This is a genomic window from Marimonas lutisalis (genome assembly GCF_005434965.1).
In the GTDB taxonomy this organism is placed as follows: domain Bacteria; phylum Pseudomonadota; class Alphaproteobacteria; order Rhodobacterales; family Rhodobacteraceae; genus Marimonas_A; species Marimonas_A lutisalis.
Map to the genome: position 1 here is coordinate 822568 of NZ_SKCI01000002.1, position 110467 is coordinate 933034.

108 protein-coding genes, 1 tRNA gene and 4 pseudogenes (1 of these 113 cut by a window edge) are annotated in these 110467 nt (G+C 63.3%); 58 read left to right on the top strand and 55 right to left on the bottom strand.

Annotated elements, in window-relative coordinates:
- Positions 1-309 precede the first annotated feature (309 nt).
- Positions 310-1062 (bottom strand): CAF17-like 4Fe-4S cluster assembly/insertion protein YgfZ, encoded by a 753-nt coding sequence (ygfZ, locus tag E0501_RS12150; RefSeq protein ID WP_137701608.1) that lies wholly within the window; start codon positions 1060-1062, stop codon positions 310-312.
- A 65-nt stretch (positions 1063-1127) separates the two neighbouring features.
- Here ygfZ and E0501_RS12155 point away from each other — a divergent pair.
- Positions 1128-1742 (top strand): annotated as a pseudogene (locus tag E0501_RS12155) (TIGR04283 family arsenosugar biosynthesis glycosyltransferase); the annotation flags it as partial.
- Here the strand turns inward: E0501_RS12155 and E0501_RS12160 are convergent.
- Complete coding sequence (locus E0501_RS12160; protein WP_235857832.1) at positions 1678-3585, bottom strand: ABC transporter ATP-binding protein; 1908 nt, start codon at positions 3583-3585, stop codon at positions 1678-1680. The pseudogene E0501_RS12155 and the gene E0501_RS12160 sit on opposite strands and share 65 nt — an antisense overlap.
- Positions 3582-4265 (bottom strand): fused DSP-PTPase phosphatase/NAD kinase-like protein, encoded by a 684-nt coding sequence (locus E0501_RS12165; RefSeq protein WP_137701610.1) that lies wholly within the window; start codon positions 4263-4265, stop codon positions 3582-3584. Before E0501_RS12165 ends, E0501_RS12160 begins: the two co-directional genes overlap by 4 nt.
- Positions 4266-4425: 160 nt before the next feature.
- On the opposite strand from E0501_RS12165, the gene E0501_RS12170 reads away from it, so the two are divergent.
- Positions 4426-5622, top strand: coding sequence for a pyridoxal-phosphate-dependent aminotransferase family protein (locus E0501_RS12170; protein WP_137701611.1), 1197 nt, complete (start codon positions 4426-4428; stop codon positions 5620-5622).
- A gap of 80 nt (positions 5623-5702) precedes the next feature.
- Here the strand turns inward: E0501_RS12170 and E0501_RS12175 are convergent, their stop codons facing one another.
- Positions 5703-5891 carry a histidinol phosphate aminotransferase gene (locus E0501_RS12175; RefSeq protein ID WP_137701612.1) on the bottom strand — a complete coding sequence of 63 codons (189 nt, stop codon included), beginning with the start codon at positions 5889-5891 and terminating at the stop codon, positions 5703-5705.
- Positions 5892-5959: 68 nt separating this feature from the next.
- Positions 5960-7081, bottom strand: a complete 1122-nt coding sequence (locus E0501_RS12180; RefSeq protein WP_137701613.1) for a pyridoxal phosphate-dependent aminotransferase — start codon at positions 7079-7081, stop codon at positions 5960-5962.
- A gap of 95 nt (positions 7082-7176) precedes the next feature.
- Here E0501_RS12180 and E0501_RS12185 point away from each other — a divergent pair, with 95 nt between their 5' ends.
- Both E0501_RS12185 and E0501_RS12190 read left to right on the top strand, forming a co-directional pair.
- A complete protein-coding gene (locus tag E0501_RS12185) occupies positions 7177-7341 on the top strand; it encodes a Tat pathway signal protein (protein WP_137701614.1) in 165 nt (54 codons plus the stop codon).
- A 66-nt stretch (positions 7342-7407) separates the two neighbouring features.
- Positions 7408-8199, top strand: a complete 792-nt coding sequence (locus E0501_RS12190; RefSeq protein WP_137701615.1) for a crotonase/enoyl-CoA hydratase family protein — start codon at positions 7408-7410, stop codon at positions 8197-8199.
- A gap of 140 nt (positions 8200-8339) precedes the next feature.
- On the opposite strand, the gene E0501_RS12195 is transcribed toward E0501_RS12190, so the two are convergent.
- The gene (locus E0501_RS12195) at positions 8340-8672 is read right to left on the bottom strand and encodes a DnaJ family domain-containing protein (protein ID WP_137701616.1); all 333 of its coding nucleotides are present in this window, start codon (positions 8670-8672) and stop codon (positions 8340-8342) included.
- Positions 8673-8759: 87 nt separating this feature from the next.
- Positions 8760-11909, bottom strand: a complete 3150-nt coding sequence (locus E0501_RS12200) for a valine--tRNA ligase (RefSeq protein ID WP_137701617.1) — start codon at positions 11907-11909, stop codon at positions 8760-8762.
- Between the two features lie 109 nt (positions 11910-12018).
- Here E0501_RS12200 and E0501_RS12205 point away from each other — a divergent pair, with 109 nt between their 5' ends.
- Positions 12019-13023 carry a zinc transporter ZntB gene (locus E0501_RS12205; RefSeq protein ID WP_137701618.1) on the top strand — a complete coding sequence of 335 codons (1005 nt, stop codon included), beginning with the start codon at positions 12019-12021 and terminating at the stop codon, positions 13021-13023.
- A gap of 17 nt (positions 13024-13040) precedes the next feature.
- Here E0501_RS12205 and E0501_RS12210 read toward each other — a convergent pair whose 3' ends face one another.
- The 4 genes from E0501_RS12210 to E0501_RS12225 form a co-directional block, all read right to left on the bottom strand.
- A complete protein-coding gene (locus tag E0501_RS12210) occupies positions 13041-13934 on the bottom strand; it encodes a DMT family transporter (RefSeq protein WP_137701619.1) in 894 nt (297 codons plus the stop codon).
- 140 nt (positions 13935-14074) lie between these two features.
- Positions 14075-14815, bottom strand: coding sequence for a dienelactone hydrolase family protein (locus E0501_RS12215; protein WP_137701620.1), 741 nt, complete (start codon positions 14813-14815; stop codon positions 14075-14077).
- A 56-nt stretch (positions 14816-14871) separates the two neighbouring features.
- Positions 14872-15597 (bottom strand): transporter substrate-binding domain-containing protein, encoded by a 726-nt coding sequence (locus E0501_RS12220; protein ID WP_161594610.1) that lies wholly within the window; start codon positions 15595-15597, stop codon positions 14872-14874.
- 135 nt (positions 15598-15732) lie between these two features.
- Entirely contained in the window at positions 15733-16353 is a 621-nt protein-coding gene (locus E0501_RS12225; protein WP_137701622.1) for an HD domain-containing protein, read from the bottom strand.
- A 131-nt stretch (positions 16354-16484) separates the two neighbouring features.
- Here E0501_RS12225 and E0501_RS12230 point away from each other — a divergent pair, with 131 nt between their 5' ends.
- Entirely contained in the window at positions 16485-17891 is a 1407-nt protein-coding gene (locus E0501_RS12230; RefSeq protein WP_137701623.1) for an amidase, read from the top strand.
- A gap of 7 nt (positions 17892-17898) precedes the next feature.
- Here E0501_RS12230 and E0501_RS12235 read toward each other — a convergent pair whose 3' ends face one another.
- On the bottom strand, positions 17899-18777 hold the full coding sequence (locus E0501_RS12235; protein ID WP_137701624.1) for a phytanoyl-CoA dioxygenase family protein: 879 nt from the start codon (positions 18775-18777) through the stop codon (positions 17899-17901).
- A 69-nt stretch (positions 18778-18846) separates the two neighbouring features.
- Entirely contained in the window at positions 18847-19281 is a 435-nt protein-coding gene (locus tag E0501_RS12240) for an Lrp/AsnC family transcriptional regulator (protein WP_137701625.1), read from the bottom strand.
- Between the two features lie 105 nt (positions 19282-19386).
- Here E0501_RS12240 and E0501_RS12245 point away from each other — a divergent pair, with 105 nt between their 5' ends.
- From E0501_RS12245 to E0501_RS12255, 3 genes are all read left to right on the top strand, one after another.
- Entirely contained in the window at positions 19387-20523 is a 1137-nt protein-coding gene (locus tag E0501_RS12245) for a type III PLP-dependent enzyme (RefSeq protein WP_137701626.1), read from the top strand.
- A 104-nt stretch (positions 20524-20627) separates the two neighbouring features.
- The gene (locus E0501_RS12250; protein WP_137701627.1) at positions 20628-22922 is read left to right on the top strand and encodes a xanthine dehydrogenase family protein molybdopterin-binding subunit; all 2295 of its coding nucleotides are present in this window, start codon (positions 20628-20630) and stop codon (positions 22920-22922) included.
- Entirely contained in the window at positions 22903-23955 is a 1053-nt protein-coding gene (locus E0501_RS12255; RefSeq protein WP_137701628.1) for a DUF2235 domain-containing protein, read from the top strand. The genes E0501_RS12250 and E0501_RS12255 overlap by 20 nt, the downstream gene beginning before the upstream one ends.
- Positions 23956-23962: 7 nt before the next feature.
- On the opposite strand, the gene E0501_RS12260 is transcribed toward E0501_RS12255, so the two are convergent.
- Genes E0501_RS12260 through argB form a run of 4 tightly spaced genes read right to left on the bottom strand, consistent with a single transcriptional unit; the run spans position 23963 to position 26779 of the window.
- Positions 23963-24463, bottom strand: a complete 501-nt coding sequence (locus tag E0501_RS12260; protein WP_137701629.1) for a SixA phosphatase family protein — start codon at positions 24461-24463, stop codon at positions 23963-23965.
- The gene (locus tag E0501_RS12265; RefSeq protein WP_137701630.1) at positions 24460-25074 is read right to left on the bottom strand and encodes a ferredoxin; all 615 of its coding nucleotides are present in this window, start codon (positions 25072-25074) and stop codon (positions 24460-24462) included. Before E0501_RS12265 ends, E0501_RS12260 begins: the two co-directional genes overlap by 4 nt.
- Entirely contained in the window at positions 25071-25865 is a 795-nt protein-coding gene (locus E0501_RS12270; RefSeq protein WP_137701631.1) for a sterol desaturase family protein, read from the bottom strand. The genes E0501_RS12265 and E0501_RS12270 overlap by 4 nt, the downstream gene beginning before the upstream one ends.
- A gap of 47 nt (positions 25866-25912) precedes the next feature.
- Complete coding sequence (gene argB, locus E0501_RS12275; protein WP_137701632.1) at positions 25913-26779, bottom strand: acetylglutamate kinase; 867 nt, start codon at positions 26777-26779, stop codon at positions 25913-25915.
- A 117-nt stretch (positions 26780-26896) separates the two neighbouring features.
- On the opposite strand from argB, the gene E0501_RS12280 reads away from it, so the two are divergent.
- Positions 26897-27625, top strand: a complete 729-nt coding sequence (locus E0501_RS12280; protein ID WP_137701633.1) for an SDR family NAD(P)-dependent oxidoreductase — start codon at positions 26897-26899, stop codon at positions 27623-27625.
- An 82-nt stretch (positions 27626-27707) separates the two neighbouring features.
- Here the strand turns inward: E0501_RS12280 and yihA are convergent, their stop codons facing one another.
- The 11 genes from yihA to rpmH all read right to left on the bottom strand — a co-directional run bounded on the left by yihA (position 27708) and on the right by rpmH (position 36417).
- A complete protein-coding gene (gene yihA, locus E0501_RS12285; RefSeq protein WP_137701634.1) occupies positions 27708-28358 on the bottom strand; it encodes a ribosome biogenesis GTP-binding protein YihA/YsxC in 651 nt (216 codons plus the stop codon).
- Entirely contained in the window at positions 28355-29116 is a 762-nt protein-coding gene (locus E0501_RS12290) for an MOSC domain-containing protein (RefSeq protein ID WP_137701635.1), read from the bottom strand. Before E0501_RS12290 ends, yihA begins: the two co-directional genes overlap by 4 nt.
- Entirely contained in the window at positions 29113-30960 is a 1848-nt protein-coding gene (gene yidC / locus E0501_RS12295) for a membrane protein insertase YidC (protein ID WP_137701636.1), read from the bottom strand. The genes E0501_RS12290 and yidC overlap by 4 nt, the downstream gene beginning before the upstream one ends.
- Before the next feature lie 114 nt (positions 30961-31074).
- A complete protein-coding gene (locus E0501_RS12300) occupies positions 31075-32622 on the bottom strand; it encodes a putative bifunctional diguanylate cyclase/phosphodiesterase (protein WP_235857833.1) in 1548 nt (515 codons plus the stop codon).
- Positions 32623-32723: 101 nt separating this feature from the next.
- Positions 32724-33554, bottom strand: coding sequence for a tRNA 2-thiocytidine(32) synthetase TtcA (gene ttcA, locus E0501_RS12305; protein ID WP_137701637.1), 831 nt, complete (start codon positions 33552-33554; stop codon positions 32724-32726).
- 92 nt (positions 33555-33646) lie between these two features.
- On the bottom strand, positions 33647-33988 hold the full coding sequence (locus E0501_RS12310; RefSeq protein ID WP_137701638.1) for a TusE/DsrC/DsvC family sulfur relay protein: 342 nt from the start codon (positions 33986-33988) through the stop codon (positions 33647-33649).
- A gap of 89 nt (positions 33989-34077) precedes the next feature.
- A complete protein-coding gene (locus tag E0501_RS12315; protein WP_137701639.1) occupies positions 34078-34287 on the bottom strand; it encodes a hypothetical protein in 210 nt (69 codons plus the stop codon).
- Complete coding sequence (locus tag E0501_RS12320) at positions 34284-35432, bottom strand: aromatic ring-hydroxylating oxygenase subunit alpha (protein ID WP_137701640.1); 1149 nt, start codon at positions 35430-35432, stop codon at positions 34284-34286. Before E0501_RS12320 ends, E0501_RS12315 begins: the two co-directional genes overlap by 4 nt.
- 103 nt (positions 35433-35535) lie before the next feature.
- A complete protein-coding gene (gene yidD / locus E0501_RS12325) occupies positions 35536-35808 on the bottom strand; it encodes a membrane protein insertion efficiency factor YidD (RefSeq protein ID WP_137701641.1) in 273 nt (90 codons plus the stop codon).
- Positions 35805-36161 carry a ribonuclease P protein component gene (gene rnpA, locus E0501_RS12330; RefSeq protein WP_235857834.1) on the bottom strand — a complete coding sequence of 119 codons (357 nt, stop codon included), beginning with the start codon at positions 36159-36161 and terminating at the stop codon, positions 35805-35807. Before rnpA ends, yidD begins: the two co-directional genes overlap by 4 nt.
- 121 nt (positions 36162-36282) lie before the next feature.
- Entirely contained in the window at positions 36283-36417 is a 135-nt protein-coding gene (gene rpmH, locus E0501_RS12335) for a 50S ribosomal protein L34 (protein ID WP_005980833.1), read from the bottom strand.
- Positions 36418-36702: 285 nt separating this feature from the next.
- On the opposite strand from rpmH, the gene E0501_RS12340 reads away from it, so the two are divergent.
- From E0501_RS12340 to E0501_RS12355, 4 genes are all read left to right on the top strand, one after another.
- Positions 36703-37443 (top strand): TVP38/TMEM64 family protein, encoded by a 741-nt coding sequence (locus E0501_RS12340; RefSeq protein ID WP_137701642.1) that lies wholly within the window; start codon positions 36703-36705, stop codon positions 37441-37443.
- On the top strand, positions 37443-38825 hold the full coding sequence (locus tag E0501_RS12345; protein WP_137701643.1) for a dihydrolipoyl dehydrogenase family protein: 1383 nt from the start codon (positions 37443-37445) through the stop codon (positions 38823-38825). Before E0501_RS12340 ends, E0501_RS12345 begins: the two co-directional genes overlap by 1 nt.
- 78 nt (positions 38826-38903) lie before the next feature.
- Positions 38904-40304 carry a sensor histidine kinase gene (locus tag E0501_RS12350; protein ID WP_137701644.1) on the top strand — a complete coding sequence of 467 codons (1401 nt, stop codon included), beginning with the start codon at positions 38904-38906 and terminating at the stop codon, positions 40302-40304.
- Between the two features lie 47 nt (positions 40305-40351).
- Positions 40352-40428: transfer RNA gene (locus E0501_RS12355), tRNA-Arg, on the top strand.
- A gap of 403 nt (positions 40429-40831) precedes the next feature.
- Here the strand turns inward: E0501_RS12355 and E0501_RS21755 are convergent.
- The 3 genes and pseudogenes from E0501_RS21755 to E0501_RS12370 form a co-directional block, all read right to left on the bottom strand.
- Positions 40832-41134 (bottom strand): HGGxSTG domain-containing protein, encoded by a 303-nt coding sequence (locus E0501_RS21755; protein ID WP_328591474.1) that lies wholly within the window; start codon positions 41132-41134, stop codon positions 40832-40834.
- A gap of 474 nt (positions 41135-41608) precedes the next feature.
- Complete coding sequence (locus E0501_RS12365) at positions 41609-42787, bottom strand: leishmanolysin-related zinc metalloendopeptidase (RefSeq protein WP_205123490.1); 1179 nt, start codon at positions 42785-42787, stop codon at positions 41609-41611.
- A gap of 424 nt (positions 42788-43211) precedes the next feature.
- Positions 43212-43538: pseudogene (locus tag E0501_RS12370) on the bottom strand (IS30 family transposase); the annotation flags it as partial.
- Here E0501_RS12370 and E0501_RS12375 point away from each other — a divergent pair.
- On the top strand, positions 43539-43859 hold the full coding sequence (locus E0501_RS12375) for a thermonuclease family protein (RefSeq protein ID WP_235857835.1): 321 nt from the start codon (positions 43539-43541) through the stop codon (positions 43857-43859). It begins immediately after the preceding pseudogene.
- An 84-nt stretch (positions 43860-43943) separates the two neighbouring features.
- Here the strand turns inward: E0501_RS12375 and E0501_RS12380 are convergent, their stop codons facing one another.
- Positions 43944-44348 (bottom strand): hypothetical protein, encoded by a 405-nt coding sequence (locus tag E0501_RS12380; RefSeq protein ID WP_137701647.1) that lies wholly within the window; start codon positions 44346-44348, stop codon positions 43944-43946.
- Positions 44349-44830: 482 nt separating this feature from the next.
- On the opposite strand from E0501_RS12380, the gene E0501_RS12385 reads away from it, so the two are divergent.
- Together E0501_RS12385 and E0501_RS12390 are read left to right on the top strand one after the other, a co-directional pair.
- On the top strand, positions 44831-45706 hold the full coding sequence (locus E0501_RS12385) for an alpha/beta fold hydrolase (protein ID WP_161594611.1): 876 nt from the start codon (positions 44831-44833) through the stop codon (positions 45704-45706).
- Between the two features lie 294 nt (positions 45707-46000).
- On the top strand, positions 46001-46348 hold the full coding sequence (locus E0501_RS12390; RefSeq protein WP_137701649.1) for a hypothetical protein: 348 nt from the start codon (positions 46001-46003) through the stop codon (positions 46346-46348).
- Between the two features lie 182 nt (positions 46349-46530).
- Here E0501_RS12390 and E0501_RS12395 read toward each other — a convergent pair whose 3' ends face one another.
- From E0501_RS12395 to E0501_RS12420, 6 genes are all read right to left on the bottom strand, one after another.
- Entirely contained in the window at positions 46531-48357 is a 1827-nt protein-coding gene (locus E0501_RS12395; protein ID WP_137701650.1) for a M1 family metallopeptidase, read from the bottom strand.
- Between the two features lie 216 nt (positions 48358-48573).
- Positions 48574-48957, bottom strand: coding sequence for a RidA family protein (locus tag E0501_RS12400; protein ID WP_205123491.1), 384 nt, complete (start codon positions 48955-48957; stop codon positions 48574-48576).
- A gap of 321 nt (positions 48958-49278) precedes the next feature.
- Positions 49279-50586, bottom strand: a complete 1308-nt coding sequence (locus E0501_RS12405) for a DUF3631 domain-containing protein (protein ID WP_137701651.1) — start codon at positions 50584-50586, stop codon at positions 49279-49281.
- Positions 50583-50942, bottom strand: coding sequence for a hypothetical protein (locus E0501_RS12410; protein WP_137701652.1), 360 nt, complete (start codon positions 50940-50942; stop codon positions 50583-50585). Before E0501_RS12410 ends, E0501_RS12405 begins: the two co-directional genes overlap by 4 nt.
- Positions 50942-51145: a hypothetical protein gene (locus E0501_RS12415; protein WP_137701653.1), complete on the bottom strand. Its 204-nt coding sequence runs from the start codon at positions 51143-51145 to the stop codon at positions 50942-50944. Before E0501_RS12415 ends, E0501_RS12410 begins: the two co-directional genes overlap by 1 nt.
- A complete protein-coding gene (locus E0501_RS12420; RefSeq protein ID WP_137701654.1) occupies positions 51142-51489 on the bottom strand; it encodes a hypothetical protein in 348 nt (115 codons plus the stop codon). Before E0501_RS12420 ends, E0501_RS12415 begins: the two co-directional genes overlap by 4 nt.
- Positions 51490-52144: 655 nt before the next feature.
- On the opposite strand from E0501_RS12420, the gene E0501_RS12425 reads away from it, so the two are divergent.
- Positions 52145-52852, top strand: a complete 708-nt coding sequence (locus E0501_RS12425) for an IS6 family transposase (RefSeq protein WP_137701655.1) — start codon at positions 52145-52147, stop codon at positions 52850-52852.
- A gap of 352 nt (positions 52853-53204) precedes the next feature.
- Positions 53205-53522, top strand: a complete 318-nt coding sequence (locus E0501_RS12430) for a cupin domain-containing protein (protein ID WP_137701656.1) — start codon at positions 53205-53207, stop codon at positions 53520-53522.
- 401 nt (positions 53523-53923) lie between these two features.
- Here the strand turns inward: E0501_RS12430 and E0501_RS12435 are convergent, their stop codons facing one another.
- Positions 53924-55972, bottom strand: a complete 2049-nt coding sequence (locus tag E0501_RS12435; RefSeq protein WP_137701657.1) for a bifunctional metallophosphatase/5'-nucleotidase — start codon at positions 55970-55972, stop codon at positions 53924-53926.
- Positions 55973-56144: 172 nt separating this feature from the next.
- Complete coding sequence (locus tag E0501_RS12440; RefSeq protein ID WP_205123492.1) at positions 56145-56573, bottom strand: cytochrome c family protein; 429 nt, start codon at positions 56571-56573, stop codon at positions 56145-56147.
- Here E0501_RS12440 and E0501_RS12445 point away from each other — a divergent pair.
- The 5 genes and pseudogenes from E0501_RS12445 (at position 56563) to E0501_RS12465 (ending at position 62132) form a co-directional block, all read left to right on the top strand.
- Positions 56563-57744, top strand: a pseudogene (locus E0501_RS12445) (IS3 family transposase). The gene E0501_RS12440 and the pseudogene E0501_RS12445 sit on opposite strands and share 11 nt — an antisense overlap.
- Before the next feature lie 61 nt (positions 57745-57805).
- A pseudogene (locus E0501_RS12450) lies at positions 57806-58510 on the top strand (IS6 family transposase).
- 191 nt (positions 58511-58701) lie between these two features.
- Positions 58702-59577, top strand: a complete 876-nt coding sequence (locus E0501_RS12455) for a BKACE family enzyme (RefSeq protein ID WP_137701659.1) — start codon at positions 58702-58704, stop codon at positions 59575-59577.
- A gap of 64 nt (positions 59578-59641) precedes the next feature.
- Positions 59642-61309, top strand: coding sequence for a thiamine pyrophosphate-binding protein (locus E0501_RS12460; RefSeq protein ID WP_137701660.1), 1668 nt, complete (start codon positions 59642-59644; stop codon positions 61307-61309).
- Between the two features lie 115 nt (positions 61310-61424).
- Complete coding sequence (locus E0501_RS12465; RefSeq protein ID WP_137701661.1) at positions 61425-62132, top strand: hypothetical protein; 708 nt, start codon at positions 61425-61427, stop codon at positions 62130-62132.
- Here E0501_RS12465 and E0501_RS12470 read toward each other — a convergent pair.
- Positions 62089-62823, bottom strand: a complete 735-nt coding sequence (locus tag E0501_RS12470) for a hypothetical protein (RefSeq protein ID WP_137701662.1) — start codon at positions 62821-62823, stop codon at positions 62089-62091. The two genes, E0501_RS12465 and E0501_RS12470, sit on opposite strands and share 44 nt — an antisense overlap.
- 120 nt (positions 62824-62943) lie before the next feature.
- On the opposite strand from E0501_RS12470, the gene E0501_RS12475 reads away from it, so the two are divergent.
- Positions 62944-63822, top strand: coding sequence for a crotonase/enoyl-CoA hydratase family protein (locus E0501_RS12475; protein WP_137701663.1), 879 nt, complete (start codon positions 62944-62946; stop codon positions 63820-63822).
- Positions 63819-65765, top strand: a complete 1947-nt coding sequence (locus E0501_RS12480; RefSeq protein ID WP_137701664.1) for an oxidoreductase — start codon at positions 63819-63821, stop codon at positions 65763-65765. The genes E0501_RS12475 and E0501_RS12480 overlap by 4 nt, the downstream gene beginning before the upstream one ends.
- Before the next feature lie 135 nt (positions 65766-65900).
- On the opposite strand, the gene E0501_RS12485 is transcribed toward E0501_RS12480, so the two are convergent.
- Positions 65901-66533, bottom strand: coding sequence for a class I SAM-dependent methyltransferase (locus E0501_RS12485; RefSeq protein ID WP_137701665.1), 633 nt, complete (start codon positions 66531-66533; stop codon positions 65901-65903).
- A 91-nt stretch (positions 66534-66624) separates the two neighbouring features.
- Here E0501_RS12485 and E0501_RS12490 point away from each other — a divergent pair, with 91 nt between their 5' ends.
- Complete coding sequence (locus tag E0501_RS12490; protein ID WP_137701666.1) at positions 66625-67548, top strand: LysR family transcriptional regulator; 924 nt, start codon at positions 66625-66627, stop codon at positions 67546-67548.
- Here the strand turns inward: E0501_RS12490 and E0501_RS12495 are convergent.
- Entirely contained in the window at positions 67520-68503 is a 984-nt protein-coding gene (locus tag E0501_RS12495; RefSeq protein WP_137701667.1) for a DMT family transporter, read from the bottom strand. The two genes, E0501_RS12490 and E0501_RS12495, sit on opposite strands and share 29 nt — an antisense overlap.
- 108 nt (positions 68504-68611) lie before the next feature.
- On the opposite strand from E0501_RS12495, the gene E0501_RS12500 reads away from it, so the two are divergent.
- From E0501_RS12500 to E0501_RS12545, 11 genes are all read left to right on the top strand, one after another.
- On the top strand, positions 68612-69541 hold the full coding sequence (locus tag E0501_RS12500) for an ABC transporter ATP-binding protein (RefSeq protein ID WP_137701668.1): 930 nt from the start codon (positions 68612-68614) through the stop codon (positions 69539-69541).
- Positions 69538-70299, top strand: coding sequence for an ABC transporter permease (locus E0501_RS12505; protein ID WP_137701669.1), 762 nt, complete (start codon positions 69538-69540; stop codon positions 70297-70299). The genes E0501_RS12500 and E0501_RS12505 overlap by 4 nt, the downstream gene beginning before the upstream one ends.
- Positions 70300-70418: 119 nt before the next feature.
- Positions 70419-71213, top strand: coding sequence for a S49 family peptidase (locus tag E0501_RS12510; protein ID WP_137701670.1), 795 nt, complete (start codon positions 70419-70421; stop codon positions 71211-71213).
- 3 nt (positions 71214-71216) lie between these two features.
- Positions 71217-71378 carry a hypothetical protein gene (locus E0501_RS21275; RefSeq protein ID WP_170222777.1) on the top strand — a complete coding sequence of 54 codons (162 nt, stop codon included), beginning with the start codon at positions 71217-71219 and terminating at the stop codon, positions 71376-71378.
- 3 nt (positions 71379-71381) lie between these two features.
- A complete protein-coding gene (locus E0501_RS12515; protein WP_137701671.1) occupies positions 71382-72347 on the top strand; it encodes a calcium/sodium antiporter in 966 nt (321 codons plus the stop codon).
- Positions 72344-73126 carry an SDR family oxidoreductase gene (locus tag E0501_RS12520; protein WP_137701672.1) on the top strand — a complete coding sequence of 261 codons (783 nt, stop codon included), beginning with the start codon at positions 72344-72346 and terminating at the stop codon, positions 73124-73126. The genes E0501_RS12515 and E0501_RS12520 overlap by 4 nt, the downstream gene beginning before the upstream one ends.
- 301 nt (positions 73127-73427) lie before the next feature.
- A complete protein-coding gene (gene uvrC / locus E0501_RS12525; RefSeq protein ID WP_137701673.1) occupies positions 73428-75305 on the top strand; it encodes an excinuclease ABC subunit UvrC in 1878 nt (625 codons plus the stop codon).
- Between the two features lie 250 nt (positions 75306-75555).
- Positions 75556-76221 (top strand): CDP-diacylglycerol--glycerol-3-phosphate 3-phosphatidyltransferase, encoded by a 666-nt coding sequence (gene pgsA / locus E0501_RS12530; protein ID WP_137701674.1) that lies wholly within the window; start codon positions 75556-75558, stop codon positions 76219-76221.
- A complete protein-coding gene (gene moaD, locus E0501_RS12535) occupies positions 76221-76466 on the top strand; it encodes a molybdopterin converting factor subunit 1 (RefSeq protein ID WP_137701675.1) in 246 nt (81 codons plus the stop codon). The genes pgsA and moaD overlap by 1 nt, the downstream gene beginning before the upstream one ends.
- A gap of 2 nt (positions 76467-76468) precedes the next feature.
- Entirely contained in the window at positions 76469-76909 is a 441-nt protein-coding gene (locus tag E0501_RS12540) for a molybdenum cofactor biosynthesis protein MoaE (protein ID WP_137701676.1), read from the top strand.
- Complete coding sequence (locus E0501_RS12545) at positions 76903-78072, top strand: winged helix-turn-helix domain-containing protein (protein ID WP_137701677.1); 1170 nt, start codon at positions 76903-76905, stop codon at positions 78070-78072. Before E0501_RS12540 ends, E0501_RS12545 begins: the two co-directional genes overlap by 7 nt.
- Here E0501_RS12545 and E0501_RS12550 read toward each other — a convergent pair.
- Genes E0501_RS12550 through ubiA form a run of 3 tightly spaced genes read right to left on the bottom strand, consistent with a single transcriptional unit; the run spans position 78059 to position 81316 of the window.
- Positions 78059-78385: a hypothetical protein gene (locus tag E0501_RS12550; protein ID WP_137701678.1), complete on the bottom strand. Its 327-nt coding sequence runs from the start codon at positions 78383-78385 to the stop codon at positions 78059-78061. The genes E0501_RS12545 and E0501_RS12550 overlap by 14 nt on opposite strands.
- Positions 78372-80285, bottom strand: a complete 1914-nt coding sequence (locus tag E0501_RS12555; protein ID WP_137701679.1) for an OmpA family protein — start codon at positions 80283-80285, stop codon at positions 78372-78374. Before E0501_RS12555 ends, E0501_RS12550 begins: the two co-directional genes overlap by 14 nt.
- A 59-nt stretch (positions 80286-80344) precedes the next feature.
- On the bottom strand, positions 80345-81316 hold the full coding sequence (ubiA, locus tag E0501_RS12560) for a 4-hydroxybenzoate octaprenyltransferase (RefSeq protein WP_137701680.1): 972 nt from the start codon (positions 81314-81316) through the stop codon (positions 80345-80347).
- Positions 81317-81328: 12 nt separating this feature from the next.
- Between ubiA and E0501_RS12565 the strand changes: the two genes are divergently transcribed.
- From E0501_RS12565 to E0501_RS12575, 3 genes are all read left to right on the top strand, one after another.
- On the top strand, positions 81329-82057 hold the full coding sequence (locus tag E0501_RS12565; protein WP_137701681.1) for a 16S rRNA (uracil(1498)-N(3))-methyltransferase: 729 nt from the start codon (positions 81329-81331) through the stop codon (positions 82055-82057).
- Positions 82054-82578: a hypothetical protein gene (locus tag E0501_RS12570; protein ID WP_137701682.1), complete on the top strand. Its 525-nt coding sequence runs from the start codon at positions 82054-82056 to the stop codon at positions 82576-82578. Before E0501_RS12565 ends, E0501_RS12570 begins: the two co-directional genes overlap by 4 nt.
- A gap of 61 nt (positions 82579-82639) precedes the next feature.
- The gene (locus E0501_RS12575; RefSeq protein WP_137701683.1) at positions 82640-84010 is read left to right on the top strand and encodes a glutamate--cysteine ligase; all 1371 of its coding nucleotides are present in this window, start codon (positions 82640-82642) and stop codon (positions 84008-84010) included.
- A 184-nt stretch (positions 84011-84194) separates the two neighbouring features.
- On the opposite strand, the gene plsY is transcribed toward E0501_RS12575, so the two are convergent.
- The 6 genes from plsY to E0501_RS12605 are packed head-to-tail and all read right to left on the bottom strand — an operon-like array spanning position 84195 to position 88543.
- Positions 84195-84800 (bottom strand): glycerol-3-phosphate 1-O-acyltransferase PlsY, encoded by a 606-nt coding sequence (gene plsY, locus E0501_RS12580; protein ID WP_137701684.1) that lies wholly within the window; start codon positions 84798-84800, stop codon positions 84195-84197.
- On the bottom strand, positions 84800-86068 hold the full coding sequence (gene pyrC, locus E0501_RS12585) for a dihydroorotase (protein ID WP_137701685.1): 1269 nt from the start codon (positions 86066-86068) through the stop codon (positions 84800-84802). Before pyrC ends, plsY begins: the two co-directional genes overlap by 1 nt.
- 22 nt (positions 86069-86090) lie before the next feature.
- The gene (locus E0501_RS12590; protein ID WP_137701686.1) at positions 86091-86561 is read right to left on the bottom strand and encodes a hypothetical protein; all 471 of its coding nucleotides are present in this window, start codon (positions 86559-86561) and stop codon (positions 86091-86093) included.
- The gene (locus E0501_RS12595) at positions 86554-87045 is read right to left on the bottom strand and encodes a hypothetical protein (RefSeq protein ID WP_137701687.1); all 492 of its coding nucleotides are present in this window, start codon (positions 87043-87045) and stop codon (positions 86554-86556) included. Before E0501_RS12595 ends, E0501_RS12590 begins: the two co-directional genes overlap by 8 nt.
- Positions 87042-87584, bottom strand: coding sequence for a hypothetical protein (locus E0501_RS12600; RefSeq protein ID WP_137701688.1), 543 nt, complete (start codon positions 87582-87584; stop codon positions 87042-87044). Before E0501_RS12600 ends, E0501_RS12595 begins: the two co-directional genes overlap by 4 nt.
- Positions 87581-88543, bottom strand: a complete 963-nt coding sequence (locus E0501_RS12605; RefSeq protein ID WP_137701689.1) for an aspartate carbamoyltransferase catalytic subunit — start codon at positions 88541-88543, stop codon at positions 87581-87583. Before E0501_RS12605 ends, E0501_RS12600 begins: the two co-directional genes overlap by 4 nt.
- A gap of 282 nt (positions 88544-88825) precedes the next feature.
- On the opposite strand from E0501_RS12605, the gene E0501_RS12610 reads away from it, so the two are divergent.
- The 8 genes from E0501_RS12610 (at position 88826) to E0501_RS12645 (ending at position 97895) form a co-directional block, all read left to right on the top strand.
- Entirely contained in the window at positions 88826-89620 is a 795-nt protein-coding gene (locus E0501_RS12610) for a uracil-DNA glycosylase (protein ID WP_137701690.1), read from the top strand.
- Positions 89617-90189 (top strand): hypothetical protein, encoded by a 573-nt coding sequence (locus tag E0501_RS12615; RefSeq protein ID WP_137701691.1) that lies wholly within the window; start codon positions 89617-89619, stop codon positions 90187-90189. The genes E0501_RS12610 and E0501_RS12615 overlap by 4 nt, the downstream gene beginning before the upstream one ends.
- Before the next feature lie 54 nt (positions 90190-90243).
- Complete coding sequence (locus tag E0501_RS12620) at positions 90244-90837, top strand: metallophosphoesterase family protein (RefSeq protein WP_137701692.1); 594 nt, start codon at positions 90244-90246, stop codon at positions 90835-90837.
- An 11-nt stretch (positions 90838-90848) separates the two neighbouring features.
- On the top strand, positions 90849-91391 hold the full coding sequence (gene moaB, locus E0501_RS12625) for a molybdenum cofactor biosynthesis protein B (RefSeq protein ID WP_137701693.1): 543 nt from the start codon (positions 90849-90851) through the stop codon (positions 91389-91391).
- The gene (locus E0501_RS12630) at positions 91388-91831 is read left to right on the top strand and encodes an NUDIX domain-containing protein (RefSeq protein ID WP_137701694.1); all 444 of its coding nucleotides are present in this window, start codon (positions 91388-91390) and stop codon (positions 91829-91831) included. The genes moaB and E0501_RS12630 overlap by 4 nt, the downstream gene beginning before the upstream one ends.
- A 119-nt stretch (positions 91832-91950) precedes the next feature.
- Positions 91951-93408, top strand: a complete 1458-nt coding sequence (locus E0501_RS12635; RefSeq protein WP_137701695.1) for an efflux RND transporter periplasmic adaptor subunit — start codon at positions 91951-91953, stop codon at positions 93406-93408.
- Positions 93409-93411: 3 nt separating this feature from the next.
- Positions 93412-96801 carry an efflux RND transporter permease subunit gene (locus E0501_RS12640; protein ID WP_137701696.1) on the top strand — a complete coding sequence of 1130 codons (3390 nt, stop codon included), beginning with the start codon at positions 93412-93414 and terminating at the stop codon, positions 96799-96801.
- Between the two features lie 116 nt (positions 96802-96917).
- The gene (locus tag E0501_RS12645) at positions 96918-97895 is read left to right on the top strand and encodes a hypothetical protein (protein ID WP_137701697.1); all 978 of its coding nucleotides are present in this window, start codon (positions 96918-96920) and stop codon (positions 97893-97895) included.
- A 6-nt stretch (positions 97896-97901) separates the two neighbouring features.
- On the opposite strand, the gene E0501_RS12650 is transcribed toward E0501_RS12645, so the two are convergent.
- Complete coding sequence (locus tag E0501_RS12650; RefSeq protein WP_137701846.1) at positions 97902-98096, bottom strand: SlyX family protein; 195 nt, start codon at positions 98094-98096, stop codon at positions 97902-97904.
- 118 nt (positions 98097-98214) lie between these two features.
- Between E0501_RS12650 and hisS the strand changes: the two genes are divergently transcribed.
- The 4 genes from hisS (at position 98215) to E0501_RS12670 (ending at position 102600) form a co-directional block, all read left to right on the top strand.
- On the top strand, positions 98215-99690 hold the full coding sequence (gene hisS, locus E0501_RS12655; protein ID WP_137701698.1) for a histidine--tRNA ligase: 1476 nt from the start codon (positions 98215-98217) through the stop codon (positions 99688-99690).
- Complete coding sequence (locus tag E0501_RS12660) at positions 99690-100778, top strand: ATP phosphoribosyltransferase regulatory subunit (protein WP_137701699.1); 1089 nt, start codon at positions 99690-99692, stop codon at positions 100776-100778. The genes hisS and E0501_RS12660 overlap by 1 nt, the downstream gene beginning before the upstream one ends.
- Positions 100775-101470, top strand: a complete 696-nt coding sequence (gene hisG / locus E0501_RS12665; protein ID WP_137701700.1) for an ATP phosphoribosyltransferase — start codon at positions 100775-100777, stop codon at positions 101468-101470. The genes E0501_RS12660 and hisG overlap by 4 nt, the downstream gene beginning before the upstream one ends.
- A 95-nt stretch (positions 101471-101565) precedes the next feature.
- Positions 101566-102600, top strand: coding sequence for a porin (locus E0501_RS12670; RefSeq protein ID WP_137701701.1), 1035 nt, complete (start codon positions 101566-101568; stop codon positions 102598-102600).
- A gap of 167 nt (positions 102601-102767) precedes the next feature.
- Here E0501_RS12670 and E0501_RS12675 read toward each other — a convergent pair whose 3' ends face one another.
- Together E0501_RS12675 and E0501_RS12680 are read right to left on the bottom strand one after the other, a co-directional pair.
- On the bottom strand, positions 102768-103199 hold the full coding sequence (locus E0501_RS12675; protein WP_137701702.1) for a type II 3-dehydroquinate dehydratase: 432 nt from the start codon (positions 103197-103199) through the stop codon (positions 102768-102770).
- Positions 103200-103210: 11 nt separating this feature from the next.
- Positions 103211-103642 (bottom strand): DUF1489 family protein, encoded by a 432-nt coding sequence (locus tag E0501_RS12680; protein WP_137701703.1) that lies wholly within the window; start codon positions 103640-103642, stop codon positions 103211-103213.
- A gap of 195 nt (positions 103643-103837) precedes the next feature.
- Here E0501_RS12680 and E0501_RS12685 point away from each other — a divergent pair, with 195 nt between their 5' ends.
- From E0501_RS12685 to hisC, 5 genes are all read left to right on the top strand, one after another.
- A complete protein-coding gene (locus E0501_RS12685; protein WP_137701704.1) occupies positions 103838-105277 on the top strand; it encodes an N-acyl-D-amino-acid deacylase family protein in 1440 nt (479 codons plus the stop codon).
- A gap of 86 nt (positions 105278-105363) precedes the next feature.
- Positions 105364-107625 carry an adenosylcobalamin-dependent ribonucleoside-diphosphate reductase gene (locus E0501_RS12690; RefSeq protein ID WP_137701705.1) on the top strand — a complete coding sequence of 754 codons (2262 nt, stop codon included), beginning with the start codon at positions 105364-105366 and terminating at the stop codon, positions 107623-107625.
- 187 nt (positions 107626-107812) lie between these two features.
- Positions 107813-108877, top strand: coding sequence for a Hint domain-containing protein (locus E0501_RS12695; RefSeq protein WP_137701706.1), 1065 nt, complete (start codon positions 107813-107815; stop codon positions 108875-108877).
- A gap of 155 nt (positions 108878-109032) precedes the next feature.
- Positions 109033-109653 carry a 30S ribosomal protein S4 gene (rpsD, locus tag E0501_RS12700; RefSeq protein WP_137701707.1) on the top strand — a complete coding sequence of 207 codons (621 nt, stop codon included), beginning with the start codon at positions 109033-109035 and terminating at the stop codon, positions 109651-109653.
- A gap of 104 nt (positions 109654-109757) precedes the next feature.
- On the top strand, positions 109758-110467 hold the 5' portion of the coding sequence (gene hisC, locus E0501_RS12705) for a histidinol-phosphate transaminase (RefSeq protein ID WP_137701708.1). Its footprint extends 373 nt past the window's final position; the window shows 710 of its 1083 coding nt (coding positions 1-710); its start codon is at positions 109758-109760; its stop codon lies off the right edge, out of view.

Sequence of the window (110467 nt, forward strand, 5' to 3'; positions counted from 1 at the left end):
GGCTTCAACCCTGAGTTAGCGGGAATGCTGAGATGTTTTTCCCCTGCCATGGCCCATCGTGATATCGCAAGTTAGCGGTGTTCGGGGCCTCTCGTGTTCAATCTGGTCTGGTTTTTGGGGATTTAACGAGTTTTCCGGTTTTGCGGCCAGCCGGTTCAGGCAGCAAAGGGGGGCACCGGCGTTCGTGGGAACGGGTAACGAGTTCGTAGTTTTTTTCTCACGAAGGCGGGGCCGGTGAGAACTGGTCCCGCAACTCGTGGGTCAAATAAATGAACGCCGCTCCTGGCCGTGTTGCCGGGGGCGGCGTTTTCAGTCCTGCGCTTCTGCGTCGTGCTCCCGGATGACGGGGACGTCACCGGCCATCAGGCCTGGCCCGGCCCGGTCATAGCGCAGATAAGCGATTGCGTGATCGCCCGAGACGGTGTGCAATTCGCCGGCCGGTTTGCCATCGTTGGTCAGCGGCGTGCCCGGTGTAGCCGGAGCCGAGAGCCGCACGAGGCCCAGGCCCTTGCGAAGCTCGGTCTTGTGCTTCATCCGCGCGGTCACCTCCTGGCCCACGTAGCAGCCTTTGCGGAAATCGACGCCGTTCAGGCGTTCGAAGCCTGCTTCGAGAATGAAGGTATCGGGGCCGAGTTCGATGCCCGTTTGCGGAATACAATGCGCCACGCGGATCGCCTCCCAGTCGGTCGTGTCGCCGTCCTGAGGTACATCGCGATAGGCGCGCCAGCCCAGCGCCGGGTGGCGTGGATCGGCGAAACCGTCTTTGGGTACAGCGCCCGTTCCGCGGTGCAGGTGCAGACCGGTTTCCGCGATTTCGGCCTTCGCACGCAGTTTGTACATGTTCAGGCGTTGAATGGTGGCGGCGGCGATGCTGGCATCTATGTCGATCAGGATCGCGTCGCCATCGGGCACGAGGAAGAAATCGGCGAGGTATTTGCCCTGCGGTGTCAGAAGCGCGGCATAGACCATGCCATCGGATAGTTTCCTGACATCGTTGCTGACAAGCCCCTGAAGGAAGCTCTCCCGGTCTTCGCCGGTGACCCGATAGATCGCGCGTGGCATTCTGCTCTCCCGTCTGTTCGCTCAATGGAATATAGGACGTGTTGCAGGCCGCAACAGGGGGCAAAATGCGTGCAGCCGTTTCCATCGTTATCCCCACGCTGAATGCCGGGGCGGTATTGCCGGCAACGCTTGCCGCGCTGTTCGAGGGGTTGCAGGCCGGCGTGATCCGCGAGTTGATCGTCTCCGATGGAGGCTCGACCGATGAAACGCTGTACATCGCCGACGAGGTGGGCGCGAAGATTCTGCAGGGGGAGCCATCGCGCGGCGGGCAGTTGCAGCGTGGTGTCGCGGTGGCCAAGGGGGCGTGGGTGTTGGTATTGCATGCCGACACGGTGCTGGCGCCGGGATGGTCCGAGGCGGTTCTGAACCACATCGAGGCGGCCCCCGACCGGGCGGCCTGTTTCCGGCTTGGCTTCGACAGCATGGCCCTGCCCGCGCGGATCGTGGCGGGCTGGGCCAACCTGCGCACACGTGTCTTCGGGCTGCCATTCGGGGATCAGGGGCTGCTGATCTCGCGCGTGATGTATGACGCCTTGGGCGGATACCCAGACATTCCGCTGATGGAGGATGTGGCGATGGCGCGGGCGCTGAAAGGGCGGATCACACTCCTGGCCGTTACTGCCCGAACCAGCGCCCGAAGATACGAGACAGAAGGCTGGTTCCGCCGCGGCCTGCAAAACCTGCTGCTCCAGCTGCGCTTCCTGACAGGTTCGGATCCAGAGCGGCTAGCGCGGCGCTATCGGCGGTCGGGCCATCGGTCTTGAATTGCAGCGCGTGCAGGCGCGCATAGATGCCGCCCCGCTCCAACAGCTCCTGGTGGGTGCCTTCATCGACCACCTTGCCGCGATCCATCACCACGATCTTGTCGGCTTCGCGCACGGTCGAGAGCCGGTGCGCGATCACGATGGTCGTGCGGCCCTTGGAGAGCTTCTCGAGCGCCTCCTGCACCACTTTTTCGGATTCGGCATCCAGCGCCGAAGTGGCCTCGTCCAGCAGCAGGATCGGGGTGTCGCGCAGCAGCGCGCGGGCAATGGCCACACGCTGACGCTGTCCGCCCGACAGGTTTGAGCCGCGCGGCCCGACGGGCGAGTCGAGCCCTTCGGCCAGCTTGGGCAGGAAATCCGTCACATGCGCGGCCTTCAGCACCTCCTGGAGCTTGGCTTCGCTGACATCGGTGCGGCCCAGGAGGATGTTCTCGCGCAGAGTTTCATCGAACAGCGCGGCATCCTGGCTGACGACGGAAAAGAGATTTCGCAGGTCGCCTAGGTTCATCGCCGAAGCGGCGACGCCGCCGATCTCCACCTTGCCTTCCTGCGGATCGACCAGCCGGGTAAGCAGGTTGAAGATGGTTGATTTGCCCGCGCCGGACGCGCCGACGAGCGCCGTTGTCTTCCCGGCCTCGGCCACCAGCCCGAGATGATCGAGCACGCGCGCGTCACCGTAGGAGAGCGAGACATCGTCAAGCACGATCCCGGGCACGCCTGCCGGCGGGGCAACGGGGTTCGGCGGTGAGACCAGCGTGGGCTTCGCATCGTACAGAACCTTGACCCGTTCCAGCCCAGAGGCGGCCACCTGCCACATCCCGGCCATGCTGCCGATGCGGCGCAGGGGTTCGAAGGCAAATCCGATGGCGGTGAAGAAGGACATGAACTCGCCCACCGTCTTTTCACCCTCGATGATGTCTCGGCCGCCGAACCAAAGCACACCCAGGAAGCCCAGCCCGGCCATGATATCGACAAGCCCGGGAATGGTCGCCGCGCCGGCGATGGCGCGGACCTCGGCGCGGACAAGGTTGTCGGTCAGGCCCCGGTAGCGGTCGGATTGGTAGCGTTCCAGCCGGTTGAGCTTGACCGGGATGATGCCGTGAAACACCTCGTCCAGACGTGTCGCCAGGCGGGCGCCAAGATCGCGCGCCTCTCGCGCCCGCGCCCGTACGAACCGCTGCACGATCTGGCTGGGCGCGATCAGCAGCGGCGCGCCGACAAGCGCCACAAGCGTCCATCGCCAGTCAACCGAGATGGCAACCCCCATCAGCACGACGAGCGTGATCAGGTCCCGGCCCAGCCCCGTCAGCATGCTGGGCCAGATCGAGTTGATCGTGGCCACGTCGGTTTGCACCCGCTGGATCAGGAAGCCGGGGGGGTGCGATTGATGGAACGGGCCATCCTGCCTCATGATCCTGTCAAGCAGGCGAAGGCGCATCGTGGCGGAAATGTTCTGTGAAATATATGCAAGCGCGGTTTTCTGACCGACCGAGGCAATGGCACGGACGATGAAGACGCCCATCACGCCGACACCCACCCAGACCAGCGCCGTGCTGTTTCCTTCGAGAAAGACATCATCGAACATCGGGCGCATCATCAGGGCCAGAGCGCCCTGCATTGCGCCTTCCATCGCCATAAAGACGACGGCCAGGATCAGCACCCCGATATGGTTGCGCAGGAAATCACGCCACAACCACGAGATCAGCACGCGGCTGCGCTCGACATCGGGGGCGGTCTTGGGGTCGGGCTTGTCGCTCATGCCAGCGGCACCTTGTTGTCAAAGCCGGCTTGCAGCGCGTCCGGGTCATACTCGGTTGCGACCCAGTCCGCAAAGCCGATGGGGGCGCGGGTGTTTCGCAGGTCGTAGGCATCGAGGATATAATCGAGAATGCCGGTTTTCGTCCATTTCAAATGGATGAACCGCGGGCTGAGCATCTTGCGCGCCTCATCCACGCTGGCGCCTTCTTGGGTGAGGAGCCAGACGGCCGAGGCGAAACTGGCGCGGTCGGCGCCGGACTTGCAGTGCATGAGGAAGGGTTTTTCCAGCGTCGGAAACACCTCGATCAGCGACAGTAGGATATCGCGCGACGGCGCGGAGCGCGCCGCGAGACTGCGCGCAACGAGGGTGAGGCCAAGTTCTTCGCAATAGGCCTGCGCCTGCAGGTAGGGCGGCGCCTTGGTGGGGGCGCGCAGGAAAAGCACGGTCTTGATCCCCATCGCGGCGTAGCGCTCCAGCCGTTTCCGCGTGGGCTGGTTCGAGCGGTAGACGCCGGGTGCGACCTGCGCGAAGTTCGACCATGGGATGCGCACGAATTCATGGTCGAACCACATCATGAAGCGCCGCGCCTTGCGGCGGGCCTCTTCGGTGGCCAGCGTATCGGTTTCAAGCGAGCTGCGCAGACCGCGTGTCCAGTTTCGAAAGTGGGCGATTGGCGTCATGCGCGTTCTTGGGGTCCGTCGCTTGGGTTGCCTCTGACAGGCCAGGCTGGCCTCCATGTAGAGAAGCCGGACCGTGCTGGCAAGCATAGCGGGGGCAAGGGCAGGATTGACGCCGCGCGCCGGGCGGCTAGTGTCACGGCGTTCAACAGGAGATCTGCACATGTCCGACGCTGGTGGCCGCGCCTACCTTGCCATTCCCGGCCCTTCGGTGATGCCCGAGCGCGTGCTGCGAGCGATGCACCGTTCGGCGCCCAATATCTACGAGGGCGCGCTGCACGAAATGACACATACGCTGATCCCGGATCTGAAATACGTGGCGCGCACCGAGGGCCACGCGACGATCTATATCAGCAATGGCCACGGCGCCTGGGAAGCGGCGCTGGCTAACGTGATTGCGCCGGGGGAGTCGGTGCTGATGCCGGCCACCGGACGGTTCGGGCATGGTTGGGCCGAGATGGCCGAGGGGCTGGGTGCCGAGGTGGAGCTGATCGATTTCGGCCGTGCTGCGCCGCTGGACCCGAACCGCGTGGAAGAGGCGCTGCGTGCCGATAAAGAGGGCCGGATCAAGGCGGTCATCGCCACGCATGTGGACACATCCTCGAGCGTTCTCAATGACATGGCGGGACTGCGCGCGGCGATCGACGCGGCGGGGCATCCCGCGCTCTTGATGGCCGATTGCATCGCGTCTATGGGGTGCGACCGGTTCGAGATGGATGCCTGGGGTGTCGATGTGGCCGTCACAGCCAGCCAGAAAGGGCTGATGGTGCCGCCGGGGCTGGGCTTTGTTTTCTTCAATGACCGCGCCGCCGAGGTGCGTGGCCGCATGGAGCGCGTGAGCCGGTACTGGGACTGGGTTCCTCGGGCCAACCCGGAGATCTACTACCAGTATTTCGGCGGCACCGCGCCGACGCATCACCTCTTTGCCCTGCGCGAGGCGCTGGACATGATCCGCGAGGAAGGGATCGAGGCGATCTGGGCCCGGCACGAGCGCCATGCGCGGGCAATCTGGGCCGCCTGCGAGACATGGGGCGAAGGCGGGCCGCTGAGGTTGAATATCCCGGAGCGGGCGCAGCGCTCGCGCGCGGTGACGTCGCTGCGGATCGGGCTGCCGCACGGGCCGCGCCTGCGCAAATGGGTGGAAGAGCATGCCGGTCTGACCCTGGGGATTGGTCTGGGCATGTCGGAAGAGGGAGACGAGCGCGGCCAGGGCTTTTTCCGGCTGGGCCACATGGGCCACGTGAATGCGCAGATGATCATGGGCTTGTTGGGCGGGATCGAGGCGGCGTTCCAGGCGCTGGAAATCCCGCGCGGGCGCGGCGCGCTTGAAGCTGCTGCGGCGGAGCTGGCGCAGGTGTGATGGGCCGGCAGGGAGCAAGGTTCCGAGACTGCTGAGCGACTGCCGTATCCCGGTTTTTCCAGGAGCAGGAAGGGATTACCCTATCCCTCGCGGGCGCGGCGGTGTTCCAGCCGGGTGATCAGGTAGTTGAGAAAGACTGCGGTCACGACGACGGCGGGCAAGCCCAGACTGGCCCAGATCAGCATGAAGGACCACAAGAGGTTGACCAGCCCCATGACAAGGGCGGCATTTGTGTAATCCGGCGCGGCAGCGCGGTCGCGGTCACGCATGGGGCAAGGCTCCTTGGCAGCTTCGACCAGCTTAGCCTGCAAACCGCAAAAATTGAGTAAATAAATCGTCAGCCGGCGCTGGCCTGGCGCGCATCGGCCAATGCGCCGGGCAGGGCAGCGGCGAACTGCGCCAGATCGGTGGGGCGGCCGCAACTGACGCGGATGCAGCGGTTGCCGGGGGTGACAAAAGGCATGCGCACGAAGATGCCGCGCGCCACCAGCGCATCCAGCACCGCCTTGGCAAAGGCGCCGTCGGCACCGCAGTCGATGGCGACGAAATTGGTGGCCGAGGGCAGGGTGGAGAGGCCGTTTTCGGCGGCGATCCGGGCGATTTCGGCGCGGGCCTCGGCCACATCCGAGATGGTCTGGGCGAGGTATTGCGGATCACGCAGAGCCGCCAGCGCGCCGGCCTGCGCGGTGCGGTTCATGCCGAAATGATTGCGGATCTTATTGAAGGCGGTGATCAGGTCCGGGGCGCCCATGGCATAGCCCACGCGGGCGCCGGCCATGCCGTAAGCCTTTGAAAAGGTGCGCATCCGTACGACGCGGGGATCGTTGATGTCGATCTGCGGCGCGATTCCGGCTGGGGCGAATTCGACATAGGCCTCGTCAAGGATCAGCAGCGTGCCTTCGGGGATCAGGTCGAGTGCGGATTCGATTTCCGCGGCACTGGCCCATGTGCCCATCGGGTTGTCGGGATTGGCAAAATAAACCAGCTTCGCGTCGACCTCGGCGGCCTTTTCCAGAAGCGCGGGCAGGTCCTCGCGATCATCGCGGTAGGGCAGCTTGATCAACTCGCCACCGAAACCCGCCACATGATAGTTGAAGGTGGGATAGGCACCGTCCGAGGTGACAACGCGATCGCCCTCCTCGACGGTTAGGCGGGCAAGGTAGCCCAAGAGGCCGTCGATGCCTTCGCCGACCATGATGTTTTCCGGGCCGACGCCATGATGGGCGGCCAGTGCATGGCGAAGATCGTGGCTTTCGGGATCGCCATACATCCAGATTTCCGAGGCCGCACGTTCCATCGCGGCGATTGCCTTGGGCGAGGGGCCGAAGACGTTTTCGTTGGCTCCAAGGCGCGCCTTGAATTCAAACCCCTGGGCGCGTTCCTGTGCTTCGGGGCCGACGAAGGGCACGGTGGCAGGCAGCGTCTGGGCGAGGCGGGTGAGGCGTGGTCCGTGTGTCATGGCGCGAGTTAACCGAGAAGGGGCGCGCGCGGCAAGAGATTGAATGCCGCGCCCGGGACACCCATATGAGAATCACTCTCAACTGGAGGGCTGACATGGCCAATCTGACGCGCCGCGGCTTTATCGCCGTGTCGATCGCGGCGGGCACGGCGCGGCACCTGCCGCAGATCGCCGCGAAAACCGGCGGCAGGCGGATCCTGACACTGGTTTATGACAAATCCCTTAACGCGATGCGCGCTGTCGAACGGCTCGTGCCGTAGGGTCAGGGGTTTTCGCGCGCGCGCCGTCCGGGCAAGTTGACGTCCAACAGCACGGAGGTTTGCCCGATGGCCCGCGTTTCAACGGAAATCAAGGATCACGTCGCCCATGTCACGCTGACGCGGGGCGACAAGATGAACGGTGTCGACAAGGAGATGGCCGAGGCCATCGTGGCCGCGGGCGAGGCGCTTTGTGGCAACGACGATGTGCGCGCGGTGGTGCTGGCGGGCGAGGGGCGGGCGTTTTGCGCGGGCCTTGACGTGCAAAGCTTTGCCATGCTGGCGGCGGGTGATCCCGAGGCGGTGGTGATGCCCCGGTTGGAGGGGCGCAATACCAACCTCTTTCAGGAGGTGGCCATGGTCTGGCGGCGGGTGCCGGTGCCGGTGATCGCCGCCCTGCAAGGTGTTGTTTTCGGGGCAGGATTCCAGCTGGCGCTGGGGGCGGATGTGCGGATTGCGCATCCCGAGTGCCAGTTTTCGGTGATGGAGATGAAATGGGGGCTGGTGCCGGATATGGGCGGTATGGTTCTCATGCCGCAACTGATGCGGTCCGACGTGATCCGGCGGATGACCTATACGGCCGAGCCGGTCGGCGCGGCGCAGGGCGTGGACTGGGGCTTTGTCACGGAATTGAGTGATGACCCGCAGGCGGCGGCCGTCCAACTAGCTGCAACCATTGCAAAAAAGAGCCCGAGCGCGATGCGCGCGGCGAAGCGGCTGATCGCCGTGGCCGAAGGCGATGCGGGCGAGGATGCGGTGCTGATGGCGGAAAGCCGCGAGCAGGCGGACCTGATCGGCAAGCCGCACCAGATGGAGGTAATCGCCGCCAACATGCAGAAACGGGAGCCGAATTTCGGCTGAGCGCGCGGTGAAGTTAACGCGATTTTTCGCCGAAAAATCGGGGGGTGATATCCGGCTGACATCCGGCTGACATGCGTGCACCCCCCGATGCCGCCCCCTGTTAACCGGAAATTAAGTTAATCGCGCGCACGGTGCGCGGGTTACCTGAGGAACTTTCGGCGTGCCTCGACGGCGATGTTGTAGGCGAGTTCGAGCCGGGCGATCTCGGCCATCAGGCGTTTCTTTTCTTCCGCGTCCTCCGCCGCGCTCCACGCGGCGCGCGCGGCGTCGAGCTCGCGTTTCAGCTTGAACTCTTCGGGCAGGGCACCGTGTTCGGCCATGATGCGGTGGCCGATGGCGGTGCCCGCATCGGTGAGCGCGTCTTCGGGGCGATGGGGCAGCGGTTTGCCTTCGCCTTCGAGGTTCGAAAGCTTGCCCTCGGCCTGGGCCTTTTTGATCTGCGCTTCGGTCAGCTCTCGGAGTTTGCGGGACATGGCGCATGATAGCGCGAAAAAAGGCCGGGCTGAAGCCCGGCCTACGGTCGCGTTCGGCGTAGGGCGGGCTTCTGCCCGCCAGCCTGGTCAGCCCATTTCCTCAAGCCGCTGCATCGCCGATTTCAGCGTCGCCTCTTCCTCTTGCCGGGCGCGGAGGTTTTCGCGGGCTTCCTCGACCACCTCTTCGGGGGCGTTTTCGGCGAATTTGGGGTTCTTGAGCCGCCCCTGAAGCCCGCCGATTTCCTTGGCGAGCTTGTCGAGCGTCTTTTGCAGACGGGCCTTTTCCTCTTCGACATCGATGATGTCGGCAAGCGGCAGGCCGAACTCGCCGCCTTCGACGGCGACGGTGACGGTGCCCTTGGGGAAATCGGCCATTTCGGTCAGGCTGTCGATACGGGCGAGGCGTTTGATCATCACCTCGTTGTTGGCCCAGGCGGTTTTTCCGGCCGCGTCGAGCGTGCGCTGCAGCATCGGCAGGTGCAGACCAGCGGGCACGTGCATCTGGGCGCGGGCCGAGCGGATCTCCTCGATCAGGGAGATCACCCAGTTCATTTCGCGGTCGGCGGCCGGGTCGATCAGATCGCCGCCATACTCGGGCCAGTCGGTCAGCATCAGGAAATCGTCGCGCTTCGCGGTCTGCTGCCAGAGCTCTTCGGTGACGAAGGGCATGATCGGGTGCAGCAGGATCAGGCACTGATCGAGCACCCAGCGCATCGTGGCCTGGGTTTCGGCCTTCGCCGCGGCGTCCTCGCCCTGCAAGAGCGGTTTGGAGAACTCCAGATACCAGTCGCACACCTTGCCCCAGGTGAAGGCGTAAAGCGCGTTGGCGGCATCGTTGAAGCGGTAATCGGTGAGCGCCGCATCGACGGTTTCGCGGGTGCGGGCGACTTCGCCGATGATCCACTTGTTCACCGTGGCCTCTGCCGTGGGAATGCCCGCGGGCGCCGGGCCCTCGTAGACGCCGTTCATCTCGGCGAAGCGGATGGCGTTCCAGATCTTGGTGCCGAAGTTGCGGTAGCCCTTGATCCGGTCGGTCGAGAGTTTCAGCACGCCGCCGATGGCCGCCATCTGCGCCATGGTAAAGCGCAGCGCATCGGCGCCGTATTCACCGACGATTTCCAGCGGATCCACCACGTTGCCGCGGGTCTTCGACATTTTCTGGCCCTTCTCGTCGCGCACCAGCTGGTGCAGGTAGACGGTGTGGAAGGGGATCTGATCGACCACGGCCAGCTGCATCATCATCATCCGCGCCACCCAGAAGAACAGGATGTCGAAACCGGTGATGAGCACATCGGTGGGGAAGTATTTCTTCAACTCCTCGGTCTGCTCGGGCCAGCCCAGCGTGCCGATGGGCCAGAGGCCCGAGGAAAACCAGGTGTCGAGCACGTCGGCATCGCGCCAGATGGGATAGACCAGCTTGGTGGGGTCCTGCGTGGCCTCGTATTCGGCCAGGCCCTCGGCCATCTGCTGGATCGCGGTATGGCGGTCCTCGACCTCGATGATGCGGGCGTGGTTGAGCGGCGTGGGCAGGGCGGCCAGAACGTCCTGGAAGCCGGATTTCACGTGCTCGAAATCGGGGGCGGCATGGTGGCGCTCATCGCCCAGCAGCATGTGCTGATCGGCGAGGAAGCGACCCATTTCAACCAGGTCGAGCGCGCCGTCGCCTTCATCATCCTTGAAGCCGTGCGCGGCCAGGTCGAGCCCGTACCAGACCGGGATCTGGTGGCCCCACCAGAGCTGGCGCGAGATGCACCAGGGCTCGATGTTTTCGAGCCAGTGATAATAGGTCTTCTCGCCCGACTCGGGGATGATTTTCGTCTCGCCATTGCGCACGGCCTCGAGCGCGGGGCCGACGACCTGGGCGGCATCGACGAACCACTGGTCGGTCAGCATCGGCTCGATCACCACCTGGGAGCGGTCGCCGAAGGGCTGCATGATAGGTTTCGACTCGACCAGCGGCACGATCTCCTCGGCGCCTTCGGCCCCGGGTTTGAGCGCGGTGGTGCCCAGTTGCGGATCATCGGCGCGGGTCATGACGGCAAGGCCCTCGGCGGTGATCTGTTCGACCACTTTCGCGCGTGCCTCGAACCGGTCGAGACCGCGCAGATCGTCGGGCACCAGGTTGATGGCGTCGATTTCGTTTTCGGTGAAGGGCTTGCCGCGGGCATAGTCCTGCGCGGCGGCGGATTCATCGGCGTAGGGGCGGCCATCTGCGCGCATGTGCCCGCGCGTGTCCATCAGGCGGTAGCAGGGGATATTGCCGCGTTTGGCAACGGCGTAGTCGTTGAAATCATGCGCGCCGGTGATTTTCACCGCGCCCGAACCAAAATCGGGATCGGGGTAGTCATCGGTGATGATCGGGATCTGGCGGCGGTGCTCCTTGGGGCCCACCGGGATTTCGCAGAGCTTGCCCACGATCGGCGCATAGCGTTCATCCGAGGGGTGGACGGCGACGGCGCCGTCGCCCAGCATGGTTTCGGGCCGGGTGGTGGCGATCGAGATATAGTCGCGTTCTTCCTCGAGTGTGATGTTCCCGTCCTCGTCCTTTTCGACGTAGGTGTAGGTCTCACCACCGGCGAGCGGGTATTTGAAGTGCCACATGTGGCCCGGGGTCTCGATATTCTCGACCTCGAGATCGGAGATCGCCGTTTCGAAATGCGGGTCCCAGTTCACCAGGCGCTTGCCGCGGTAGATGTAGCCCTTTTCGTACATGTCCACGAAAACCTTGATGACGGCATCGTGGAAATCGGGGCTGTTTTCATGCCCCGTACGCGGGTCACCCGGGGCCCCGGCCATGGTGAAGGCGTTGCGCGACCAGTCACAGGAGCAGCCCAAACGCTTCAGCTGCTCGACGATGGTGCCGCCATATTCCCCTTTCCACTCCCACACCTTTTCGAGGAATTTCTCGCGGCCCAGGTCGCGGCGGCCGGGTTGCTGGGTGGCGGCCAGCTGCTTTTCGACCTGCAGCTGGGTGGCGATGCCGGCATGGTCCTGCCCGGGCTGCCAGAGCGTGTCGAAGCCGCGCATGCGGTGCCAGCGGATAAGGATGTCCTGCAGCGTGTTGTTGAAGGCATGGCCCACGTGCAGCGCGCCGGTCACGTTCGGCGGCGGGATCATGATGCAGAAGGTTTCGTCCCGCTTGGCATGGGCGCCGGCCTTGAAGGCGCCGGCCTTGTCCCAGGCGTCATAGATCCGGCCCTCGGCCTCGGCTGCGTCGAATGTCTTCTTCATCGCCATTTGAATGGTCCTGCTTGATCCGCGTTCGGTTTCGGGTTCCTCTACCCAATGAGGGCGGAAAGGGAAAGCGGCAAGGGGTGTTTTTGCCGCGCAGGCAGAGGAGAAAATGATGGCCGATCGCAGGGCATTCCGGTTGGACGGGCGTGGCGGCGCCGACGAGATCGCGCCCGCGCAGGGGCGACCCGAGCTGCCGGCGAGCGGGTTTGCATGGGTGCATCTTTCGGGATCGGCCGAGGAGATCGACGGCTGGGTGCGGGGGGCGGGGCTGGATGCGCTGGCAACGGCGGCACTGACCGCGGAGGAGACCCGGCCGCGCTGCACGGTGCATAACGACACGATCCTGATGAGCCTGCGTGGCGTCAACCTGAGCCCCGGGGCCGAGCCCGAGGACATGGTCTCGCTGCGGATCTACCTGTCGGAAAGGCTGGTGATCACCTTGCAGCGCCGGCCGCTTTACGCGGTGCGCGACGTGATCGCCGAGAGCCTGGCCGGGCGCGCGGCGACGAGCCCCGGCGAGTTGATCGCGCGGATCGCGCTGCGGCTGGCGGATGCGACCGAGCCGGTGGTGATGGCGCTGAACGAGCGTATCGACGAACTGGAAGACCGGGTGATCGACGGCGCCGGGCACGTGCGGCGCGGCGATCTGGCCGATGTGCGGCGCATGGCGATCGTGCTGCGCCGATACATGGCGCCGCAGCGCGACGCGCTGACCACGCTGGAGATCGAGGAAACCGCGTGGCTGCACGGGCCCGACCGGTCGCGCCTGCGCGAGGCATCGGAACGGGTGACGCGGCTGGCCGAGGAGCTGGACGCGATCCGCGACCGCGCGCAGGTGGTGCATGACCAGATCATGGACATGCGATCAGAGGCGATGAACCGTCAGATGCTGGTCTTGTCGGTGGTGGCCGCGCTGTTCCTGCCGCTGGGCCTGGTCACCGGCCTGCTGGGCATCAACGTGGGCGGCATTCCGGGGGCACAGGTTGGCTGGGCGTTCTGGGCGGTGTGCGGGGTGCTGGGCGTGATCGTGGCGTTTCAGCTCTGGCTGTTCCGACGGATGGGGCTGATCGGGCATGCGCGGCCCGGGCGCGGGCCGGAGGCGACGGAGCAAAGGTAAGCCGAGCGCAGGTGCCGTCAGACCACCGCGGGCTTTCTCCGGCGCACGCTGGTCAGCAGGCCGACGGTCAGCAGGGCAATGGCGGTGATGCTGAGCAGGCTGAGGCTTTCGCCGAGGATCGCGGCGCCCAGAACACCGCCCACGCCCGGCACCGCGGCCAGGATGGACGAGGTATTGGCGTTGCCGATGTTGCGCGAGGCATGGGCGATGAGGATCAACCCGACGAGATTGGGCACGAAACCCTGGTAGACGGCCTGCAAGAGCAGCGGTTGCAGGGGCGCCTCGGCAAGGCCGGAGGGCAACCAGAGCGCCCAGACAGGCAGGTAAAGAACGGCGTTGACCACCGTGCCGCAGAAGATCACCTGCATGGCGCCCAGGCTCCAGCGTTCGGTCAGGATGACATAGGTGGCGAAGAACAGCGCACCGACAATGAACAGCAGGTCGCCGATCCAGGCATCCTGGCCGCTGGTCTGGGTGCCGTCCCAGGCCAGAACGATGGTCGAGACCAGGATCAGCGCTGCCCCGAGCATCTGCCGCAAGCCGGGCGGTGAGCGAAACAGGACGATCCCGAACAGGATGCTGATCAGCGGCAGCACGCCGTTCATGAAGATCCCGCCATGGGCGGCGGGAGCATAGAGAAAGCCCGAAAAGACGCAGAGAATGTAGACCGGGCCGAGGATGAAGGTGATGACCGCGATCTGGGTCAGGCTGAGCCCGCGCCAAGGTTTGTAATAAAGGCAGAGCGGCACGGCGACGAGTGAGGCGAGGCCATAGCGCAGCGCGGCCAGGTCGTAGACCGTGAGCCCGCTCTGCTCGGCGATGCGGCTGACGATCAGCCAGCCCGACCAGACGAAGACGATGCTCCACGCGGCGGCATAACCGGTGACGTGGGAGGGGGAGGTGGTGGTCATCTGCGCGGCGCCGAACCTGGAATGTGAGTGGGGATGCCCCGGGTTCAGCCATACGGGCTGGTCCGCGCGGGGACAAGAACCCTTCGCCGCCGCCGCGCGCGGGGTGGCGGCGCCGTTGCGTCACATCTGCAGGAACCGGATCAGGGCGCGGGGGCAAGCCCAAGGCGAGCCGCGAGGTAATCCTCCATCCGCTGGTAGGCCGGTTCGTGGAAATGCACGGTCAGCAGAGCGTGCTTGCGGCCTTCGTATTCGACGATTTCAAGCTGGTCGCGGAAGGCGCTTTCCAGCGCCTTCATGTGGCGCGCGGTCGACAGACGGTCGCCGCGATAGCGCATGGCAAGGCCGGGGCCCTTGTCGGCCATACCCTCAAGCGCGGCGTTGAGCTGATCGGCGTCTATGTGCAGCGCGTCGCCGCCGAAAACGGGCAGCGAGGGCTGGCTGGCCACGCCGCCGGCCACCGCCGGTTCGGCCATCAGCGCCAGCGCGAATCCGCCCGTGAGGCACATACCGACCACGCCCAGCTGCGCGCCGCCTTCGCGCCGGGCGATGTCATCGGTCAGCGCGCGGAACCAGGCGCCGATCGGGCTTTCGCGGCCGCGGGCGAAGATATTGAACTCGCGCCGGATGCAGAGCACGCGAGCGGTGTTACCGACATAGCTCTTGCGTCCGAACGGTCCGAGGAAATGGGCGAGGTAGACCCGGAAGCCGCGCGCGACGAGCCGGTCGGCGAGCGACAGGGTTTCGGGCCCGATGCCGGGCAGTTCCTGCAGGATCAGCACCGGCGGCCCGTTGCCCTTGATGTAAACATCATGGCTGGCCGTGCCGCCGCCATGCAGCGGGCCGGTGAAGGTGAACCTGTCATCATGCCGCCAGTCGGTCATGGCCGAAGCCTAGTCCCGAGCGGCGCGGTTGCCAAATCCTGTTTCGGATCGGGCCGTCACCAGGGCGTGGCGTCGATGCCGAACCACTTTTCGGTCAGGGCGTTGAGGCTGCTATCCTGGCTCATGTCATAGATCAGGTCTTCGAAGGTGAACCGCAGGTCGATATTGTCGGCATGCAGCGCCATCGTCACGCCGGGGCGGGGCCGGCCGCCCCTGATGGCCACCACGGGGCCGTCATATGCCGCCAGCATCGGCAGGAGCTTTTCCGTTTCGGCCACGACAACATCGGCGCTGCCGGCTTCGACGGCCTTCACGGCCTCCTGCAATGTCGGGTGATAGGTGATGTTGTAGCCGGTGGTTTTCTTCCAGGCCTCGATCGCCGGATCGCGTAGCGCGGCGACGCTCTTGACGCTTCCGAACACCTGGCGAATGGCCGGCAGCCCGGCAAAGGTGAAGGGGTCGGGATAGAGATATGGCGCGGTGGTTTCGATGCCGTCGCCCAGATCGGCATTTACCGGGATGGCGGCCATCACCACGTCGATCTCTTTCGCCCGCAGGGCGTCGAAAAGCGTGTCGTGGGGCATCGCCGTCCATGCGCAGGTGAGCCCGCCCCGCGCGCAAAGCGCATCGCCCAGAGCCTTGTCGAAGCCCTGAAAGGTGGCCCCATCGACCGTGTAGTCGCCAACGTCATAGACATCGGGAACGCCGATGGTGATGGTCTGCGCAAGGGTTGGAAGCGGTTGCAGAAAAAGCCCGCAAAGCACGAGTGCCGGAAGTTTCATGGTTGGTGTCCACTGTCTCGAGTTTCGGACGCAAAGAAACGAGATTTTACCAAACAAAAACATTCTAGCTCGAAAGGCCGATGCCATCCGTGACCGGGATCAATACAAGGGTCTTCCTTTGGGCTACGCGCGATTTCAGGCGCGGTCTGCGGCCACCTTGTCCACCACCAGCGGTTCGCGTTCGCCCGCGCGCAGAACCGCCGGGTCATAGGGCGTGCGGTCGAACACCTCGCGCACCATGGGGACGAAGAAATCGAGCGGCAGGTCGTCATAGTCGGGATCGAAGCTGGCCTGGTCCCAGCGTTCGCAGAATTCGGCGCAATCGTCGAAATACATGTGGCCCGCGTGGCGGTCGCGCTTGTGCGGATTACCGCCCGGCACCTTGTCGCCGTAGTAAAGCATCTGGAAATCGGCGTGGGTCTGCACGCACCAGGCCACCTGTTCGCGCACGAAGGGGCGCAGGATGGCGGCGGCGTATTCATCGTGATTGTAGGGTGCGTAGATATCGCCGATGTCGTGCAGAAGCGCGCCCACCACCCAGTCGATATCGGCGCCGTCGCGCCAGGCGCGGGTGGCCGATTGCACCGAATGGCCCAGACGGGTGACCTGGTAGCCCGAGAGCGATTCATCGAGTTCGACCAGCGCCTTCAACAGCCGGTCGGCGGTGTGGCTGGCATATTCCGTCTCGTGTTCCTGCAGGAAGGCGTATTCCTCCTCGGTGCCGTCCTTCATCTGGGTGAAGTTGACCTTGTCCATTTTTGCGACTCCCTGTCTTTGCGCCAGATTTCCCGATTCCGCGACGTTTCGCCAGCCCTGATGTGACATTCTGTTTACGCGCCATGATGTGCGTGGTTAGCTGAGCCGCGATAGCCGACGGGGAGACGACGATGGACGAGATCATCAACAGGAGCGCGGTGCATACCGCCAAGGCCCTGGCCCGGGGCGACGTGAAAGTGGCCGAGGTGACGCGCGCGCATCTGGACCGGGTGGAGAAATGCGAACCGGGGCTGCGCGCCGTGGTCGAGCCGCTGGAGGCGGCGGCGATGGAGCAGGCCGAGGCGATGGATGCGAACCGCCCGCAGGAGCTGCCGCCGCTTTGGGGGCTGCCGGTGACGGTCAAGATCAATGTCGATTACGAGGGCCTGCCCAATTCCAACGGCATCCCGGCGCTGAACGACACCCCGTGCGAGCAGGACGCCCCGGTGGTCAAGAACATCCGTGATGGCGGGGCGGTGGTGATCGGCCGCACCTCGACGCCGGAATTTTCGCTGCGCTTCTTCACCTCGAACCCGATCTATGGTCGCACGCTGAACCCGTGGGATGCGTCGCGCACCTCGGGCGGGTCGTCGGGGGGCGCGTCCTCGGCCGTGGCGGCGGGCATGGGGGTGCTGGGCCACGGCAACGATCTAGGCGGCAGCCTGCGTTACCCGGCCTATTGCTGCGGGCTGGCCACGCTGCGTCCGTCGCGCGGGCGCGTGCCGGCCTTTGCGCCCTCGGCCCCGGCCGAGCGCCCGGCGATGCTGCAGATGATGAGCGTACAGGGAATGATTGCGCGCGAGGTGGGAGACATCAAGCTGGCGCATGGCGTGCTGAGCCGCCGCTCCTCGGACGATCCGCTGTGGAACGCGGCGCCCGATAGCGGGCGCAGTCGCGAGGGGCGCAAGCTGCGCGTGGGCTGGTGCGTGGATGTCTTTGGCGACGGGCTGGTCGATCCCGAGGTCGCCAAGGCGGTCGAGGCCGCGGTGGGCGCGGCGAAACAGGCCGGCATGGAGGTGGTCGAGGTGACCCCGCCGATGGCGCAGGACGCCGCCGAGACCTGGGGCGCGATCCTGAATGCGGAAGTCGAGGTGATGATGCTGGACGCGATCCGCAAGATGGGCTCGGACGCCGTGAACGGCGTGATAGACGGCTATATGGAGATCTACCCGGTGCCTGACCTGGCCGGGTTCATCAAGGCGCAGGCGAAGCGGATGACCATCCTGCGCGAGTGGGGCCGGATGTTTGATTATGTCGATGCGCTGATCCTGCCGGTATCGGGCCAGCCGCCGTTCCGCGCCGACCAGGATATCGAGGAACCCGAAACCCTGGCCGAGATCATGAAGGCGCAGCGTTTCCTCTATATTCTCAACGTGCTGGGCCTGCCGGGCGCGACGGTGCGCACGCTGGATGCTTCGCCCATTCCGCTGGGGGTTCAGATCGTCGGGGACCAGATGGACGATGCCGTGTGCCTCGATGTGGCGCAGGCGATCGAGACCGAGTTGTCGCTGGACCTGCACCCGATCTTCCCGCTCTGAGACGGTCTCAGGCGAAAGCGGATGAGCGGCCCTTGGCGCCGCGGAGCTTGATCGCGGCCTGATGGGTGCGGATCTCATCGAAAAGGGCCAGGGCAGCGGGTTCGAAATCGCGCGCGGGCGGGGCGAAATTCATGAAATTCCCCGTCCGGTCGGCGCCGCGCACCAGCATGGCGTAATCCTTTTCGGCCCCGTCGGGCAGAACGCCGGGGGCGACATAGCGGATGACGCAGGCAATGCGCCGGTCATCGCTGGTATTGGGGCCCGAGCCGTGGATCGTCAGCCCGTGATGCAGGCTGATCTGGCCGGGCATCAGTTCGATCGCGGTCTTTTCAGCATCAGAGACGTCCACCGCCACCTCCTGCCCTCGCGACAGCAGGTTGAATTCATCGAAACTGTCCTCGTGCGGCAGGATCGGGTTCTTGTGGCTGCCGGCGACGAAATCCATGCAGCCCGAGGCCGGCGTCGCCGGTGACAGTGCCAGCCAGACGGTGACCATCTGATCGGTGGCGCCGAGCCCCCAATAGGTGAGATCCTGATGCATGGTGACCATATGGCGGGTCTGCGGTTCCTTGATGAAATACTCGGCCCCGAAAACCATGATATCGGGGCCGATCAGGCCCTCGACCACGTCGAGGATGCGCGGATCGGCCGAGATCTGCGCTGAGAGCGTCATCACCACGTTCGACAGCATCCGCTTGTAGGTGTTGATCGGGTGGGGCAGGTCGGCGGCAAGCCAGTCGCGCTCGATCCGTTCCAGTTCTGCCCGCCAGGACAGGGCGGTTTCGGCCGGGATCGCCTGGATGGGGAAGAGGAAGCCATCGCGCCAGTACTGCTCGATCAGCGGTTGCGGCAGGTGTCCGGCATCGAGCGTCAGGGCGGCGGGCATGGCAGAATCTCCGGTCTGGTGCCTGTCAGCGTGCCGAAGACGCGCCCAGCCTGTAAAGCCTGAATGTGCCTAGCGCCGCCGGTCGAGCTTGGTGGAGAGGTGAATGAGGCTTTCCGAGCCGAGCACGCCGCGCGCCTCGGAAATGCGGTCGAGGGCTTCGTCCAGCTCCTCGGTGGTGGTGGCGACCAGCGTGGCGATCAGGTCGAACCGGCCGGTGGTGGTGTGCACCTCGACCACCGCGGGCAGGGATTTGAGCCGCCCCAGCACATCGGGCTGGCGGCGCGGTTCGATCGAGATGAGCGCGGTGGCGCGGATCATCGGCTGGGCCGCGCGGCCCCGGCGCAGGGTATAGCCCGCGATCACGCCGCTGGTTTCCAGCCGGTCAAGCCGCGCCTGCACGGTGGTGCGCGCGAGGCCCAGCCGCCGCGCCAGCGTGGCCACGGGCAACCGCGCGTTCTCGGCCAGGGCGGCGATCAGGGCTTCGTCTGTTTCGTCGGTTTGCATTATGTGATTGTCGATCTGACGGAAAAAAGAGTCAACACGGCCAATCTGCCGCGCGTTTCTGACCGCTTTTGCTCGGATACTGGGGAAAAACGCGCGAGGGAAAACATGTATCCACAGGCCCCGATCCACGATCCCGTCTGGCATCTGGCGCAGACGCGCCCGGACCATCCGGTGATGTATTTCAACCCCGCGGCGCTGCGCGCCGCGGCCGAAAGGTTCCGGCGCGGGTTTCCTGGGCTGGTGACCTATGCGGTCAAGGCCAACCCGGCGCCGATGGTTCTGGAAACGCTGGCAGCGGGCGGGATGCAGGCCTTTGACGTGGCCAGCCCCGCCGAGATCGAGATGGTTCAGGCGGCCGCGCCGGGCGCAGCGTTGCATTACAACAATCCCGTGCGCTCGCACGAGGAGGTGGCCACGGGGGTGCGCGCCGGTGTCGTCTCGTGGTCGATCGACAGCCTTTCCGAGCTTGACAAGCTGGGCAGGCCGCGGCGGCCCGGCGAAGAGGTGGCGGTGCGCATCGCGCTGCCGGTGAAGGGTGCGCATTACGATTTCGGCGAGAAATTCGGCGAAACGCCCGAGGGCGCGGCGGCGATCCTGCGCGAGGTGGCGCGGCGCGGATTTTTCCCTGCGATCACCTTTCACCCCGGCACCCAATGCGCCGAGCCCGCCGCCTGGGCCGCGTATATCGAGGCCGCGGCGGATGTGGCGCGGCGTGCGGGCGTCACCATCGGGCGGTTGAACGTGGGCGGCGGTTTTGCCGCGCATCGCGCGGGGCCCGCCCCCGACCTCGAGGCGATTTTCGCGGCGATCGACTCGGCGGTTGCACGCGCCTTCGACGGGCCCGCCCCCGCGCTTCTTTGCGAGCCGGGCCGGGCGATGGTGGCGGATTGCTTCGTGCTGGCCACGCGGATCAAGGCGGTGCGGGAATGCGGCGCGATCTTCCTGAACGACGGCCTCTATGGCGCGCTGTCGGAACTGCGCGATATCGGCCCCAATCACCGGGTTCGGGTGATTGGGCCCGACGGGCAAGAGCGCCGTGGACCGATCCGCCCGCGCGTGGCCTTTGGTCCGACCTGCGACAGCCTTGACCGGGTGCCGGATCCGGTGCCGTTGCCCGGCGATCTGGAGGAAGGCGACTATCTGCTGTTCGAGGGCATGGGCGCCTATTCGCTGGCCATTGCGACCCGGTTCAACGGGTATGGCCCGGGCGAAGTGGTGACACTGGCGCCGGGTGCCGCCTGAAAGGGCAGCCGGCTGAAACGTCACGGAAATTTCACGCCAGAGCATTGCACCGGCCGCCCCGGACGCTAGGATGTACCGCGCGCTTCAGGCAAGGGAGACCGGGGATGGAAAAATTCGGACGCAGCCAACCGATCCGGCGGGTCGAGGATCAGCGGTTCCTGACGGGGCAGGGCCGTTACGTGGATGATATCGCGCCCGAGGGGGCGCTGCATGCGTATTTCCTGCGCTCGGATGTGGCGCACGGGGTGCTGGCGCCACTGGACCTGGGCGACGCGCGCGAGGTGCCGGGTGTGCACCTGGTGCTGGATGCCGCGGCGCTGGCCGAGGCGGGCGTGACCAAGGGCCTGCCCGCCGTGCAGATCAAGAACCGCGACGGCAGCGACAGCGCCGCGCCCAAGCGGCCGCTGCTGGCCGAGGGCCGGGTGCGTTACGTGGGCGAGATCATCGCCATGATCGTGGCCGACACGATCGAGGCGGCGCGCGACGCGGCCGAGCTGATCTGGGCCGAGATCGACGAATTGCCCGCCATGATGCAAAGGGGCGAGGGCGAGGTGGACCTGCATGAAGAGGCGCCGGGCAACCGCGTTTTCGACTGGGGCATCGGGGATGAGGCGGCAACGCAGGCGGCGTTCGACAGTGCCGCGCATGTGGTTGAAATGGAGGTCGAGGACAACCGGATCATCGTGGCCTCGCTCGAGCCGCGCGGCGCCTATGCCGAGATGGAGGACGACCGGCTGCACCTGGCGGTGAATGCGCAGGGCGTCTGGGTGCCCAAGCGCACGCTGGCCGAGGTTCTGGAGATGGACCCGGAGATGATCCACGTGACCAACCCCGACACCGGCGGCGGCTTTGGCATGAAGGGGCAGCCGCATCCCGAGCAGATCCTGGTGGCGCAGGCGGCCCGGATGCTGAACCGGCCGGTGCGCTGGATGGGCACACGGTCCGAGGCAATGGTGGCCGATGCGGGCGGGCGCGACCTGAACCATACCGCCGCGCTGGCCTTTGACGAAAACCTGCGCATCACCGGGTACCGGGTGAAGACCGAATGCAATATCGGCGCCTACAATTCGCAGTTTTCCCACATCATCCAGACGACGCTGTTTTCGCGGGTTCTGACCGGGGTCTATGACATCGGCGCGGTCTGGCTGAATGCCGAAGGGTTTTACACCAACACCACGCCGGTCGATGCCTATCGCGGTGCCGGGCGGCCCGAGGCGATTTACCTGCTGGAGCGGATGATGGACCGCGCCGCGCGCGAGCTGGGCGTGGATGGGCAGGAGCTGCGCCGGCGCAATTTCATCGCGGTGGATCAATTCCCCTACAAGAGCCTGACCGGCGAGACGATCGACGTGGGCGATTTTGCCCGCGTGCTGGCCCATGCCGCCGATTTCGCGGATGTGGCGGGCTTTGCCGCGCGGCGCGCGGAGAGCGAGGCGCGCGGTCTGAAACGGGGCCTGGGCCTGTGTTACTATATCGAAAGCATTCTCGGCGATCCTAGCGAAGGCGCGAAGGTGGTGTTCAACGAGGATGGTACGGTGTCGATTTTCGTGGGAACGCAGTCGAACGGGCAGGGGCATGAAACGGTCTATGCCAAGTTCCTGTCCGATCAGACCGGCATCCCGATGGAGAAAATCCAGGTTGTTCAGGGTGATAGTGACCTGATCGCGCAGGGTGGTGGCACCGGGGGGTCCCGGTCGGTCACCACCCAATCGCACGCCACGCTGGCCACGGTGGCCGCGATGATCGAGGCCTATACCCCCTACCTGGCCGAAAAGATGGGCGTCGAGGAAAGCGAGATCACATTCGACGACGAGACCTTCCGCGCGCCGGGCTCGAACCTGACGCCGACCTTCCTGGAAGCGGCCGAGATGGCGCGGGCGGACGGGCGCGAGGATTTGCTGAGCCACGAAAAACGGGTGACGCTGCCGGGCCGGTCCTTCCCCAACGGCGCGCATTTCGCCGAGGTCGAGGTGGACCCGGAAACCGGCAAGGTGGAGCTGGTGCGTTACAAGGTGGTTGACGATTTCGGCAACCTGATCAACCCGCTGCTGGCCGAGGGGCAGGTGCATGGCGGGGTGGCGCAGGGTGCGGGCCAGGCCCTGATGGAGCACGTGGTGCATGACGAGAGCGGCCAGCTGCTGACCGCGAGTTTCATGGACTATGCCTTGCCGCGGGCCGACGATATGCCCATGTTTGGATTCGAGACCGAGCCGGTGCCATCCACGGCCAACCCGATGGGGATGAAGGGCTGTGGCGAGGCCGGGACGGTGGGCGCGATGGCCGCGGTGGCCAATGCCGTGGGCGACGCGTTGTGGGATATGGGAGTGCGTCAGGCCGACATGCCGTTCACGCCCGCGCGCGTCTGGAAGATGATGAAAGATGTGGAGGCAGCTGGGTAAACACGTATTCGACTGGCTTCGGCCGGGGCTTGGCAGTGGAACAACCGCCAGAACCCGCCGTCGTGGCCGGGTCGATCACGTGATCATCCTGGATGGCACCATGTCGAGCCTTGCGCCCGGCGACGAGTCGAATGCCGGGCTGGCCTACAAACTGCTTTCGCGGATCGGTGCGCCGGTTTCGGTGTATTACGAGGCGGGCGTGCAATGGCAGGACTGGCTGTCCTTTGGTGATGTGGTCACGGGCCGCGGCATCAACCGACAGATCCGCCGCGCCTATGGCTATCTGGCCTCGCGCTATCGCCCGGGCGACCGGATCTTCCTGATGGGCTATTCGCGTGGGGCCTTTGCCGTCCGCTCGCTGGCGGGCGTGATCGACCAGGTGGGCCTGTTGCGCCCCGAATGCGCGACCGAGCGCAACGTGATGACCGCCTATCGCCATTACCAGTCGCCGCCAGGCAGCCCCGCCGCGCGGGCATTTTCGGCCGCCAATTGTCACCCCTGGGTCGAGATCGAGATGGTCGGTGTCTGGGACACAGTCAAGGCGCTGGGCCTGCGGCTGCCGGTGCTGTGGCGCTGGACCGAACCCGCGCATGAGTTTCATACCCACCAGCTGAACGCGATCGTGCGGCATGGCTACCACGCGTTGGCCATCGACGAGACGCGGCAGGCCTTCGATCCGTTGTTGTGGCGCACCCCGGAGGAGCTGGAAGCGCGGGTCGAGCAGGTGTGGTTCGCCGGTGGCCACGGCGATGTAGGTGGGCAACTGGGCGGGTTAGAGGCCGCCCGGCCTCTGTCGAACATCCCCTTCGTGTGGATGATGGAGAAGGCCGACGACCGCGGCCTGTGCCTGCCGCAGGGCTGGCGGTCGGAGTTTCCGACCGACCCGCATGCGCCTTCGGTGGGCACGTGGTCAAGCTGGGGCAAGCTTTTTGTCCTGCGCCGCCGCCGCGTTGTGGGGCGGGACCGGTCCGAACGCCTGCACGAAAGCGTCGGGACACGGGAAATGGCGTCAGCGCGCGTACAGGAAGCCTGAGGCCAAGTCAGTCCGTCAATTCGCGGGGGATGACGAAGTCGACCACTGCGCCGGAATGGAAATCCGCGTCTTCCCAATTTTCGATCGGCAGGTCCGCCACCAGCGTGGCACCGGTGGGATAGTCGAAAAACCGGTCGTGGGCGGGCGGCGCGGTGACGATCCTGTCGGCGAAATCCGCGCAGCCGGGATTGTGCGTGACGATCAGCACGCATTGCCCGGCGCCATGGTCGCGCAGCGTTTCCAGCATCACCATGGTCGAGGCGTGATAGAGCGCATCGAGATACTTGATCGGCACCACGCCCAGCCTGAGCCCGTCCAGCGTTTCTCGGGTGCGCGTCGCGGTCGAACACAACACGATATCGGGGGTATGGCCCTTGTCGCTCAGCCATTTGCCCAGCGCCACGGCCGAGCGTTTGCCGCGCGGGTTCAGAGGGCGCTCGTGGTCGTCCAGCGCGGGGTTGTCCCAGCTGGATTTCGCATGGCGCATCAGGATCAGGCGACGGGTCATTTGAAGGCCCTCATGTGAAAGGCGGATTGCGCGTCCAGCCTGCCATAGCTTTGGCTGACCGGGCAAGCGCGACGCACGGCGCAGCCGCGCGCCATGCAATCCTGCCCGGCCTCTGTGTCCAGGTAGGCCCGGCAGGCGGGCACGTCATACCCGCTGCCTGTCAGAGCGCTGGCGGGGCAGGCGGCCAGGCAGGGGCGCCCGGTACATGTGATGCAGGGGGTATCCGCGGGGGCCGGCAGGTCGCGCCGCCCCGGCAGGCGCACCGCCCCGCGATAGGATACCATCAGTCCGGCGCGCGCATGCACCAGCATCCCCACCGGCGAGGTCCAGGCCTGGCCCGAGCGCAGGGCCCAGTCCTGAAACGGGGGATAGGGCGGGCCATCGGAAGGGAAGATCGCGGCGCCGCCCCACGCGCTGGCCAGCGCGCAGATCACCCGTTTCGACCAGCGGTCGAGCGGATCGGGTGCGCCATCGCGATATTCGGGCTGGGCGGTGAAATGCGCCCAGAAACCGGGTTCGTCCGGACCCAGCAGCACAATCGTATCGTCCGCCTCGTGCAGGGCGCCCAGGATGGCAAGCGCATCGGCTTCGGGCGCGGGCGACAGCTTCATTTTCGGCCAAAGGGCAGCAGCAGGCTCCACCCGAGGCGCGAGGGCCGGTCATCCTGCCACTCAAGGCCGATGGTCATACCGTCATGCCCCGCGTCCGGCTGGGCAGTGTAGGTGCCGAACAGCCGGTCCCAGATCGACAGGGCAAATCCGTAGTTGCTGTCATGCTCGGAGCGGTGCACCGAATGATGCACCCGGTGCATGTCGGGCGTGACAAGGACCAGCCGCAACCAGCGGTCCAGCCACAGCGGCAGCTTCATGTTCGCATGGTTGAACATCGCCGTGCCGTTGAGGATGATTTCGAACAGAATGACAGCGAGCGCGGCGGGCCCAATCAGGTAGACGAGCCCGATCTTCAGCAGCATCGACAGCGCGATCTCGACCGGGTGAAAGCGGATCGCGGTGGTGACGTCGATATCACGGTCGGCATGGTGCACGCGGTGCAGCCGCCACAGCACCGGCACCTTGTGCGTGACAAGGTGCTGCGCCCAGATCGCGAAATCGAAAAACAACACCGCGCCAGTGATTTCCAGCCATATCGGCCAGTCCACCCGGTTGAGCAGCCCCCAGCCATTGGCCGCGGCATCCACCGCCGCCCCCACCGCCAGAAGCGGCAGGAAGATCGCCATGGCGCGCAGCGTCAGCGTGTCGATCACGATGATCGCCCAGTTGGTGAACCAGCGGGTGCCGCGCGGCTGGGTGCGGGCGCGGCGCGGCGCCCGGGCCTCGATCGCCGCAAAGAGCGCGAATAGGCCGAGAAAGACCGACAGGCGGATGATGGCTTCGTTTTCCATGTGCTTAACCTAGGCCAGCCGATAGCGGTCGCAACAGGCCGATTGCCTCAGATCTCTGCACGAATGAGTGAGCCGGCACCATGCTCGGTGTAAAGCTCAAGCAGCACGGCATTAGGCACCCGCCCGTCGAGGATGACCACCCCGCGCACCCCGCCTTCGATCGCGGTGAGCGCGGTTTCGGTTTTCGGGATCATGCCGCCCGCGATGGTGCCGTCCTCGGTCATCGCGCGGATCTGCGCGGCCGAAAGTTCGGTGACGACCTCGCCCGCCTTGTTCTTCACGCCCTCGACATCGGTCAGCAGCAATAGCCGGTCGGCCTTGAGCGCGCCCGCGATGGCGCCGGCGACCGTGTCGCCGTTGATGTTGAAGGTCTCGCCGGCCTCGCCCGCGCCCAGCGGTGCGATCACGGGGATGGCGCCCGCCTCGAACAGCGTGTGCAGGATGCCGGGATCGACCTTCGACGGCGTGCCGACAAGACCAAGCGCCGGATCGGTCGGCGTGCAGGTGACCAGGTTCGCATCCTTGCCCGACAGCCCCACGGCGCGCCCGCCCTGGCGGTTGATCGCCTGCACAATGCGTTTGTTGACACGGCCCGAAAGCACCATTTCCACCACTTCCATCGTGGCCTCGTCGGTGACGCGCTTGCCGTTCACGAACTCGCTCTGGATATCGAGTTTTTGCAGCATCGCGTTGATCATCGGCCCACCGCCATGCACGATCACCGGGTTGACGCCGACCTGCCGCATCAGCACCACGTCGCGGGCGAACATTTCCATGCCCTCGTCGCTGCCCATCGCATGACCGCCCAGCTTGATCACGACAATGGCGCCGGTATAGCGCTGAAGGTAGGGCAGCGCCTCTGAGAGGGTGCGGGCGGTGGCAATCCAATCGCGGTTCATGGTCTGCTTCTTCATCTCTGGCGTCCTTCTGGCGCCCCTGCTTAAGCCTTTCGGCGCGCCCTGCCAAGCCTGCCATTGTCGCGGCGGCGCAAGCTGATAGAGTTGCGACAACCGAGCAGCAGGGGTGCAGCGATGAGACAGAAAACCATGCTTCTGACCGGGGCGAGCCGCGGCATCGGCCACGCCACCGTGCGGCGCTTCAACCGCGAAGGCTGGCGCGTCATCACCTGCTCGCGCCAGCCCTTTCCGGCCGAATGCCCCTGGGGCGGTGGCGCCGACAACCACGTGCAGATCGATCTTGCAGATCCCAACGACACGATCCGCGCGGTCGAGGTGATCCGCGAAAAGCTCGACGGTAAGCTCGATGCGCTGGTCAACAATGCGGGCATCTCGCCGAAAGGGCCCGAGGGCCAGCGGCTGAACACGCTCGACACCGACCTGAAGACCTGGGGACACGTGTTCCACGTCAATTTTTTCGCTTCCGTCGTGTTGGCGCGCGGCCTGAAGGACGAACTGGCGGCGGCCAAGGGGGCGGTGGTGAACGTGACCTCGATCGCGGGCTATCGGGTGCACCCCTTCGCGGGCGCGGCCTATGCCACGTCGAAGGCGGCGCTGAAGGCGCTGACCCGCGAAATGGCGCATGATTTCGGCCCGCTGGGCGTACGTGTGAACGCCATCGCCCCGGGCGAGATCGAAACCGCGATCCTGTCGCCGGGCACTGAAAAGATTGTCGAACAGATCCCGCTGCGCCGCCTGGGCCAGACCGAGGAAGTGGCCGCGACGATCTTTTTCCTGTGTTCCGGCGAAAGCACCTACATTTCCGGCACGGAAATCGAGATTAACGGCGGGCAGCACGTGTGAGGCAGGCGTGAGGGGCCAGCCCCTCACACTCCCCGAAATATCCCGGGGGTTTGGGGGCGGCGCCCCCAATCGACCTCCGGGTTCAGACCAGGCTGGCGATGATGGCGCGCAGGGTGGGAATGCCATCGCCCTTTTCCGACGAGGTCAGCACGATCTCGGGAAAGGCGGCGGGATGTTTCGAGAGTCTCTCGCGCACCTGCTTCAGCACCCGAACGCGGTCCTTTTCCTTGACCTTGTCGGCCTTGGTCAGCACGCACTGGAACGTGACGGCGGACTGGTCGAGCAGCGTCATGATCTCTTCGTCCACCGGTTTCACGCCGTGGCGCGCATCTATCAGCACGAAGGCGCGGCGCAGCGACGGGCGGCCCGAGAGATACTGCTTTAGGAGTGTCTGCCATTTCTCGACCACCGCGACGGGCGCATTGGCAAAGCCGTATCCGGGCAGATCGACGAGGTAGTGATTCTCACCGGCCGTGAAGAAGTTGATTTCCTGGGTGCGGCCCGGCGTGTTCGAGGCGCGTGCGAGGCCGCGGCGGCCGGTCAGCGCGTTAATCAGCGTCGACTTGCCCACGTTGGAGCGGCCGGCGAAACAGACCTCGATCCGGTCGGGCGCGGGCAGGCCGGACATGGCCACGACACCCTTGAGAAACTCGGTTTCGCCGGCGAAAAGCAGGCGGCCTTTTTCCAGCGCCTCCTGGTCGGGCTCTTCTGCGATGGGGAAGGGCAGGTTCATGACAGCACCGTCAGGCGGTCGCCTTCGATCACCTGCCCGCCGCTGACGACCTTCATGTACACACCGAAATTCGTGTGTCCGAATTCGTCATGCAGAAGTTGCAGCATGTCCACGTCGCGGCGGCCGGTTTCGGGGTTGGCATCGGTCATGCGGCAGCGGGCGTCGGCCTCGACCACTTCGAATTCCGCCGCGCCGATTTGCACGCGGTTTCCGATCAGGTCGAATTCTTCCCACGGGGCGAGCCCGTCGACCAGCAAATTGCCGCGCCAGCGCAGGGGCGAGAGCGGGTGGCCCAGCCGGCCCTCGACCGCGCGGTGCGAGGCCAGGTTCATCAGCGAGATCGACTGGTAGCCGGTGTCGGTCATGGCCTCGTCGGGCGCGCGCACGAAGCGCGAGGGCAGCAGTTTCGCGCCCAGGGAAATCGGCATCACCCATTGGATAAATTCGCAGCCGTCGCCGTGATCATGCGGGTCGATGGTTAGCGGCGGGCGGTCGGGATGAAAGAAGGTGATCGTGCGATAGGCCGGATCGGTCATGCATTCGATCTGCTGCAACCGGGGCGAGGACGCCCCGCGCGAAAAATCGCCCGGCGGGTTCCAGCCCGGGCGCTCGACATCGAAGCAGGAGCGTTCATGGGCCACGGCCCAGACCCTGTCCCACGGCATCGCGCGCCCCTCTTCCAGCGTGACCATGTCCACCCGTTCGCGGCCATGGGCCTTGACCGGGTGGCGCCAGATCTGGGCGAGATACGCGCTCATTTATCCCCGGACTTGGCGCCGCGCGACAGGCTTTCGCGGATGTTGCCGAAAACGTCGGGCTTGTAGCCGTGGCTGCGCATGATCGCGTATTGCTGGATGAAGGTAATGGTGTTGTTTGCGATCCAGTAGAGCACGAGGCCCGAGGCAAACGAGCCCAGCATGAACATGAACACCCAGGGCATCCAGGCGAAGATCTGTTTCTGCACCGGGTCGGTGGGCGCCGGGTTCAGCTTCTGCTGAAGCCACATCGAAACCCCCAGCGCGATCGGCATGATCCCAAGGAAGACAATGGCCAGGATCGAGCCGGGTGCGGGCCCGTCCCAGGGCAGCAGGCCGAAAAGGTTGAAAAGCGAGCTGGGATCGGGTGCCGAGAGGTCGCGGATCCAGCCGATCCACGGGGCGTGGCGCAACTCGAGCGTGACGAAGATCACCTTGTAGAGCGAGAAGAAGATCGGGATCTGCAGAAGGATCGGCAGGCAGCCCGAGGCCGGGTTCACCTTTTCCTTTTTGTAGAGCGCCATCATCTCCTGCTGCATCTTCTGGCGGTCGTCGCCGGCCTGCTCCTTGATCTTTTCCATCTGCGGCTGCAATTCGCGCATCTTGGCCATCGAGGCGTAGGATTTGTAGGCCAGCGGGAAGAGAATGATCTTGATCACGATGGTCAGGCCGATGATCGCCCAGCCCATGTTGCCGATGAGCCCGTTCAGCCAGTGCAGCACCGCAAAGATCGGCTTGGTCAGGAAGAAGAACCAGCCCCAGTCGATCGAATCGAGGAACTTGACCACGCCGCCGTCCTTTTCATAGGCGCGGATTGCCGCCCATTCCTTGGCCCCGGCAAAAAGCCGCGACTGGACGGCGACCTGCGCACCGGAGGCCAGTTCGCGCGTGGATTGCACGGTTTCGGTCTGGTAGATGTTGCGGCGGTCGTCGAACTTGGTGACCGATTTGAAGGCATTGCCGGCCTGCGGGATCAGCGTGGCCATCCAGTAATGGTCGGTAAAGCCGATCCAGCCGGCCTCCTGCACGCGGGTCACGTCGGCGCGGGCGCCTTCGTTGGGGTCGATGGCGTAATCGGCGATATCGTCATAGTCGATCTCGGCCAGCTCACCGTCGGCCATGCCGACGACGCCTTCGTGCAGGATAAAGAAATTCTTCATGTCAGGCGGCGTGCCGTGGCGCGCCAGGATGCCGTAGGGCGCCAGCGCGACAGTGTTGGCGCCGGTGTTTTCCACCGATTGCGTGATGGTGAACATGAACTTGTCATCGACGGCGATTTCGCGGCGGAAGGTCAGGCCGGCGCCATTGTTCCAGGCAAGCGTGACCGGGCTGCCCGGGGCCAGGGTTTCGCCCTGCTCCAGCGTCCAGAGCGTATTGGGGCCGGGCACCGCATCGGGCGAGAGGCCGGCGCCGGGGGCCCAGCCGTAAAGCGCATAGAAGGCGTGGTCGCTGCCATAGGGGGACAGCAGGGTGACGATGTCGCTGCCGTCATCCAGTGATTCGCGGTAATCCTTGAGCGCCAGGTCATCCAGTCGCCCGCCCAGAAGCGAGATCGAGCCGGTCACGCTGGGGGTGTCGATGGTGATGCGCGGTGCCTCGGCGAGGGCGGTTTCGGTTTCGGCCGCGCTGGCCGCGGGAGTGCCGGCGGGGGCATCGGCCACGGGTGTGCCGCCTGCGGGCGCGTCCGCCGTCGGCGTGGCCGTCCCGCTGTCGGCGGCGGTTTGCGTGGCGGTGGGCGCCGTGGCATCCTGCGGCGGCTCGGGCGGCGGGAACATGATCGACCAGCCGATGATCACCAGCATGGAAAGGGCGACGGCAAGGATAAGGTTCTTGTTCTGATCGTCCATCATGGGCCCACACGCGTTCCGTTTTCAGTGGAGCCGGTTCAACAGACAGTGTGGCCAAAGGTCAAGCCGATATTGGCCGGATGAGGCAGAATGCGCCGGTTTCGGGGCCTTTGGTCAGCCGGATTGCCGCCCGATGCGCGGCGGCGGGCCCAACTTGGCCTCGTGCGCGCGAATCCAGTCGAGGGTCTGGTCGAAGGGCATTGGCCGCCCGATGCCGAAACCCTGCACATGATGACAGCCCAGCTGGGCCAGCATCGCGTGCTCGCCCGCGGTCTCGACGCCTTCGGCCAGCGTTTGCAGGCCCAGCCGGTCGGCCATGGTCAGGATCGCGGCGACCATGCGCTGTTGTTCGGGGTCGCTGTCGACATGGGAGACGAAGCTGCGGTCGATCTTGATGCGGCCGATGGCAAAGCGGCGGATCGCGGCGATCGAAGCCTGTCCGGTGCCGAAATCATCCAGGTCAACCCGGCAGCCCATATCGGACAGCAGACGGATATTGCGGGCAGTCATGTCCTCGGCCGCGCCGGCGACCACGGTTTCCAGCACTTCGATGGTCAGGCGGTCGGGGCCCAGGTCGAACCGGTCGAGATCCCAGCGCAGCTTGTCGGCCAGCCGTGGGTTGCGCAGTTCCTCTCCGGTCATGTTGACGGCGACGCAGGGCACGTCGACGCCCGCGGCATCCCAGGCGTTGATTGCCGAGAGCGCACCATGGACCATGACTTCGCCCAGCCGCTCCAGCTGGTCCGCCTGCTCCAGCGCGGGCAGGAATTCGCCCGGGGGGATTACCCCGCGTTCAGGGTGAACCCAGCGCGCCAGCGCCTCGAATCCGGTCACGCGGCCCGTCTCGGTGGAAATCTGCGGCTGGTACCAGGGCAGGATCTGCCCGTGTTCCAGCGCCAGCTGCGCCTCGTGCACCAGGCTGTCACGGGCCTGGCGCAGGCGGCCCATTTCGGGGCTGAAGGCCCGGATCGCCGATGGCCCGGCGCGGCGCGCCTCGCCCAGGGCCAGGGCCGCGGCCTTGATCATCTCGGGCCCCGATTTGCCGGGATTGCGCGACGACAGGCAAAACCCAACCGCCGCCGTCAGATAGATCGACTGGCCGTCAAGCGAGAGAGGTTCCTCGACGGCCGATTGCAGCCGGGTGGCGATCTGGATCCCGTTTTCAAGATCAAGACGCGGCACAGGTGCGGCGATCACCGCAAAGCGACCGTCACCATGGAAAAACAGGCCGTCGCCTTCGCGCACAACGCTGCGCAGGCGGCCGGCAAGGCGTTGCATCAACGTCTCGGTGCCGTCCTGCCCGTGCAGGCGTGCCAGGCGGTCGAGCGCTTCGATCTCGATCCCGAACGCGGCGGTTTTCAGGCCCGAGCGCCCGGCGCTGGCCAGCGCGGCCTCGGCAAACTCGGCCCCGGCGGCGGCCAGCGGCAGGCCGGTGACACCATCGCGCGGGCCGCGCCCGCGATCGGGGGTCATCCCCAAGGATCCCGCCAGCGCGACCAGGAGCGGCGTGCCCAGCGCCACGGCGATCAGCGCCGCCTCGCCGCCCAGCCAGAAGGCACCCAGCGCCAGGGCTGGCAGAAAGGCCAGTGCCTGCGGCCCGATCAGCATCCGCCGCAGCGCGCGGCGCAGGAAAAATGGCGAGAATCTGCGGTACCCGGCCATGTCGGCGCATCCCCTGATGGTTTCAGGGAACGCTAGGCCCTGCGCCTCAATAACGGTTTAACGCCGGGCGGGGCAGGGCGGGAAGTTCGAAAATACTTTATTCAATCCACGTCGCGGGTCAGCCCCGCGAAGTCGAAAAGCCCGGGGTCGAGCAGGTGGCTGGGCCGGGCATTCATCAGCGCGCGGAACATCACCTGGCGGCGGCCGGGGCTGTTTTTTTCCCAACCGTCCAGGATCTGCTTGATCTGCTGGCGTTGCAGCCCGTCCTGCGATCCGCACAGATCGCAGGGGATGATCGGATAATTCATCGCCCGGGCGAAGCGGTCGCAATCCTCTTCGGCCACGTGTGCCAGCGGGCGATAGACGAAAAGATCGCCCTCTTCGTTGACCAGTTTCGGCGGCATCGTGGCCAGCCGCCCGCCGTGAAACAGGTTCATGAAAAAGGTTTCCAGGATGTCGTCGCGGTGATGGCCCAGAACCACCGCCGAGCAGCCTTCCTCGCGCGCAATCCGGTAAAGGTTGCCACGCCGCAGCCGCGAGCAGAGCGCGCAGTAGGTCCGGCCCTGGGGCACCTTGTCCATCACGATCGAATAGGTATCTTCGTACTCGATCCGATGCGGAACCTGCATCTTTTCCAGGAATTCGGGCAGTACCGTGGCCGGAAACCCCGGTTGCCCCTGGTCAAGGTTGCAGGCCAGAAGCTCGACCGGGAGAAGCCCGCGCCACTTCAGCTCGTGCAGGATGGCCAGCATCGTGTAGCTGTCCTTGCCCCCCGACAGGCAGACAAGCCATTTCGCGCCGGGCTCGACCATGCCGTATTGCTCAACGGCCTCGCGCATGTTCTGCACCAGACGCTTGCGAAGCTTCTTGAACTCCGTCGTCTTGGGGGCGCCGTGAAACAGCGGGTGGATATCGTCGGCCTTGTCCAGCATGGGGCGCGATATGCCATGCGGCGCGCGCCCCGGCCAGAGTAAAGATCACCGCTGGATGCCGATTTTTCGCAGAAAAATCGCTGCCGCGCGGTTCAGTATCCGCCCTTGCGCCGGCTTTCCGGCAGGCCGGCGATGCGCCCGCCCTGCTTCGACGGGTCCAGCGGGAACAGCGCGTACAGATCGCCCTGCTTGATCTTCTCGCCCCATTCCTCGCTCATTGCCTTGATGATCGCGCGGGTGTTGGGCTGGTTCTCGCGGTTGTTGAAAAACTCGTCCCGCAGGTAGTTGATCACGTCCCAGTGCCGGTCGGTCAACTCGCCGATGGATTCGGCCTCGGCCATGTGGCGGGCCAGGTCCTCGGACCAGTCTTCGTGGTTCACCAGGTATCCCTGGTCGTTGGTTTCGATGGTGCGGCCGTCAAAGTCGATGGACATGCGCTCCTCCCCTGATCGCATTCATGAATTCATATCGGTGATTTTGAATGCGTCAGGCGATTCTGGTCAAGTGTTTTGACCTTCGCGCGCTAAATCCGGCCCATCATGTGCAGCCGGGTCCGCAGGCCTTCGGCGCGCGCATCGCCCGCTTCCAGCGCATAGACGAAAGCATGCGTCAGGTAGAAGCCGCAGGCAGTCTCATCGCCCGCGGCATCCGCCGCTTCCTCGTAAAGCGCGATCAGCGCGGCGCGGTCATCGGCGGCATGCGCCGCCAGCAGCCGCTGGTCGAGCCCGCTCATTCCGCCGCGAGTTGCTGGCGCCGGGCGCCCACCTTCTCGGCCACCCAGGCGTGGAAAAGATGCGTCGGCCCGTCCATCGCGGGCGAGAAGCGCCCCCCATCAAATCCGGGGGTGTGGCGGCCCTTCTGCATGCCTTCGACGACGAACACGTCCTCTTCGAAGACGGTCTGCCACTGCGCCGCGTTCCGGGCGCGAAGGGCGTCGTTGGTTTTCGGGGTGGAGTAGTAGAGGTGGATATGCTCGGCTGTTTCATCCAGGCCTTTGGGCTCGAGGATGATGGCAAAGGCGTGATCGCGCTGGGCGCCCAGAAGCACGTTGGGATAAATCGCCACGTATTCCGCGCCTTCGTCCCATTTCTGCGAGAGGCCGGGAAAATCGGGAAAGATCGCCCCGTCCTCGCCCTTGATCTGCTGGTAGACATAAGTGCCCTGGCCGGAATACTGCCCGGGTTTTTCGATGTGATAGTGATCTTCCAGCCGCGAATAGCCGTTCAGACCCGGATGCACCCAGGGCAGGTGATAGCTTTCGCAGTAATTCTCGACCGCGAGCTTCCAGTTGGTTTTCACGTCGAGCGTGAACTTGCTGTCGTCGCCGCCATGGTAATGCGGGCTGTCGAATTCGCTCCAGCGTTGCAGCAGGTCGGCATGGACCTCTTCGAAGGGGGCGGCGTTGCCGTTGATGTTCACGAACACGACGTCGCGCCAGATGTGGCTCGGTACTTCAATCAGGCCCAGTTCGTCCTTGTTCATCTGGTCGTGGGTGTTCATGCCCGGGCCGCCCACATGCGGCGTGGCCACCAGCCGGCCGTCATGCGCATAGCACCAGGAATGATAGGGGCAGCGGATCGCGCCTTCGATCTTGCGCGGTTCCTCGACCAGGATCATGCCGCGGTGGCGGCAGATGTTCTGGAAAACCCGCACGACATTATCGCGCCCGCGCAGCAGCAGAAGCGGCACGCCCAGGAACTCGACCGGTTTCGCATCGCCCGGCTCGGGCACGTCGGCGGCCACGCCGATCCCGGCCCATTCGTTGAACAGAAGCGCCTCGCGCTCCTCGGCGAAAACGGCCGGGTCCACGTAATGGGCGTTGGGCAGGCCATTGGCGGTGGCGATGGGGCGGGTGACTGTGGACAGGTCGGTGGTCATCGGCGGCACTCCTCAATCCGAATGAACGAATCATAGGGCCAAGCCGGAAATCCACTTGTCACAAGGCGACCTGCACTTGCCGCAAGGCGACCACGCGCAATGCTCAATGGTCGTGATTACAGCCTTCGTGTCGTTGCCTGTCATGCTCGGGATCGGCGCCCGGCACCGGATCATATCCCGATCCGCCCCAGGGGTTGCAGCGCAGGATGCGCCAGAAGGCAAGCCACCCGCCCCTGATCGCGCCATGCCGCTCCAGCGCGTCGAGCGCATAGGCGCTGCAGGTGGGCTGATACCGGCAGCCATGCCCCACCCAGGGCGAGAACAAGAGCCGGTAGGCCCGGACGGGCAGGGCAAGGATATGGGCGAAGGGGCTCATGCGTCGGGACCGTGCAGTTTTTTCAAGGCATAGATAAGATCGCCCTGAAGCTCTTCAAAGGGGCGCTCGGCCGTGGCACCTTGTCGCCCGATCAGCACGTAATCCCATCCAGGCCGGCCATGGGCGGGCAGCACCAGGCGGGCCACTTCGCGCAAGCGCCGCTTGGCGCGGTTGCGGGCGACCGCGTTGCCCACCTTTTTCGAACAGGTGAACCCCACGCGCATCGGCCCGTCATCGTCGCGTTTGCGCGCCTGCACCATCATGCCCTTGGTGCCCTGCCTGCCGGCCCGCGCGCAGGCGAGGTAATCCGAGCGGTTCACGAGGGTTTCGATATCCGGGGCGATCGTCGTCATGCCGTGGCAGCCCCCGGACATATCCCCGGACAAGCGAAAACCGCCCGAGCCTCGGCTCCGGCGGTTTCGTATCGTTTCATCGCCATGATCCTCCGCACCGCGCGGGTGCGGGGCCGAACGCTTACGCGCTCAGGCTCTTGCGGCCGCGCGCACGGCGGGCGTTCAGGATCTTGCGGCCGGCCTTGGTGGCCATGCGCGCACGAAAGCCGTGGCGGCGCTTGCGAACCAGGTTCGAGGGTTGGTAGGTGCGTTTCATCGCTCCGTCTCCGTCTGTCTTGGGCGCAGGCGCGGAATCGCGGATGGGCCCGTCTATGCTTCGAAGCACGGTCTATAGGCGGGCGCGGCGCCCCTGTCAAACGCCCGATGCGGGGTTTTGCAACAAAAACGCAGGGCACGGGGGCGGAAATGTTTCAGCCGGGGCAAAAACCTGCCAAATCCTCACGCCAGGCGTCACCCTCGATCAAGCGGGCGTGATCGCGCTGGGATAAACCGGGCAGCGGGCGCATTTTCATGCCAGACAAGGCAGGGAGTGCCACGTAAGATGACCGACATGACCCAACCCGACGCGGGACAACAAACTTCCGGGCTGATGCGCAAGCTGCCCTTGATCGTGATCCTGATGGTTGCGGCGGTGGGGGCGTTCACCCTGCGCGATTACCTGAGTTTCGAGACTCTGCGCGACAATCGCGAGGCGCTTTTGGCGTTTCGCGATGCGCATTACTGGCCCACGGTGGCGGTGTTCATGGCGGGTTATGTGGCGATCGTGGCCTTTTCGCTGCCCGGCGCCACGGTGGCCACGCTGACCGGCGGGTTTCTTTTCGCCACCTTTCCCGGCGCGCTCTACAACGTCACGGCCGCCACCATCGGCGCCACGCTGATCTTCCTGGCCGCGCGCTGGGGGTTGGGGGACAGGCTTGGCGCAAGGCTTGAGGCCAGCGACGGCACCGTGAAACGCATCAAGGACGGCATCGACGAAAACCAGTGGTCGATGCTGTTCCTGATCCGGCTGGTGCCGGCGGTGCCGTTCTTCGTCGCCAACCTGCTACCCGCGTTCCTCGAGGTGCCATTGCGCCGTTTCGTGATTTCCACCTTTTTCGGCATCATTCCGGGGGGCGTGGTCTATACCTCGGTCGGCGCCGGTCTGGGCGAGGTGTTCGAACGCGGCGAAAGCCCCGATCTGGGCGTGATCTTCGAGCCCCATATCCTGTGGCCGATCCTGGGGCTGTGTGCTTTGGCGGCGCTGCCGGTGGCAATCAAGGCGCTGCGCGGAAAGGCCCTGTGATGGAGCATGTAAGAACCGATCTTCTGGTGATCGGCGGCGGTTCGGGCGGTCTGTCGGTTGCCGCGGGCGCGGCGCAGATGGGGGCCGATGTCGTGCTGCTGGAAGGCCACAAGATGGGTGGCGACTGCCTGAACTATGGCTGTGTGCCGTCAAAGGCCCTGCTGGCCAGCGCCAAACGTGCCCATTCAGGGCAAGCGGTGGATTTCGCCGCCGCCAGGGACCATGTGCACGAGGTGATCGCCACCATCGCGCCCCATGACAGTGTCGAGCGGTTCGAGGGGCTGGGCGTGCGCGTCATTCAGGATTACGGCGCCTTTGTCTCGCCCACCAAGGTGCAGGCAGGCAGCACCCGCATCACCGCGCGGCGGATCGTGATCGCCACCGGCTCGTCCCCGCTGGTGCCGCCCATTCCGGGCCTTGACAGCGTGCCGTATGACACCAACGAGACGATATTCGAGCTGCGCGAGAAGCCCGCGCACCTTCTGATCATCGGCGGCGGGCCGATCGGCATGGAAATGGCCCAGGCGCATCGGCGGCTGGGCTGTGCGGTGACCGTGATCGAGGGCGCGAAGGCGCTGGGGAAGGATGATCCCGAGGCGGCGGCGGTGGTGCTTGACGCGCTGCGTGCCGAAGGCATCGCCATCGAGGAGGACGCCCTGGCGTCAGAGATACGCGAGCAGGCCGGCGCGATCGAGATCGAGACGAAAGACGGACGCGTCTTCAAGGGCTCGCACCTGCTCCTCGCGGTGGGGCGCAAACCCAATATCGACCGGCTCAACCTGAATGTTGCGGGGATCGAGACGACGAAGGCGGGCATCAAGGTCGATGCATCGCTGAAAACCAGCAACCGCCGGGTCTATGCCATCGGTGACGTGGCCGGCGGGCTGCAATTCACCCATGTGGCGGGTTATCACGCGGGCATCGTTATCCGCTCGGCCCTCTTTGGCCTGCCGGCCAAGGCGGGCACCGCGCATATCCCCTGGGCCACCTACACCGACCCGGAACTGGCGCAGGTCGGTCTGACCGAGGCAGAGGCGCGCGAGAGGCACGGCGACCGTCTGGACATCGCGCGGTTCGATTATGCGGGCAATGACCGGGCGATCGCCGAGGGCAAGACCATGGGTTTCGTCAAGGTGATGGTGGTCAAGGGCCGCCCCGTGGGCGCCACCATCGTCGGCCACCAGGCGGGCGAGCATATCAACCTCTGGGCGCTGGTGCTGGCCAACAAGCTGAAGATGAGCGCGGTTGCAGGCATGGTTTCGCCCTATCCGTCGCTGGGCGAGGTTAACAAGCGCGCCGCGGGTGCCTATTTCTCGCCCAGGCTTTTTGCTAGCAAGGGCGTGAAACGGGTGGTCGGGCTGGTGCAGCGCTGGCTGCCCTGAAGGAGCGGTATAGCGCATGGGTCTGGGTAACATGACGGTCGGGTCGGGCATATGCCCGCGCAGGCAGGGGGATGCGCCATGCTGAACACCCTGTCGGGCCGCTTCCTGATCCTGACCACCATCTTCGTGATGCTGGCCGAGGTGTTGATCTTCGTACCCTCGGTTGCGCGCTTTCGCGAGGATTACCTGCTCAGCCGCCTTGAACGCGCGCAGATCGCCTCGCTTGCCCTGCTGGCCGACGAGATGATCGACCCGAGCCTGGAAGAAGAGCTTTTGCGCAATGCCGAGGTGTTCAACGTCGTGCTGCGCCGCGACGAGGCGCGCCAGCTGATGCTGTCGGCGCCGATGCCGCATCCGATTCACGCCACGTTCGATCTGCGCGACGATACGGCTTTCACGCTGATCCGCGATGCGATGGCGCGGCTCTTCGATCCCGAACCAAGGGTGATCCGCGTGATCGGCAACCCGGTGCGCGAAGCGGGCCTTCTGATCGAGGTGACGATGGAAACCGCGCCGCTGCGCATGGCGATGATCGACTACGGCCTGCGCATCCTGATGCTGTCGGCGGTGATCTCGGTGATCACCGCGATCCTGCTGTTCCTGGCGGTGCGTGCCACGCTGGTCAAACCGATCAAGCGGGTGGTGGGCCAGATGCAGCGCTATGCCGCCAACCCCGAGGATGCCCGCCGGATCATCACCCCCACCGCCGGCGTGCGCGAGCTGCGCGAGGCCGAAGAGGCGCTGGCCTCGCTTGAAACCCAACTGACCGGCGCGCTGAAGCAGAAGGAGCGGCTGGCACAGCTGGGCGGGGCGGTGGCCAAGATCTCGCACGATCTGCGCAATATCCTGACATCGGCGCAGCTTTTTACCGACCGGATCGAGATGAGCGAGGACCCGGGCGTCAAACGCATGGCGCCGAAGCTGGTGAACTCGATCACCCGCGCGGTGAACCTGTGCGAAACCACGCTCGCCTTCGGCAAGGCCGAGGAGCCGGCGCCGCGGCTGGCACGGGTGCTGCTGACGGATATCGTCGATGACGTGATCGCCTCGGAACGTCTCGCGGTGGGTGAGGCAGAGGTGAGCTTCTCCGAGGACGTGCCCACCGGCATGACCATCCTCGCCGATCCCGAGCAGCTTTACCGCGTTCTGGCCAACCTTGTGCGCAACGCGCGCCAGGCGATCGTCAGCACCGGTTCCGCCGGCGAAATCTCGGTTGCGGCGCGCGAGGAGGCCGAGCAATGGGTCATCACCGTCACCGATACCGGCCCCGGCCTGCCGCCCAAGGCGCAGGAACATCTGTTCACCGCCTTTCAGGGTGGTACGCGCAAGGGCGGCACCGGTCTGGGCCTGGTGATTTCCGCCGAACTGGTGCGCGGCCACGGCGGCCAGCTTCTGCTCGACCGCACCGGCCCCGACGGCACCGCCTTCAGCATTTGCTTGCCCCGCGGCGAAGCGGACGGCGCGGTGGAAAAATCCTGATTTGCCTCTTGCAAAGGGTCTGCCTTGGGTCTATCTGAGGCCCCCACGGACCGATAGCTCAGCTGGATAGAGTACCTGACTACGAATCAGGGGGTCGGGGGTTCGAATCCTCCTCGGTCCGCCACTTACCTCAAGTAAAAAATTGAAAAGCATGCGAAAAAGGCCATTCGGCGTTTTCGTGTCCCCCAGAAAATCCCCCACATGGATGTGGACTGCCCCGGAATTTGCCGGAATTGCAGCTAATCAAGTTATGCGGCGCTTCGCGCGCGGGTGCGCGTACTTCGTAGAAAATCACTGCGGTATGTCGATTTGATCGACTGACATCGTACGATCTTACTTATCTGAAAATCGACTATTCAGATTGGACCCAAACTGGTCGCTCGCCGCGATTTGCATAAACGACGGCTTGTCGGTCGACTTTTCATAGGCACGCTGGTCGCAAAACGCCGTTGGCAGCCCATAGGAGGTGGCGCAGGAGCGCGTTGGTGGACTTTCTGGGCTGATGTGCCCGACCGAGGTTAGCGGCGCTAGGCGCCAGCTTTTCTCGCCTCTGCCCACCGTTTCCTCTGTGCCTCTGCGATCCGCGCCTTGCCTTCCGCCGTTTTGGGGCCGGTCGATTTGCCGCCGTGGAACTTGCAGCGCTGTTTGCCGGGCTCGGATTTCAGACGACACGGGCGGCCCTTACGGGTCTTCGCACCGCAGATCACCCGCGCACGCGCCTGACGGGCCACGGCACGCTCTTTTAACGCGGCTAGCTGTCGTTCCACTTCTCTCTCAAACTCTTGCCGCAAGTTGTAAGACCCCGTCCCCGCGCGCGCGTACTGTTCCATAAATGCTAGCGTCGGCAGGAGCTATTGACCAATAGCAAATGTCTGCCAGTCGTTTTGGGGGTTTTGTCAGACTTCGATACGAAATGCAGGATCCAGCGGAAATGGCTTGCAGAACTGTACGGCAAAGGCGGCGCGTGGGGAGCTATTTTGGCATTGCTTTAGGTTTCTAGGGGCAGGACCTATAAACTGAATCCAACCTCAACGGCAGCTTCATACCGGCACCGGACGTTCGTCGAAATCGCCGCTATGACCGAGTTGCGGACGAAGCTGCTGTTGGCAGCCCTATGTTCCCGCGTTCCGTTTGAGTAATGGCTATTCGGAGAAACTACAATTTCAGGCATTATTTATGACCATCGTATGCGCCCGAAATATGCGTTTCGGTCCTGCAGGAAATACCGTGGATATGAGACAGTCTGCCGGGCGCGTCTCGGGAGGCGCCCGGCCAAGCTGCCAAGCTGCAGGCTCGTGCTGGTGTCAGACGAGCAACATATCCATTCCCGGTTCGTAAATCGTATCGTAACCCATATCCTCGAGGGCCGCGATTGACATTGCAGACAGGACAGCGGGTCCGGGATTGGAGGTGTCGATGAAGCCCGTCATCAACAGGTCACCGAAGGTGGTATCGTCCCAGTGCACGAATTCCGTGCCCGGACCGCCATCCATTTCGACCAGAACGCCGTTGTCGCGATATGGGTCATCCGCCGATACGGCGAGCTCTTTATACTCCGCCGTGGCATTTTCTCCGGTGAACCGCAGCACGTCCTGTTCGACGCCGTTTTCATCGAGTTCCGTGAAGGTCTGGACGAGCCCCATGTCCACCCATTTGCCCCCGAACCCCATCGCGTGGACCATTTCGTGCACCACGACGTGCGTCAGGTATCCGTCGACCAGCGCCTTGTCGATGTCTGCCACGTCGAACTGCATGATCGAGGCGGCGGGAAGTTCGCTGCCAACGCGCGAGGCGAAGACGGCCGCGCCCCCCAGGACCCCGCCTTCGCCGTCGATCTCGATGATGCTGGCATCTATCGCCAGATCGTCGACCCGGCCGTAGAGCGGCACGCGCTCGTCCGAAAGATCGCCGAGCACGAGACGGCTGAGGTAGTCAGCCGCATCAATGAATACTTGTTGCAGCACGGTCGACCATGCCCCGGTGTCGAAGTTGATCGTGATGTTGTAGCTGGTTTTGGACGGCCCGCCGGAGGTGTAGCTGGACAGAAGACCGTCCGTCTCCCCGCCGCCGTCATCCGGGGCAGGCTTGCTGCCCTTGCCACCGCCACCGCCGCCGGTGTCAGTATCGGAGCCTGGTCTGGCCAGAGAAAAGCCATCGTTTTCGACAAAGACCCCAGAAAAGACGAGGCCCGCGGAAGGCAAGCTTACCTGCGCCATGCCGTTGCCGGTTTGGCTTCCGACCAAGCCGTGATCATGCGTGTGATCGTGGCTGCCACTTTCTTCATCGTGGGTATATTCCAGATGGCCGTCGCCATCGTTGATCGCGTCCAAATCCGACGTTGTGTCCCAAATAAACGCGTCTGTCTCCGGGATCGGCGGAAGCGAAGCGTCGGGTAACTCTGCTGCAGCCTGTGGCGGCAACAGTTCGCTCAGAAAGTCCGCGAGAAAATCGGGTGGGCCGATTACTGATACCTTTTCTGACATCAAGGGCATGGATTAGTCTCCAAAGATTATCCTGCCTGCAACATTCGTTTCTCCAACGAACGCCTTTCGGCACGCCCCCGATTGACGGTATTCTATGAGCACTCAATTCCCCAAAATATTTCATAAAGCATAGCAATTATGCCGTTTTGTGCTGCCAATACCGAAACGGTTCAAATCATTCCGGCGCGATCATCCACACTTGGGAAACGAATCGGCGCATCCAACCTCGGCAGCTCTCGGCAGGGTCGCAAACGACCGACGAAGGGTGTTCCTATCCCGCTTCGCGAACGGCAGCGCACCGGCCTCCGGGGAAATCACGCCGCCTTTGTGCAGCCAGAACCCAAGGGCGCTTTTGCTCAGGGGGAGGCGGTTGCCAGGACGCGGTAGGCGAAGACCAAATGAATGTCGTCTCTGGCCTGCGGATTCAACGGATCGCCGCAACACACTGTTCGAACTTCTCTGCCGGTGTTTGGTATTGCAAGGTTTTTCGTGGCCGTTCGTTGAGTTGTCTAGCAATCGCGCTGAGTTTGGCCTGGCTGTAGGTCGACATATCCAGGCCTCTGGGAAAGTACTGGCGGAGAAGGCGATTGGTGTTTTCGTTGCTGCCCCTCTGCCAGGGTGATTGTGGATCGCAGAAGTAGACATCGATCTTAGTCGCCATGGTGAACTTCCCGTGATCGGTCATCTCTGATCCACGATCCCATGCCGGCGAGCGGTAGAGTTCCTTGGGCAGCTTACCCACGTTCGCGACGTGGACACAATCGAGGTCAACAGCCGTCCTATTCGACTGAACGGCGTGGACGGCCCCGAGATGGACGAGCGGGGCGGCAAAGCGGCCAAGGCCTGGATGACCAAGCTTGTGTTAAGAAGGCCGGTGCGCTGCTGGCTGACGGGCGAAAAGACCTACGACCGATGGGTCGGCACATGCTACATCAACAAGGACGAAGATATCGGGGCTCTAGCGATTGCAGCAGGGCACGCCCGTGACTGTCCGCGGTACTCGGGCGGCAAGTATGCAGAGTATGAAACAGAAGCGAGCCGGAAGCTGCCAAGCCACGGTTACTGCAAGTAGCAAGAAACGAGTTGCCAAAATGCTCGAGAAAAAATGAAAGGCGCGGAACCAATGTCGACCGAGCGCCTTTTCTGGGTGGGATCATCAAAACTGGGCTTCGTGATGAGCAGTGCAGACTCCCTGCCAAATTTCCCTAATTCTTCTATCGTTGTAGTGACCTTCAAAATCGTTGCGATGATATCGCCCGGTGTATCGGTTTATTTCAACATAGACTGACGAAGCCGGTTTCTGGCTATCATCATATGCGGTAACACAACTCCATGCCGCATAAGCATCGGAAATTTCAAATTCGGGCTCGTCGCTACAGAACTGACGTCGACCAACAGCAACCAGTTCACCTTTTTCATAGTATAAAGGAATAGATTGGCTTCTCCAACGTTGCTCATCACCTATGGTTTTGTATTCACAAAACAAAAATGAAACTTGTTCGGCATGTGCTGTCACGGCTGACAGCATTGTTGCCAAAGTCACTCCGATAAATCGCAACATCGGTCGCTCCAAGATTTACACCCTGGCTAGGATTGCGGGCGCGAACTTTAATTTCAACCCCAGCAAAGATGAGTTAGCCGCTCGCAAGTCGATGTCGGCGGACCACATGGTCAAGCGAACCGCCCCACTGGTCGATTGGCGCTTTCTCTACGCCGCGAAAGGGACAGCTTCCCTTCCGCGGTGACCAAAATCCAGCGCGCGAGAAGCCATTCTGGGCTGAGTTCAGCAATCACCAGCGCCTCCGCAAAGCGTTCGCATTGGGCTCAAAGAGGACGTTCATTCTGCGCTGTACGAGTTGCCGCTTTGCGGACAAACCAGACTTTGGCCGAACAATCGAATTGCCATAGCGATTGATATCCAATGAGCAACGATTGACATGGCTCAAAGAAGAATCCGTCAAAATAATTTGAAAATAGCACCTGACCGTAAGCTACTGGCGATCAAAGATCCGGGAAACAACGCGCGGCAGGAGGACTCCCAAATTGTTTCAGGCCGAAGACCGCTTCATCGATGTTGATGGTGTGCGGACCCGTTACTGGGCCGCAGGTGATCGTGGTAGCCCCGTCGTTTTGGTTCACGGTATTGCCTGCGTTATCGAACATTGGGAGCAAAACTTCGAGGCTTTGTCGAAACACCACAGGGTTTTTGCGCTTGATCTCGTCGGCTGTGGTTTGTCCGACAAACACATTGATTTTGATTATTCTTTTGGAAGTTTAGCGAGTTTCGTACTCGACTTCATGTCGGCCGTTGGTCTCGAAAAAGCCCATTTGATAGGCTTCTCCCTCGGCGGCAACCTAGTGCTCAGGTGTGCAGCACAGGCGCCGGAACGCGTCTTATCTGTTGTCACCGCCGATCCGGCCTGCGTCGGGCCGAAATTGGCAATGTTTCTGCGTCTCGCAAAAGTTCGTGGTTTGGGTGAGCTTTTAACCTGGCCCAGCCGGTTCGGGACCAAGAGTTTCGTAAAAAGCGCGTTTGTAGATGGGTCTGTTATCGCAACTATGAAAATCGACCGGTTCACCGAGCTTGCCAGACAGCCCGGCGCACAGGCGGCTTTTCTGAAAATGCTGCGAAGCGATGGTAGCTTCAGTGATCCCTGCGGAACGAAGCAGCTAGCAGAAATTCAGAGCCTTTTGCCGAAGGTCTGTTGCCGGGTTCAAGTGATCTGGGGGCGGCAGGATGCTTTCGTGCCAGCAAACCATGCCGACATTCTCAAACAGCTTCTGCCGCAGTGTGAATTGGTACTATACGAAGATTGCGGCCACCTGCCGCAAATCGAGCAGCAGGCCAAGTTTGATGCAGACGTGTTGCGTTTCATTGAACGGCCTGATGAAGGCGGGCAGCGTAAGACCTACTCGTAAAAAAGGGCCCTATTTGATTTTTGTGACCCACCATTGACCAGAAAGAGTGATGTCTCCGGACGGCGACGGTTGAGAACTGCATGCATTCAAGATGTATGGCCTTACCACTTCATATTTGATTGAGATTGGTCTGTAAGATTTTCTGCAGAAGAACTCGCTGTCCGCAGGGTCATTCCGGAAATTGGCATTGGATCGCAACAGATTTCAGGCAGCAAGTCATTTGATATCAATCAAGGCACATCATGCTGTTTTGCCAAACTTTACATAGCTAAGGGCTATGGGGAGGAAGGACACATGCAGCTTACGATGAAATACAATGAAATAGACTGGTGGTTTTGGGCTGTGATCGGGGCCACAATCGGGCTGGGTCTGATTGGCATGGATTGGGGTTACACCGTCGCACTTGTGGTTAGCATAGCCAATCTTGGCTATTTCATTGTAAGGGACCAAAGTCTTGTCAGCTTCCCGGTACAAGTACGAGCTGTCTGGGTTGCTTTCATGCTGGTCGCGATGTTGCCCGCAATGGGATGGTTCTACTTCCTACTCTTCGTCGGGATGATTTTGGTGGTGTTCTTCGATCGATGTGGCATCGCACGAGTTTTTATTTTGATGCCTTGGAACAAAGGCGTAGACCTAAAGTAAACTGTTTTTGGGGGGCTTCCCCTTTGCAGCTAACTTTCGCTTCCCGCCCTTCGCAGCCGATGCTGCGCGACGCACTTATGACGTAGAAGGGATCAGCACGCCTTTCGCTGCGGTCGGTTCGAATGTCTCTTCAGCGGGACGAACCGGACGTTTGAGTAAGTCCCATCTTGCATACCCCGAACCTATTTTAGCGAGATCTGCATTGGGCTATTTTCCACGGGCCAACGGCCGCCAGATGGTCGAACGCCTGGTTCCCGCGTAATAAAACTCTGGTTCGTGTAATAGCGCAGCGCCGAAAGATCATCAGCGATGTCGTCCACATCATCCGCAGAGATGAATAACCAGAAAGAGGCGTTGCCGTCCTTTTCGACCCAGGCGCGCACCGCGCCCTTCCGGGCAACACTCGGAGCATCCCCCTCAAAGTGCCCTGCCCTCAGCTCTGTTACTTCATCGGTCGCGCCAATTGCGATGAACGCGTCTGCAGATGGCAGAGCAACTCCGTTTTTCACGCGTCGCAGCTCTTCAGCATTCCGAAGCAACTGCGGCAAAAGGCTGTCTGCCGAACCCTCTGCTTCCTCGCCTACGATTGCCACGATGGTTTCGGCACGGAGGACATCTCTAACTGTCGGGGCAAGCTCCCCATCGACGAGTTTGCGCAAAACATCGAAATCCGGATCTACCGAGATTGATAACGGCTGATCGGCCAAGTTGAACTCGAAGTTTTCAGATGTGCAGTCAAATAGCACCTTCTTGTTTATGTCGCCTGAGACGGTTTCGATCAAAATGGGGACCTCCAAAGAGAAGCAGACGCCGCTTTGGCTAAGCTGCGCCTCCACAGTGTATCCGTCGCCGGCCGCTTTCACACTGGCACCGTCAAGTGAGAGGCGAGGTAACCCCTGCTGGTCGAGCCATTGCGCAAAAAAAGCACCTAGATCGCGGCCAGAGACCGTTTCGAACGCCTGTTGAATATCTGTCCAGTCAGCAACGTCTCCTTTGTTTGCCTGCCAGAACCGTTTGAGGCTCTCTTCGAAAGCTGACTGACCAAGATTATGGCGCAACATATGAAAGACCATCGCGCTTTTGCCGTATCCAACGGATTGATCTCGGTTGTGTCCCGCGGATTGGAACTCTCGAAGTGGACGATCATCGCTAGTGGGCAGAGATGACAGAGCCGCAAGCCATTCCCGACGCATAGCCTTCGCAGCCTCAGGGTCGTGATCTTCCGCCAGAGCGTAGTCTGCTTGGTAGGTTGTCAGCCCCTCTGCCCAGTTACCGTTCGCATAATCAATTTCGACGCCGGAACCCCACCAGCTATGCAAAACCTCATGAGCCAGAGAACGGCCAAGCATGTATGGATGGCCAAGGATCTGCTGACTAACATAAGTCATGCCATCAAGTGCGTAGCCGACCGGGATCGGCGCGGATACCACAGCAAAACCTTTGTGCGGATACGCTCCCAATTCGCTGGAATAGCGTGTGATGTATTTCGCAACTGCATCCAAGTAATCCTCGGAAAATTCCTGCTCCTCTGATCTGAAATATGTCCGAAGCGCAACCTCGCTTGACGACAACTCAACCGACTGCTGTTTGACCTCATAGGGCCCCAAAAAGACATCCATTTCTCGCCAGGTTCCAGTCATTTGGAAGGTGGCCTTATAGGTCTGCTCGGTCTCGACCTCTGCGATAAGTTCCCCAGTGGACAGCCCCCGATGCGAAATTGGGGTTTCAAGGGTTAGTCTTGTCGGCATTAAATTCGGCAGGTCTGGCACCCATGCCAGCGCATCAAAAAGAAACGCTCCGTTATCGTCGGCACCAAAATTCCCCTCTGAGACATCGACCTTGGGCAGGGCACCGGTGAAAACAGTCGCTATTTCAGCATCCGCGGTTGTACCGCTCGTTGACCTTTGCTCCAACCAGGTAGGCATTTCCTTAATCGCCGCGCCGTTAGTTATCACCGTTGGCAAGGTGATCTCGACTTCATGGTCGGTCGGGTCGTAGGCGATGGTCACGGTTTGTGTTCCGGGGTTCGATTTTGCAGATCCAGCCACCCCGGTCGCAAACACGATACCAAGTGATGCAGATCTAATGAATCGCCTGTATATCATTCTAGTCCTTCGAGCATGAATTCAAATTAGCGCTTCTAGACACGGTATCTACCTCAGCACCATCTTATCTCTACAAAGTTAAGTCACCTTGCGGACGAAGCAGAATTTCAGCCGGCCACCTCAACTCCGAGCGATGGCCGTCGCCTCAATCGAGAGCAGAAGACCCATGGGCAGGTCCACGATTGGAGTGGATCGCGCCGGCGGCTGGTTTGGGAAGAATTCGCCAAACATATCGTTAAGGGCTGCCCGTTCCTCAGCGTCGCCCAGCCAAGTGATGACCTTCACCACATCCCCCATGGTAGAACCGGAGCACTCGAGGCATGTCCGAAGGTTCTCAAAAGCTTGTCTTGCCTGAGTTTCGAAGTCTTCCCCTGCTTTGGCTCCCGTTTCAGGCACGATGCCAGCTTGACCGGATATGAAAACAAAATCCCCCGCACGGACAGCGGTGGAATACGCGCCGTAAGGCGCTGGCATATCGGGGTGATTGATGACTTGCTTATCCAAGGCGGACCCTCCCTTGTGGTTTAGAAGAAAGCCTACCTCGAACAGCGCTCCCGATCAATTTGAGTGCCCTATCTTACCGTCTGTCTTGGGCTCAATGCCGCCGTTCGCTGCAACAGCGTTGAACGACCGCTTCGCGGACGAAGTGGAGAGTTCATGCGTTTTGGGCGTGCTCCTCGCAGCCTCGCAGTCACAAAGTGTAACCGCGTAACCATGTAATGGTTTCAAGGGGTTGGCGGGCTTCGAAAGTGTAACTTCGACCATGCGGTTACACTTTCGGTCGCCGCTAACCCCTTGATTTTGCGAGGGGGTTACGGGGTTACACTACGAACCAGCGTAGCGACACGCCGCAGCCTCTATTTCGCTGCGTAGGTAGACACGCGTTGATGACCCGTGCAGCTTTGCGACCTTCGGCTTGATGCCAAACGGCTTCATCAGCTTGGCAACTGTGGTCGCCGTTATTGGGTTGCCCCGTTTCCACTCCGCCCACGGGCGCTCCTCGAGGGCGATGAGATCGGTGACGATCTCCGCCGAGGAGAGCCGATCTGGACGTCCTGTCCGGGTGGCGAACAGTTCCGCAATATCATGCAGCATAATCACGCCGGCTGGTTCGTCACTTTTCTCCTGAGCCTTTACCTGCAGACTGTAAGCTGCCGCAATGCGGTCGGGCCAGATGCCACCCAAGGCCGTGGCTATGCGCCAGAGCGGTGTGAAGTTATCCTGCAGCCTGTCATTGCCACAGGCTGGCGGTTCATTTTCCATTGCCCCGATCCTGACCGCATTGTCGGCCGTCCACCGGGCAATCCGGCGACGAACACGTAACATTTGTCCATGCAGATCGATTGGGAGTTTCGCGACCTTCTCCTCGGGTAGCTTGCGCCGCAAGCCAATCACGATGGACCGGCTCATGAGCGTGTCGCGTTGGCTGCCGATCCCGGCAATCACCATAGGGCACCATGTTGAGAACGGGGTGGGAACCAGTTCACCGTTGACCTCCTGCACACGGATCACGCGGGCCGTACGGTTCGTGTGGCCAGAGTTCAGTATCCCCGCTAACTCCTCGTTCTGCCTCATCCATGTGTCTGCCTCGTCCAAGAGCAGCGTTGGTTGCCACGCCTCGATCGCTCGGAAGATGGCTGCAGGGGTCGCGTTCGAGGCAATGAACCCGCGATATGCCAACGCGTCGACCACCTCCAGAAGGGTGGATTTGCCACAGGCCTTCGTCGGACTTGTGATCAGCAACCGCGGCCAAAGGCGCCATGTGTTCATCAAGTATGTTCCGATGATCCAGAGGGTGGCGCAATCGGCATCCGCATCCGTGCCAAACACCACGTGGTCTCGAAGGCGATTGCGGATTTCCTCGGCCAGCGATGCGCCATCCACCGGGTCGAGCCAGGGTTCGAGATCTTCGATGAACGAGTTCTGTTCACACTCATCCGGATCGGTATTCAACTGCCGCACCTTTTGCACCTCGGCATCCAGGACGGAGGTGCGCCAGCTCAGCCGTGCAGCAGCGTGCTTTCGCTCTGTTTCATATGCGGCGGGGTCCAGCCCCGCCAACCTTTTTACTTCCGCCTGCGCGTCGACATCGGTCACATCCGCAATCTTTGGCAGGTCATGTCCGTCCATCATGCGGCACCTCCATGCACATGTCTGATGAAGGCGGTACGCTCAGAGACAGGAAGGCTGCGCCAAAGCGCCTTGATCGCCCGGCTTCGCATTGGCAGGGTCAGGTGGGTCTTGGGTAACTGCTCAAGTCCTGCCAGCGTGTAGGCGAGGAGTTCGTGCGGCGGGGCTGCTACTGCCCAGAACTTGGCATCCGAATAGAGCATGCCGAACGGATCGTGCCGTGGCCCGCCGGTCTCAGACTTCTCCAGCCACGCCAAGCAAATCGCATTCGCCTGTTCGGGGTGGCACTGCTCGAGGGCAAATCTTGCAGAGTCGGCCCATTCGAGGCGCATACGGGCTTCGGGGGACATACTGGCCATCAGCGTTCCTCCCCGAAGCAGATGCCCGCAAGCATGCGCGCAGTGCGTTTGTCGAGACCGTGGCGCCGCTGCAGGTAGCGTGTTTGCAGATCGCGAAAAGTGGCGTATGTTGGTTGAATAGATGAGTTCTCCCACAGACCATCTAAGTTTGCCCCGGCGGTGCGCTGCAACGCATTGCCGGGGCGTTTCCATTTATGGCTCATGACGAACCCCCGATGTCTTGGCGGGGAGTCAAGAAAGGCACCCCTGATAAGGCGTCAGCGCCCCCAAAAATGGCGTTCCACGCAAGCGCTCGAAGGTGGCAGATGCGGCCCAATTCTGCTTGCCGGTGCTCCGACGAAGCAACCAGCCAATAGTCCTGCAGAACCTCCGTTCCTGCGAAATCTGCCCAATCGATGCCATCGGTATTTTTCTCGATCTTGCGCAAGGCTTGCTCCTCGGCATGAAGGAGCATGGCGCAGTTTTCGGACGTCCTGATGAGGTCGAGATAGTGCTGCATCTCGGGGGCTTCGGCGGCTTTCACTTTCTTTTCCTTCCGGCTGTTCATGTCAGCCGACCCGGGTTTCACGGCGGTCTTGTCAGATTAAGCTGGTTTGATAGTCTAACTGAGCTTGTTTCTTCTTCGTGGCGTCGCTCTTAAAGGTATTTTCCTTTGAGAGCAGCTTTTTGAATCTTCAGCGCAAGCAAGAGGGCATGGAAGGGCTGCTTGACGCTGTTATTCTGACATTGCCCTGGAAAGACCGCTTCGATGATATACGCACATCGCCATATGAACAGTTTCAGTCAGATGTTTCTAACAATTGTTCAATTCTGTTGCCCGAAGTGTGAGGATCCGCGAGTTCATTTGCAGGTACCAGTCGAACTTCCCTCGAGCGATGAAACTCCCACACTCTTGGAACTGGGTTCTGAAGCGAATTGTGAAAACTGCGAATTCGTAAGTGGAGCCGTCTCATTTATCTTTGTATCACAAGTTTTTCGTTTGGATGACGTGGAGGATGGTCAGAGCAAAGCTGTTACAGATTATCTCAGAAAGATTTGCGAGAACAAAGGCGATCTTGTTTCACTTGATTCGGATTTGCCGACAATGTTTCGAGATCAATATCCGGGTCTATGCAAAAGATAATTCCGGATAGAATCATGTCATGGGTGCTGTCAGAGGAACTTGCCTTGAGCCGGGCAGGGGGCTCTCTTAGCCTCTCAAGATGACCAAGCGTTCCCCCTTCAAGTACTTCAAGACCAGCCCGGAGATCATCCGCCTGGCAGTGATGCTCTATGTGCGTTTCCCGTTGTCACTCCGCAATGTCGAGGACCTGCTGCACGAGCGGGGCATTGATGTGAGCCATGAAACCATACGGTTCTGGTGGAACCGGTTTGGCCCGATGTTTGCATCTGAGATCCGTGGGCGGCGTGTGCAGCAGCTGCGTGCCTTCTCGCGATGGCAATGGCATGTCGACGAGGTCTTCGTGAAGATCAATGGTGAGCGGCACTACCTTTGGCGAGCTGTCGATCACGAAGGCGAGGTGCTTGAGAGCGTCGTCACAAAGCGAAGAAACAAACGCGCTGCATTGAAAATGCTCAGGAAATTGATGCGGCGCTATGGTCCGCCGGAAGTCCTGGTCACCGATCGGTTTCCATCTTACAAAGCCGCGCTTCGCGATCTGGGTTGCGATCATCTCCAATCATGTGGGCGCTGGCTCAACAACAGAGTCGAGAACTCGCATCTGCCATTCCGACGACGAGAAAGGGCGATGCAGCGCTTCCGTCGAATGCGAAGTTTGCAGCAATTCGTTGCCGTTCACTCCTCCGTCTTCAATCACTTCAACCAGGATCGCAGCCTCTCCAAACGAGATCACTTCAAGCAAAACCGAACCGCTGCTCTGGCCGAGTGGCGCGGTCTTTGCGCGGCATGATGGTCAGTATGACTGTCCTTTTCGAGACGAGTTCGAATTCGTCTGACAGCACCATCGTTCAGTCTGAAATGCGCCTGTCGTTGCCAAACGTCTTCTAGCGGTGGTTCGAGCCCGGCGCAGCATATGGCAACAAAGGGGTCAGATCAGCCATTCACTGCCGTGCGGCAGTTTCAGACAGGCTGAACGACTGCTTCGCGTACAAATCGAACGCCTTTGAGTTGGCCTCACGGGAGTTTAACCTAGCCTGGTCGAGACATTCTGAATCAGCCGAATTACAATTGGGCCACTTGTCTTGAGGGGAGCGGTGATGAAATATTTCCGATTGACTGCGACGGATGACGGAGAATCTCGAATGGAAGAGGTCGAAGCTCATGCCGCGCCGGTCAACTTCATTCCGGATCAACCATCATTGGATTTGTCGCATCCAAAGGATGCAAAGAATTTAACGTTCATACGCACACCGGCTGGATGTAACGGCGGTTGGCATCCTACACCACGTCGCCAGTTCGTCATAGGCATGCACGGTGTTCTGGAGTTCCGGGCCACCGATGGAAACATCTGCGCCGTCCATCCGGGAACGATCGTTTTGCTCGGAGACACAACAGGCAAGGGGCACTATACCCAAGTCATGGACGGAATGGATTGGTGGGGAGTACTGGTTGGGTTGTAGTAATCGTGCCCGTGCACGTTTCTATCGGGCTCAACGCAGCCATTCGTTGTAACGCAGCTAGCAAAGCGTGATTTAACGGCCGCTTCGGGCTCAAAGCTGCCGCTCGCTGCGCGCGCGACGAACGACTGCTTCGCGGGACGAAGCAGCCGTTCAGAATTGACCCGCCGACCTAAACGACCGACGGGCCAGAAATGCTGAAATTGTCCACTCACCGGCACTTCGTGGTAGTCCACGAATTTGTAGACCACGTGACTTTTTTTGGGACTATAAGGGGCTTTGTCGTGAACGTCCGCTTGGTGGACTCAACAGACGTCGATTTGCGCCGGCATTTTCGATTTGGGCCCAAATTAACAATTCCCGCTGCGGCCAAGACGGGCGCGGTGTGATGCTCTACGTACGGTTCAGGTAGGCTCCCTGAGGTGACGGATCAGGCGGAGAGCGCGCCAGCTCACACTAAAGCACAGCAGCAACGCCACGATGATGGCCGCGACAGCGGACCATGTCAGGTAGTTTCCGCCGGCGAGCAGTTTGAACGGGTTAAGGGTGGAATCGATGACCTGGCGACCTTCGGGGGCGGCATAGCTGGCTGGAATATCGGGTAGGCCGTTGCCGTTAGTGTCGTGGAAGGTCTGCACGAAGTCGATCAGGGCGCCCCAGACCTTGCGCTCCTGAATACCAGGCTGGCCGGGATCGGCGTCGATGCGGGCCTCGGTCAGATCTTCGATCGGAGCGCCGGAGTGGTCCTTCGGGACGATTGTGAGAATGCCCTTAGTGAAGCTGCCAATGACCTTGAGGAAGGTGGCGTTGTAGATATCGGTTACCACCTTGTACGTCGCTTTTTTGTCGGACGAGTAGTCCAGCGGGACGTATCCGCCCGCGCCGTCGCTGATCTGGATATCGGTGACGCGGTCGAACAGCATGCGGTTGGGGTTGTATGTGACCTTGGCGCCGGAAATCTGAACGACATAGTCGTTGCCCTTGAGGCCCGGTAGTGTGGTGAGAATTTCGAAAGTCTTCTTTAATTCCCGCGCGGTTACATAAACCGAAACTAGCGGGTAGCCGTTCGAGCCATCCGAGCCAATGCCGAGGGGGACGACTCGAAAGAGATCGCTGACGGCTATCTGTCCTGTCTTGCCGTGAATGATGTCGTCACGAATTGGGCCGTTAGAGATGACAGCAACTGCGACCCGGCTGGCGGGATTGGTGGGGTCGTACTCAGCTTTGTTCCCGGCCCAGCGGAGGGCGTCTGTGACGAGGTTGCCAAGAGTGGATTCAGACGGTTTCAGCGTCAGGTCGAAATCGGTCTCGGCGACCACCTGATCGAAAGTGAGCTCGAGCGGTCCTAGAGTTTTTCGGTTCACAACGTCGCGCGCTGCGGTGATCAGGGCATCTATACGAGGGTCGCCAGGAATACTGTCATCGACAGTGATATAGTCGTAATGAGCGAGGTCGACGCCGGTGTCGGCGATGTCGAGGTCAAGGACGCCGACCCTGAGTCCGTAGCCGCGGGCATGAACTATGATTGCCCCGTTCTCGACTATCGGTTCGGGAAGGAAGGTGTCGGTGTGGCCGCTGATAATAACATCGATGCCATCTACAGCTCGGGCGAGGGCAACGTCCTCGGATTTGTCCGGATTGTCATTGAGACCGCTATGCGAAAGGCAGATAATGACATCAACTTGTTGGCGGTTGCGTAGGAAATCGACCAAACGGCGGGCGGTTTCGATCGGGTCGGCGAATTGAACGGGGCGGGCGAAGGGGGCCACCTCGGCGGCATCCGTTCCCATGAGGCCAAAAACGCCAATTCTCAGACCGTCCCGTTCGAGGATCGTGTAGGGCGTGACGCGGCCGTCGCGGAACTGCTGTTCCAGTCTGTCGTCACGCTCGTCAGCCGGATCGAAGATGACGTTGGCCGATACAATGGCGGGAAAAGCACCTTTCTTTGCGGCAGATTCGATAATGCGGGCTAGTCCTTCGGGCTTCAGGTCGAACTCGTGGTTGCCAAGAGTTGTGACGTCATAGCCCATCGCGCCCAGTAATCCGAGTTCGAGGGCTTCTTCGCGGCTGACGGTGTGAAACAGCGAGCCCATCAAGAAATCACCGCCATCAAGCACCAGCACGGGGTTGTCACGCGCCGCTTTGGTCGTCTGGATCAGCGTGGAGATCCGGGCCCAGCCGCCGAGGGTCGCGTCATCGCCAGTGGTTAGCGGCGTATAATCGGCATTGGGCGAAAATCCCAGGAAATGCGAATGTAGGTCGTCAGTATGAACAATGGTCAGCCTGGTCTCTTCGGCCATGGCTTGGGTGCCGAGGCTGAGGACAATGACACCGAGAAAAGCCATAACGGCGGTTAAGGCGCGCATTTTGATGATCCCATGCTTGTGCCCGCGATCTGATTGGTCGCCGACGCCTCCAGGTTCGAGTATGCCGGGGCGGTGCAGACCGGTCAAATGCCGAGCGTTTGCAGTTTTCAGGCTGTTGGGCGCGTGGGTTCGCTGGTCACAGTGTCCAAACTGTCCAAATGCCCAATTACCCGGCTAATGTTCTGGACAAATAGACAGATCGGGCGTCTTGGTGTTTATCGAAACGTTTTTCGGGTGAGGAACTGGCCCGGAAAAGCCTTCATTCTACCTGCATTGCCGCGAGATACTCGATCAAAGCAAGTATGCGCGTTCTTACGTAGGCTTCTGTTTCAATCGGTCCGAAGTTCATATCTTCCACAGGATCGAGCCGGGCGCGGTACCTCTGTCCCCAAACCGGCATGTCTCGTCCACCGTGAACAGCGACATCTTCTGTGCCATCAATGATCGCGTAAACTCTTTGGACGTGGAAAACGCCACCATTGTTTTTTTGAAGCATGGAAAGCTGGGGGAGCGTTTGAACATTCAAGTATTGGGCGATTGGTCCATCACCTTCACCCTCCGAACCATGGCAGGCGACGCAACTGTTCTTGTATTCAAATTCACCTAACGTCATTTGCTCGGTGAGCCTCCCCAACTGAACTGGTCCACCGCTATGGTTAGGAAACGGAGGACCGAGAATGGCAAACAAGCGACCGAAGCCCGAAGAGATTGTCTTGAAGTTATGGCAGGTTGAGGCCTTGATGGGGCAAGGCATGCCTCGTCTGGATGCGATCCGACAGATCGGCGTTGTTGAACAGACCTATTATCGCTGGCGCAAGCAGTATGGCGGAATGGGCGTAGACCAACTGAAAGAACTGAAGCGGCTGCAGAAAGAGAACGAGCGGTTGAGACGCGCTGTGTCGGATCTGACACTCGACAAGCTGATCCTGACGGAGGCCGCAAAGGGAGTGAGGGCCGTCTTGGAAATGGTCCAGTGGACCATTTCAGGCCTAAACGGGCGGAGCCCCTGAGCCCCGCTCGTCGTCGTGCCTGCATCGATCACGTGCAGAGCCGGTTCAAGGTGTCAGAACGCAGGGTATGCCGCGTGCTGGGACAGCACCGCTCGACACAGAGACATATCCCTAGGGGCCGTGCCGATGAGGATCGGCTGGTTGCCGATATGATCGAACTGGCCAGGCAGTATGGTAGGTACGGTTATCGCCGGATTGCTGCTCTGCTCAGAGAGGCTGGTTGGTCGGTCAGCGATGGTCGTGTCGAGCGGCTTTGGCGACGAGAGGGGCTGAAGGTTCCACGAAAACAACCGAAGAAGCGACGGCTTTGGCTGAACGATGGCTCATGCGTCCGGCTTCGCCCCGAGTACCGCAACCATGTCTGGTCCTATGACTTCGTTCATTGCCGGACAGATGACGGAAAGGTCTTCAGGACACTGAACATCATCGATGAGTTCAGCCGGGAATGTCTGGCCATCAAGGTGAAGCGCAAGCTGAACTCGGCAGACGTAATCCATGCCCTGACAGACCTGTTTATCCTACGGGGCGCCCCTGCCCTTCATCCGGTCAGACAATGGGCCTGAGTTCGTCGCTCAGGCCATCAGAGACTGGATCGCAGCGGTTGGTTCGCAGACAGCCTGCATCGAACCACGAAGCCCTTGGGAGAATGGATGCTGCGAAAGCTTCAAAGGCCGGTTCCGAGACGAACTGCTCAACGGCGAGATCTTCTACACCCTACGTGAAGCACAGATCATCATCGAAGAATGGAGGAAGCACTACAACACCAGGAGACCGCACAGTGCATTGGGATATCGCCCGCCGGCCCCGGAAACCATCATCCCGATGGAACCAAGGCCAATCATGCACTAACAATCAACTTGGACCAGTCAGATTGGGCTGCTCAAGGCAGGGAGCTGGGTAGCCTTTGGGCATGGCCAAACGCGGTCCCTTCAAATACTTCAAAACAAGCCCTGAGATCATCCGCTTGGCCGTGATGTTGTACATTCGGTTCCGGCTGTCGCTCAGGAACGTTGAAGATCTTCTTCATGAACGCGGCGTCGAAGTCAGCCACAAGACGATCCGCTACTGGTGGCATCGCTTCGGTTCCATGTTCGCCTCAACGATCCGGAAGCGTCGGATCGAGGGGATGAAATCTAGCCGCTGGCGCTGGCATCTGGACGAAATGTTCGTGAAGATTAATGGGGAGCGGCACTATCTGTGGCGGGTTGTGGACCACGAGGGAGAAGTTCTGGAAAGCTTCGTAACCAGGTCCCGAGACTAGAAAGCAGCGTTGAAACTCCAAAAGAAAGCAATGCGCAAGCATGTCAGGGCGGAAGAGATTGTCACCGACAAACTCCAGTCTAATGGCGCCGCCCTTGGTGAAATCGGCGCCAACGCTCGACAGGAAACCGGTCGCTGGTTGAACAATCGGGCAGAGAACTCGAATCTACCATTCCGACGAAGAGAGAGGGCCATGCTGCGGTTCCGGCGCATGCGAAGTCTTCAGAAGTTCGCTGCCGTTCATTCTTCCGTCTAAAACAACTTCAATCAGGACCGATCTCTCAACAAACGGACAAACTTCAAAGAGGCCCGTTCCGCCGCTCTTGCCGTGTGGCGCCAGCTTTGTTCCGGATAAGTTCACACCTTTGGCGACAAACTGAGACTAGTTCGAATTAGTCTGACAGCACCGCCACTTTCCCACCCGACAACGTCGCCAGGACCGCCCCTTGGGGCGATCCGACGTGACGGCCTGCTTGAATTCGCCGCGCGATGCGGCTGCACTGGCCCCGCGCCGCCCAAATCCGGCGCATCACGAGGAGCCAGACCATGTCATCCGTATTCCTGACCTGCGCGCTTGTGGGCAATTTCACCACGCGGCAGCACAATCCCAACCTGCCGATCACGCCCCGCGAAATCGCCGAGGATGCGCTGGCCGCCTGGCGCGCCGGGGCGGCCATCGTGCATGTCCATGTGCGCGATCCCGGGACCGAACTGCCCTCGATGGACGTGGCGCATTACCGCGAGGTGGTCGAGCGTATCCGCGACGTGACCGACGAGCTGGTCATCAACCTGACCACAGGCACTGGCGGGCGTTACCAGCCGTCGGATCACGATCCGGCCGTGCCGGGGCCCAAGACCAACCTCTTGCCGGCGGAAAAGCGGGTCGAGCATATCGTGGAACTGAAACCCGATATCGCCACGCTGGACCTGAACACCATGGTCTTTGGTGGCGAGGTGGTGATCAACGCGCCCCATTCGATCCGCCAGATGGCCAGGGCCATCGACGAGGCCGGATCGATCCCCGAAGTCGAGCTGTTCGATTCGGGCGATATCGCGCTGATGCACGACCTGATTGCCGATGGTACGCTGAAGCCCGGGCCGCTCTGTTCCATCGTCATGGGGGTGAAATACGGCTTCGTGCCCAGCCTTGAGACCCTGCTTTATGCCCGCTCGCGCCTGCCCGAAGGCGCGAAATGGAGCGGGTTCGGCACCGGGCGCGCCGCCTATCCGATGCTGGCGGCCACGGCGATGGCGGGCGGCAATGTGCGCATCGGCATGGAGGATGCCGCCTGGATGAACAAGGGCGAGTTGGCGCCGTCGAACGCGGCCATGGTGGAAAAGGCCAAGCGTGTGCTGGGCGATCTGGGTTATGGGCTGAAAACCTCGCAGGAGGTGCGCGCCGATCTGGGCCTGCGGCGCTGATGCGATGCGGCGTTGATCAATCCCCGCGGACATGGTCAATTCGCCACGAAACGAGGATGGAAAGATGATGCGAAACGGTGGTCAGCTGCTGGTGGAATGTCTTGTCGCGCTGGGCGCGACGAAAAGCTTCGGCGTGCCCGGCGAAAGCTATCTTGCGGTGCTCGATGCGCTGCATGACACCGGCGGGCGGCTCGATTACGTGCTCTGCCGCAACGAAGGCGGGGCGAGCTTCATGGCCGCGGCCTGGGGCAAGCTGACGGGCAGCCCGGGCATCTGCATGGTTACGCGCGGGCCGGGGGCCACCAATGCCTCGATCGGGGTGCATACGGCGATTCAGGACAGCGCGCCGATGATCCTGCTGGTGGGGCAGGTGGGCACCGACATGAAAGGCCGCGAGGCGTTCCAGGAAATCGATTACCGCGCGATGTTCGGCACGGTCGCCAAATGGGCGGTCGAGATCGACGACGTCACCCGCATCCCCGAAATCCTGTCGCGCGCGTGGAAAACCGCCACCACGGGCCGCCCCGGCCCGGTGGTGATCGCCCTGCCCGAAGACATGCTGGCCAGCCAGACCGACACTGCGCCCCTGACCGGCCCGATCGTGGTGCCCGAGCCCGAACCGGCGGCATCCGCCCTTGCAGAGGCGCGCGCCATGCTCGAGCAGGCCGCGCGCCCGCTGATCCTCTATGGTGGCTGCAACTGGACCGATGCCGGCCGCGCCGCGCTGCAGGATTTCGCCGAAAACTCGGACATCCCCGTGCTGTCGGTCTTCCGCTACCAGGACCGGTTCGACAACCACTCGCCCTGTTTCTGCGGCGAGGCCGGGGTGGGCATGGTGCCCGCGGTGAAAAAGCTGATCGCCGAGGCGGACGTGATCCTCGCCGTCAACAACCGCTTCGGCGAAAACTCGACCGATGGGTATACGCTGCTCGACGTGCCGGTGCCGAAACAGCGGCTGATCCACGTGCATGGGTCCGAGGCCGAGCTGGGCAAGGTCTATCAGCCCGAACTGGCGATTCAGGCCGGGCCCAACGCCTTTGCCACGGCGCTGGCCGCGGCGCCCGTGCGGGGCGCATGGGCCGACTGGCGCGAAGCCGGGCGCGCGGCTTACGAGGCCGGGTTCGACCTGCCCGATCTGCCCTCGCCGGTGGATATGGGTAAGGTCACCGCGCATCTGCGGCAGGTCCTGCCCGAGGATGCCATCGTGACCAACGGCGCGGGCAATTTCGCCATCTGGTCGGGCAAGTTCCTGAAATACGGTCCGAAAATGCGGCTGCTGGCGCCGCAATCGGGCGCCATGGGTTATGGCATACCGGCGGCCATCGCCGCCAAGGTGGCCGATCCCGCGCGCACCGTCGTCTGCTTTGCCGGGGACGGTGATTTCCAGATGACCTGCCCGGAGCTTGCCTCCGCCGCGCAGGCCGGGGCACAGCCGATCATCCTGGTGCTGAACAACGGCACCTACGGCACGATCCGTGCGCATCAGGAGCGCAATTTCCCCGGCCGGGTTTCGGGCACCGACGTGGTGAATCCGGATTTCGCGGCGCTTGCGCGCGCCTATGGCTTCCATGGCGAACGGGTCGAGACGACCGCCGATTTCCCCGCGGCCTTCGAACGCGCACTGGCCTCGCAGAGCGGCGCGGTGCTCGATCTGGCGATCTCGGTCGAGGCGCTGACACCGCGCGTGACGATGAGCGAAATGCGCGCATCGGCGCTGCAGGCGCGGGCCTAGCCTGCCGGCGGGATTCCAAATAGCCACAGCTGCCGATTTGTTGTGCAACTGCGGCTTGAACGCTGAATCTTTCGCGCGTAGGACCGTTGCATAAAGCAGGCAAGCACGGTCAACGATGCGCGAAGAGCAGATCCTGAGGTCAGTCGCGCCGTTCTACGAAGAGATAGAACGGTTGGGCTATGACGTGCGTGCCAGCACCGATTTCGACGAAATCCAGCGCCTTGTCGCCAAGACGGGGCGGGCAAAGCAGACCCCGATGATGTCGATCCCGCGCAACGATTTCACGTCGCAACGGGCCTTCTGGCTGTTTCTCTACAAGGATGGTGAGGTGGTCGGCGGGATCGCCGCCAAATATGACCAGTTGGGCGAAGAAAGCTTCTCTTCCTACATGCGGCGCACCTCACGTGAGCAATACGGCCGTGACACCGACCCCATCGAGCGGATCGCGAAGCCTGTCGAAGACCTGATAGGCGGTAATGTCGTCTATATCGGAGAGCTCGAATTCCACCCGGATCACCGCGGGCGGCTTATCCTGCTAGAAGCGGTGGGCAAGGTGATGCAGGGGCTGGCCGCGGTGAAATGGTCAGACTTCGACTGGATGTACGCCATCATTCCCGAAGAACACCTGAAATTCGACCATATCTACGGCTTCACGCTAACCGTTCCAGACGCTTTCACCTGGACCGCGCCAGAGCCGCCCGGGCGGCTGAACACGCATGCCCTTCTGGCGGTCGAGGGGCGTCACCTTGAACATCTCATGGTATCTGCGGCGGCTCGCCTTAGACGGAATCGTAGTCGAGCAGACGCGCGAAAACGAGCGTAAGCTGCTCTCCATCCGGGGTTTGCACAGGCGCCATGATGCGGCGATAGCTGCCTTCGACTGGCTGACCGTTCAATTCGACGGCGATCGTCACGTCCTCAACCAGGTAACGCTGCGAATTTCGTACATGCCAATGGGCTGCGAGCGAATTGTCGATGATCGAGCGGCTGAAGGTGCTGACTGTCTGCAGATAGGTCGAGGTGTCTTCGATGTTGAAGAACCGTGCGGCCAGGCTGTGTTTGCCGATGTGCTTGGGACGCATGATGCTGTCACCCTGCTCAACCTGGCGAAATAGATCCACGCGTTCGCGGAGCACGTCGAAATCCTCAAGCCTGCTATTGTTGCGCTTGAGCCAGTTCAGCACGTCGTCGATCATGATATCGCTGCCGTTGCGCAGCATTTCCTCCTGCACGTCGCGCAGGGCCTGGCTGTAGGCGGCGGCGGCCCGTTTGTGCAGGGCGGCGCTGGTCTGTGGGGCCAGAACGCCGATATCGGCGCGCTTGCTGCGAAACGCCTCGAGCGAGACACCGGCCGCATCGCACAGTGCCTGGATCGACGAGAACGGAATCTCGCGCTCCTTGGCGATCTGCGTGTGCAGCGTGGAATATTTCAGCCCCGCGGCCTCGCAGGCTGGTTTCAACCCGCCGAAGAAGCGCTTGCAGAAATCAGAGGTCAACTTGCCTAACTCGGTCATGGGTTTATTTCCAATCGCCAAATGCGTGTTTGTCAATACGCAAGTGCACATTTGCCTGAAATGGTTTTCGCTTGCCGTGTCATGGGCACCCTGTTTCCATATCCGAAAGGGAGGAACGACATGCCGAAGGTGCTGTACGAGAAGGACGGCCGGATCGCGCGGATCACGCTGAACCGGCCGGAGGTGATGAACGCCATAGATGATGACCTGCCAACCGAACTGGCCGCGGCGGTTGAACGCGCCGATGCAGACACGGGCGTGCATGTGATCGTGCTGTCGGGGAACGGCCCGGCGTTTTGCGCAGGTTATGACCTCGCCTACTACGCGGAAAAGAACGGCGCGGACAACAATGTCACCCAGGACATGCCCTGGGATCCGATCAAGGATTACCGCTTCATGTGGGGCAACACGCAGAAATTCATGTCGCTGTTCCGTTGCCTGAAACCGGTGATCTGCAAGGTGCATGGCTATGCGGTGGCCGGTGGGTCGGATATCGCGCTGTGTTCCGACATGGTGATCATGGCCGAAGAGGCGCGCATCGGCTATATGCCCACCCGCGTCTGGGGCTGCCCGACCACCGCGATGTGGGTCTATCGGCTGGGCCCGGAAAAGGCCAAGCGGATGATGTTCACCGGGGACAAGATCACCGGGCGCGAGGCCGCCGAGATGGGCCTCGTGCTCAAGGCCGTGCCCGAGGACGCTCTCGATGACGCGGTCGAGGAGATGGCCGCGCGCATGGCTTCGGTGCCCATCAACCAGCTGGCGATGCAGAAGATGGTGGTGAACCAGGTGATGGAGATGACGATCAACTCCACCCAGCGGCTGGCCACGGTCTTCGACGGCATCACCCGTCATTCCCCCGAGGGCCTGAACTTCAAGGCCCGGGCCGAGGAAATGGGCTGGAAACAGGCCGTTCAGGACCGCGACGAGGGCACCTGGGACTGGACGGCGAACGAACCGCTGCCGAAATCGAACCGCGATCCGGGGGATGCGCCATGAGTTTCGATCACCTTCTGTCGCCCCTGACGATCGGGCCCAAAACCGTGCGCAACCGGGTTTTGGTCACTGCCCATGTGCCCGGCCTGGCCGAAAACGGCGTGCCCGGTCCGGCCTATGCCGCCTATCACCGGGCCAAGGCCGCGGGCGGGGCAGGGCTTCAGATCACCGGGGCGACGCCGGTGCACCCGTCCTCGGGGCGCGCAGGCAAGGCGATTGCAAATCTCGATGACAGCGTGATCGCGGGTTATCGCATGGTCTCGGACGCGGTGCATGAGGAAGGCGGCATGATTCTGGCGCAGTTGGCCCATTACGGCGCCACGCTGGGCGAGGGCGAGCCGGGCAATCCCGGCTGGGGCGTGACCGACCAGGCCGCCGATCTCTACCGCGCGCAGCCGCACGCGATGACCGTGGCCGACATCCACGAACTGATCGACAGTTTCGCCGCCGCGGCGGGGCGGGCGCAAGCGGGCGGCATGGACGGGGTGGAAATCCTCGCGGCTTTCGGGCTCCTGCTGGCGGCGTTCCTGTCGCCCTACACCAATACCCGCAGCGATGCCTATGGCGGCAGCCTGAAGAACCGGCTGCGCCTGCCTTTGGAGGTGGCCGAGGCGGTGCGTGGCGCGGCAGGCCCCGACCTGATCGTCGGCATGCGCGTGCCCGGCGACGAGTTTGTCGAGGGCGGCATCGACATCGTGCAGATGCGCGAGATCGCGCCGCGCCTCGCGGCCTCGGGGCATATCGACTACCTGAATGTGATCGCCGGCAACAACATGGACCGGGTGAACCGCGCCACCCACTGGCCGCCCACGCCCGCGCCGCACGGTCTGTTCGTCGACCTCGCGGTGCAGGTGAAACAGGTGGTCGACATCCCCGTCTTCACCACCGGCCGGATCACCGATCCGGCGATGGCCGAGGCAATCGTGGCGCAGGGCCGCGCCGACATGGTGGGCATGACCCGCGCCCAGATCGCCGATCCTGAGCTGGTGAAGAAGCTGACCGAAGGCCGCGCCGAGGACATCCGCCCCTGCGTCGGCGCCAATGTCTGCATCAAGCGTGCGCTGGGCCCCGGGCCGATCCGCTGCCTGCACAACCCCGAGGCCGCGCGCGAACATGCCTGGGGGCCGCAAACCGCCGCCGGCACGCCGCGCCGCGTGGCGGTGATCGGGGCCGGGCCGGGAGGATTGGAAGCCGCGCGCGTGGCGGCCGAGCGCGGCCACAAGGTGACGGTCTACGAGGCCGAAAGCCACTTGGGCGGGCAGTTCTACCTGCGCGCCTCGATCCCGACCTGGGCCGAGTTCGAAGGCGTGATCAACTGGCGGCGCGAACAGCTGGAGAAACTGCAGGTGCCCATCCACCTGGGCCGCCGGATCACGGCGGACGATCTGCCGGGGCTGGAAGCGGATGCGCTGATCCTGGCCACCGGTGCCGTGCCCAAGGCCCCGCGGGTGCCGGGTGATGGCTCGGTCCGCGTAACCACGCCGCATGATCTGATCCGCAACGGGGCGGGCGATGCGCAGACCGCGCTGATCTGGGACCGGGCGGGCGGTGTTGTGGCCTCGGGCGCGATGGACGCGGCGCGGGACATGGGGCTGAACCTTCACATAGTCACCCCGCAGTTCATGGTGGCGGAGGATACCGATGTGATCCAGCGCGTGCCGCTCTATGAACGGCTGTTGTCGGAGGGCGCGCAGTTCCATCCCAATTGCGACCTGGCCGATGTGGCTGGTGGCACCGTCACCCTGCGCAATGTCTATTCCTATGCCGAGACGCAGATCGCGCCGGTCGACCTGATCGTCGCCTGGGACGGTCGCAGCGTGGTCGAAGATCTGCGCGGCGCCGCCGAGGCGCAGGGGATCGAGGCCCACGTGATCGGCGATGCCTCCGCACCCCGCACCGCCGAGTTCGCCATGGCCGAGGCGGCGATGCTGGCGCGCAGGCTCTGAACCCGCCCCCGCGCCGGCGCGCCCACCCACCCGCCCCGCACCGGCGCGGGGGCTTGGCGCAGGCCCGCCTTTGTTGGGCTGGTGGAGAGCGTGGGCTGATGAGTATTTTTGCCAAGAAAGACCGGCAGGGCGCCTTTATGCCGGCCGGCGCGCGACGATGAAGCGGCTTGGCGGGGCATCGCTGTGGTTGCCGGCTTCGATGATTTCGAGTCCGGCACCTTCGAATGCCGCCTCCAGGGTGGCCACGTCGAACCGGGAGACGAGAGGGGCCTTGCCGATCCATTGCAGCACGGGCAGCAGCATCAGCAACGCGCGCACTTTCCAGCCTGCCTCAGCGCCGGCAAGGCAGGGGGTTTTCGAGATGAAAAGCCCCCCGGGCCGGAGGCGCGCCGCAAGCGCGGCCACGGTGGCGGCGGGATCGGCTACGAGGTGAAGCATGTTGAAGCTCATCACCGCGTCGAAGGCGCCCTCGGGCGGCAGGTCGGCCGGGGAGACGGCGAACTCGACATTGCCGATCCCTTGGTCCGCCACCTTGCGCCGGGCGATCTGCATCATCGCCTGCGAATAGTCCGTGGCGAGGATCCGCTCCGCCGCGTCGGCCAGTTTCAAGGCCGTCGTGCCGGTGCCCGCGCCCACTTCGAGCACGTGATCCCGCGGGCCAAGATGCGCGCGCACCCGGCTCAGCGTGTGGGCATAGGTTTCTTCGTCCTGAACGGGACGACGGGCATAGCGCTCGGCCATACCGTTCCAGAACTCGGCGTTGCTCATCTTGCATGTCTCCTTGTCGCTGATGGTAGGCTAAGGCATGCGGAAACCTGCGGGAATTGCCGAAATTCGCAGGACTGTTATACGTATATGCATGAATTGGAGCGATCTGAATTTCGACTGGAACCAACTGCGCGCCTTTCTCGCCACGGCCGAGGAGGGCTCGCTTTCCGCTGCCGCGCGGGCGCTGGGGTTGACGCAGCCTACGCTGGGCCGGCAGGTAAGCGCGCTGGAGGAAACGCTGGGCATCGCGCTCTTTGAGCGGGTCGGGCGCGGTCTGGAGCTGACCGCGGCGGGGCGCGAGATCCTGCCGCATGCCCGCGCCATGGGCGCGGCGGCGCAGCGCGTGTCGCTGGCCGTGGCGGGCCAGGCGCAGGCGCTGGAAGGCAAGCTGAAGATCACCGCGTCGGACGTGTTTTCGGCGCATTTCCTGCCGCCGGTGCTGGCCCGGCTGCGCGCCGTGGCGCCGCGGCTTGAGATCGAGATCGTCGCCGCCAACGATATCCGCGATCTTTTGCGCCGCGAGGCCGATATCGCCATCCGCCATGTCCGTCCGAGCGAGCCCGAGCTGATCGCCCGCAAGGTCCGCGATGCCACCGCGCATTTTTATGCCACCCGGGGCTATCTTGCGCGGCGCGGCCGTCCGAAGACCCTGCAGGAGCTGATGCGGCACGATTTCGTCCATCCCGGCGATGCCGACCGTTTCCTCGACCACATGCGCGCGATGGGGTTGGCCCTGGGGCCGGAAAACCTGCGCGTGGGATCGGATAATGGGCTGGTCGCCTGGGAGCTGGCGCGCCAGGGCCTGGGCGTGATCCCGATGTCGGACGAGGTCGCCGCCCGCTGCCCGGAGATGGAACGGCTCTTGCCGGGGATGGAGCCGATCACCTTTCCGGTCTGGCTTGTCACCCATCGCGAATTGCACGGCTCGGCCCGGGTGCGGCTGGTCTTCGACATGCTGGCCGAGGCACTGGCGCGGCCCTGGGCGCTCAGTACCGGCGATGCACCCGGCGCCTGACCATCGGACGCGTCTTTCGGCGCTCGCGGAAGAACACGAACAATCCCGCCCCCACGATCAGCGCGATGCCCACCATCACCCAGGGGCCCGGCAGTTCGGCCCAGATCAGCCAGCCCCAGAAGATCGCCATTGGCAGGCCGACATATTCGAAGGGTGCCACCGTGGCGGCATTGGCCAGCCGGTAGGCCTGCGAAATCGAGTAGCCGATGATCGCGGAATTCAGCCCCAGCCCGAGGAAGAGCCAGCGGTCTATCCCCTGCGGCATCTGCCATTCCCTTAACAGGAAAATCAGGCTTTCGTTGTCCGCGCCTTCCGCAAAACGCCCGTCGCCGGCCACCGTCCAGACGGCCAGCGATACCACGATGAACATCCCCTGGATATAAACCGCCAACGCCGAGGCCTTGGAATTCACCCCAAGCTTGCGGGTCATCACCTGGTTCAGCGCATAGGTCGCCGCGGCCACAACCGGCAGCGCCAGAACCCAGCGGCTCACGCCCAGCGTGCCCTGGCTGGCCCAGGGCTGCATCATCACCACCACGCCGATGAACCCGACAACAACCGCGCCCATGCGCATCGGCCCCACCTTTTCGCCAAGGATCGGGATCGAAAACAACGTGATCATCAGCGGCGCGACGAAGAACAATGCCGTCGCATCGGCCAGCGGGATCACCGCCAGCGCAGCGAAAAAGGTGAGGTTCGAGATGACGATCAGGAACCCGCGCAGCGCATGCAGCCCCGGCGTGCGGGTTTTCAGGATCCGCCATCCGCCCTCGTACTGCACCATCATCAGGCTGAACAGGATGCCCACGCCCGAGCGGATCAACACGATTTCATGCAGCGGGTAACCGCCCGACAACTGCTTGACCAGCATGTCGTTGACGGAAATCGCGGTCATCGCCAGCACGATCATCACGATCCCGGCGGCGGGTCGGTTCTGGGCCATGTCTGTGGTCATGGGCGCCTGTCTGGCATGGGTGACCGGGCGGTTCGCGTGCGTTTGCGACATTCTGGACCATGCCCGTGGACTGGCCTAAGTTGGCGCCGCGCGACACAGGAGAAAGACATGCCCGCGATCGTGGAAACACGCGGCCTGACCAAGGTTTACGAGGATGGCACCGAGGCGCTGAAACCCTTGGACCTGAGCATCGAGGAGGGCGAAATCCTGGCCCTGCTTGGCCCGAATGGTGCGGGCAAAACCACCCTGATCTCAATGCTTTGCGGTCTCGTGTCGCCGTCTGGCGGGCAGGCGCTGGTGGGTGGGCATGACATCGTTGCCAGCTATCGGCAGGCGCGGCGAATGATCGGCCTCGTGCCGCAGGAAATCGCGCTCGAACCATTCCAGAAGGTCTGGGATTCCGTGCGCTTCACTCGCGGTCTTTTCGGCCTCAAACGCGATGATGCGCATCTCGAAGCGGTGCTGCGCCAGCTGTCGCTTTGGGACAAGCGCAACAATCGCGTGGTGGAACTTTCGGGCGGGATGAAACGCCGCGTGCTGATCGCCAAGGCGCTGTCGCATCGCCCGCGCGTTCTGTTCCTGGATGAACCAACGGCGGGCGTCGACGTGGATCTGCGCCGCGACATGTGGGAAATGGTCGAAGAGCTGCGCCGCGACGGCGTGACCATCATCCTGACCACCCATTATATCGAAGAGGCCGAAGCCATCGCCGACCGGGTCGGCGTGATCAGCAAGGGCGAGTTGCTGCTGATCGAGGAAAAAGACGCGCTGATGGTACGCATGGGCCGCAAGACGCTGCGCATCGACCTGCGCGCTCCCGTGCGGGCCGTGCCAGACGGGCTGGCGCGCTATGATCTGGAACTGGCCGCCGATGGCGAAAGCCTGAGCTATCACTACGACACGATGGGCGAAGGCACGGGCATCACCGCGCTGTTGCAAGACCTGGCGCGCGAAGGGCTCGCGCTGCGCGACATCCATACGCGGCAATCCAGCCTCGAAGAGATTTTCGTCGACCTGGTCAAGGGAGAGGCACAATGAACTGGCAGGCCGTCTGGGCGATCTACACCTATGAAATGCGCCGCTTCATTCGCACTTTCGCGCAAAGCTTCCTGTCGCCGGTGCTGTCGACCTCGCTTTATTTCGTGGTTTTCGGCACCGCCATCGGCTCGCGCATCGACCAGGTCGAAGGCGTCAGCTACGGCGCCTTCATCGTTCCCGGCCTCATCATGCTGTCGGTGATGACACAAGGCATCTCGAACGCCAGTTTCGGCATCTATTTCCCGAAATTCATCGGCACGATTTACGAGTTGCTGTCGGCCCCGGTGAATTTCCTCGAGATTGTGCTGGGCTATGTCGGCGCTGCCGCGACCAAGGCGCTTTTCATCGGGCTGGTGATCCTTGGTACCGCGTCGCTCTTTGTCGATCTCACGGTGATGCACCCGGGTGCGATGCTGGCTTTCTTACTGCTCACCTGTCTCAGCTTCGCGCTCTTCGGCTTCATCATCGGTATCTGGGCGCAGAATTTCGAACAGCTGCAACTGATCCCGCTTCTCGTGGTCACGCCGCTGGTGTTCCTCGGCGGCGCGTTCTACTCGATCTCGATGCTGCCGCCCGCCTGGCAGACGGTGACCTATTTCAACCCGGTGGTGTACCTCATCTCGGGCTTTCGCTGGGCGTTCTTCGGCGCGGCGGATGTGCCGGTGGGCATTTCGCTGATGGCGATCTGCGGCTTTCTCGCCCTGTGCCTTCTGGTGATCGGCTGGATTTTCCGCACCGGCTACCGGATCAAGCCATGATGCGCGCCCATGGTGGCACGTGACGTTTTTGCCTGCTTTCGGGCCTTTTTTCACAAGATAACCATTCCGTGCCGGGCGTCACCTTGTCACGCCCGCACGGGGCCTCTACATCACCCGTCATGAAGCGCTTTATTCCGTTCGTCAAAACGCCCCCGCGCGTTGCGGTGATCCGCCTGCAGGGTGCCATCGGCACCGGGCGTTTCCCGATCAATGACGAGGCCTATTTCCAGATCATCGACCGCGCCTTCAAACGCGGCAGGCCCAGCGCTGTGGCGCTGCTGATCAATTCGCCCGGCGGCTCTCCGGTGCAAAGCTCGCGGATCGCGTCGCGCATCCGCCGGCTCGCGGACGAAAAAAAGGTGCCCGTGCACGCCTTTGTCGAAGATGTGGCGGCCTCTGGCGGTTATTGGCTGGCTTGCTCGGCCGATGACATCTGGGCCGATCCGGCCTCGGTCATCGGGTCGATCGGGGTCATTTCCTATGGCTTCGGTGCACATGATTTCATCTCGCGCCACGGGATCGAACGGCGCGTGCACACGGCCGGCAAATCGAAATCCCAGCTGGACCCGTTCAAGCCGGAACAGCCCGAGGACGTGGAACGGCTCAAGGCCATCCTCGATGACATGCACCAGATTTTCATCGACCACGTGAAAACTTCGCGCGGCGAAAAGCTCACTGATGACGAGCGGATTTTTGCCGGCGAGTTCTGGCTGGCGGACACGGCCCGGAAGCTAGGCCTGATCGACGGCACCGCGCATATGGAGCCCAAGCTGAAAGAGCTTTACGGCGATGATGTGAAGCTGATCCGTTATGGCCGCCGCCGGGGTCTCTTTCAGCGGTTCGGCGCGCAAGTGGCCGAAGATGCAATGACCGCGATCGAGGAGCGGGCCGGTTACGCCCGCTACGGTCTCTGATCCATGGTTGCCAAGATCGTCCTCCTTTTCCTTGTCTTCATCGGCGTGCTGGCCATGTTCGGCAAGCTGACCGTACCGGGGCAGAAGAAACTCGCCTCGAAACGCTGCCCCAAATGCGGCCGCTTCCGCATCGGCAAGACCTGCAGCTGCGGCAAGAAGGGGTAGGGGATGGACTGGATCTATGCCACGCTCGGCCTGGTCATCCTGCTTCTCGCCGGTGACAGCCTGGTGCGCGGGGCCGTGAACCTCGCGCTGCGGCTTGGCATTCCCGCGCTGATCGTCTCGCTCACCATCGTGGCCTTCGGCACTTCGGCTCCCGAACTGCTGATCGGCATCCGTGCCATCACCGACAATGCGCCGGGCATCGCGCTGGGCAATGTCGTGGGCTCGAACACCGCCAATATCCTGCTGGTGCTGGGTGTGCCTGCGCTCCTCGCCACAATGCACACCTCCGAATGTGACAGCCGCAAGACCTATGTCTACATGCTCCTGGCCTCGGTGCTTTTCATCGCGCTGGCCTTCCGCGGCGTGTTCGATTGGGGCGCGGCCATCGTTCTGCTGGCGGCTCTTGGCTTTGTCCTGGGCGACAGTTTCCTGCATGCCCGCCGCCACCGGCGCGAAATGGCGGGGCTGGCGCTCGCCGACGACGAGGACGAGCGCGAAGACCTCGAAGGCGCAGACCCCGACATGCCTTGGTGGAAGATCCTCGTTTTCCTCACTCTTGGCCTGATCGGCCTGCCGTTGGGCGCCGACCTGCTGGTCGACAGTTCGATCAACATCGCGCGTACCTTCGGCGTCTCGGAAACCGTGATCGGCCTGACGCTGGTGGCCGTCGGCACCTCGCTGCCGGAACTGGCCACCACCGTCATGGCCGCCATCCGCCAGCAGGCCGATGTGGCGCTGGGCAACGTGATTGGCTCGAACATGTTCAACCTTCTGGCGATCATCGGCATCACCGCCCTGATCGGCAATATCCCGGTCGACCCGGAATTCCTGCAATTCGATCTTTGGGTCATGCTGGGCGCCTCGGTGCTTCTCGTGCCCTTCGTTTTTCTCAAGCAGAACATCACCCGCCTCTGGGGCATCGCCTTGACCGCGCTTTACGCCGGCTACGTCGTTGTGGTGCTGTCATGAGCGGCGCGGCCCTTGTCACCGGTGGCGCCACGCGCCTTGGCGCCTCGATGGCGCTCTATCTCGCGCATCGCGGCTTCGATGTGGCGATTCATTACAACTCGAATGCAGAAATGGCGCAGTCGGTCGCTGATGAAATCGCTGCGGGCGGGCGCAAGGCGGCGATCTTCCAGGCCGATCTGCTGCACGAGGACCAGACCCGCGAACTGATCCCGCAGGCGGCTGCGGCACTGGGCGCGCCGCTGACCGTGCTCATCAACAACGCGTCGATCTTCGAATACGATACCATCCGCACCGGCACCCGCGACAGCTGGGACCGGCACATGGAATCGAACCTGCGCGCGCCTTTCGTGCTGACGCAAGCTTTCGCCGAACAGGCGCCGCGTGCGCACATGGACGACCGGGGCGAGCCGATGGCCCAGGCCCTCGTCATCAACATGATTGACCAGCGCGTGCGCAAGCTCACGCCAGAGTTCGCCTCCTACACCATCGCCAAGATGGGGCTCTGGGCGCTCACCCGCACCGCGGCGCAAGGGCTGGCCCCCGATATCCGCGTCAATGCCATCGGGCCCGGACCCACCCTGATCGGGGCGCGCCAGACCGAAGATCATTTCGCCCGCCAGCGTGCCAACACGGTCCTCGAACGCGGCTCGAACCCCGAGGATATCACCGCCGCCTTGGGCTATTTGCTCGATGCGCCGGCGGTCACCGGGCAGCTCCTCTGCGTCGATGGCGGCCAGCACCTGGCCTGGCAGACGCCCGATATTCTGGGTGTCGAATAGCGCCCCGCGCCTCTGCCCCTGCGTCAGTTTTGCACTGGACACGGAGCCGTTACCGAAGCGTTACAAAAACTTTAATGTTTTCAATATTTTGCTGACGGGTCAAAAAAATTGTGTTTAAAATCAACAAGTTAAATGCATGCCCATTTTTTAGGCAATTCAACGAAATCGCCCGAAAACAAAGGAAATTTCCGGCTGACCCAAAGATACACCCAGAGTTATCCACAGGATTGGTGGATGCCTTTTCTCTTGCCCCGACCAGCGTAAGATTGCAGCCAGACCAAAGAATCACAGACCCGGACAAATGAGCGAGCAGGACCAAACAGATACGCCCCCGGAAAAGACCGGGCACGAGGTGATCGCGGGCTATCTCAAGACCCTCGACAGCTCGCCGGGCGTCTACCGCATGCTCGATGGCGAAAGCCGCGTGCTCTATGTCGGCAAGGCGCGCAACCTGCGCGCGCGGGTGTCGAACTATGCCCGGCCCACGGGCCATTCTGCGCGTATTACGCGGATGATCCGCGAAACCGCCTCGATGATGTTCCTGACCACGCGGACGGAAACCGAGGCGCTGCTGCTGGAGCAGAACCTGATCAAGCAGCTCAAACCGCGTTACAACGTGCTTTTGCGCGACGACAAGAGCTTTCCGAACATCCTTGTCACCGATCATCCCTTCCCGATGATCAAGAAGCACCGCGGCGCGAAAAAGGAAAAGGGCCATTATTACGGCCCCTTCGCCAGCGCCGGCGCGGTCAACCGTGCGCTCGCCCAGTTGCAGCGCGTCTTTCTGCTGCGCAACTGTTCGGACGCGATGTTCGACAGCCGCACGCGCCCCTGCCTGCAATACCAGATCAAGCGCTGCACCGCGCCCTGTGTCGGCAAGATCAGCGAAGCCGACTATGCCGAGGCGGTGCGCGATGCCGAACGCTATCTCTCGGGCCGCTCGACCCAGATCCAGGAAAAACTCGCCACCGAGATGCAGGCGGCCTCGGACGCGATGGAGTTTGAAAAGGCGGCCGCGCTGCGCGACCGGATCAAGGCACTGACCCAGGTGCAGACCGCACAGGGCATCAACCCGCGCTCGACGCAAGAGGCCGACGTGATCGCGCTGCACCTCGAAAACGGCCAGGCCTGCGTGCAGGTCTTTTTCATCCGCGCGAACCAGAACTGGGGCAACCGCGATTTCTATCCGCGTGTCGGCTCGGCCGAAATCGAGGCGGCCGAGGTGCTCGAGGCTTTCATCGGCCAGTTCTACGACAGCAAGGAACCTCCGAAACAGCTTCTGCTCTCGCACCCGATCGAAAACGCCGACCTGATGGCCGACGCGTTGGGCGAGAAGGCGGGCCGCAAGGTCGAGATCCTCGTGCCCCAACGTGGCGAAAAAGCCGAGCTGGTCTCCTCGGCCGCCCGCAACGCCCGCGAAAGCCTCGCCCGCAAGATGGCCGAAACCGCGACACAGGCGAAACTGCTCAGGGGCGTGGCGGAGGCCTTTGGCCTCGACACCCCGCCACAACGGATCGAGGTCTATGACAACAGCCACATCCAGGGCGCCCATGCCGTGGGCGCGATGATCGTTGCCGGTCCCGACGGCCTGATGAAAAACCAGTACCGCAAGTTCAACATCCGCGGCGACGACCTGACACCGGGCGACGACTTCGGCATGATGAAAGAGGTGCTGACCCGCCGTTTCAAGCGCCTGCTGAAGGAAGACCCCGACCGCAAGGAGGGCCACTGGCCCGATCTCCTGCTGATCGACGGTGGTGCGGGGCAGGTCTCGGCCGTCAAACAGATCATGGATGAAATGGGCGTGGCCGACATTCCGATGGTGGGCGTCGCCAAGGGCATCGACCGCGATGCCGGCAAGGAGGAGTTCCACCGCCCCGGCGCGCGCCCGATGGCGCTGCGCCACAACGATCCGGTGCTCTACTTCATTCAGCGCCTGCGGGACGAGGCCCACCGCTTTGCTATCGGTACCCACCGCGCCAAGCGTGCCAAGGCCGTAGGCGCGACGCCCCTGGACGACGTCCCGGGCGTCGGTGCCACGCGCAAGCGCGCGCTGCTGGCGCATTTCGGCAGCGCCAAGGCCGTCAGCCGCGCCGCGCTGGCCGATCTGAAGGCGGTCGAGGGCATCTCGGACAGCCTCGCCGAAACCATCTACGATTTCTTCCACGACCAGGGCTAGGCCCGCCAGGGGTCCCCTTCATCTGACCCAAAATACCTCGGGGGTGCGGGGGCTGGCCCCCGCTTGGCGCGCCCGGGCGCGCGGTCGGTTAACCTGATTTTCCGTGAACATGCGCCGTTTTTCCCGGCAGCCGGATGTCAGCCGGGGGGTGCACGCAGATCACCCCCCTGACATGGCGCGCAAAATCGCCGTTAACCCCTGCGTGCGGTCCCTTCCCCCGCGCCTCAAACCGGGGTAGAAACGGCGCGAAATGAAATGGACGGTCCCGAATATCCTGACGGCCCTGCGCCTGCTGGCCGCACCGATGGTGCCGGTGATGTTCCTCTATTTCACAAGACCTTACGCCGACTGGTTTGCGCTGATGCTGTTCGTCCTGGCCTCGGTCACCGACTGGTTCGACGGCTACCTGGCGCGGGCCTGGAAACAGCAAACCAAGCTCGGCACCATGCTCGACCCTATCGCCGACAAGGCCATGGTCATCATCGCCCTCCTGGTCATCTGTGGATATTCCACCTGGACCCCATGGCTCGTTCTTCCGGCCACGATCATCCTCTTTCGCGAGGTCTTTGTTTCCGGCCTGCGCGAGTTCCTGGGCGATACGGCTGGCACGCTCAAGGTGACCTGGCTGGCCAAGTGGAAAACCACCGTGCAGATGGTCGCCATCGCGGTGCTGTTTTCGCAGGGCGTGTTCGAGCATTACCTCGTCATGTCGTCTTGGGGCATGGATCAGGCCATGGCCGAGGCGATGCTGAGCGGCGACATGGAAGATTCCCAGGGCCTGCGCTGGAAGTATGCCGGCATGGTCTGGGCCGGAAACCTGGGCGTTGTGCTGCTGTGGTTCGCGGCCCTGCTCACGCTGGTAACGGGCTGGGATTACCTTCGCAAATCAACCCCTTACCTGCGCGAGGATACGTGATGGAAGTACTCTATTTCGCCTGGGTGCGCGAACGTATCGGCCTGCCGCGCGAGACGGTCGAGACCGAGGCGAAGACCGTCGCCGAGCTTGTCGCGGAGTTGCGCAAGCGCGAAGAGCGCTACGAGGCGGCCTTCGCCGATCTCTCGGCGTTGCGCGTGGCGCTCGATCAGGAGCTTGCGGATTTTGATGCACCTCTCGAAGGGGTGCGCGAGGTGGCGTTCTTTCCGCCAATGACCGGAGGCTGAGAATGGATATCCGGGTGCAGGAGCAGCCGTTCGATTTCGGTGCCGAGGCAAACCGCTTTGCCGCTGGCCACACCGAGATGGGCGCGGTGGTCACTTTCACCGGGATCGTTCGCGATGTGGCGGATGGTCTGCAATCCATGCAAATCGAGCACTATCCGGGCATGACGGAAAAGGCGCTGGAACAGCATGCGCGCGAGGCGTTAACCCGGTTTAAACTCGGCGATGTTCTGATCATTCACAGGTATGGCGTTCTTGCGCCGGGCGAAATGATCATGATGGTCGCCACCGCCGCTCCGCACCGCGCCGACGCCTTTCAGGCGGCGGAGTACCTGATGGATTACCTCAAGTCGCGCGCGCCGTTCTGGAAAAAAGAGACTACGGGCGACGGTGCCGGCTGGGTTGCAGCGAAGGACGAAGACGAAGATGCGCTGGGACGATGGTGACGGGCGCGCCGCTGCGCATCCCCAATCGCGCGGCGCGCTGGTTGTGGCTCGAGGCGCAGGGGCTGGCCGACACGCCCACCGGGCCGCTGGACCTGCCCGCGCTGATCCATGACCTGGGGTTTGTCCAGCTCGACACGATCCGGGTGATTTCGCGGGCGCATCATCATATCCTGTGGTCACGCAACCAGAATTACCGTGAGCCGATGTTGGGCAGGCTTTTGAAATCGCGCGGTATATTCGAGCATTTCACCCACGATGCCAGCGTGTTGCCGATGGCGTTCCTGCCGATGTGGCGGCGACAGTTCCGGCGCCGGGCCGAGATCATTCGCAATGCCGGCTGGTGGAAGGGCATGCCCGATGCCCAAGGCCGCGCCGAGATCAGGGCGCGGATCGCGCGCGAGGGACCTCTTTCGACCCATGATTTCGATACGCGTGTTGAAGGCCGCAAGGAGATGTGGCAGCGCCCGCCGCACAAGCTCGCGCTGGACTACATGTGGTACGCGGGCGAACTGGCCACCTCGCATCGTGAAAACTTCACCAAGTTCTACGATCTCGCCGAGCGGGTATTTCCAGCGGATCTACAGGTGCAGGAGCATCCCGAGGCAACGCAGATCGACTGGCTGTGCCGCGGTGCCTTGACGCGCTGCGGCTTTGCCACCACTGGCGAGATTCAACGCTTCTGGGATGCGATGGATGCGCGCGAGACCAGGACCTGGATCAATGCCAACGCCGCGCGCCTCGTTCCGGTAGAGGTCGAGGATGCGAAGGGCGACCTGACAAAAGGCTGGGCGCTTCCCGATATCGAGATGCGATTGGCAAATGTGCAAAAGCCCACCTCGCGCCTGCGCATCCTTAACCCGTTCGACCCGGTGATCCGTGACAGGGCCCGGTTGGAACGGTTATTCGGGTTCCAATACCGAAATGAAATGTTCACGCCCGCCGCAAAGCGCGTATGGGGATACCACGTTTACCCGCTGCTTGAAGGCGATCGTTTCATCGGGCGGATCGAGGCCAGGGCAGATCGCGGCCGGGGGGTGCTAGCCCTCGAAAAACAGTGGATCGAGCCCGGAGTACAATGGACCGCCGCGCGTGATGACAAGCTTCAGGCCGAATTGATGCGAATTGCCCGCCTGGCGGGGGTGGATCGGATTACCCGCCCCTGACCTGTTCGAGATGCGAGCGCAGCTCCTCGGCCTCGTGCCGAGCATCGCGCAAACCTTCCATGGCCGCCGCCAGTTCGGCCTCGGTCTGCGATAGCTGGTTGGTCAGCTCCGCTTCACGCTGTTGCAGGTAGGTGATGGCCTGGTCGCGGGTCTCCTCGGCCTCGTGCAACTCCTGCGCCATCTTCTCAAGCTCTTCCATGTCGGAACGTGCGACGCGGGTGAAGCGATGGATCAACCAGTTCGCAAACCACCCCATGCAAAAGGCAACAAACAGGATAATCGCTGTTGCAATGATGAACTCAGTTCTGGTCATCCGGGGTTCCCTCGTCTTGCGCGCCGTCCTCCGCCGCGTCCGCTGCGTCCTGTTCGACGCTTTCCAGCGTGGTTTCTGTTTCCTCGATCGGCTCCGGCCGGATAATGCGGAATTCGATCCGGCGATTGGCCTCGCGCCCGTCCTCCGTGCCGTTGTCGGCGATCGGTTGCGTTTCGCCATAGCCGACGGCGGTGAAGGTCGATGTCAGAACGCGGCGCGCCCGCAATCCGTTCAACACTGCCTGTGCCCGCGCCTGGCTCAGTTGCTGGTTCATCACTTCGCGGCCCTGACTGTCGGTATGTCCGCCAATCTCAAGTTTGAGCGGACCGCATTTCTTCAGGATTTCAGCGATGTCGTCCAGGGTTTTGCGCGCGCCAGCGTCAATCGTGTCCGAGCCAGGTTCGAAGCTGATCTTGCGGTTGGCCTGAATGGCCTTGATCTGAACTTCGCATTCTTCCGGCGTTGGCAGGCTGGCTACAGGATCGAGTTTTTCCTGGTAGGTCACGTCGATTGAAAAGCGCTCGGCCTCGCCCAGCTTCTCCGACAGCAGACGTGCGATGGTCGCGTTGGCATCGCTGTTGCCGGTATTCCCGCTGACAACAACGCTGTCAGGGGAAATCGTGACCGCGCCGTTCGACAGATAGGACAACGCCTCGAGCCCGGCCAGAACACGTATGGGCCAGGTGGCGGGCAGTTTTTCGTCGATACGTGCCGAACTGTGGACAACATCGAATCCGAAACGCGCGCGCGCAAAGCTCATTGCGGTATCGCGGAAAAGCTCATCGGGAAGCCGGCCGCGCATCTGGACGAGCCCTTCGGGCGACAGAGTGGCGACGAATTCAGGCGGCCCGGCCGCTTCCGATTGCGGCGTCTCGGGCAGAACTGCGTGCAGCGTAAACACTTCAGGCAGCGCGTTTTCAAGCTCGCCCACGACCTGGTCGAACAGGGCTTGCTCGGTGCCTTCGGCGGCCACGAGGGTGATGTCGGCATCGGCAAAGGTGATCGAACCCGCGCCCAATTTTGCAAGCGCGGCAATCGACATCTCTGCCGCGCGCGACCAGTTCGGAGATGGCACGCCAAGCCCGATCGTGCACGAGGCTTTTCCGCTCAGACCGGCCTTCAGTGCCGCCGACAGGATACGATCGCGAGAGGTTTCGCTTTCGGCGGAGCAGCTATCGAAGCGCGCGCCGGCATCGTCGATCAGAAAGCGCAGCGAAAAGGGCGTAATGACCGGACGCGGCGCCGAGATATCAAGCACGATCCTGAGATCGCGCGGCGCGGCGCGCGTCAGATCGGTCTCCAGCTTGCGCTTGGCTTCGGCGCTGTCGGACATGGCCGTCACGCCAACCCGCGTCGCATCTATCGAGATTTTCGAACGTGGAAGCGACCCGAGCGATTCAATGCCAAATTCCAATGCCCTGTCCCATCCATCCGGAACGGGATAATCGGCCGATTCAAGCAGGTCGGCTACGTTGCCTTCGCCGGCGATGTCCGTCAGGTCGTCGATCAGACGCTCACGATCCGTTGCGGCCGGGATCAGGCCGATGAGCGAAATACCGGAATCATTTCGCAGGATTTCAATCGAAAAGCGGGGTGGCGTAAGCCCCTTGTCGGCCTTGACCTCCATGTTGTCGATGACCCTCGCGGCATCGACAACGCTGCCGGCCGTGCTGACGGCAAGAAAGCGCGAGGCCTCGCTGGGAGCCGTGCCGGTCAGGAACACCTGGAGTCCATCAGCATAGACTTCGGCCCAGGTCAGCTCTTGCTCGTCCAGTGCCCTGCGAACGCCTATCTCGGAATTGTCCTCGATCAGGGTAACAGCCAGACTGGCAGCGAAAAGGCAGGCGATGGCCGCAGAGACGAAGGTGCCCAGGATGATAAATAGCGAAGAAAGGCGCATCTGACCCTTGAACCGAAAAGCGTTGCCCGTTCCTTATGCCCTGCTGTCCGAGGTTGCAATCAAAGGAATAGCGCGACGGCGAAAAACAGCAAGGGGATCAGGCCGGTATCACGGTTGGCGCGAAACAGCATGAGCAGGCGATCGTTGTCATCGAGATCCAGCATGCGCATCTGCCACAACATATGCCAGCCCATCACGCAGGGCCCCGCCAGCGCAATCAGCAGCGCCAGGGGATTCGCGTTCTGTTCGACCATAGCCGAGATGATGGCGAGCCCCATCAGGGCGACCGTTGCCACCAGGAAACGCCGCAGCCAGGTCGGCGTTTGCGGACCGAACAGGCGCGCCGTGGATTTGACGCCGATCAGGGCGTCATCCTCTTTGTCCTGATGGGCATAAATCGTGTCGTAGAACAGTGTCCAGGAAATGCCGGCGACATAGAGGAAAAGAGCAGGTGTCTGAAGTGCGCCGGTGTGCGCTGTCCAGGCCAATAGGGCACCCCAGTTGAAGGCGAGACCAAGAAAGACCTGCGGCCACCAAGTGAAGCGTTTGGCGAACGGATAGATCGCGACAGGGACAAGCGACACAACCCCGAGGATGATGGCATTGACGTTGAAACTGAGCAGGATCGCGAAGGCCACCAGCGCCTGTGCGATCATCCAGGCAGCAGCCTGGCGCACAGAAACCTGGCCAGATGGAATGGGGCGCGATCTCGTGCGCTCGACACTGCCGTCGAACTCGCGGTCGGTGATGTCATTCCAGGTACAGCCCGCCCCGCGCATGAGCCAGGCGCCAAGCCCGCAGGCTATGAAAATCCAAAGATCGAACATGCGCGCCTGTCCGTCGTAGAGCATACCAAGGGCAAGACCCCACCAGCAGGGAAGGAGCAAAAGCCATGTACCGATCGGGCGATCGGCACGGGACAGGCGCAGGTAAGGGCGTGTTGCCGGTGGCGCGACACGATCCACCCAATTGCCGCTCACGGCATCGGAAACCTGGCCCGTGGGCTCTGGCGTCTCGTCAGGTGTGGTCATATTGTCGGGCCTATGAAAGCGGCAAAGATCAGACTGTATGTAGAGCACCCGTTGGGCCAAGGGCAAACGGTTCCTTTGGAACGCGACCAGGCGCATTATCTGTTCGGGGTGATGCGGCAGGATGAAGGGGCGCAGGTTCTGCTGTTCAACGGGCAGGATGGTGAATGGCGGGCCGAAATTGTTGAGAAAGGTAAACGCGGCGGTAAGCTTCTGTGTCAGGAGCAGACACAAGTGCAGAGCCTGCCGCCGGACCTGTGGCTTCTGTTCGCGCCGATCAAGAAGGCGCGCACGGATTTCATTGTCGAGAAGGCGGCCGAAATGGGGGTGCGTGAAATCCGGCCCGTACAGACAGAATTCACCAATGCCGAGCGGATCCGCCGCGACAGGCTGCAGGCCCACGTGATCGAGGCGGCCGAGCAATGCGGCGGCGTTTTCGTGCCCGAGGTCAGGGAGCTGGAGCGGCTGGATCGATTGCTGCAGGGATGGCCGGAGGACCGGCAACTGATGTTCTGCGACGAGGCTTTGGCCGGTGGCTCGCCCGTTCTGAAAGCAAATCAAGATGCCGGGCCGTGGGCCATCCTGATCGGGCCGGAGGGTGGATTTTCCGAAGCAGAACGAGACCGGTTGCAGGCCCTGGAGTTTGCGCATCCGGTTGCCCTTGGGCCCCGGATCCTGCGCGCGGATACGGCGGCGGTGGCGGCAATGACCCTGTGGCAGATGCAGTTGGGGGACTGGCGGTGAGCTTCGTCCGGCCAGAAGCGCGCGCTGCCTTGTGGCGCTGGCGCGAGGTGTTGCTGGGCGCGGTGATCACGGCGCTTGGGGCCAACTGGGCCTTGGCGGCGCAGGGCATCCTGTCATGGGTCGGCTGGCCTGTGCTGGTGATCGGGCTTGGCCTGCTGATCGCGGGATTGCAGCGTGCGCGGGTGCGCCCGCGCAGCGGCGGGGCCGGGGTGGTCGATCTGGACGAAGCGGAACTTCGCTATTTTCTGCCGGAAGGGGGCGTGGTCATTCCCCTGTCCACGATCCGGCGGATCGAGATCGATGCGCAGGGAGACACGGCGGAGGGCGAGTTTTTCTGGGAATTTACCGATGCTGACGGGCGGCGGGCGCGTATTCCGGCCTCGGCCGTCGGTGCGGAGAAACTTCTCGATGCACTCGCACAGTTTCCTGGCGCGCAGTATCGCGAGGTCGCCGCGGCCTCGGCCGCGCGGGTGCCGCAAAAATTCGTTATCTGGCAACATGACGTCGCGCGGCTGCATTGACACTGGGTTTCTTTCGCCGCACTCCTTTCGTTGATACGCGAACAGATCGGAGTACTTCTGCATGTCCATTCCCCAGTCCGGCGGCGGTCCGATCGAGCGCCATGAACAACTGGCCGAATACCTGGCCGAGGGCTGCAAGCCCAAGGAAGACTGGCGGATCGGCACCGAGCACGAGAAGTTCGGCTATTGCAAGGATACGCATCTGCCGATTCCCTACCGGGGCGAAAAGTCGGTCCTGGCGGTGCTGGAAGGCCTGCGCGACCTTCACGATTGGGAGCCGCTCTATGAAGGCGAAAATATCGTTGGATTGGAAAAGGATGGCGCCAATGTGAGCCTGGAGCCGGGCGGGCAGCTGGAGCTGTCGGGCGCGCCGCTGCATTCGATCCACGAGACCTGTGACGAGGTCAACGCGCACCTTCGGGACGTCAAGGATATCGCCGACAAGGTGGGTGTAGGCTTCATCGGCCTTGGGGCCGCGCCGGAATGGACGCATGAGCAGATGCCGATGATGCCCAAGGGGCGTTACAAGCTGATGACCGATTACATGGGCAAGGTCGGCACACTGGGCACCGCGATGATGTACAGGACCTGCACCGTGCAGGTGAACCTGGATTTCAGTTCCGAGGCGGACATGGTGCAGAAGATGCGCGTTGCGCTGGCGCTTCAGCCGGTGGCGACGGCGCTCTTTGCCAACTCGCCCTTCTTCGAGGGCAAGCCCAACGGCTGGAAATCGTGGCGCGCGCATATCTGGCAGAATCTCGATCCGGCGCGCACGGGCATGCTGCCCTTCGTGTTCGACGACGGTTTCGGGTTCGAGGCCTGGGTCGAATACGCGCTCGATGTGCCGATGTATTTCGTCTATCGCGATGGCAAATACATCAACGCGCTGGGCCAGAGTTTCCGGGATTTCCTGAAGGGAAAGCTGCCGGCGCTGCCGGGCGAGACGCCGACGCTGAGCGACTGGGCCGATCACCTGACGACGATCTTCCCCGAGGCGCGGGTCAAGAAATTCATCGAGATGCGCGGGGCCGATGGCGGGCCGTGGCGGCGGCTGTGTGCGTTGCCAGCGCTGTGGGTTGGCCTGACCTATGACCAGACCGCGCTGGACGCGGCCTGGGACATGGTCAAGGGCTGGGACGCGGAAACGCGCGATGCGCTGCGCGTAGCGGCCGGCAAGGACGGTCTGCAGGCGCAGGTGGGCAACCTGAACATGCGTGACCTGGCGCGTGACGTGCTGGAAATCGCGCGTGAGGGGTTGCGGGCCCGCGCGGTACCGGGCGCGGGGGGCATGGTGCCGGACGAGCGGCATTTCCTGCATGCGCTGGAGGACAGCGTGACCGACAACAAGGTGCCGGCGGACGAGTTGCTGGAGCGCTATCACGGCGACTGGAACGGCGATCTGAGCCGGATCTACGACGAATACGCCTATTGATTTCGTAAACGGAAGTTTGAGCGATCTTAACCTTCCCTAACCGGTTTGAGGCCGAAAACGGGTGTATGATTTGCGTGCACCGCCCGGCTGACATCCGGCTGCCGGCGGAATCGCCCGCCCGATACGGGCCAAAGCGTTAACGGCACAGCGCACGGTGGGGTTGGATTTTGGTAACAGAGAACGCCTATTTCTGGCCGATCTTCGGCTCGGTCCCGGCGCGCAGGCGGGCGATGTTGGCACTGTGGCGCAGGTAGACGAGGATCGTGAGCGCCACGCCGAGGAAGAATGCCGTGCCGTGATCGAGGATCAGCAGCCAGGCGGTTGAACTTCCGGCAGCGACCAGGGCCGAGAGCGAGGAAATCCGGCTGATCACAGCGGTGGCGAGCCAGGTCAGGCAGCAGGCGATCCCGGCAGGCCAGGCGAGCGCCAGCATGATGCCGAGGAAGGTGGCAACCCCCTTGCCGCCCTTGAAGTTGAGCCAGACCGGGAAGCAATGGCCGAGAAAGGCGAATAGCGCCGCGATCTGCGCCGCGTCCTCGCCCACGATCATCCGCCCTGCGATCACCGCCAGCGCCCCCTTGCCGCCGTCGAGCAGCAGCGTGAGCGCGGCGGCGGCCTTGTTGCCGGTGCGCAGGACGTTGGTGGCCCCGATATTGCCCGAGCCGATCTGGCGCAGGTCGCCCAGTTTCATCAGCCGTGACAGGACCATGCCAAAGGGGATCGACCCCAGAAGGTAGCCGATCACCGCCCAGAGGCCGAGGGTGGCAAAACTTGTTTCGATCGCGGGCATCAGCCGAACACCTTTTCTCCGCCGACGAAAGTCGCCAGCACCTTACCTTGCATGCGGGCGCCGTCAAACGGGGTGTTCTTGGATTTCGAGTTGAGCCCGAACCGGTCGAGCACGAAGGGCGCGTCGGGATCGAACAGGATGAGATCGGCCGGGGCATCGGCGGCCAGCCGTCCGGCGGCGAGGCCAAGGCGGCGGGCCGGGTTAAGCGAGAGCGCGCGGAAGAGTTGCGGCAGGGTGAGGTGTTCGGAATGGTAGAGGCGCAAAGCGGCGGGCAGCAGGGTTTCCAGCCCGACGGCGCCGCTTGCTGCCTCTTCGAAGGGCAGGCGCTTGGATTCCTCGTCCTGCGGGGTGTGCATGGACGAGATCGTATCGATCAGGCCGGTGCGCACCGCCTCGACCACGGCCATGCGGTCTTCTTCGGAGCGCAGCGGCGGCTTGACCTTGAAAAAGGTGCGGTAGTCGGAGACGTCGAGTTCGTTCAAGGTGAGGTGATGGACGGAGGTGCCGGCGGTGATGTCGAGCCCGTTCTTTTTCGCCCGCTCCAACGCGGGCAGGGCGCGGGCGGTGGTGATCTGGTCGGCGTGGTAGCGCGCGCCGGTCATTTCCAGCAGCGCGATGTCGCGGTCGAGCGCCATGCGCTCGGCCATGGGGGTGACCGCCGAGAGGCCGCGCAGCGAGGCGAACTTGCCGCTGGTGGCGGCGGCGCCGTTCGACAGGATCGGCTCCTGCACATGGGCGATGACCAGCGCGCCGAGCGAGCGGGCATAGGTGAGCGCGCGGGAAAAAACCTTAGTGTCGCTGACCACGCGGTCGCAATCGGTGAAGGCCACGGCGCCGGCATCGAGCAGGAAGCCGATCTCGGTCATTTCGCGGCCCTCGCGGCCCTTGGTGAGGGCGGCCATGGGCAGCACGTTGACCGGCGCGGCCTCGTTCGCGCGGCGGCGGACAAATTCGAGCGTTTCGGGCGTGTCGATGGCGGGCAGGGTATCGGGGCGGGTGACCATGGTGGTCACGCCGCCTGCTGCCGCGGCCAGCCCGGCGGAGCGATAGGACTCTTTATGACGTTCGCCGGGTTCGCAGACCTTCACACCGATATCGACGATGCCGGGGGCCAGGCATTTGCCGCCGCAATCCACGATTTCGTCGGCCTGTGGAGCCTCGCCGTCGCCCTGCGCGGCGATGCTCCCATCTACGACAAGGAGCCACCCGGGCGCATCGGTCTGGGCCTCGGGGTCGATCAGGCGGGCGTTGGTGAACAGGGTCTTCATATGGCTTGCCTTTGGAATTGCGTCACTGCGCCGGGGGACGCCCACCGGCCTGAACGCGCTCGATGAGCGCCTTGGTGGCCTTGGCGTCGGGTTGATACTTGATGAGATGCTTGTCGCCGGTGAGTGTGACCACCTGCACGGCCGAGCCGAGCGTGTTGATCTGCTTGATCTCGCGCAGGCCGACGGTGCGGGTACCGGGGCCCATGAGGCGGCGATCGGTCAGGTCCCAGCGGACCGAAAGCTCGTCCGAGGCGACATACCAGCCGCGCAGAACGATTGCGGCGAGACCGCCAATCGCGCCGGTCCAGACATGCGGGTTGCCGATGACCCAGAGGATGGCCATGCCGACGGCCATGGCGATGGCCGCCATGGTGGCGTGATCGCGCCTGTACGTGGCGCGATCGGCCTGGAAACTGGCCAGAACCTCTTCGCCCTCGGCCAGGGGGGTGGTGGGCGTGTTGGTATATTTCAGGTCGGCAGAGGTTTCAGGCATCGCTTTCTCCTGTGGCGGCGGCGCGGGCCGCGAGGATGCGGCGGCGGGCCTCGCGCGGCTGTGGGATATAGCGGATCGAGGTGGCAGTGCCGCTGTCGAGACCGAGGCGCAGGCTCCACCAGAACCACGGTTTTGCCCAGGCGACCGAGGCGAGCGGGATGGCGGCGTGGTCCTCGGGGCTTTCATGGTTTTCGAAGATGAGCCGCATGGAGGTAAGATACCAGCGTTCGCCGCGATGGCGCACCCAGGTGGCGAGATCGTCGAAGACGAAGATGTAGACGAGTGTCAGCACCGGCAGGGCGAGGAGCCATTGCCACCAGACGAGGAAGCCGAAGCCCGAGAGCGCCAGGGCGGTGACGAAGCCGAGAAGGAGCGAGCGCTGCGCGAAGAGCCAGAAGCGCGGTTGCCAGCGGGCGAGCAGGGTTTCGCCGTCGAGCATCGGGGTTTCGGGAATGCGAGCTGGGACGGGTTTGACCTGGGTCATCGCGTCACCGTGAAGATGAACGCGGCCAGCGCGACGAGGGCCAGGACAAGCAGAAGCGGCGCGATCCAGCCGCGCCCGCGCGTCGGTGCGGGGGCTGTGCCGGTCGCCGAGAGCCGGCCCTTGGCGGCCTCGGAGGGCAGACGTTCGAAGATCACCGGCGGGCGCTCTTCGTGCAGGGTGGCGATGAGGCGCAGGGGCGGGCGGGGCGTGAGGCGCTGCGACACGCCGGCGAAGGCGCGCGAAGTGATCACCGCGACCCAGCCACGCAGCGCGTCGAGCCTTGGGCGCAGGCCCGAAAGCTCGGATGTGGGCACGCCGAGGCCCTCATCGAGATAGCCGGATAGGCCGAGCCCCGCGAGATCGGACAGATCAAAGCATTCGACATGGGCGGGATCGAGCGTTTCAGCGCCGAGCGCGTCGCGCAGCGGCCATGTGCCGTTGCGGCGGTTGAAGCGGCGCGCCGCGTCGCCTTCGAGATCGACGGCGAAGAGGCGTATGACGCCGTGTTCGTCTGCCGGGATCTCGATCACGGTGCTCACGCCATGACCCCCTTGGCGCGCTTGTCGCGCGCGGCGCGCAGGTTGCGGGCCAGAAGGTCCATAGCCGCCATGCGCACGGCCACGCCCATTTCCACCTGTTCCTGGATGACCGAGCGGGTGATGTCGTCTGCGATCTCGCCGTCTATCTCGACGCCGCGGTTCATCGGGCCGGGATGCATGACGATGGCGTCATCGCGGGCGCAGGCCAGTTTCTCGGCGTCGAGGCCGTAGCGGTGGAAATATTCGCGTTCCGAAGGGATGAAGCCGCCATCCATACGTTCCTTCTGAAGTCGCAGCATCATCACCACGTCGACATCGCGCAGGCCTTCGCGCATGTCGTGGAAGACCTCGACCCCGAATTGGTCGATCTGGCTGGGCAGGAGGGTGGGCGGACCGACGAGGCGGACGCGGTTTTCCATCTTGCCGAGAAGCAGGATGTTCGAGCGCGCGACACGGGAATGGGCGATGTCGCCGCAGATCGCGATGGAGAGGCGATGCAGGCGGCCCTTGGCGCGGCGGATGGTCAGCGCATCGAGCAGGGCCTGGGTAGGATGTTCGTGGCGTCCGTCGCCGGCATTGAGCACGGCGCAGTTGACCTTCTGGCTGAGCAGGTCGACGGCGCCGGAATTGGGGTGGCGGACCACCAGCAGATCGGTATGCATGGCGTTGAGCGTGAGCGCGGTGTCAACGAGTGTTTCGCCCTTTTTGATCGAGCTGGCCTGCATCGCCATGTTCATCACGTCGGCCCCCAGCCGCTTGCCGGCGAGTTCGAAACTGGCCTGGGTGCGGGTGGAGTTTTCGAAGAACATGTTGATCTGGGTGAGCCCGGCGAGCGCGTCGGAATGTTTCATCTCGGCGCGGTTCAGATCGACATACTGCTCGGCCAGGTCGAGAATGGCGGTGATGTCGGAGGGCGAGAGCGGCTCGATCCCCAGAAGATGCCGGTGTGGAAAGCTCATCGCCTCTCTCCCTTCGTGATCGGGCCGTTTGATCGCGCCGGTTATAGGCAGTGGGCGAAGGGGAGTCTAGCATCAGGGAGAGGGGACGCGCTGACCGGCGCCGCCCACCCACCCACCCCGGCACCGGCCAGCGCGTCCGGGGCTGAAATTGCGCCGCGTGGCGCGTTGGTGGGGGCAGGCATGTTGAGTATTTTCACCAAGAAAGAGTGGTGTGGCGGGGTGCGGAATTTGCGGGCGATTTGACCTGTTCAGGCCGCGGCATGGTTGCGTTAGGGTGCAGGCATGGAATCGGAGGCATATCACGCGGCGCTGGCGGCGCTGGACTGGCAGGTCGCGCTGGGCGCGAACGAGGCCATCGGCGATCTGCCGGTGGATCGCTATGATCTGCCCGACAAGGCTCCGGCGGCGACCGTAAAGGCGGCGCGTCCGGCCCAGGCGGCCCCGGCTGCCGCGCCGCGTGCTGCGCCTGCAGGACCAGACCCGGTGGACGCGGCGCGCAAGGCCGCGGCGGCAGCCCAGGACCTGCCCGCGCTACGCGCGGCGATGGAGGCCTTTGAGCATTGCGACCTGAAACGCGGGGCGCGGCAGTTGGTCTTTTCCGATGGGCAGCCCGGCGCGCGCGTGATGATTATCGGCGAGGCGCCGGGCCGCGACGAGGACCGCGAGGGCCGGCCATTCGTCGGCCGTGCGGGGCAGTTGCTGGACCGGATGCTGGCGGCGATCGGCATGGCGCGTGCGGGTGAGGGAGTGCCGGTCTATATCACCAACGTGTTGCCGTGGCGGCCGCCGCAGAACCGCGACCCGAAGCCCGAGGAGATCGTGATGATGCTGCCCTTTCTGGAGCGGCATGTGGAGCTGGCCGCGCCGGAGGTGATCGTGCTGATGGGGAATATCAGTTGCCAGGCCTGCCTGGGTAAACGGGGGATCACGCGGCTGCGCGGGCAGTGGGCTGAGGCATTTGGCCGCCCTGCTTTACCTATGTTTCACCCGGCCTATCTATTACGAACACCCGGAGCCAAGCGCGAAGCGTGGGCTGATTTGCTGAGTTTGAAGGCGAGACTGGAGGCTGGGACATGAAGAAAGCGGTAACCCTGTGCGCGATGCTGGCGGCGGCGCCGGCGGGCGCGTTCGAGATCGACTATCCCGCGCTGTTTGAGGCCTTTGCCGACCAGGTACGCGAAGTGTCGGAAGACGAGCGTGTGCTGGAACTGCCCGGGCCGGTGACGGTGATCGCCCGCGAGATGAAGAACGGCGCGGTGAATTTCATGGGGTTTGACCAGTCGGGGCTGGGCCCGGCGGGCTGTGGGTTCGACACGCTGGTCAACGCCATGGCCTTTGCCGAGCAATGCGGTGGCACGCTGAGCGAGAGCGAAGTGGCGCGCCTGTCGGAGTTGGCGCAGCAGGCGGCGGGGTTTGTTGCCGAGAACGGCATGTTCGAGGGCGGCAAGGCCGCGGCCGAACTGATGGCCGAGGCGATGGCCGGGGCGCGCCCGATGCCCTGCCCGGCGGAGGGTAACAAAAGCGCCGAATATGTCGGGCAACTGAAAGACATGTTGAAACCCGAGGGCACGGAGCTGTTCGAGCGGATGTTGAGCAAGCCGCGCCTGCCGGTCTGCCTGGCGCAGACCTATTCCGCCGCGGAGTAGGTTGCGGGCCCGGGGCACGGACGCGATGATGGGCGTGCAGCAGGGGGCAAGGCGATGAGGATTCTGGCATTTTCGGATGTGCATGCGAGCGCGAAGGCGACGCGGGCACTGGTGGCGGCCGCGGAGGGCGCCGACCTGGTGATCGGCGCAGGTGATTTCTGCAATGCAAGGCAGGGCCTGCGCGAGGCGATGGCCGGGTTTGCCGCCATCGCGGCGCCTTTCGTCATGGTGCCGGGCAATGCAGAGAGCGCCGAGGAGTTGCGCGATGCCGCGCCGGACGGTGCGGTGGTGCTGCATGGCGAGGGGTGCGAGCTGGGCGAGCTGAAACTGTTCGGCCTGGGATACGGGGTGCCGGAAACGCCGTTTGGCGCCTGGTCCTGCGATCTGGGTGAGGCGGACGCGGCGGCAATGCTTGCAGGCTGCGAGGCGGCCGATATCCTGATCACCCATTCACCGCCCAAAGACGTTGCCGACAGAACATCGACTGGGGTGTCGGTGGGTTCGGTCGCGATCCGCGAAGCGATCGAACGGGTGCAGCCGCGGCTCGCGCTGTGCGGGCATGTGCATGATTGCTGGGGCGAGCGGGGCCGGATCGGCAAATGCGATGTTGTGAACCTTGGGCCGGTGCCCAACTGGTTCGAGATGTAAGGGAGAGCGACATGGGACGGATCGACGAGAGCAAGGATTTCATTCCGGTCCGGATCGCGGTGCTGACCGTATCGGATACGCGCGACATGGCCGGAGACCGTTCGGGCGAGACGCTGGTCAGCCGGATCGAGGCGGCGGGCCACGTGCTGGCCGACCGGATGATCGTGCGCGACGAGCGTGACCAGATCGCCGACCAGCTGCGCGAATGGATCGCGCGCGATGATGTGGACGTGATCATTTCGACCGGGGGCACGGGCCTGACCGGCCGCGACGTGACCGTCGAGGCGCATCGCGACGTCTATGAAAAGGAGATCGAGGCCTTTGCTACGGTCTTTACCATCGTCAGCATGCAGAAAATCGGCACCAGCGCGGTGCAGAGCCGGGCGACGGGTGGCGTGGCCGGTGGCACGTATCTGTTTGCCCTGCCGGGCAGCCCGGGGGCCTGCAAGGACGCGTGGGACGAGATCCTGCAATACCAGTTGGACTATCGCCACTACCCCTGCAACTTCGTCGAGATCATGCCGCGGCTGGACGAGCACCTGAGGCGGAAATGACAGAAGAATTCCGCACCTTGGGCCCGTTGCCGGACGTGGTGACCTGGCGGGGGGCCTCGGTGCTGGCGCGCGATGGGCGAGGCCGGGCGCTGATGCAGCTGCGCGACGGGTTTGCGCGGATCGCCTCGCCTGGCAAGTGGGGGTTTTTCGGTGGCGCGGTGGAGCCGGGCGAGACGCTGGAGGCGGCGGCGCGGCGTGAGTTTTCCGAGGAGACCGGCGTTGACATCGACGGCGACGCGGTGCGGCCGCATGTGCGCTTTGCCAGCCAGGCGCTGTCGGGCGGGCTTGTGCACGTTTTCGTGCTTGAACGGCGGCTGGAGCCTGCTGAGGTGCGGCTGAACGAGGGGGCCGGGTTTGCTTTTCTTACCCGGGCGCAGGTGGAACAATTTGATCTGATTGAGAATTTCCGCCGTACACTGCTGCAATTGGACGATTTTTGATCCCTCGGCGCGACGGAAAAGTGTCGCGGTCTCGTAGAGCGCCTGTGGCTTGGCAAATCGGCGCGGTGCGCTAGACTTGCCGATCGGTGTTTCTGGGGTTGCATGAAGGGCCCGTTGCAATGCGATTTTTGCGTCAGAGCCTGACCGGCCTGTTCCTGCTGTCACTGACGGTGGGAGTGTTGGTGTATGCCGGTTACATCGTTGAGCAGGCGATCGAGGCGCGCATGGCGCGCGAGGCGCGGGTGCCGCAGAACCGCGAGCGCGTCTTTGCGGTGAACGTGGTGGTGGCAGAGCCGGGCACGGTGGCGCCGGTGCTGACGGCCTATGGCGAGGTAGAAAGTCGGCGCATGCTGGATATCCGTGCCGCCGTGGGTGGCACGGTTGTGGACCTGGCCGACAGTTTTGTCGAGGGCGGGCAGGTAAACGCTGGGGTTTTGCTGGTGAAGATCGACCCGGCGGATGCGCTGGCCGCGCGGGAGCGCGCGCAGGCCGATCTGAGCGATGCCGAGGCCGAGCTGCGCGATGCGGCGCGTGCCCTTGCGCTGGCGCGCGATGAGCTGACGGCGGCCGAGGAACAGGCGACGCTGCGCGAGCGGGCCTTCGCGCGGCAGAAGGATTTGCGCGCCCGTGGCGTGGGCACCGATGCTGCGGTGGAGACCGCTGAACTGGCGGCGAGTGCGGCGCGCGCGGCGGTGCTGGCGCGGCGGCAGGCAATCGCCCAGGCCGAGGCGCGGGGCGATCTGGCGGAAACCCGGATGGCGCGCGCGAAGATCGCGCTGGACGAGGCCCAACGCACGCTGGCCGATACCGAGATCCGGGCCGAGTTCGCCGGCACGCTGACCGGGGTGAGCGTGGTCGAAGGTGGCCTGGTGTCGCCAAACGAACGGCTGGCGCAACTGGTGGACCGCACCGCTCTGGAAGTGGCGTTTCGCCTGCCGACACGTGGCTATGTGCGGCTATTGGATGAGGCCGGCCAGCTGCGCCCGGCGCCGGTACGCGCCAAGCTGGACGTGTTCGGCATCGACCTGACGGCCACAGGCACGCTGTCGCGCGCCAGTGCTTCGGTTGGCGAGGGGCAGACCGGGCGGCTGGTATTTGCGCGGCTTGAAGACGCGCGCGGCCTGAAGCCCGGGGATTTCGTGACGGTCGAGATCGACGAGGCGCCGCTGGAGGGCGTGATCGTGCTTCCGTCGGGTGCGCTGGGTCCGGATGGCGATGTACTGGTGCTGGGGCCCGAGGACCGGTTGGAGGAGGTGCCTGTAACGCTGCTGCGCCGGCAGGGCGACGATGTGATCGTGCGGGCCGACGCCTTGGCCGGGCGCGAGGTGGTGGCGAACCGCACGCCGCTTCTGGGGGCGGGCATCAAGGTGCGGCCGCTGCGCACGGGGCCGGAGGCACAGGCCGACGAACCGCAGATGCTGGAACTGAGCGAAGAGCGGCGGGCGAAGCTGGTCGCGTTCGTCGAGGCCAACACGCGGATGCCCGAGGACGTGCGCACGCGGATCCTGACGCAGCTGGCCCAGCCCAGGGTGCCGGCCAGCATGGTCGAGCGGATCGAAGCCCGCATGGGGGGCTAGGCCATGGCGTTGCGCAATCCCGGTGGCCTGCTGAGTTATTTCGCCCGCCATGCCACGGCGGCGAACCTGCTTCTGGTCGTGCTGATCGTGGCGGGCCTTGCTGCGCTGCCGCGGATGCGCGCGCAGTTCTTTCCTGACGTGATTATCGACAATGTGAGCGTGCGCGTCGTGTGGGAGGGCGCGGGGGCCGAGGATGTCGATGCGGCCATCGTTCAGGTGTTGGAGCCGGCGCTGCTGGCCGTCGAGGGGGTGGAAAGCTCGGAGGCGACATCGCGCGAAGGCAGTGCGCGGATCACGCTGGATTTCGAGCCGGGGTATGACATGGGGCGTGCCGCCGACGATGTGCAGGCCGCTGTGGACCAGGTGACGACACTGCCGGATGAAGCCGAAGAACCCAAAGTGACCCGCGGCGTCTGGCGTGACCGGGTGACGGATGTGGTGATCACCGGCCCCGTGGCGAGCGAGCAATTGGGCCGCTTTGCCGATGAGTTCGTCACGCGCCTCTTTGCCGAGGGCGTGACCCGCACGACGATCCGGGGTGTTGCCGCGCCGCGCACGGTGATCGAGGTGCCGAGCGTCAACCTGATTGCCCACGACATCACTTTCGCGCAGATCGCCCAGGCGATCGCCGAGGAGGTGGATGCAGACCCGGCCGGCGACGTGGAGGGCGCCAATGCCCGGGTGCGCACGGGTGTGGAAAAGCGCAGCGTCGAACAGCTGGCGCAGGTGGTGCTGCGGGTCAACCCGGACGGATCGAAACTGACCGTGGGGGATGTGGCGCGGCTGCGGGTCGAGGGGATCAACCGCAACCGGGGCTATTTCGTTGGCGAGAACCCGGCTACCTCGATCCGGGTGGACCGGTCGGCGCAGGGCGACGCGATCGAGATCCAGCGCCAGGTCGAGGACGTGGCCGAGAAGATGGAGGCGACGCTGCCCGAGGGGGTGACGATCGACCTGATCCGCACCCGCTCGGAGGCAATCATCGGGCGGCTGAACATCCTGATCGACAACGGCGCGATGGGCCTGGGGCTGGTGGTGGCACTGCTTTTCCTGTTCCTGAACGCGCGCACGGCGTTCTGGGTGGCCGCGGGCATCCCGGTGTCGATGCTGACGGCGATCGCATTGATGTATGTGTTCGGCCTGACCCTGAACATGATTTCGCTGTTTGCACTGATCATCACGCTGGGCATCGTCGTGGATGATGCCATCGTGGTGGGCGAACATGCCGATGCGCGGGTGAAGAAATACGGTGAGAAGCCGTTGCAGGCGGCCGAAACGGCGGCGCGGCGGATGGCGATGCCAGTGTTTTCCGCCACGCTGACCACGATCATCGCGTTTTTCGGGCTGACCGCGATTTCGGGGCGGTTCGGCGATCTGATCGCGGACATCCCGTTTACCGTGATCGTCGTTCTGGCGGCGAGCCTGATCGAATGCTTCCTGATCCTGCCCAACCACATGGCCCATTCGCTGCACCGTTCGGCCAAGGAGGATCATTGGTACGACTGGCCGTCGCGGGTGGTGAACCGGGGCTTTGTCTGGGTGCGGGAGACGCTGTTCCGGCCGTTCATCGCGGGCGTTGTCTGGTTGCGCTACCCGGTTCTGGCGGGCGCGGTTCTGCTGTTGGCGAGCCAGGCGGCGCTCTTTATCCGGGGCGATGTGCAGTGGCGGTTCTTCAATGCGCCTGAGCGCGGCAGCGTGACCGGCAACTGGGCGATGGCGCCCGGCGCCACGCGCGAGGACACGATCGAGATGATGCGCGCGATGCAAAAGGCGGTTGAGGAGCTGGGCGCGGAATACGAGGAACGCCACGGGCGCAACCCAATCGACTATGTAATCGCCGAGGTGGGCGGCAATTCGGGCCGGGCGCTGCCGGGATCGGATGTGAAGGATGCCGACCTTCTGGGCGGGATCGCGATCGAGCTGATCGACGCGGACCTGCGGCCCTATTCCAGCTTCGCCTTCGTGGGCGAGCTTCAGGACAAGGTGGTGCGCCACCCGATGGTGGAAACGCTGAGCTTTCGTGGCTGGCGCGCAGGCCCCGGGGGCGAGGCGCTGGACGTGCAGTTCTATGGCGCCGAGGCCGAGACGCTGAAGGCCGCGGCGCAGGCGCTGAAGGCGGCGGTTTCGCGCTACCCGGAGGTGAGCGCGGTCGAGGACAACCTGTCCTATGACAAGGACGAGCTGATCCTGGAGCTGACGCCGCAGGGCCAGGCGCTGGGCTTTACCATCGACGGTTTGGGGCGGGTCCTGCGGGCGCGTCTGAACGGGCTTGAGGCAGCGACCTATCCCGAGGGGCCGCGCAGCGCAGAAATCCGCATCGAGCTGCCGCGCGACGAGTTGACGGCGGATTTCCTGGAGCGCAGCCAGATGCGCACGCAGGGGGCCGAATACGTGCCGCTGGTCGATATCGTCAGCGTGAAGACGCGGGCCGGGTTTTCGACGGTGCTGCGCGAAAACGGCATCCGCACCGTTTCGGTGACCGGTGACATTTCCGAGGATGATCCGGCCCGGGCCGAAGAGATCATGCGCGCGCTGGAAACCGAGATCCTGCCCGAGATCGCCAGCGTACATCAGGTGGAGTGGACCCTGTCGGGGCTGGCCGAGCAGGAAAGCGAGTTCCTGACCGACGCGCTGTTGGGCCTGATGCTGAGCCTTGTGGGCATTTTCCTGACGCTGGCCTGGGTGTTTTCCAGCTGGACGCGGCCGTTGGTGGTGATGGCGATCATCCCGTTCGGGCTGATCGGGACAATATACGGTCACCATTACTGGGAGGTGCCGCTGAGCATGTTCACGGTGGTGGGTTTGCTGGGCATGACCGGAATCATCATCAACGATTCAATCGTGCTGATCACAACCATCGATGAATATGCCGAAGAGCGTGGCCTGATCCCGTCGATCATCGACGGGGCAGCCGACCGCCTGCGGCCGGTGATGTTGACCACGCTGACCACGGTGATCGGGCTGGCGCCGCTCCTGTTCGAGCGGTCGCAGCAGGCGCAGTTCCTGAAGCCCACGGTGATTACGCTGGTTTATGGCCTGGGCTTTGGCGTGTTTCTGGTGCTCCTGGTGGTGCCGGCGCTGCTGGCGGTGCAATCCGACATCCGCCGGCAGTTCACCGCGTTGCGCCGGGGCCTGCGCGGGCATGGTGCCGGGCCGGTGCACGTGGCGGTGCGGGTGGGCGCCCTGGTGCTGCTGGGCTGGCTGGGTGCAACGATGGGGCATGCGGCGCTGACCGGCACGATATGGCCGCCGCTTGCGGGATTTGTGCCGCAGTCGGCGGGTATGGCCGGTGCGCTGATGCTGTTCGTGGCCGGCGCGGCAGTTCTGGTCGTGCTGCTTTATTTGCTTGTCATGCTGGTGCGGTTGTTCCGGCTGCGGCCTGCGCGGGGATAGGCGCGTTTTGGCACAGCGCCGGCGCCGCCGCTGGACCTGTTGCCCTGGAATACGCTAAGACCGGTGAAACCTTTGGGGGGAGCGTTTTGCGCAGGATCATCCTAGTTGCTGGCCTGATGGCCGTTGCGGGCTGTTCGGACCCGCTGCGGCAGGTGCCGAAGCTGTCGGAGGTCGAGGTCGACGCGCCGGCCCCGGTGGTCGAGGCGGTGGCGGCCCCGGTGGAAACCGATGAGAATGCAGGCTTGTTCCAGCGGCTGCTGCGCAACCGCGAGGTCGGCGCTGCGACGTATGAGGCCGCTGCTGAAGCACCGGACACCACGGCCCAAGAGGCCGCCGCTGACGAGGCGGCCGAGGACGGTATCGCCGTGGCATCGGCGGAATCGGCCGCAGCACCGGAGCAACGCGGGTTCCTGGGGCGGCTGTTCAGCCGCGACAAGGCGGAAACCGTGACCGGAGATGCGCCCGAGCAGGTGGAACGGGTGGCCCTGGTCAAACCTGAGGGCAGCGGGGACGACGCGGGTGAGCAAGCCCGGCCCGAGCCGAAGGACTCCGGCGGATTTTCCGGACTGTTCGGCAGCCGCAAGGCGGCCCGCCTGACCGGTCCTGATGCGCGCGAGGCCGCACCGGGCGAGGTGCTGCCGTTTGGCGAGATCGCGCGGGCCTGCCATGTCAAACGTGGCGAGTTGGGCCGCGAGGTCGGGCATTTTCCCGAGAAGCGGCCGAAATACCGTGTGTATGACAGTAATCCGGCGGATGCGGGGCTCAATACGTTCTACATCACCGGCTTCGGCGATGGCTGTCCGCGACAACTGACGGCGGCGCTGGCGGTGTTCGGATCGCCGGGCATGTACGAGGCGCTGCGCTATGGCCTGCCCGAAAGCGCGCGCACGGGCAAGGCCACCGACAAGGCCTATGAAAAGGTGAAGTCGCAGGTTTGCGGCGTGCGCCGGAACAAGCCCTGCGGCGCCAAGATTGACCGGATGGAGCGCAATACCGTGTTCGTGAGCGTCTACAACCGTTTCGAAGGTGCCAATGGCTGGATCAACATCCTGATCCATGACGGCGAGATGCTGGCCATGGCGCCGGGCGGCTGAGCTGCGTCAGTAATGCGGCGGGCGTTCCTGCCCGGTGAAGATATGGCTGCCCTGGTCGGTCTCGCGTTCGGCCTCGCGCTGCATCAGCATCTCGACCCGGCGCTTGAGCACGGTGATATCCTCGGCCTGGCGGGCGACGACCCCGGAGAGATCATCGACGACGCGTTCGAGATGGGCGATTTTTTCTTCGAGCTTTTCCATGGCCTGCGCGGTAGCCCGGCAGGGCGTATCGGTCAAGGGCCGGCGCGACATGCCGCCTTGCCCCGCATGGCCCCATCCGGTAGAGGCTTGCGCGCAACCGATGTGGCAAGGAACACCCATGGCCAAGCAGAAAAAAGCCCCGCGTCCCAAGGCGGTGACCCCTAAAGGGTTTCGCGATTATTTCGGACATGAAGTGACCGAGCGCGCCGAGATGCTGCGCCGGATCGCCGGGGTGTATCATGCCTATGGGTTCGATGCGCTGGAAAGCTCGGCCGTGGAGACGCTGGACGCGCTGGGCAAGTACCTGCCCGATGTCGACCGCCCGCATGCCGGGGTGTTCGCCTGGGAAGAGGAAGATGATGGCTGGGTCGCGCTGCGCTATGACCTGACGGCGCCGCTGGCCCGCGTCTATGCCCAGCATCGCAACGACCTGCCGACGCCCTATCGCCGTTATGCGATGGGCCCCGTGTGGCGCAACGAAAAGCCCGGACCGGGCCGCTATCGCCAGTTTTATCAATGCGATGCCGACACCGTTGGCGCGGCCAGCGTGGCGGCGGACGCCGAGATTTGCGCGATGCTGTCGGATGCGCTGGAGACCGTGGGCATACCGCGCGGGGACTACATCGTGCGGGTCAATAACCGCAAGGTTCTGAATGGCGTGCTGGAAGTCATGGGCGTGACCGACGAAGACCAGGCGGCCGACGTGATGCGCACCATCGACAAGTTCGACAAGGTGGGCGAGGAAGGCGTGCGCGAGCTTCTGGGCAAGGGGCGGCTCGATGCCTCGGGCGCCTATATCGACGGGGTGGGCCTTGCGCCCGAGCAGGCGGACCCGGTGGTGGCGTTCCTGACCTCGAAAGGGACGGACAACGAAGAAACGCTGGCCAACCTGCGCGGTGCCGTGGGCGAAAGCGCGATCGGCGCCGAAGGCGTGGACGAGCTGGCCCAGATTGCGGCGCTCTTGGAGGCGCAGAGCTATGGGCCGGACCGCATCGTGATCGATCCGAGCGTGGTGCGCGGGCTGGGATATTACACCGGGCCGGTGTTCGAGGCCGAGCTGACCTTTGAAATCCTCGACGAGAAGGGCCGCACCCGCCAGTTCGGCAGTGTTGCCGGCGGCGGGCGCTATGACGACCTGGTCAAGCGCTTCACCGGCCAACCGGTACCGGCGACGGGCGTGTCGATCGGGGTGGATCGCCTCTTGGCCGCGCTGCGCGAGAAGGGGCGGATCGAGGCGCGCGAGCAGGGGCCCGTGGTTGTGACGGTGATGGACCGCGACCGCATGGCGGACTACCAGGCGATGGTGGGCGAGCTGCGCCGCGCGGGTATCCGTGCCGAGGTGTACCTGGGCAATCCGAAGAATTTCGGCAACCAGTTGAAATACGCGGACAAGCGGCAGAGCCCGGTGGCGGTGATCGAGGGCGCGGAGGAAAAGGCCAACGGCGTCGTGCAGATCAAGGACCTGGTTCTGGGCGCGAAGATCGCCGAGAACGCCACGCTGGAAGAATGGAAGGAGCGCCCGAGCCAGTTCGAGGTGCCGCGCGATCAACTGGTCGCCAAGGTGCGCGAAATCCTGGACGGGCAGGGCGACTGATGCCCATCCGTGTGGCAAACCGGGCCGAGGCCGCGCGCCTGCGCGCGATTTTCGAGGCGGCGGGGGCGGTGCCTGTCGAGGCGCCCCTGCTGCTACCGGCCGAGACGTTGCTGGATTTGTATGGCGAGGATATCCGAGCACGCGCCTACGTGACTTCGGACGCGCTGCGGGGCGAGCAGATGCTGCGGCCCGATTTCACCGTGCCGGTGGTGCAGATGCACATGGAGCATGGGGCCGAGCCCGCGCGCTATACCTATGCCGGTGAAGTGTTCCGGCGCCAAGAGGACGATGCCGAGCGCGCCAATGAATACCTGCAGGTGGGTTATGAGCTTTTCGAGCGCAACAACCCCGCGCATGCGGATGCAGAGGTGTTCGCACTGATCCAGTCGGTGTTGGAGGGTCTGCCGCTGCGCGCCGCGACCGGCGATATCGGGCTGCTGACCGCGGCGGTGGCGGGCTTGAACACGACCGAACGGCGCAAGGCGGCGCTGATGCGGCATATCTGGCGGCCACGCCGGTTCAGGGCGCTGATCGACAGGTTCTCGGGCCGCGCGCCGGTGCCGCCCACGCGTGCGGCGCTTCTGGCCGAGCTGGAGCCGCTGGTGGGCGCCGAGCCCATGATCGGGTTGCGCACGCTCGAAGAGATCGGCGCGCGGATCAGCGCGCTGCATGAGGATGCGGCGGCCGAGCCGATCAGCGCTGGCGAGGTGGCGTTGATGGACGCGATCCTGGCGGTGCGCGAGACCATGCCCTTTGCGCTGGAGCATCTGCGCGATATCGCCGTCGACATGGGCGCGATCGCCGGGGCGGTCGAGCGGCTGGAGGCGCGGGCCGAGGCGCTGGCGGCGCGCGGCGTGGACGTGGCCAACCTGGAATTCGAGGCCTCCTACGGCCGGACGCAGATGGAATATTACGACGGTTTCGTGTTCGGCTTCTACGCCGAGGGTCGGCCCGACCTGCCGGCTGTGGCCAGTGGCGGGCGCTATGATGCGCTGACGCGGCAACTGGGGCAGGGGCGCGAGATTCCGGCCGTGGGCGGTGTTGTCCGCCCGGGCCTGATGCTGGAGCTGCGGGAGGGCCGGGCATGAGCGTGAAGCTTGGCGTGCCCTCGAAAGGGCGGCTGATGGAAAAGACCTTCGACTGGTTCGGCGAGCGGGGCATTACCCTGTCGCGCGCAGGGTCGGACCGGGAATATGCCGGTGCGGTCGAGGGAATCGAGGGCGTCGAACTGGTGCTGTTGTCGGCAGGGGAGATCCCGCGCGAACTGGCCGCCGGGCGCATCCACCTGGGCGTGACGGGCACCGACCTGATCCGCGAGAAGCTGGGCGGGTGGGACCGGCAGGTCGAGGAACTGGCGCCGCTGGGCTTCGGTCATGCCGACCTGGTGATCGCGGTGCCGTCCTGCTGGGTTGACGTGGACACGCTGGATGACCTCGATGCGGCGGCCGCGGCCTTTCGGGCCGCGCACGGGTTCCGGCTGCGGATTGCCACCAAGTATCACCGGCTGGTGCGCGAGTTCCTGCGCGAACATGGCGTGGCGGATTACCAGCTGGTCGACAGCCAAGGGGCGACCGAAGGCACGGTCAAGAACGAAACCGCCGAGGCGATTGCGGATATCACCTCCACCGGCGATACGCTCAGGGCCAACCACCTGAAGATCCTGGCCGATGGCCTGGTTCTGAAAAGCCAGGCGACGCTTTACCGGTCGCGGGTGGCGGTTATGGATGACGATGAACGCGCAGCACTTGTGGCGCTTCTTGATGCCCTGGGCACACGGTGAACTTCAGACGGTTTCGCTGACACGATCATCGTGTGAATTGTCAGATCTCACCGGTCATCGAAACAGAAATCTTCGGATTCATTCAGGAAACGCACGTGTTTTTTGTGCAACTCTTCCAATTCGTTAATAAACGCGTTTCGCCGGATTGGCACGTTAATGATACGTTAACCCTATTGTTTGAAACACTTCTTGGAGTGAGAAAGATGCAACGCAACCTTATTTGTACTGTTTCGGGTTTCCTGCTGTTTGCGCCTGTTGGCCTTGATGCGGCAGAGATGGGTGGTTCCGTGACTTTGGGGTTTTCGAAGTCGGATATTTCGGTGGTGCCGAACGATCTGAAAACAACCACCTTGGATATGAATGGTTATTATGACGTGGGCAACGGTCTGAGTTTCGGCATGAACGCCGCGCTTGCCCGGATCGACATCACCGGTGGCGCGCCGGATCTTGATGCCAATTATTTCGGTCTGGACGGCAAGTACCGTTTTTCCAACGGTTTCGCCGTTGGCGCCTATGTCGAGCGCGGCCACGTCAAGGACAGCGCAGGCCTTCTGTTAGGCAGCGTAACGCTGACGTCTTATGGCCTGACACTGGGCTACGAGACCGACGATCTTTCGGCCGAGGTCTACTACGGTGTAAGCGACACGAAGCCGTCGCTTCCCGCAGGCATCGACATCAAGGATTTTGGCGCCCGGGTTCAGTATGATTTCGCACCGAACGCCTTTGGCGTCGGCGCAATCGGAAGAACACGTATCGAAGGTGCCGGGAACAGTGTCGACATTGATCTCGTCTCGCTGGGTGGCGGGTATTCTTTCAATGACTCGCTGATGGCCTATGGCGGCGCACAGCGGGCCTCGATCGGCCTCGTGAATGTCGATGTCACGACTTTCGGGCTTGGACTGGCCTATAAGACGGCGGCGATTTCGGGCATCCCTACGGTCCTTTCGCTGGAGCTGGCGCGATCGACGCTGGATACGCCTGGACCGTCGGTTGACATCGATACTGTCAGATTTGGCGTGACCATACCGCTTGGGAAATCGAAATCGCACGCGCCTCTGAACAGCGTCGTGAACGGGATCCAGAACGGCGGCCACAGTGTGGTGACTTCGGGCGTTCTCGGGGCTTTCTGATCCGGGTCAGAACCCGGTGTGTTTCGGGCCCGTGCCGCGCGGGCCCGAAACCATTTCGGCATGTGTGATTCCGGTGGCCAGGCCTACAGGCCCCTTGGCAGGTCGGGTTTTGCCTGCGTTGCAGGTTGCCGGCGGTGCGCGCCTGTGCGGAGAAGCGGCACGTTTCGTTATCTGATCAGGCCGTAGATCGCTTGTACCGCCACGGGATAGCCCGCTGCGCCCAGACCCGCAATCACAGCCGTCGCCGCCGGTGAAATCAGGCTGTGCCGGTGGGCCGGATCGCGGGCGTGGATGTTTGACAGGTGCAATTCGATGATCGGTCCCTCGAAGGTCCGGAGTGCGTCGAAGATCGCGATCGAGCGAAAGCTCCAGCCTGCCGGGTTGATGATGATCCCGCCGGCGCTTTCTCGGGCGGCGTGGATCATATCGATCATCTCGCTCTCGGTGTTTGTCTGGGCAAAAACGAGATCACCCCGCGCGGCGTCGCGGCACATGCTTTCGATCTCGGCCAGAGTGGTGTGGCCGTAGATATGCGGCTCGCGCTGACCGAGCAGGTCGAGGTTGGGGCCATTCAGGATGTGTATCGCGGGTACGCCCATCATGTGCCCCTTCAGATTACGCCGATTTCAGCCAGTTTCGCCGAAAGGTCCGGTGGCAGGTCATCGTCGCTTTCACGACCAAAGCTGATGTCGGGGGGCGCATCGGCCGGATCGAGGTAGCGCCAGCCCTGAAAGGGGCGTTTCAAGGCTGGAGCGGTGCGGATCAACTCGGGGTCGAGCACGATGCCACAGCGGCGGATGCCATCCTGGCGGATTACCTCGTCAAGCCGCAGGATGCGCTGGCGGGCCTGCACGACGCCCTTGATGACCCAGTAGATCGAGCCGCCGTTCAGGACATGGCTCTCGCGGCGCGGCCACATGCGGGTCACGTGGCGCGGCAGGCCGTCATCGCCCTGCGCACGGCGCGTGGCCTGCCACGCGGCCAGGTCGTCGACCGACTCGGTGCCGACAGAGAGTTTTATCAGATGTACTGTGTCGCCCATTCATGCCCCCACACTCCAGAATAAGAGATTCTTTGTGGTGTTCAATGCGATCCGCGCTGAAGCGTCTCGGGTTTGATCTGAGACAGGGAGAACCCGAAACGCCGCACAACATATGCGCGTTGCGTGCGTTTCAAAAAAACTCGTGTTTCAGATTTTTCTCGAAACGCTTTAGTCTGCCGGAAGGAGGGCCGAGGCATGGAAAACTGCGATATCCTGATCCGGGGCGGCACGGTGATCGATGGCACCGGGGCGCCAGGATACCGGGGCGATGTGGCGATCACGGGGGACCGGATCGTCTGTGTGGGCGATTGCGCGGGCTGGCAGGGTGCCGAGGTGATCGACGCGGCGGGCCGGATCGTGGCGCCGGGCTTCATCGATGTGCATACCCATGATGATGTGGCCGTATTGGAGACGCCCGAAATGCCCTTCAAGATCACGCAGGGCGTGACCTCGATCATCGCGGGTAATTGCGGCATTTCAGCCGCGCCGCTGGCCGCCGAGGGAGAATTGCCGCCGCCCTTCACGCTGATGTTCAGCGCGAAGAAAAGCCGCTTTGCCGATGTCGATGCCTATCGCGCGGAACTGGCCAGGGCGGCGCCCGCGGTGAATGTCGGGCTTCTGGTGGGGCACAGCACGTTGCGTGTGGGCGCGATGGGGCTGGACCTGGATCGCGGGGCGACGGCCGCCGAGATCGAGCAGATGGGCACGGCGCTGGAGCGCGCGCTGGCGCAGGGGGCGATCGGGCTGTCGACCGGGCTGGAATACCCGCCGTCGAAGGCTGCGGCGATTGATGAGATCGTGCCGCTGGCGCGCCGGATGACGGCCTTTCCGCACACGGTTTACACAAGCCACATGCGCGACGAGGGCGATGGCGTCCTGGAGTCAGTGCGCGAGACGCTGGAGACAGGGCGGCAATCGGGCGCGCGGGTGGTGATTTCGCACCATAAATGTGCGGGCGAGGCGAATTTCGGGCGTAGCGTTGAGACCTTGGCGCTGATCGCAAAGGCGCAGGAAAGCCAGGAGGTCGGGCTGGATGTCTATCCCTACACCGCCGCCTCGACCGCGTTGCTGCATTCCTTTGCCGAGAAATGCACCGATGTGAAAGTGATGTGGTCGCGCCCACACCCGGAGATGAGCGGGCGGATGCTGGATGATATCGCGGCGGGATGGGGCGTGACGCGCGAGGAGGCGATCGACCGGCTGCACCCGGCGGGCGCGATCTATTTCTGCATGGACGAGGGCGATCTGCGCCGGATCATCAGTTTTCCGACCAGCATGATCGGTTCGGACGGGATACCCGGCAGCGAGAAGCCGCATCCACGGCTTTGGGGCACGTTCCCGCGGGTGCTGGGCCATTATGCGCGCGAACAGGGCCTGTTGAGCATGGCGCAGGCGGTGCACAAGATGACCGGGCTTTCGTCGGCGCAGTTCGGATTGTCCGACCGCGGGCGACTGGCCGAGGAGATGAAGGCCGATGTGGTGGTTTTCGACCCCGATACGGTGATCGACCGGGCGAGTTACGACGACCCGGAGCAACCGGCGGCGGGGATTTCCCATGTGCTGGTAAACGGGGTGGTCACGCTGGAAAACGGGATGCAGACATCCCGAAGGGCCGGGGCGTTCCTGCATCACTGAGGGCCAAAGGGTGCGCACGAGATTGACCCGATGAGGCCACGCGCGTATCTTGGCGGGCCTTCATCCACGCGCAGGACATTGCTGACATGAGCCGTTTCGCCGCCCCCATCGCCGAGCAGATCTGGGACATGAAATACCGGCTGAAAAAGGCCGATGACACGCCCGCCGATCTGACGGTGGAGGATACATGGCGGCGAATCGCGCGGGCTCTGGCCGAGGTCGAAGAGGACGGCGCCGCGTGGGAAGAGCGGTTCTATCACGCGCTGGAGGATTTCAAGTTCCTGCCCGCGGGCCGGATCACCGCCGGGGCGGGCACCGCCCGCAGCGTGACGCTGTTCAACTGTTTCGTGATGGGCGCGATCCCCGACAGCATGGCGGGCATCTTCGACATGCTGAAAGAGGCCGCGCTGACCATGCAGCAGGGCGGTGGCATCGGCTATGACTTCAGCACCATCCGGCCCAAGGGCGCGGATGTGAAGGGCGTTGCGGCCGATGCCAGCGGTCCGCTGAGTTTCATGGATGTGTGGGACGCGATGTGCCGTACGATCATGAGCGCGGGCAGCCGCCGCGGCGCGATGATGGCGACGATGCGCTGCGATCACCCCGATATCGAGGATTTCATCACCGCCAAGTCCGATCCGGCGCGGCTGCGCATGTTCAACATGAGCGTGCTGGTCACGGACGATTTCATGGAGGCGGTGAAAGCGGGCGAGTCATGGGACCTGGTGTTCGACGGCAAGGTCTATCACACGGTCGAGGCGCGCGACCTGTGGAACCGGATCATGAAGGCCACGTATGATTACGCCGAGCCGGGCGTGATTTTCATCGACCGGATCAACCAGGCCAACAACCTGAGCTATTGCGAGACGATTTCGGCCACCAACCCCTGCGGGGAGCAACCGCTGCCGCCTTACGGGGCGTGCCTGCTGGGCTCGATCAACCTGGCGCGGCTGGTGACCGATCCGTTCGGCAAATGCGCCGGGATTGACGAGGACGCGCTGGCCGAGCTGGTCAAGATCGCCGTGCGGATGATGGACAACGTGGTGGACGTATCCCGCTTTCCGCTGGAGGCGCAGGCGCAGGAGGCGCAGGCGAAGCGGCGGATCGGGCTGGGCGTGACGGGGCTGGCCGATGCGCTGCTGATGGTCGGACTGCGCTATGGCAGTGACGAGGCCGCCGAACAGACGGAAAGCTGGCTGCACGCGATCGCGCGCGCGGCCTATCTGGCCTCGGTCGATCTGGCGCGCGAAAAAGGCGCGTTTCCGCTGTTCGATGCCGAGAAATACCTCGACAGCGGAACCATGCGGGCGATGGATGCGGATGTGCGCGATGCGATTGCCGAGCACGGGATCCGCAATGCACTGCTGACGTCGATCGCGCCGACGGGGACGATTTCGCTTTATGCCGGGAATGTCAGTTCGGGGATCGAGCCGGTTTTTGCGTATTCCTATACGCGCAAAGTTCTGCAGAAGGACGGATCGCGCAGCGAGGAAGAGGTTGAAGACTACGCCTATGCGCTGTGGCGCGAACGGTTCGGCGATGCGGAGTTGCCCGAGCATTTCGTGAATGCTCAGACGCTGGCCCCGGGCGAGCATGTGAAGATGCAGGCGGCGGCGCAGAAATGGGTGGACAGTTCGATTTCCAAGACGATCAACGTGCCTGAGGAGATCGGCTTCGAGGCGTTCAAGGATGTCTACATGCTGGCCTATGAAACCGGCTGCAAGGGTTGCACCACCTACCGCCCGAACGAGATCACCGGCAGCGTGCTGAGCGTGAGCGAGCAGAGCGAGGCCGCGCCTGAGGCCGACAAGGGCGCCGATGTGATCTACATGTCGGAGCCGCTGGACCGGCCCAAGGCGCTGGAAGGGACGACCTACAAGCTGAAATGGCCGGACAGCGAGCACGCGATTTATCTGACCGTGAATGATATTATTATCAACGGCCATCGCCGCCCGTTCGAGGTGTTCATCAATTCGAAGAATATGGAGCATTTTGCCTGGACCGTGGCGCTGACCCGTATGATCAGCGCGGTGTTCCGGCGTGGCGGGGATGTGTCCTTTGTCGTCGAGGAGCTGAAAGCGGTGTTCGATCCGCGCGGCGGGGCTTGGATGGAAGGCAAGTACATCCCCTCGATCCTGGCCGCGATCGGCGGGGTGCTGGAGCGGCACCTGATCGCCATCGGTTTCATCGAGGGCGAGGGGATGGGGCTCAAGTCCGACCCGCAAGCGCAGGTTGTGAACCTGGACGCGCCCAAGGGTCCGGCCTGCCCGAATTGCGGGCAATACGACATGCGGATGGTCGAGGGTTGCATGACCTGCATGAGCTGCGGCCATTCCAAGTGCGGCTGAGCCGGGCCGGTCACAGCGGATCCGGGATTTGCGCTGTTGTTCAACATATTGCAGCGTGGTCCTGACGCTTTTTCGCGTCAGATATTCTGCAACACTTTTTAGGCGAGCGGCCATTTAGAGGTTGGCCGGGCGAATCACCTCTGTTAGCGTGCCATCAATAAAAAAATAAAAGGCAGGCATACAGGCAATGGGAACGGGCTTTCGCGGCACGTTTGTCATCTCCTGGTCGCAGACGGAAGTAGACGGTTTCAGGACCGCGCCCGTTTACGCGTTGAGTGTCGGGGCATCGTGGTCCTGGCGCGGGGACGCCGTGCGGGTGGATGGGCCAAGTGAGTTGTTGCGGCTGGAACAGGCGGACGGTGAACAGAATATCCGCAAGCGGGCGGCGCGCATGGTGCACCGCCTTGTCGGTGCGGCGGTGAACGAAGCGCAGCGGCTGGATGAACTCGAGATCGAGCGACCGTTGCTGGATGATAGCTTCATCGTCACTGATGGATCCAACAGCTATACCGTGACGATGATCCCGGTGGGCGCAGGACAGCCGCCGCTTCTGATGTTCTTCAACGAAATGCCCCCGCGCGAGACCGAGCTTTGGGTGGTTCACCAGAGTTTCGATAGCGCGGCGCAGCCGGGCGGAGAGCCCGATGCCGGCGGGGTGATCTGTTTCACGCCCGGAACGCGGATCGTGACGCCCGATGGTCCGAAGCTGATCGAGGAGTTGCGCGAAGGCGACCGGGTGGAAACCAAGGACAACGGCGCGCAGGAGATCCTGTGGATCGGATCACGCCGGATGACAGGTGCGCGGCTGTTCGCGATGCCGCGGTTGCGGCCGATCCGGATCAGGGCCGGGGCGCTGGGTGTCGAGCGGCCCGATGAGGAACTGATCGTATCGCCCGAGCACCGGATGCTGGTGCAGGGGCGCGTGGCGCAGGCGCTGTTCAACACCGACGAGGTGCTGGTGCGTGCCAAGGACATGGTCAACGGGCGCAACATCGTGATCGACACCCAGCTGCGCGAGGTGACCTATGTGCACCTGCTTTTGCCAGCGCATCAGGTGGTGTGGGCCAATGGCGTTGAAACCGAGAGTTTCCACCCGTCGAACACCGCGATGTCGAGCCTGGCGGAGGAAGACCTCAAGCGGCTTTTGGCGCTGTTCCCGGATTTCGAGTTCGATCCGAACCGCTATGGCGAACATGCCCGGCGCAACCTGTCGGACTCGGAGGCCGCGATCCTGATGCACGACGCCGCCTGAGAACCGTGTCTTTAATGTTGACTCGGGTCCTCGCTCGGCTATAAGCGCGGCTTCATTGGTGTTGGTGGCCCCCGCAAGGGGATGCCTGTCGGCTGCCCGGAATGCTTCGGAACGCAAAGGACAACGCCCTTCGACACTTGAGAAGGAGAACAGCCGTGACCAAACGCACGTCTGCCAAGTACAAAATCGACCGCCGGATGGGCGAAAACATCTGGGGCCGTCCGAAATCCCCCGTCAACCGCCGCGAATACGGCCCCGGCCAGCACGGCCAGCGCCGCAAGGGCAAGCTCAGCGACTTCGGCCTGCAGCTGCGCGCCAAGCAGAAGCTGAAAGGCTATTACGGCGACCTGACGGAAAAACAATTCCGCCGCATCTACGCCGAAGCCGAGCGTGTGAAGGGCGACACCGGTGAAAACCTGATCGGTCTGCTGGAGCGCCGCCTGGACGCCGTCGTCTACCGCGCCAAGTTCGTGCCGACCGTGTTTGCCGCGCGTCAGTTCGTGAACCACGGCCACGTGAAGGTGAATGGCAAGAAGGTCAACATCCCCTCGTACCGCGTGCAGGAAGGCGACGTGATCGAAGTGCGCGACCGCTCGAAGCAACTGGCCGTGGTGCTGGAAGCCGTTGGCCTGCCCGAGCGTGACGTGCCGGATTACATCGAGGCCGACCATTCGAAGATGACCGCGAAATTCGTGCGCACCCCGAACCTGGGCGACGTGCCGTATCCGGTCATGATGGAACCCAACCTCGTCGTGGAATTCTACGCGAAGAACTGATCTTCGCCCTATCGAACAAGAGGCCGCGACGGGACACCGCCGCGGCCTTTTTCATTCTGGCGCCATGATTTGCCTGCGGGTAGAAGGGCCCGAAGGAGACCGAGATGACAAAGATCACGCCCCAGCCCGGCATCATGGAGATCGATCTCTATGTCGGCGGAAAATCCACGCTGGCCGGGCGCGACGATGTGCTGAAGCTGAGCTCGAACGAGAACCCGCTGGGGGCGCCCGATGCGGCCATTGCTGCGATCAGGGCCGCTGCGGCGGAGGTGCACCGCTATCCCTCGACCGATCACGCCGAGCTGCGGGCGGCCATCGGCGAGGTGCACGGGCTCGATCCGGCGCGGATCATCTGCGGGGTGGGATCGGACGAGGTGCTGCAATTCGTGACGCAGGCCTTTGCCGGGCCGGGTGACGAGATCATACATACCGAGCACGGGTTTTCCATGTACCCGATCCTGACCCACATGGCCGGCGCCACGCCGGTCTGCGTGCCCGAGCGTGCGCGTGTGGTGGATGTGGACGAAATCCTGAACGCGGTGAGCGAGCGCACGCGGCTGGTGCTGATCGCCAACCCGGGAAACCCGACCGGCACTATGCTGCCCGAGGGCGAGTTGGAGCGGTTGGCCGATGCGTTGCCCGCGCATGTGATCCTGGTGATCGATGGTGCCTATACCGAGTTCGCTGATGGATATGACGGCGGCGCGATCTTGGCGGAAACTCGGCCCAACGTATTGATGACGCGCACTTTTTCCAAGATCTATGGGCTGGGTGGCTTGCGCATCGGCTGGGGCTATGGACCAAAGGACATGGT

What these genes read in the sequence shown, in the direction of transcription:
- ygfZ (WP_137701608.1), bottom strand. Translation starts at nt 1,062, where the DNA reads ATGCCACGCGCGATCTATCGGGTCACCGGCGAAGACCGGGAGAGCTTC.
- E0501_RS12160 (WP_235857832.1), bottom strand. Translation starts at nt 3,585, where the DNA reads ATGAGCGACAAGCCCGACCCCAAGACCGCCCCCGATGTCGAGCGCAGC.
- E0501_RS12165 (WP_137701610.1), bottom strand. Translation starts at nt 4,265, where the DNA reads ATGACGCCAATCGCCCACTTTCGAAACTGGACACGCGGTCTGCGCAGC.
- E0501_RS12170 (WP_137701611.1), top strand. Translation starts at nt 4,426, where the DNA reads ATGTCCGACGCTGGTGGCCGCGCCTACCTTGCCATTCCCGGCCCTTCG.
- E0501_RS12175 (WP_137701612.1), bottom strand. Translation starts at nt 5,891, where the DNA reads ATGCGTGACCGCGACCGCGCTGCCGCGCCGGATTACACAAATGCCGCC.
- E0501_RS12180 (WP_137701613.1), bottom strand. Translation starts at nt 7,081, where the DNA reads ATGACACACGGACCACGCCTCACCCGCCTCGCCCAGACGCTGCCTGCC.
- E0501_RS12185 (WP_137701614.1), top strand. Translation starts at nt 7,177, where the DNA reads ATGGCCAATCTGACGCGCCGCGGCTTTATCGCCGTGTCGATCGCGGCG.
- E0501_RS12190 (WP_137701615.1), top strand. Translation starts at nt 7,408, where the DNA reads ATGGCCCGCGTTTCAACGGAAATCAAGGATCACGTCGCCCATGTCACG.
- E0501_RS12195 (WP_137701616.1), bottom strand. Translation starts at nt 8,672, where the DNA reads ATGTCCCGCAAACTCCGAGAGCTGACCGAAGCGCAGATCAAAAAGGCC.
- E0501_RS12200 (WP_137701617.1), bottom strand. Translation starts at nt 11,909, where the DNA reads ATGGCGATGAAGAAGACATTCGACGCAGCCGAGGCCGAGGGCCGGATC.
- E0501_RS12205 (WP_137701618.1), top strand. Translation starts at nt 12,019, where the DNA reads ATGGCCGATCGCAGGGCATTCCGGTTGGACGGGCGTGGCGGCGCCGAC.
- E0501_RS12210 (WP_137701619.1), bottom strand. Translation starts at nt 13,934, where the DNA reads ATGACCACCACCTCCCCCTCCCACGTCACCGGTTATGCCGCCGCGTGG.
- E0501_RS12215 (WP_137701620.1), bottom strand. Translation starts at nt 14,815, where the DNA reads ATGACCGACTGGCGGCATGATGACAGGTTCACCTTCACCGGCCCGCTG.
- E0501_RS12220 (WP_161594610.1), bottom strand. Translation starts at nt 15,597, where the DNA reads ATGAAACTTCCGGCACTCGTGCTTTGCGGGCTTTTTCTGCAACCGCTT.
- E0501_RS12225 (WP_137701622.1), bottom strand. Translation starts at nt 16,353, where the DNA reads ATGGACAAGGTCAACTTCACCCAGATGAAGGACGGCACCGAGGAGGAA.
- E0501_RS12230 (WP_137701623.1), top strand. Translation starts at nt 16,485, where the DNA reads ATGGACGAGATCATCAACAGGAGCGCGGTGCATACCGCCAAGGCCCTG.
- E0501_RS12235 (WP_137701624.1), bottom strand. Translation starts at nt 18,777, where the DNA reads ATGCCCGCCGCCCTGACGCTCGATGCCGGACACCTGCCGCAACCGCTG.
- E0501_RS12240 (WP_137701625.1), bottom strand. Translation starts at nt 19,281, where the DNA reads ATGCAAACCGACGAAACAGACGAAGCCCTGATCGCCGCCCTGGCCGAG.
- E0501_RS12245 (WP_137701626.1), top strand. Translation starts at nt 19,387, where the DNA reads ATGTATCCACAGGCCCCGATCCACGATCCCGTCTGGCATCTGGCGCAG.
- E0501_RS12250 (WP_137701627.1), top strand. Translation starts at nt 20,628, where the DNA reads ATGGAAAAATTCGGACGCAGCCAACCGATCCGGCGGGTCGAGGATCAG.
- E0501_RS12255 (WP_137701628.1), top strand. Translation starts at nt 22,903, where the DNA reads ATGTGGAGGCAGCTGGGTAAACACGTATTCGACTGGCTTCGGCCGGGG.
- E0501_RS12260 (WP_137701629.1), bottom strand. Translation starts at nt 24,463, where the DNA reads ATGACCCGTCGCCTGATCCTGATGCGCCATGCGAAATCCAGCTGGGAC.
- E0501_RS12265 (WP_137701630.1), bottom strand. Translation starts at nt 25,074, where the DNA reads ATGAAGCTGTCGCCCGCGCCCGAAGCCGATGCGCTTGCCATCCTGGGC.
- E0501_RS12270 (WP_137701631.1), bottom strand. Translation starts at nt 25,865, where the DNA reads ATGGAAAACGAAGCCATCATCCGCCTGTCGGTCTTTCTCGGCCTATTC.
- argB (WP_137701632.1), bottom strand. Translation starts at nt 26,779, where the DNA reads ATGAAGAAGCAGACCATGAACCGCGATTGGATTGCCACCGCCCGCACC.
- E0501_RS12280 (WP_137701633.1), top strand. Translation starts at nt 26,897, where the DNA reads ATGAGACAGAAAACCATGCTTCTGACCGGGGCGAGCCGCGGCATCGGC.
- yihA (WP_137701634.1), bottom strand. Translation starts at nt 28,358, where the DNA reads ATGAACCTGCCCTTCCCCATCGCAGAAGAGCCCGACCAGGAGGCGCTG.
- E0501_RS12290 (WP_137701635.1), bottom strand. Translation starts at nt 29,116, where the DNA reads ATGAGCGCGTATCTCGCCCAGATCTGGCGCCACCCGGTCAAGGCCCAT.
- yidC (WP_137701636.1), bottom strand. Translation starts at nt 30,960, where the DNA reads ATGGACGATCAGAACAAGAACCTTATCCTTGCCGTCGCCCTTTCCATG.
- E0501_RS12300 (WP_235857833.1), bottom strand. Translation starts at nt 32,622, where the DNA reads ATGGCCGGGTACCGCAGATTCTCGCCATTTTTCCTGCGCCGCGCGCTG.
- ttcA (WP_137701637.1), bottom strand. Translation starts at nt 33,554, where the DNA reads ATGCTGGACAAGGCCGACGATATCCACCCGCTGTTTCACGGCGCCCCC.
- E0501_RS12310 (WP_137701638.1), bottom strand. Translation starts at nt 33,988, where the DNA reads ATGTCCATCGACTTTGACGGCCGCACCATCGAAACCAACGACCAGGGA.
- E0501_RS12315 (WP_137701639.1), bottom strand. Translation starts at nt 34,287, where the DNA reads ATGAGCGGGCTCGACCAGCGGCTGCTGGCGGCGCATGCCGCCGATGAC.
- E0501_RS12320 (WP_137701640.1), bottom strand. Translation starts at nt 35,432, where the DNA reads ATGACCACCGACCTGTCCACAGTCACCCGCCCCATCGCCACCGCCAAT.
- yidD (WP_137701641.1), bottom strand. Translation starts at nt 35,808, where the DNA reads ATGAGCCCCTTCGCCCATATCCTTGCCCTGCCCGTCCGGGCCTACCGG.
- rnpA (WP_235857834.1), bottom strand. Translation starts at nt 36,161, where the DNA reads ATGACGACGATCGCCCCGGATATCGAAACCCTCGTGAACCGCTCGGAT.
- rpmH (WP_005980833.1), bottom strand. Translation starts at nt 36,417, where the DNA reads ATGAAACGCACCTACCAACCCTCGAACCTGGTTCGCAAGCGCCGCCAC.
- E0501_RS12340 (WP_137701642.1), top strand. Translation starts at nt 36,703, where the DNA reads ATGACCGACATGACCCAACCCGACGCGGGACAACAAACTTCCGGGCTG.
- E0501_RS12345 (WP_137701643.1), top strand. Translation starts at nt 37,443, where the DNA reads ATGGAGCATGTAAGAACCGATCTTCTGGTGATCGGCGGCGGTTCGGGC.
- E0501_RS12350 (WP_137701644.1), top strand. Translation starts at nt 38,904, where the DNA reads ATGCTGAACACCCTGTCGGGCCGCTTCCTGATCCTGACCACCATCTTC.
- E0501_RS21755 (WP_328591474.1), bottom strand. Translation starts at nt 41,134, where the DNA reads ATGGAACAGTACGCGCGCGCGGGGACGGGGTCTTACAACTTGCGGCAA.
- E0501_RS12365 (WP_205123490.1), bottom strand. Translation starts at nt 42,787, where the DNA reads ATGTCAGAAAAGGTATCAGTAATCGGCCCACCCGATTTTCTCGCGGAC.
- E0501_RS12380 (WP_137701647.1), bottom strand. Translation starts at nt 44,348, where the DNA reads ATGTTGCGATTTATCGGAGTGACTTTGGCAACAATGCTGTCAGCCGTG.
- E0501_RS12390 (WP_137701649.1), top strand. Translation starts at nt 46,001, where the DNA reads ATGCAGCTTACGATGAAATACAATGAAATAGACTGGTGGTTTTGGGCT.
- E0501_RS12405 (WP_137701651.1), bottom strand. Translation starts at nt 50,586, where the DNA reads ATGATGGACGGACATGACCTGCCAAAGATTGCGGATGTGACCGATGTC.
- E0501_RS12410 (WP_137701652.1), bottom strand. Translation starts at nt 50,942, where the DNA reads ATGGCCAGTATGTCCCCCGAAGCCCGTATGCGCCTCGAATGGGCCGAC.
- E0501_RS12415 (WP_137701653.1), bottom strand. Translation starts at nt 51,145, where the DNA reads ATGAGCCATAAATGGAAACGCCCCGGCAATGCGTTGCAGCGCACCGCC.
- E0501_RS12420 (WP_137701654.1), bottom strand. Translation starts at nt 51,489, where the DNA reads ATGAACAGCCGGAAGGAAAAGAAAGTGAAAGCCGCCGAAGCCCCCGAG.
- E0501_RS12425 (WP_137701655.1), top strand. Translation starts at nt 52,145, where the DNA reads ATGACCAAGCGTTCCCCCTTCAAGTACTTCAAGACCAGCCCGGAGATC.
- E0501_RS12430 (WP_137701656.1), top strand. Translation starts at nt 53,205, where the DNA reads ATGGAAGAGGTCGAAGCTCATGCCGCGCCGGTCAACTTCATTCCGGAT.
- E0501_RS12455 (WP_137701659.1), top strand. Translation starts at nt 58,702, where the DNA reads ATGTCATCCGTATTCCTGACCTGCGCGCTTGTGGGCAATTTCACCACG.
- E0501_RS12460 (WP_137701660.1), top strand. Translation starts at nt 59,642, where the DNA reads ATGATGCGAAACGGTGGTCAGCTGCTGGTGGAATGTCTTGTCGCGCTG.
- E0501_RS12465 (WP_137701661.1), top strand. Translation starts at nt 61,425, where the DNA reads ATGCGCGAAGAGCAGATCCTGAGGTCAGTCGCGCCGTTCTACGAAGAG.
- E0501_RS12470 (WP_137701662.1), bottom strand. Translation starts at nt 62,823, where the DNA reads ATGACCGAGTTAGGCAAGTTGACCTCTGATTTCTGCAAGCGCTTCTTC.
- E0501_RS12475 (WP_137701663.1), top strand. Translation starts at nt 62,944, where the DNA reads ATGCCGAAGGTGCTGTACGAGAAGGACGGCCGGATCGCGCGGATCACG.
- E0501_RS12480 (WP_137701664.1), top strand. Translation starts at nt 63,819, where the DNA reads ATGAGTTTCGATCACCTTCTGTCGCCCCTGACGATCGGGCCCAAAACC.
- E0501_RS12485 (WP_137701665.1), bottom strand. Translation starts at nt 66,533, where the DNA reads ATGAGCAACGCCGAGTTCTGGAACGGTATGGCCGAGCGCTATGCCCGT.
- E0501_RS12490 (WP_137701666.1), top strand. Translation starts at nt 66,625, where the DNA reads ATGAATTGGAGCGATCTGAATTTCGACTGGAACCAACTGCGCGCCTTT.
- E0501_RS12495 (WP_137701667.1), bottom strand. Translation starts at nt 68,503, where the DNA reads ATGACCACAGACATGGCCCAGAACCGACCCGCCGCCGGGATCGTGATG.
- E0501_RS12500 (WP_137701668.1), top strand. Translation starts at nt 68,612, where the DNA reads ATGCCCGCGATCGTGGAAACACGCGGCCTGACCAAGGTTTACGAGGAT.
- E0501_RS12505 (WP_137701669.1), top strand. Translation starts at nt 69,538, where the DNA reads ATGAACTGGCAGGCCGTCTGGGCGATCTACACCTATGAAATGCGCCGC.
- E0501_RS12510 (WP_137701670.1), top strand. Translation starts at nt 70,419, where the DNA reads ATGAAGCGCTTTATTCCGTTCGTCAAAACGCCCCCGCGCGTTGCGGTG.
- E0501_RS21275 (WP_170222777.1), top strand. Translation starts at nt 71,217, where the DNA reads ATGGTTGCCAAGATCGTCCTCCTTTTCCTTGTCTTCATCGGCGTGCTG.
- E0501_RS12515 (WP_137701671.1), top strand. Translation starts at nt 71,382, where the DNA reads ATGGACTGGATCTATGCCACGCTCGGCCTGGTCATCCTGCTTCTCGCC.
- E0501_RS12520 (WP_137701672.1), top strand. Translation starts at nt 72,344, where the DNA reads ATGAGCGGCGCGGCCCTTGTCACCGGTGGCGCCACGCGCCTTGGCGCC.
- uvrC (WP_137701673.1), top strand. Translation starts at nt 73,428, where the DNA reads ATGAGCGAGCAGGACCAAACAGATACGCCCCCGGAAAAGACCGGGCAC.
- pgsA (WP_137701674.1), top strand. Translation starts at nt 75,556, where the DNA reads ATGAAATGGACGGTCCCGAATATCCTGACGGCCCTGCGCCTGCTGGCC.
- moaD (WP_137701675.1), top strand. Translation starts at nt 76,221, where the DNA reads ATGGAAGTACTCTATTTCGCCTGGGTGCGCGAACGTATCGGCCTGCCG.
- E0501_RS12540 (WP_137701676.1), top strand. Translation starts at nt 76,469, where the DNA reads ATGGATATCCGGGTGCAGGAGCAGCCGTTCGATTTCGGTGCCGAGGCA.
- E0501_RS12545 (WP_137701677.1), top strand. Translation starts at nt 76,903, where the DNA reads ATGGTGACGGGCGCGCCGCTGCGCATCCCCAATCGCGCGGCGCGCTGG.
- E0501_RS12550 (WP_137701678.1), bottom strand. Translation starts at nt 78,385, where the DNA reads ATGACCAGAACTGAGTTCATCATTGCAACAGCGATTATCCTGTTTGTT.
- E0501_RS12555 (WP_137701679.1), bottom strand. Translation starts at nt 80,285, where the DNA reads ATGCGCCTTTCTTCGCTATTTATCATCCTGGGCACCTTCGTCTCTGCG.
- ubiA (WP_137701680.1), bottom strand. Translation starts at nt 81,316, where the DNA reads ATGACCACACCTGACGAGACGCCAGAGCCCACGGGCCAGGTTTCCGAT.
- E0501_RS12565 (WP_137701681.1), top strand. Translation starts at nt 81,329, where the DNA reads ATGAAAGCGGCAAAGATCAGACTGTATGTAGAGCACCCGTTGGGCCAA.
- E0501_RS12575 (WP_137701683.1), top strand. Translation starts at nt 82,640, where the DNA reads ATGTCCATTCCCCAGTCCGGCGGCGGTCCGATCGAGCGCCATGAACAA.
- plsY (WP_137701684.1), bottom strand. Translation starts at nt 84,800, where the DNA reads ATGCCCGCGATCGAAACAAGTTTTGCCACCCTCGGCCTCTGGGCGGTG.
- pyrC (WP_137701685.1), bottom strand. Translation starts at nt 86,068, where the DNA reads ATGAAGACCCTGTTCACCAACGCCCGCCTGATCGACCCCGAGGCCCAG.
- E0501_RS12590 (WP_137701686.1), bottom strand. Translation starts at nt 86,561, where the DNA reads ATGCCTGAAACCTCTGCCGACCTGAAATATACCAACACGCCCACCACC.
- E0501_RS12595 (WP_137701687.1), bottom strand. Translation starts at nt 87,045, where the DNA reads ATGACCCAGGTCAAACCCGTCCCAGCTCGCATTCCCGAAACCCCGATG.
- E0501_RS12605 (WP_137701689.1), bottom strand. Translation starts at nt 88,543, where the DNA reads ATGAGCTTTCCACACCGGCATCTTCTGGGGATCGAGCCGCTCTCGCCC.
- E0501_RS12610 (WP_137701690.1), top strand. Translation starts at nt 88,826, where the DNA reads ATGGAATCGGAGGCATATCACGCGGCGCTGGCGGCGCTGGACTGGCAG.
- E0501_RS12615 (WP_137701691.1), top strand. Translation starts at nt 89,617, where the DNA reads ATGAAGAAAGCGGTAACCCTGTGCGCGATGCTGGCGGCGGCGCCGGCG.
- E0501_RS12620 (WP_137701692.1), top strand. Translation starts at nt 90,244, where the DNA reads ATGAGGATTCTGGCATTTTCGGATGTGCATGCGAGCGCGAAGGCGACG.
- moaB (WP_137701693.1), top strand. Translation starts at nt 90,849, where the DNA reads ATGGGACGGATCGACGAGAGCAAGGATTTCATTCCGGTCCGGATCGCG.
- E0501_RS12630 (WP_137701694.1), top strand. Translation starts at nt 91,388, where the DNA reads ATGACAGAAGAATTCCGCACCTTGGGCCCGTTGCCGGACGTGGTGACC.
- E0501_RS12635 (WP_137701695.1), top strand. Translation starts at nt 91,951, where the DNA reads ATGCGATTTTTGCGTCAGAGCCTGACCGGCCTGTTCCTGCTGTCACTG.
- E0501_RS12640 (WP_137701696.1), top strand. Translation starts at nt 93,412, where the DNA reads ATGGCGTTGCGCAATCCCGGTGGCCTGCTGAGTTATTTCGCCCGCCAT.
- E0501_RS12645 (WP_137701697.1), top strand. Translation starts at nt 96,918, where the DNA reads ATGGCCGTTGCGGGCTGTTCGGACCCGCTGCGGCAGGTGCCGAAGCTG.
- E0501_RS12650 (WP_137701846.1), bottom strand. Translation starts at nt 98,096, where the DNA reads ATGGAAAAGCTCGAAGAAAAAATCGCCCATCTCGAACGCGTCGTCGAT.
- hisS (WP_137701698.1), top strand. Translation starts at nt 98,215, where the DNA reads ATGGCCAAGCAGAAAAAAGCCCCGCGTCCCAAGGCGGTGACCCCTAAA.
- E0501_RS12660 (WP_137701699.1), top strand. Translation starts at nt 99,690, where the DNA reads ATGCCCATCCGTGTGGCAAACCGGGCCGAGGCCGCGCGCCTGCGCGCG.
- hisG (WP_137701700.1), top strand. Translation starts at nt 100,775, where the DNA reads ATGAGCGTGAAGCTTGGCGTGCCCTCGAAAGGGCGGCTGATGGAAAAG.
- E0501_RS12675 (WP_137701702.1), bottom strand. Translation starts at nt 103,199, where the DNA reads ATGGGCGTACCCGCGATACACATCCTGAATGGCCCCAACCTCGACCTG.
- E0501_RS12680 (WP_137701703.1), bottom strand. Translation starts at nt 103,642, where the DNA reads ATGGGCGACACAGTACATCTGATAAAACTCTCTGTCGGCACCGAGTCG.
- E0501_RS12685 (WP_137701704.1), top strand. Translation starts at nt 103,838, where the DNA reads ATGGAAAACTGCGATATCCTGATCCGGGGCGGCACGGTGATCGATGGC.
- E0501_RS12690 (WP_137701705.1), top strand. Translation starts at nt 105,364, where the DNA reads ATGAGCCGTTTCGCCGCCCCCATCGCCGAGCAGATCTGGGACATGAAA.
- E0501_RS12695 (WP_137701706.1), top strand. Translation starts at nt 107,813, where the DNA reads ATGGGAACGGGCTTTCGCGGCACGTTTGTCATCTCCTGGTCGCAGACG.